109 protein-coding genes (2 of these 109 only partly in view) are annotated in these 115,343 nt (G+C 36.6%); 86 read left to right on the top strand and 23 right to left on the bottom strand.

Annotated features, from left to right (window positions below):
• The 10 genes from BQ6100_RS08370 to BQ6100_RS08325 form a co-directional block, all read left to right on the top strand.
• Window positions 1-1,024, top strand: partial view of an acyl-CoA dehydrogenase gene (locus BQ6100_RS08370; RefSeq protein WP_075981239.1) — the 3' portion only. The gene continues 119 nt to the left of window position 1, outside the view; only the last 1,024 of its 1,143 coding nucleotides appear in the window; its start codon lies beyond the left edge, outside the window; it ends in the stop codon at window positions 1,022-1,024.
• Window positions 1,025-1,041: 17 nt separating this feature from the next.
• On the top strand, window positions 1,042-2,679 hold the full coding sequence (locus BQ6100_RS08365) for an AMP-binding protein (protein WP_075981238.1): 1,638 nt from the start codon (window positions 1,042-1,044) through the stop codon (window positions 2,677-2,679).
• A gap of 18 nt (window positions 2,680-2,697) precedes the next feature.
• Complete coding sequence (locus BQ6100_RS08360; RefSeq protein ID WP_075981237.1) at window positions 2,698-4,047, top strand: acetyl-CoA carboxylase biotin carboxylase subunit; 1,350 nt, start codon at window positions 2,698-2,700, stop codon at window positions 4,045-4,047.
• Between the two features lie 22 nt (window positions 4,048-4,069).
• A complete protein-coding gene (locus BQ6100_RS08355) occupies window positions 4,070-4,282 on the top strand; it encodes an acetyl-CoA carboxylase biotin carboxyl carrier protein subunit (protein ID WP_075981236.1) in 213 nt (70 codons plus the stop codon).
• Window positions 4,283-4,294: 12 nt separating this feature from the next.
• Complete coding sequence (locus tag BQ6100_RS08350) at window positions 4,295-5,212, top strand: hydroxymethylglutaryl-CoA lyase (RefSeq protein WP_075981235.1); 918 nt, start codon at window positions 4,295-4,297, stop codon at window positions 5,210-5,212.
• Window positions 5,209-6,003, top strand: coding sequence for an enoyl-CoA hydratase (locus BQ6100_RS08345; RefSeq protein ID WP_075981234.1), 795 nt, complete (start codon window positions 5,209-5,211; stop codon window positions 6,001-6,003). The genes BQ6100_RS08350 and BQ6100_RS08345 overlap by 4 nt, the downstream gene beginning before the upstream one ends.
• A 39-nt stretch (window positions 6,004-6,042) precedes the next feature.
• Window positions 6,043-7,581, top strand: a complete 1,539-nt coding sequence (locus tag BQ6100_RS08340) for an acyl-CoA carboxylase subunit beta (protein ID WP_075981233.1) — start codon at window positions 6,043-6,045, stop codon at window positions 7,579-7,581.
• A gap of 131 nt (window positions 7,582-7,712) precedes the next feature.
• Window positions 7,713-8,927, top strand: a complete 1,215-nt coding sequence (locus tag BQ6100_RS08335) for an acyl-CoA dehydrogenase family protein (RefSeq protein ID WP_075981232.1) — start codon at window positions 7,713-7,715, stop codon at window positions 8,925-8,927.
• A gap of 107 nt (window positions 8,928-9,034) precedes the next feature.
• Entirely contained in the window at window positions 9,035-9,223 is a 189-nt protein-coding gene (locus BQ6100_RS08330; protein WP_075981231.1) for a hypothetical protein, read from the top strand.
• Between the two features lie 5 nt (window positions 9,224-9,228).
• Entirely contained in the window at window positions 9,229-9,513 is a 285-nt protein-coding gene (locus BQ6100_RS08325; RefSeq protein WP_141770140.1) for a GIY-YIG nuclease family protein, read from the top strand.
• 74 nt (window positions 9,514-9,587) lie between these two features.
• Here BQ6100_RS08325 and BQ6100_RS08320 read toward each other — a convergent pair whose 3' ends face one another.
• Window positions 9,588-10,229, bottom strand: coding sequence for an endonuclease III domain-containing protein (locus BQ6100_RS08320; RefSeq protein ID WP_075981229.1), 642 nt, complete (start codon window positions 10,227-10,229; stop codon window positions 9,588-9,590).
• Window positions 10,230-10,388: 159 nt separating this feature from the next.
• On the opposite strand from BQ6100_RS08320, the gene BQ6100_RS08315 reads away from it, so the two are divergent.
• From BQ6100_RS08315 to BQ6100_RS08270, 10 genes are all read left to right on the top strand, one after another.
• A complete protein-coding gene (locus BQ6100_RS08315) occupies window positions 10,389-10,922 on the top strand; it encodes a DinB family protein (RefSeq protein ID WP_390622403.1) in 534 nt (177 codons plus the stop codon).
• A gap of 146 nt (window positions 10,923-11,068) precedes the next feature.
• Window positions 11,069-11,872, top strand: coding sequence for a VOC family protein (locus BQ6100_RS08310; protein ID WP_084780288.1), 804 nt, complete (start codon window positions 11,069-11,071; stop codon window positions 11,870-11,872).
• A 232-nt stretch (window positions 11,873-12,104) separates the two neighbouring features.
• Window positions 12,105-13,580, top strand: coding sequence for an NAD(P)/FAD-dependent oxidoreductase (locus tag BQ6100_RS08305; protein WP_235816505.1), 1,476 nt, complete (start codon window positions 12,105-12,107; stop codon window positions 13,578-13,580).
• A complete protein-coding gene (locus tag BQ6100_RS08300) occupies window positions 13,565-14,431 on the top strand; it encodes an FAD-dependent oxidoreductase (protein WP_075981228.1) in 867 nt (288 codons plus the stop codon). The genes BQ6100_RS08305 and BQ6100_RS08300 overlap by 16 nt, the downstream gene beginning before the upstream one ends.
• Entirely contained in the window at window positions 14,428-14,877 is a 450-nt protein-coding gene (locus tag BQ6100_RS08295; protein WP_075981227.1) for a CoxG family protein, read from the top strand. The genes BQ6100_RS08300 and BQ6100_RS08295 overlap by 4 nt, the downstream gene beginning before the upstream one ends.
• Window positions 14,878-14,957: 80 nt before the next feature.
• Complete coding sequence (locus BQ6100_RS08290; protein WP_075981226.1) at window positions 14,958-15,725, top strand: DeoR/GlpR family DNA-binding transcription regulator; 768 nt, start codon at window positions 14,958-14,960, stop codon at window positions 15,723-15,725.
• 94 nt (window positions 15,726-15,819) lie between these two features.
• The gene (locus BQ6100_RS08285; RefSeq protein ID WP_075981225.1) at window positions 15,820-17,337 is read left to right on the top strand and encodes a M81 family metallopeptidase; all 1,518 of its coding nucleotides are present in this window, start codon (window positions 15,820-15,822) and stop codon (window positions 17,335-17,337) included.
• A 288-nt stretch (window positions 17,338-17,625) separates the two neighbouring features.
• Window positions 17,626-18,369, top strand: a complete 744-nt coding sequence (locus BQ6100_RS08280) for an SDR family NAD(P)-dependent oxidoreductase (protein WP_084780286.1) — start codon at window positions 17,626-17,628, stop codon at window positions 18,367-18,369.
• Between the two features lie 225 nt (window positions 18,370-18,594).
• On the top strand, window positions 18,595-20,712 hold the full coding sequence (locus BQ6100_RS08275) for a peptidoglycan D,D-transpeptidase FtsI family protein (protein WP_075981224.1): 2,118 nt from the start codon (window positions 18,595-18,597) through the stop codon (window positions 20,710-20,712).
• A gap of 59 nt (window positions 20,713-20,771) precedes the next feature.
• Window positions 20,772-21,386, top strand: a complete 615-nt coding sequence (locus BQ6100_RS08270) for an undecaprenyl-diphosphatase (protein ID WP_075981223.1) — start codon at window positions 20,772-20,774, stop codon at window positions 21,384-21,386.
• Between the two features lie 173 nt (window positions 21,387-21,559).
• Here the strand turns inward: BQ6100_RS08270 and uvsE are convergent, their stop codons facing one another.
• Window positions 21,560-22,525, bottom strand: coding sequence for a UV DNA damage repair endonuclease UvsE (gene uvsE, locus BQ6100_RS08265; protein WP_075981222.1), 966 nt, complete (start codon window positions 22,523-22,525; stop codon window positions 21,560-21,562).
• Between the two features lie 275 nt (window positions 22,526-22,800).
• Here uvsE and BQ6100_RS08260 point away from each other — a divergent pair, with 275 nt between their 5' ends.
• The 3 genes from BQ6100_RS08260 (at window position 22,801) to BQ6100_RS08250 (ending at window position 24,480) form a co-directional block, all read left to right on the top strand.
• Window positions 22,801-23,199 carry a rhodanese-like domain-containing protein gene (locus tag BQ6100_RS08260; RefSeq protein ID WP_075981221.1) on the top strand — a complete coding sequence of 133 codons (399 nt, stop codon included), beginning with the start codon at window positions 22,801-22,803 and terminating at the stop codon, window positions 23,197-23,199.
• Window positions 23,200-23,426: 227 nt separating this feature from the next.
• Window positions 23,427-23,690 (top strand): hypothetical protein, encoded by a 264-nt coding sequence (locus BQ6100_RS08255; protein WP_084780284.1) that lies wholly within the window; start codon window positions 23,427-23,429, stop codon window positions 23,688-23,690.
• Between the two features lie 142 nt (window positions 23,691-23,832).
• Window positions 23,833-24,480, top strand: coding sequence for a glycosyltransferase (locus BQ6100_RS08250; protein ID WP_235816579.1), 648 nt, complete (start codon window positions 23,833-23,835; stop codon window positions 24,478-24,480).
• A 25-nt stretch (window positions 24,481-24,505) separates the two neighbouring features.
• Here BQ6100_RS08250 and BQ6100_RS08245 read toward each other — a convergent pair whose 3' ends face one another.
• Window positions 24,506-25,219: a class I SAM-dependent methyltransferase gene (locus tag BQ6100_RS08245; protein WP_075981220.1), complete on the bottom strand. Its 714-nt coding sequence runs from the start codon at window positions 25,217-25,219 to the stop codon at window positions 24,506-24,508.
• Between the two features lie 246 nt (window positions 25,220-25,465).
• On the opposite strand from BQ6100_RS08245, the gene BQ6100_RS08240 reads away from it, so the two are divergent.
• Together BQ6100_RS08240 and BQ6100_RS08235 are read left to right on the top strand one after the other, a co-directional pair.
• Window positions 25,466-26,509, top strand: a complete 1,044-nt coding sequence (locus BQ6100_RS08240; protein WP_075981219.1) for a 2,3-butanediol dehydrogenase — start codon at window positions 25,466-25,468, stop codon at window positions 26,507-26,509.
• Between the two features lie 230 nt (window positions 26,510-26,739).
• Entirely contained in the window at window positions 26,740-27,084 is a 345-nt protein-coding gene (locus BQ6100_RS08235; RefSeq protein ID WP_075981218.1) for a zinc ribbon domain-containing protein YjdM, read from the top strand.
• Between the two features lie 44 nt (window positions 27,085-27,128).
• Here BQ6100_RS08235 and BQ6100_RS08230 read toward each other — a convergent pair whose 3' ends face one another.
• Window positions 27,129-27,833, bottom strand: coding sequence for a DUF421 domain-containing protein (locus BQ6100_RS08230; protein ID WP_075981217.1), 705 nt, complete (start codon window positions 27,831-27,833; stop codon window positions 27,129-27,131).
• A 398-nt stretch (window positions 27,834-28,231) separates the two neighbouring features.
• Here BQ6100_RS08230 and adhP point away from each other — a divergent pair, with 398 nt between their 5' ends.
• From adhP to BQ6100_RS08215, 3 genes are all read left to right on the top strand, one after another.
• Window positions 28,232-29,245: an alcohol dehydrogenase AdhP gene (gene adhP, locus BQ6100_RS08225; protein WP_075983480.1), complete on the top strand. Its 1,014-nt coding sequence runs from the start codon at window positions 28,232-28,234 to the stop codon at window positions 29,243-29,245.
• A gap of 159 nt (window positions 29,246-29,404) precedes the next feature.
• On the top strand, window positions 29,405-30,922 hold the full coding sequence (gene adh, locus BQ6100_RS08220) for an aldehyde dehydrogenase (protein WP_075981216.1): 1,518 nt from the start codon (window positions 29,405-29,407) through the stop codon (window positions 30,920-30,922).
• Window positions 30,923-30,953: 31 nt separating this feature from the next.
• Window positions 30,954-31,310 (top strand): DUF779 domain-containing protein, encoded by a 357-nt coding sequence (locus tag BQ6100_RS08215; protein WP_075981215.1) that lies wholly within the window; start codon window positions 30,954-30,956, stop codon window positions 31,308-31,310.
• A 53-nt stretch (window positions 31,311-31,363) separates the two neighbouring features.
• Here the strand turns inward: BQ6100_RS08215 and BQ6100_RS08210 are convergent, their stop codons facing one another.
• From BQ6100_RS08210 to BQ6100_RS08200, 3 genes are read right to left on the bottom strand one after another with little or no spacing between them, the layout of a single operon-like run.
• A complete protein-coding gene (locus BQ6100_RS08210; RefSeq protein WP_075981214.1) occupies window positions 31,364-32,818 on the bottom strand; it encodes a sigma-54-dependent transcriptional regulator in 1,455 nt (484 codons plus the stop codon).
• A 37-nt stretch (window positions 32,819-32,855) separates the two neighbouring features.
• Complete coding sequence (locus tag BQ6100_RS08205; protein WP_075981213.1) at window positions 32,856-34,505, bottom strand: sensor histidine kinase; 1,650 nt, start codon at window positions 34,503-34,505, stop codon at window positions 32,856-32,858.
• A gap of 9 nt (window positions 34,506-34,514) precedes the next feature.
• Window positions 34,515-35,642, bottom strand: coding sequence for an iron-containing alcohol dehydrogenase (locus tag BQ6100_RS08200; protein ID WP_235816504.1), 1,128 nt, complete (start codon window positions 35,640-35,642; stop codon window positions 34,515-34,517).
• A gap of 224 nt (window positions 35,643-35,866) precedes the next feature.
• Between BQ6100_RS08200 and BQ6100_RS08195 the strand changes: the two genes are divergently transcribed.
• Window positions 35,867-36,655, top strand: a complete 789-nt coding sequence (locus tag BQ6100_RS08195) for a crotonase/enoyl-CoA hydratase family protein (RefSeq protein ID WP_075981211.1) — start codon at window positions 35,867-35,869, stop codon at window positions 36,653-36,655.
• 198 nt (window positions 36,656-36,853) lie between these two features.
• Window positions 36,854-37,747, top strand: a complete 894-nt coding sequence (speE, locus tag BQ6100_RS08190) for a polyamine aminopropyltransferase (protein WP_075981210.1) — start codon at window positions 36,854-36,856, stop codon at window positions 37,745-37,747.
• Between the two features lie 187 nt (window positions 37,748-37,934).
• Here speE and BQ6100_RS08185 read toward each other — a convergent pair whose 3' ends face one another.
• A complete protein-coding gene (locus tag BQ6100_RS08185) occupies window positions 37,935-38,624 on the bottom strand; it encodes an N-formylglutamate amidohydrolase (protein ID WP_235816503.1) in 690 nt (229 codons plus the stop codon).
• Window positions 38,625-38,945: 321 nt separating this feature from the next.
• On the opposite strand from BQ6100_RS08185, the gene BQ6100_RS08180 reads away from it, so the two are divergent.
• From BQ6100_RS08180 to BQ6100_RS08060, 25 genes are all read left to right on the top strand, one after another.
• Complete coding sequence (locus BQ6100_RS08180) at window positions 38,946-41,561, top strand: putative amidoligase domain-containing protein (RefSeq protein ID WP_075981209.1); 2,616 nt, start codon at window positions 38,946-38,948, stop codon at window positions 41,559-41,561.
• A gap of 18 nt (window positions 41,562-41,579) precedes the next feature.
• Window positions 41,580-42,989, top strand: a complete 1,410-nt coding sequence (locus BQ6100_RS08175) for a Mur ligase family protein (protein ID WP_075981208.1) — start codon at window positions 41,580-41,582, stop codon at window positions 42,987-42,989.
• Between the two features lie 18 nt (window positions 42,990-43,007).
• Window positions 43,008-44,510, top strand: a complete 1,503-nt coding sequence (aepX, locus tag BQ6100_RS08170; RefSeq protein ID WP_075981207.1) for a phosphoenolpyruvate mutase — start codon at window positions 43,008-43,010, stop codon at window positions 44,508-44,510.
• Window positions 44,507-45,637: a phosphonopyruvate decarboxylase gene (gene aepY, locus BQ6100_RS08165; protein ID WP_075981206.1), complete on the top strand. Its 1,131-nt coding sequence runs from the start codon at window positions 44,507-44,509 to the stop codon at window positions 45,635-45,637. Before aepX ends, aepY begins: the two co-directional genes overlap by 4 nt.
• The gene (locus BQ6100_RS08160; protein WP_075981205.1) at window positions 45,630-47,462 is read left to right on the top strand and encodes a 2-aminoethylphosphonate aminotransferase; all 1,833 of its coding nucleotides are present in this window, start codon (window positions 45,630-45,632) and stop codon (window positions 47,460-47,462) included. Before aepY ends, BQ6100_RS08160 begins: the two co-directional genes overlap by 8 nt.
• 8 nt (window positions 47,463-47,470) lie before the next feature.
• Complete coding sequence (locus tag BQ6100_RS08155; protein WP_235816502.1) at window positions 47,471-47,887, top strand: NUDIX hydrolase; 417 nt, start codon at window positions 47,471-47,473, stop codon at window positions 47,885-47,887.
• A gap of 391 nt (window positions 47,888-48,278) precedes the next feature.
• Entirely contained in the window at window positions 48,279-49,817 is a 1,539-nt protein-coding gene (locus tag BQ6100_RS08150; RefSeq protein WP_075981203.1) for a long-chain-fatty-acid--CoA ligase, read from the top strand.
• A 100-nt stretch (window positions 49,818-49,917) separates the two neighbouring features.
• Window positions 49,918-50,811: a R2-like ligand-binding oxidase gene (locus tag BQ6100_RS08145; protein WP_075981202.1), complete on the top strand. Its 894-nt coding sequence runs from the start codon at window positions 49,918-49,920 to the stop codon at window positions 50,809-50,811.
• Window positions 50,812-51,095: 284 nt separating this feature from the next.
• Window positions 51,096-51,860, top strand: a complete 765-nt coding sequence (locus BQ6100_RS08140) for a beta-ketoacyl-ACP reductase (protein WP_075981201.1) — start codon at window positions 51,096-51,098, stop codon at window positions 51,858-51,860.
• Between the two features lie 86 nt (window positions 51,861-51,946).
• Window positions 51,947-52,396, top strand: a complete 450-nt coding sequence (locus BQ6100_RS08135; protein WP_075981200.1) for a MaoC family dehydratase N-terminal domain-containing protein — start codon at window positions 51,947-51,949, stop codon at window positions 52,394-52,396.
• Complete coding sequence (locus tag BQ6100_RS08130) at window positions 52,393-52,800, top strand: MaoC/PaaZ C-terminal domain-containing protein (protein ID WP_075981199.1); 408 nt, start codon at window positions 52,393-52,395, stop codon at window positions 52,798-52,800. Before BQ6100_RS08135 ends, BQ6100_RS08130 begins: the two co-directional genes overlap by 4 nt.
• Before the next feature lie 89 nt (window positions 52,801-52,889).
• A complete protein-coding gene (locus BQ6100_RS08125) occupies window positions 52,890-53,804 on the top strand; it encodes a ketopantoate reductase family protein (RefSeq protein ID WP_075981198.1) in 915 nt (304 codons plus the stop codon).
• A 78-nt stretch (window positions 53,805-53,882) separates the two neighbouring features.
• Window positions 53,883-55,568: a sigma-54 interaction domain-containing protein gene (locus BQ6100_RS08120; RefSeq protein ID WP_075981197.1), complete on the top strand. Its 1,686-nt coding sequence runs from the start codon at window positions 53,883-53,885 to the stop codon at window positions 55,566-55,568.
• A 299-nt stretch (window positions 55,569-55,867) separates the two neighbouring features.
• Window positions 55,868-57,472, top strand: coding sequence for a long-chain-fatty-acid--CoA ligase (locus tag BQ6100_RS08115; RefSeq protein ID WP_075981196.1), 1,605 nt, complete (start codon window positions 55,868-55,870; stop codon window positions 57,470-57,472).
• Between the two features lie 46 nt (window positions 57,473-57,518).
• Window positions 57,519-58,667 carry an acyl-CoA dehydrogenase family protein gene (locus tag BQ6100_RS08110; protein WP_075981195.1) on the top strand — a complete coding sequence of 383 codons (1,149 nt, stop codon included), beginning with the start codon at window positions 57,519-57,521 and terminating at the stop codon, window positions 58,665-58,667.
• 19 nt (window positions 58,668-58,686) lie between these two features.
• On the top strand, window positions 58,687-59,886 hold the full coding sequence (locus BQ6100_RS08105; protein ID WP_075981194.1) for a thiolase family protein: 1,200 nt from the start codon (window positions 58,687-58,689) through the stop codon (window positions 59,884-59,886).
• A 258-nt stretch (window positions 59,887-60,144) separates the two neighbouring features.
• Window positions 60,145-61,320 (top strand): acyl-CoA dehydrogenase family protein, encoded by a 1,176-nt coding sequence (locus BQ6100_RS08100; protein WP_075981193.1) that lies wholly within the window; start codon window positions 60,145-60,147, stop codon window positions 61,318-61,320.
• Window positions 61,321-61,376: 56 nt separating this feature from the next.
• Window positions 61,377-62,549 (top strand): thiolase family protein, encoded by a 1,173-nt coding sequence (locus BQ6100_RS08095; RefSeq protein WP_075981192.1) that lies wholly within the window; start codon window positions 61,377-61,379, stop codon window positions 62,547-62,549.
• A gap of 117 nt (window positions 62,550-62,666) precedes the next feature.
• On the top strand, window positions 62,667-63,530 hold the full coding sequence (locus tag BQ6100_RS08090; RefSeq protein WP_075981191.1) for a branched-chain amino acid ABC transporter permease: 864 nt from the start codon (window positions 62,667-62,669) through the stop codon (window positions 63,528-63,530).
• Window positions 63,530-64,570 (top strand): branched-chain amino acid ABC transporter permease, encoded by a 1,041-nt coding sequence (locus tag BQ6100_RS08085; RefSeq protein WP_075981190.1) that lies wholly within the window; start codon window positions 63,530-63,532, stop codon window positions 64,568-64,570. Before BQ6100_RS08090 ends, BQ6100_RS08085 begins: the two co-directional genes overlap by 1 nt.
• Before the next feature lies 1 nt (window position 64,571).
• Window positions 64,572-65,336: an ABC transporter ATP-binding protein gene (locus BQ6100_RS08080; protein ID WP_075981189.1), complete on the top strand. Its 765-nt coding sequence runs from the start codon at window positions 64,572-64,574 to the stop codon at window positions 65,334-65,336.
• Complete coding sequence (locus BQ6100_RS08075) at window positions 65,329-66,036, top strand: ABC transporter ATP-binding protein (RefSeq protein ID WP_075981188.1); 708 nt, start codon at window positions 65,329-65,331, stop codon at window positions 66,034-66,036. The genes BQ6100_RS08080 and BQ6100_RS08075 overlap by 8 nt, the downstream gene beginning before the upstream one ends.
• A gap of 92 nt (window positions 66,037-66,128) precedes the next feature.
• The gene (locus BQ6100_RS08070; RefSeq protein ID WP_075981187.1) at window positions 66,129-67,337 is read left to right on the top strand and encodes an ABC transporter substrate-binding protein; all 1,209 of its coding nucleotides are present in this window, start codon (window positions 66,129-66,131) and stop codon (window positions 67,335-67,337) included.
• Window positions 67,338-67,525: 188 nt separating this feature from the next.
• Window positions 67,526-67,999 carry a hypothetical protein gene (locus tag BQ6100_RS08065; protein ID WP_075981186.1) on the top strand — a complete coding sequence of 158 codons (474 nt, stop codon included), beginning with the start codon at window positions 67,526-67,528 and terminating at the stop codon, window positions 67,997-67,999.
• Window positions 68,000-68,179: 180 nt separating this feature from the next.
• Window positions 68,180-68,380 carry a cold-shock protein gene (locus BQ6100_RS08060; protein ID WP_075981185.1) on the top strand — a complete coding sequence of 67 codons (201 nt, stop codon included), beginning with the start codon at window positions 68,180-68,182 and terminating at the stop codon, window positions 68,378-68,380.
• A gap of 114 nt (window positions 68,381-68,494) precedes the next feature.
• On the opposite strand, the gene BQ6100_RS08055 is transcribed toward BQ6100_RS08060, so the two are convergent.
• From BQ6100_RS08055 to yhfH, 4 genes are all read right to left on the bottom strand, one after another.
• Window positions 68,495-68,725, bottom strand: coding sequence for a hypothetical protein (locus BQ6100_RS08055; RefSeq protein WP_075981184.1), 231 nt, complete (start codon window positions 68,723-68,725; stop codon window positions 68,495-68,497).
• 83 nt (window positions 68,726-68,808) lie between these two features.
• A complete protein-coding gene (locus BQ6100_RS08050) occupies window positions 68,809-70,146 on the bottom strand; it encodes a DEAD/DEAH box helicase (protein ID WP_235816578.1) in 1,338 nt (445 codons plus the stop codon).
• Between the two features lie 185 nt (window positions 70,147-70,331).
• On the bottom strand, window positions 70,332-70,748 hold the full coding sequence (locus tag BQ6100_RS08045) for a GNAT family N-acetyltransferase (RefSeq protein WP_075981182.1): 417 nt from the start codon (window positions 70,746-70,748) through the stop codon (window positions 70,332-70,334).
• Between the two features lie 173 nt (window positions 70,749-70,921).
• Window positions 70,922-71,044: a protein YhfH gene (gene yhfH / locus BQ6100_RS20935; RefSeq protein ID WP_075981181.1), complete on the bottom strand. Its 123-nt coding sequence runs from the start codon at window positions 71,042-71,044 to the stop codon at window positions 70,922-70,924.
• Window positions 71,045-71,378: 334 nt separating this feature from the next.
• Between yhfH and BQ6100_RS08035 the strand changes: the two genes are divergently transcribed.
• A complete protein-coding gene (locus BQ6100_RS08035) occupies window positions 71,379-72,164 on the top strand; it encodes an SDR family oxidoreductase (RefSeq protein ID WP_075981180.1) in 786 nt (261 codons plus the stop codon).
• Between the two features lie 108 nt (window positions 72,165-72,272).
• Here BQ6100_RS08035 and ilvD read toward each other — a convergent pair whose 3' ends face one another.
• The 3 genes from ilvD to BQ6100_RS21435 form a co-directional block, all read right to left on the bottom strand.
• Window positions 72,273-73,952, bottom strand: coding sequence for a dihydroxy-acid dehydratase (gene ilvD, locus BQ6100_RS08030; RefSeq protein WP_173719818.1), 1,680 nt, complete (start codon window positions 73,950-73,952; stop codon window positions 72,273-72,275).
• Window positions 73,953-74,180: 228 nt separating this feature from the next.
• Window positions 74,181-75,014 carry a prohibitin family protein gene (locus BQ6100_RS08025; RefSeq protein ID WP_084780279.1) on the bottom strand — a complete coding sequence of 278 codons (834 nt, stop codon included), beginning with the start codon at window positions 75,012-75,014 and terminating at the stop codon, window positions 74,181-74,183.
• A complete protein-coding gene (locus BQ6100_RS21435; protein WP_173719817.1) occupies window positions 75,001-75,153 on the bottom strand; it encodes a hypothetical protein in 153 nt (50 codons plus the stop codon). Before BQ6100_RS21435 ends, BQ6100_RS08025 begins: the two co-directional genes overlap by 14 nt.
• Before the next feature lie 322 nt (window positions 75,154-75,475).
• On the opposite strand from BQ6100_RS21435, the gene BQ6100_RS08020 reads away from it, so the two are divergent.
• The 6 genes from BQ6100_RS08020 to BQ6100_RS07995 all read left to right on the top strand — a co-directional run bounded on the left by BQ6100_RS08020 (window position 75,476) and on the right by BQ6100_RS07995 (window position 82,297).
• Window positions 75,476-75,691 (top strand): heavy-metal-associated domain-containing protein, encoded by a 216-nt coding sequence (locus BQ6100_RS08020; protein ID WP_075981178.1) that lies wholly within the window; start codon window positions 75,476-75,478, stop codon window positions 75,689-75,691.
• A gap of 54 nt (window positions 75,692-75,745) precedes the next feature.
• A complete protein-coding gene (locus BQ6100_RS08015) occupies window positions 75,746-77,641 on the top strand; it encodes a heavy metal translocating P-type ATPase (RefSeq protein WP_218921356.1) in 1,896 nt (631 codons plus the stop codon).
• Window positions 77,641-78,348: a Crp/Fnr family transcriptional regulator gene (locus BQ6100_RS08010; protein WP_075981176.1), complete on the top strand. Its 708-nt coding sequence runs from the start codon at window positions 77,641-77,643 to the stop codon at window positions 78,346-78,348. Before BQ6100_RS08015 ends, BQ6100_RS08010 begins: the two co-directional genes overlap by 1 nt.
• A 21-nt stretch (window positions 78,349-78,369) precedes the next feature.
• Window positions 78,370-78,828 carry a flavodoxin gene (locus BQ6100_RS08005; protein WP_084780278.1) on the top strand — a complete coding sequence of 153 codons (459 nt, stop codon included), beginning with the start codon at window positions 78,370-78,372 and terminating at the stop codon, window positions 78,826-78,828.
• Between the two features lie 443 nt (window positions 78,829-79,271).
• The gene (locus tag BQ6100_RS08000; RefSeq protein ID WP_075983476.1) at window positions 79,272-81,839 is read left to right on the top strand and encodes a helicase-related protein; all 2,568 of its coding nucleotides are present in this window, start codon (window positions 79,272-79,274) and stop codon (window positions 81,837-81,839) included.
• Between the two features lie 29 nt (window positions 81,840-81,868).
• On the top strand, window positions 81,869-82,297 hold the full coding sequence (locus BQ6100_RS07995) for an EamA family transporter (protein WP_075981175.1): 429 nt from the start codon (window positions 81,869-81,871) through the stop codon (window positions 82,295-82,297).
• An 81-nt stretch (window positions 82,298-82,378) separates the two neighbouring features.
• Here BQ6100_RS07995 and trhA read toward each other — a convergent pair whose 3' ends face one another.
• Window positions 82,379-83,026 carry a PAQR family membrane homeostasis protein TrhA gene (gene trhA / locus BQ6100_RS07990; RefSeq protein ID WP_075981174.1) on the bottom strand — a complete coding sequence of 216 codons (648 nt, stop codon included), beginning with the start codon at window positions 83,024-83,026 and terminating at the stop codon, window positions 82,379-82,381.
• A 138-nt stretch (window positions 83,027-83,164) separates the two neighbouring features.
• Here trhA and BQ6100_RS07985 point away from each other — a divergent pair, with 138 nt between their 5' ends.
• Window positions 83,165-83,746, top strand: coding sequence for a DUF1836 domain-containing protein (locus BQ6100_RS07985; protein WP_075981173.1), 582 nt, complete (start codon window positions 83,165-83,167; stop codon window positions 83,744-83,746).
• 230 nt (window positions 83,747-83,976) lie between these two features.
• Here BQ6100_RS07985 and BQ6100_RS21430 read toward each other — a convergent pair whose 3' ends face one another.
• Together BQ6100_RS21430 and BQ6100_RS07980 are read right to left on the bottom strand one after the other, a co-directional pair.
• A complete protein-coding gene (locus BQ6100_RS21430; RefSeq protein WP_173719816.1) occupies window positions 83,977-84,132 on the bottom strand; it encodes a hypothetical protein in 156 nt (51 codons plus the stop codon).
• A 12-nt stretch (window positions 84,133-84,144) separates the two neighbouring features.
• Window positions 84,145-85,011 carry an SPFH domain-containing protein gene (locus BQ6100_RS07980; protein WP_075981172.1) on the bottom strand — a complete coding sequence of 289 codons (867 nt, stop codon included), beginning with the start codon at window positions 85,009-85,011 and terminating at the stop codon, window positions 84,145-84,147.
• A 275-nt stretch (window positions 85,012-85,286) separates the two neighbouring features.
• Here BQ6100_RS07980 and BQ6100_RS07975 point away from each other — a divergent pair, with 275 nt between their 5' ends.
• Both BQ6100_RS07975 and BQ6100_RS07970 read left to right on the top strand, forming a co-directional pair.
• Entirely contained in the window at window positions 85,287-87,467 is a 2,181-nt protein-coding gene (locus BQ6100_RS07975; RefSeq protein ID WP_075981171.1) for a malate synthase G, read from the top strand.
• 146 nt (window positions 87,468-87,613) lie between these two features.
• On the top strand, window positions 87,614-88,384 hold the full coding sequence (locus BQ6100_RS07970; protein WP_075981170.1) for an IclR family transcriptional regulator: 771 nt from the start codon (window positions 87,614-87,616) through the stop codon (window positions 88,382-88,384).
• Between the two features lie 235 nt (window positions 88,385-88,619).
• Here the strand turns inward: BQ6100_RS07970 and BQ6100_RS07965 are convergent, their stop codons facing one another.
• From BQ6100_RS07965 to BQ6100_RS07955, 3 genes are all read right to left on the bottom strand, one after another.
• The gene (locus BQ6100_RS07965) at window positions 88,620-89,129 is read right to left on the bottom strand and encodes a DoxX family protein (RefSeq protein WP_075981169.1); all 510 of its coding nucleotides are present in this window, start codon (window positions 89,127-89,129) and stop codon (window positions 88,620-88,622) included.
• 268 nt (window positions 89,130-89,397) lie between these two features.
• Window positions 89,398-89,838 (bottom strand): hypothetical protein, encoded by a 441-nt coding sequence (locus BQ6100_RS07960; protein ID WP_075981168.1) that lies wholly within the window; start codon window positions 89,836-89,838, stop codon window positions 89,398-89,400.
• 194 nt (window positions 89,839-90,032) lie between these two features.
• Complete coding sequence (locus BQ6100_RS07955; protein WP_075981167.1) at window positions 90,033-91,313, bottom strand: ArsB/NhaD family transporter; 1,281 nt, start codon at window positions 91,311-91,313, stop codon at window positions 90,033-90,035.
• Window positions 91,314-91,744: 431 nt separating this feature from the next.
• Between BQ6100_RS07955 and BQ6100_RS07950 the strand changes: the two genes are divergently transcribed.
• The 11 genes from BQ6100_RS07950 to BQ6100_RS07900 all read left to right on the top strand — a co-directional run bounded on the left by BQ6100_RS07950 (window position 91,745) and on the right by BQ6100_RS07900 (window position 102,367).
• Window positions 91,745-92,851: an ABC transporter ATP-binding protein gene (locus BQ6100_RS07950; protein WP_075981166.1), complete on the top strand. Its 1,107-nt coding sequence runs from the start codon at window positions 91,745-91,747 to the stop codon at window positions 92,849-92,851.
• Window positions 92,841-93,632, top strand: coding sequence for an ABC transporter permease (locus BQ6100_RS07945; RefSeq protein ID WP_075981165.1), 792 nt, complete (start codon window positions 92,841-92,843; stop codon window positions 93,630-93,632). Before BQ6100_RS07950 ends, BQ6100_RS07945 begins: the two co-directional genes overlap by 11 nt.
• Window positions 93,633-93,642: 10 nt before the next feature.
• Window positions 93,643-94,446 carry an ABC transporter permease gene (locus BQ6100_RS07940; protein WP_075981164.1) on the top strand — a complete coding sequence of 268 codons (804 nt, stop codon included), beginning with the start codon at window positions 93,643-93,645 and terminating at the stop codon, window positions 94,444-94,446.
• Window positions 94,443-95,516 carry an ABC transporter substrate-binding protein gene (locus BQ6100_RS07935; RefSeq protein ID WP_075981163.1) on the top strand — a complete coding sequence of 358 codons (1,074 nt, stop codon included), beginning with the start codon at window positions 94,443-94,445 and terminating at the stop codon, window positions 95,514-95,516. The genes BQ6100_RS07940 and BQ6100_RS07935 overlap by 4 nt, the downstream gene beginning before the upstream one ends.
• 157 nt (window positions 95,517-95,673) lie before the next feature.
• On the top strand, window positions 95,674-96,039 hold the full coding sequence (locus BQ6100_RS07930) for a GntR family transcriptional regulator (RefSeq protein WP_075981162.1): 366 nt from the start codon (window positions 95,674-95,676) through the stop codon (window positions 96,037-96,039).
• 11 nt (window positions 96,040-96,050) lie between these two features.
• Window positions 96,051-96,734: an ABC transporter ATP-binding protein gene (locus BQ6100_RS07925; protein ID WP_075981161.1), complete on the top strand. Its 684-nt coding sequence runs from the start codon at window positions 96,051-96,053 to the stop codon at window positions 96,732-96,734.
• A 2-nt stretch (window positions 96,735-96,736) separates the two neighbouring features.
• Complete coding sequence (locus tag BQ6100_RS07920; protein ID WP_075981160.1) at window positions 96,737-97,573, top strand: hypothetical protein; 837 nt, start codon at window positions 96,737-96,739, stop codon at window positions 97,571-97,573.
• A 10-nt stretch (window positions 97,574-97,583) separates the two neighbouring features.
• The gene (locus tag BQ6100_RS07915; RefSeq protein WP_075981159.1) at window positions 97,584-98,798 is read left to right on the top strand and encodes a hypothetical protein; all 1,215 of its coding nucleotides are present in this window, start codon (window positions 97,584-97,586) and stop codon (window positions 98,796-98,798) included.
• A gap of 243 nt (window positions 98,799-99,041) precedes the next feature.
• Window positions 99,042-99,884 (top strand): D-amino-acid transaminase, encoded by an 843-nt coding sequence (dat, locus tag BQ6100_RS07910; RefSeq protein ID WP_075981158.1) that lies wholly within the window; start codon window positions 99,042-99,044, stop codon window positions 99,882-99,884.
• A gap of 34 nt (window positions 99,885-99,918) precedes the next feature.
• A complete protein-coding gene (locus tag BQ6100_RS07905; protein WP_075981157.1) occupies window positions 99,919-100,848 on the top strand; it encodes a dipeptidase in 930 nt (309 codons plus the stop codon).
• Between the two features lie 265 nt (window positions 100,849-101,113).
• Window positions 101,114-102,367: a methyl-accepting chemotaxis protein gene (locus tag BQ6100_RS07900; protein ID WP_075981156.1), complete on the top strand. Its 1,254-nt coding sequence runs from the start codon at window positions 101,114-101,116 to the stop codon at window positions 102,365-102,367.
• Between the two features lie 108 nt (window positions 102,368-102,475).
• Here BQ6100_RS07900 and BQ6100_RS21995 read toward each other — a convergent pair whose 3' ends face one another.
• The gene (locus BQ6100_RS21995) at window positions 102,476-103,177 is read right to left on the bottom strand and encodes a CotG/ExsB N-terminal domain-containing protein (RefSeq protein WP_075981155.1); all 702 of its coding nucleotides are present in this window, start codon (window positions 103,175-103,177) and stop codon (window positions 102,476-102,478) included.
• A 226-nt stretch (window positions 103,178-103,403) separates the two neighbouring features.
• Here BQ6100_RS21995 and BQ6100_RS07890 point away from each other — a divergent pair, with 226 nt between their 5' ends.
• The 3 genes from BQ6100_RS07890 to BQ6100_RS07880 all read left to right on the top strand — a co-directional run bounded on the left by BQ6100_RS07890 (window position 103,404) and on the right by BQ6100_RS07880 (window position 106,610).
• Window positions 103,404-104,492, top strand: a complete 1,089-nt coding sequence (locus BQ6100_RS07890; protein WP_075981154.1) for a CotH kinase family protein — start codon at window positions 103,404-103,406, stop codon at window positions 104,490-104,492.
• 339 nt (window positions 104,493-104,831) lie between these two features.
• Window positions 104,832-105,842 carry a spore coat protein gene (locus BQ6100_RS07885; protein ID WP_099421390.1) on the top strand — a complete coding sequence of 337 codons (1,011 nt, stop codon included), beginning with the start codon at window positions 104,832-104,834 and terminating at the stop codon, window positions 105,840-105,842.
• A 93-nt stretch (window positions 105,843-105,935) separates the two neighbouring features.
• Entirely contained in the window at window positions 105,936-106,610 is a 675-nt protein-coding gene (locus BQ6100_RS07880; RefSeq protein ID WP_075981153.1) for a DUF2642 domain-containing protein, read from the top strand.
• A 104-nt stretch (window positions 106,611-106,714) separates the two neighbouring features.
• Here the strand turns inward: BQ6100_RS07880 and BQ6100_RS07875 are convergent, their stop codons facing one another.
• Window positions 106,715-108,070: an arsenic transporter gene (locus tag BQ6100_RS07875; RefSeq protein WP_075981152.1), complete on the bottom strand. Its 1,356-nt coding sequence runs from the start codon at window positions 108,068-108,070 to the stop codon at window positions 106,715-106,717.
• A gap of 317 nt (window positions 108,071-108,387) precedes the next feature.
• Between BQ6100_RS07875 and BQ6100_RS07870 the strand changes: the two genes are divergently transcribed.
• The 7 genes from BQ6100_RS07870 to ytvI all read left to right on the top strand — a co-directional run.
• Window positions 108,388-109,896: a diguanylate cyclase domain-containing protein gene (locus BQ6100_RS07870; protein WP_075981151.1), complete on the top strand. Its 1,509-nt coding sequence runs from the start codon at window positions 108,388-108,390 to the stop codon at window positions 109,894-109,896.
• Window positions 109,897-110,110: 214 nt separating this feature from the next.
• Complete coding sequence (locus BQ6100_RS07865; RefSeq protein WP_075981150.1) at window positions 110,111-111,061, top strand: ABC transporter permease; 951 nt, start codon at window positions 110,111-110,113, stop codon at window positions 111,059-111,061.
• Window positions 111,054-112,004, top strand: a complete 951-nt coding sequence (locus BQ6100_RS07860; RefSeq protein ID WP_075981149.1) for an iron chelate uptake ABC transporter family permease subunit — start codon at window positions 111,054-111,056, stop codon at window positions 112,002-112,004. The genes BQ6100_RS07865 and BQ6100_RS07860 overlap by 8 nt, the downstream gene beginning before the upstream one ends.
• On the top strand, window positions 111,998-112,756 hold the full coding sequence (locus tag BQ6100_RS07855; RefSeq protein WP_075981148.1) for an iron ABC transporter ATP-binding protein: 759 nt from the start codon (window positions 111,998-112,000) through the stop codon (window positions 112,754-112,756). The genes BQ6100_RS07860 and BQ6100_RS07855 overlap by 7 nt, the downstream gene beginning before the upstream one ends.
• A gap of 193 nt (window positions 112,757-112,949) precedes the next feature.
• The gene (locus BQ6100_RS07850; RefSeq protein WP_075981147.1) at window positions 112,950-113,912 is read left to right on the top strand and encodes a siderophore ABC transporter substrate-binding protein; all 963 of its coding nucleotides are present in this window, start codon (window positions 112,950-112,952) and stop codon (window positions 113,910-113,912) included.
• Between the two features lie 362 nt (window positions 113,913-114,274).
• A complete protein-coding gene (locus tag BQ6100_RS07845) occupies window positions 114,275-114,523 on the top strand; it encodes a hypothetical protein (RefSeq protein ID WP_390622437.1) in 249 nt (82 codons plus the stop codon).
• A gap of 152 nt (window positions 114,524-114,675) precedes the next feature.
• On the top strand, window positions 114,676-115,343 hold the 5' portion of the coding sequence (gene ytvI / locus BQ6100_RS07840; RefSeq protein WP_075981146.1) for a sporulation integral membrane protein YtvI. The gene runs 364 nt beyond the window's last position; only the first 668 of its 1,032 coding nucleotides appear in the window; it begins with the start codon at window positions 114,676-114,678; its stop codon lies beyond the right edge, outside the window.

Genomic DNA, 115,343 nt, shown 5'->3' with positions numbered 1-115,343 from the left:
GACCTTTGAGAAACTTGGAAAACTAGGACTCCTGGGCATTCCATTCCCAGAGGAATATGGGGGTTCAGGAGGAGATACGGTTTCGTACTGTATTGCAGTAGAGGAAATTGGAAAGGCATGTGGTGGAACCGGACTTAGTTATGCAGCGAATACTAGTTTAGGGGCAAGTCCTATATATTATTTTGGAACTGAGGAACAAAAGCAAAAATGGCTTGTTCCAATGGCAAAGGGAGAAACCTTAGGGGCTTTTGGATTAACAGAGCCCAATGCTGGATCTGATGCTGGGGGTACAAGAACAAAGGCAGAGCTTGATGGTGATGAATGGGTTATTAATGGACAGAAATGTTGGATAACTAATGCAAGCTATTCTAAACAAGTAATTGTAACCGCTGTCACAGGGAAAAGGGACGATGGCAGAAATATTGTATCAGCAATCATCGTTCCGACAAACACTCCAGGGGTAACCATAAGTAGTAATTATGACAAGATGGGAGTTCGCGGTTCGAATACTTGTGAAATCATCCTTGAAAATGTTCGTGTGCCAAGAGAGAACCTTCTAGGTGATGAGAAAAAAGGCTTTAGCCAATTTTTATATACTTTAGACGGGGGACGGATATCCATTGCGGCTTTATCTGTAGGTATAGCTCAAGCAGCCTATGAAAAAACACTACAATATGCAAAAGAACGAGAGCAATTTGGTCAATCAATTTCTAAATTCCAAGCCATCCAATTCAAATTAGCAGATATGGCAATGGAAATTGAATTGGCTCGTAACATGGTGTATAAATCAGCTTGGTTGAAAGACCAAGGCAAACCCTTTGGAAAGGAGGCAGCTTTTGCTAAATTATTTGCATCTGAAGCCGGATTTAGAGTATGTAACCATGCCATTCAAATTCATGGTGGTAACGGATACATGAAGGAATATGATGTAGAGAGGCATTTACGTGATATCAAATTGATGGAAATCGGTGAAGGAACTTCTGAGATTCAACGTCTTGTCATTGCTCGACACTTAGGTTGTTAAAAATAGGAGGAGATAGGATGAGTGGATTGATTCGTCAAACTGTAGGTGAACTATTAGCTGTAAAAGCCCAAGAAATACCCAATCATGAAGCGCTTGTATACCCTGACAGGGGTCTAAGGTATTCTTACAGTGAATTTAATAGGATTTGTGAGAAGGTCGCTAAAGGATTAATCGCATTAGGAATAAAAAAAGGGGAGAATGTAGCCGCTTGGTCAACAAACATCCCGGAATGGGTCAGCTTGCAATTTGGTACCGCAAAAATGGGTGCGGTGCTAGTCACAGTCAACACGAATTATCGCTCCACAGAATTAGAATACCTCTTAAAACAATCTGATTGTACGACCCTATTTTTAATTGAAGATTACAGGGATCACTCTTATATAAATACCATTTATGAGCTATGTCCGGAGTTAGAGTTATCTGAGCCTGGCAAACTTGAATCAAAGAGACTACCATTATTGAAAAATATCATTATTCTTGGTGAGAAGAAATATAAGGGAGCCTATAACTGGTCAGATATTTTAGAAATGGCTGAGAAGGTAACTGATGAAGAGTTAACAATGAGAATGGAAGAATTGGATCCCGATGATGTTATTAATATGCAATATACTTCTGGGACGACTGGATTTCCAAAGGGCGTCATGCTAACTCACTACAACCTTACAAACAATGGATATAATATCGCGCGATGCATGAACCTTGGTCAGCTGGATCGCCTTTGCATCCCCGTACCTTTTTTCCATTGCTTTGGTTGTGTTATCGGTACTCTAGCAGCGGTAAGCGTTGGGGCAACAATGGTTCCTGTTCAAGAGTTTGATCCTGAAAAGGTGCTTTGGACGGTTGAGAAAGAAAAATGTACGGCCCTTCATGGAGTTCCAACTATGTTTATTGCCGAGCTAAATCATCCGAATTTTGGAAATTACAATTTATCTACCCTCCGTACGGGTGTTATGGCTGGTTCCAATTGTCCGGTTGAAGTGATGAAAAATGTCATTAGCAAGATGAATATGTCTGAAATAACCATCTGCTATGGCCAGACAGAGTCTTCTCCGGTCATCACCCAAACACGTGTAGATGATCCTTTGGTGTTAAGGGTTGAAACGGTTGGAAGGGCTTTGCCAAATGTAGAAGTAAAAATCGTTGAGCCTGGTACAACGAGAGAACTCCCTTATAACCAACAAGGTGAGCTTTGTACCCGAGGCTATCAAGTGATGAAAGGATATTATAAAAATCCTGAGGCAACGAAAGAAGCGATTGACGAGGATGGCTGGCTACATACTGGAGATCTTGCTGTAATGGATGAAGCTGGCTATTGTCGCATTACAGGACGACTGAAGGACATGATTATTCGTGGTGGGGAAAATGTCTATCCTCGTGAAATTGAAGAGTTTCTTTATTCCCATCCAAAGGTATTGGATGCCCAAGTTATCGGTGTTCCGGATGATAAATATGGTGAGGAAGTATTAGCTTGGATCATCCTGAAAGATGGAGAAACAGCAACTCCGGAAGATATTAAGGAGTTTTGTAGAGGGAAAATCTCTCGTCACAAAATCCCTAAACATATCTTCTTTACTGACTCATACCCAATGACAGCCTCAGGAAAGATTCAAAAATATAAACTAAGAGAACAATCTATTAATTTATTAACTTATTAAGTGGAAGGGGCGGTGTTTTTGTTTCCAAAGGTACTGATTGCTAATCGTGGAGAAATTGCTTTAAGGGTTATTCGAACCTGTAAAAGACTTGGGATTGACACGGTTGCAATATATTCAGAAGCAGATAGGGATTCCAAGTTTGTTCGGGAAGCTAACGAAGCCTATTGCGTTGGTAAGCCCCCGGTTAATCAAAGCTATTTAAATATTGATGAAATCATACGTGTGGCTAAAGCAAGTAGAGCACAAGCCATACACCCTGGATATGGTCTATTATCAGAAAACGCAGAATTTGCGAAAAGGTGCGCTGCAGAAGAAATCGTATTTATTGGCCCCTCTCCGGAAATCATAGCTTCCATGGGCAGCAAGATTGAGGCTCGGAAAACAATGAAGGAGGCTGGAGTTCCAATTATTGAAGGAATTAATACTCCACTTGAAAGCGAAGAGGAAGCAAGAATGGCTGCAAAGGAAATTGGTTATCCGCTCATGCTAAAGGCATCAGCAGGTGGGGGCGGAATTGGAATGCAGCTCGTTCATTCCGAGGAGGAGCTCGTCAAGGCCTTTTCCGGTAACAAAAAACGGGCAGAGTCATTCTTTGGGGATGGGGCTATGTTTCTCGAAAAGTATGTGGAGGAGCCACATCATATTGAGGTTCAAATACTAGCAGATACCCATGGCAATGTGATCCCCTTATGGGAAAGAGAATGCTCCATTCAACGTCGCAATCAAAAGGTAGTGGAAGAAGCCCCATCACCTTTTATAAGTGAAGAAACCCGCGCTAAATTGCTTGATGCTGCGGTAAGAGCTGCCAAGCATATTGGCTACACAAATGTAGGAACTATTGAGTTTCTCGTAGATCGTGAGCAAAATTTTTATTTCCTTGAGATGAACACTAGATTACAGGTGGAACACCCTGTGACTGAAGAAATTACAGGACTTGATTTAGTAGAGGAGCAATTGAAGGTTGCCTCAGGAGAAATACTTTCTATTTCTCTAGAGGATGTTAAACGAAATGGTCATGCCATTGAGGTAAGAATCTATGCAGAAGATCCTAAAACGTTCTTTCCATCTCCTGGTAAAATTTCTGAATTTGTCTTGCCAGAAGGAGAAGGTATTCGAAACGAATGTGCAGTAGAAAGTGGCTCTCAAGTGACTCCTTTTTATGATCCGATGATTGGAAAATTGATTGCATGGGGAGAGACAAGAGCCATTGCATGTGAAAGAATAAAGCAGGCATTAGAAGAGTACAAAGTGGAAGGTATTAAAACAAATATTCCAATGCTCATTCAAACAGTGAGTCATGAGCAATTTATATCAGGATATACGACGACACAATTCGTCAATCAATTTTACGTACCGAGCTTAACATAAACAAAGAAAAGGGGATAGGAAAATGACAAAAGTGGAAGCAGGAATGGCTGGAAGTGTATGGAAGGTATTGGTTAAAGAGGGGGAAAAGGTAACAGCCGGTCAGGAGGTTATTATCCTTGAATCAATGAAAATGGAAATACCAGTAAATGTTGAGGTAGAAGGGACCATAGTGAAGATTCACGTTCAAGAGGGGGATTTTGTAAACGATAACGACATTGTCATTGAGGTTGAGTAGGAGGTTAAATCTTTGAAACTACCAAAACAAGTGATGATAAGAGAAGTAGGACCGAGAGACGGCCTTCAAAATGAGAAGCAAATACTTTCAACCGAAGATAAAATCTCCATGATTAACTCATTATCAGAGACTGGCTTGTCCTATATAGAGGTTAGCTCCTTTGTCCATCCGAAATGGATCCCACAACTCAGTGATGCATCTGATGTGCTAAAAGGTATTACGAGAAAAAATGGGGTGACCTATGCAGCCCTAGTGCCAAATTTAAAAGGGCTGGACCGAGCATTAGAGGCTAATGTCGATGAAGTCAGTGTCTTTATGTCTGCTAGTGAAGGTCATAATATGGCCAATATCAATAAAACTATTAGCGAAACCTATCTAGTTCTTCAAGAGGTAGTACAGGAAGCAAAGATGGCGGGAAAGAGTGTAAGAGGTTACGTGTCAACGGTAATCGCCTGTCCAATCGATGGTCCTGTAGCACCTCAGCAAGTAAGGGAGGTTGTCGATCATTTGTTTTCCATGGGAGTTGATGAAGTCTCCTTAGGTGAAACGATTGGTGTCGGTGTTCCTAATCAGGTCGAACGTTTGCTTGAGGAACTCCTTCCACATTATGAATCTAGTAAACTAGCTCTTCATTTTCATGATACAAGAGGTACAGCATTAGCCAATGTGGTAAAAGCATTAGAAATGGGAATTACGATTTTTGACAGTGCTGTAGGAGGTTTAGGGGGATGCCCATATGCCAAAGGGGCATCAGGAAATGTGGCTACCGATGACCTTCTCTATTTACTCCACGAGATGGGAATAGAAACTGGAGTGGACCTAGGTAGACTATTAAAGTCAGCACAACTACTTGAGGGGATTCTTGGAAAACCACTAAATAGCCGTCAGATGGAGATTTTGCGAAATGAAGGGAAGGAGCGAATCTCATGAACAATCAAAGTTGGAAAACGGTGTTAGTCGAAAAGGGGAATGACGGGATTGCCATTATTACGCTCAATCGCCCTGAGGCTGCAAATGCTTTCTCGCGTCAAATGCTTACTGACCTAAATGATTGTTTCAATACGATTAAAAATGATTCCACGGTTCGGGTTGTTATCTTGACTGGTTCGGGTGATAAAGCCTTTTGTGCAGGGGCCGATTTAAAGGAACGTAAGGAAATGGATGACGATGAAGTTAAGCAAATAGTCCGTTTGATTGGTACGACTGTATCAGAAGTTGAGGCCTTGCCACAGCCTGTCATTGCTGCAATGAATGGGGTTGCATTCGGAGGAGGTCTCGAGCTTGCACTTGCTTGTGACTTAAGAATCGGTGCAATGGAAGCAAAGTTTGGTTTAACCGAAGCATCCCTAGGTATTATTCCAGGGGCTGGAGGAACTCAACGGCTTCCTCGTCTAATTGGACGTGGAAGAGCGAAGGAACTCATCTTTACGGCAAAACGCCTGTCTGCCAGTGAAGCAGAAGGGATTGGAATCCTAGAATATGTAGTTCCAAGAGAGGAATTATTGGATAAAGCTCTAGAACTCGCAATTGCCATAGCTAAAAATGCGCCACTTGCTTTAGTTCAAGCAAAGGCTGCCATCAACAAGGGAGTGGAAGTGGACCTTGCAACCGGGTTGAAAATCGAGGAACTTGCCTACAACGCATTAATCCCAACTAAGGATAGACTAGAAGGCTTGCTTGCTTTTGCAGAAAAACGCCCCCCACAATACAAAGGCAAATAAGGGGATATGGTGTCAGGCACCTTGAGAAGGAGGAAAAGGATGAAAGAAACAGAAGTACAATCAGAATACGAAATCAAAAAGAGTTCCATTTTAAAGGGTGGTCACGAGAAATATCATCAAAAGAATCAAGAACAAGGGAAACTATTTGTACGTGAAAGACTAAGCCTTTTATTTGACAATGGTCTAGAGACAGAAGATGGAGCATTTGCCAATGTTTTGGTCGGTGAACTCCCTGCAGATGGTGTGATTACAGGGATTGGAAAAATACATGGGCAAACCGTATGTGTAATGGCAAATGACTCTACTGTCAAGGCTGGATCCTGGGGGAAATTAACGGTTGAGAAGATTATCCGAATACAGGAGACTGCAGAAAAGCTGCGCTGTCCAATGATTTATCTTGTCGATTCAGCAGGTGCCCGAATTACGGATCAGTTGGAAATGTTCCCTGGCCGTCGTGGAGCTGGTCGTATTTTTTACAATCAGGTCAAATTATCCGGCAAAGTTCCACAAATTTGTTTATTGTTTGGTCCATCAGCTGCAGGTGGTGCCTATATTCCTGCGTTCTGTGATATTGTTGTCATGGTTGAGGGCAATGCATCCATGTATCTTGGTTCACCTAGAATGGCTGAAATGGTGATAGGTGAAAAGGTTACCCTTGAACAAATGGGTGGTGCAAAAATGCATTGCTCCGTTTCTGGATGCGGAGATGTACTAGTAAAAAGTGAAGAAGAAGCGATTCAATATGCCCGCAAATATTTAACCTATTTTCCTAACAATTATTCGGAAAAACCTGCAAAAAAAGAACCAAAAGCTCCAGCAGCTTGTGAAAAGACAATTGAGGAATTAATACCGAAAAATCAAAATGCCCCATTTGATATGTACCAGCTTATCGACCGTCTAGTTGATGAAGGCTCTATGTGTGAAATTAAAAAGCTTTTTGCGCCTGAATTAATCACGTGCCTTGCGAGGATTGAGGGACAACCTATAGGAATCATTGCGAATCAGCCAAGAGTCAAAGGCGGGGTATTATTCCATGATAGTGCAGATAAAGCCGCAAAGTTTATTAATCTTTGTGATGCTTATCATATCCCACTATTATTCCTTGCTGATGTCCCAGGTTTCATGATTGGTACAAATGTTGAAAAAGCAGGAATCATTCGTCATGGTGCCAAAATGATTTCGGCGATGAGTGAAGCAACCGTTCCAAAAATGACGGTCATTGTCCGTAAGGCCTATGGTGCCGGTCTATATGCAATGGCAGGTCCAGCTTTTGAACCGGATTGTTGTATAGCTCTTCCATCTGCTGCCATTGCAGTTATGGGACCAGAAGCAGCAGTCAATGCTGTATATGCAAATAAAATAGCTGCATTACGTGATGAGGAAAGAACTGCATTTATTATGGAAAAGCGCGAGGAATACCAGAAAGATATTGATATTTATAGGCTTGCTTCTGAATTAATCATAGACGATATCGTCGAACCCAATCGACTTAGAGAAGAGCTTGCAGCACGTTTAGAAGTCTATCTGTCTAAATATGTAGTCTTCTCAGAACGAAAACATGGTGTTTACCCAGTGTAATAAAAATCAAAAAACATGAATAAATCAGATTTAAATGACTCCTTTTTGTGTAGTTACAGATTATTTTCTGGACTTTTGCAAAAGGGAGTTTTCTTCAATCAAATGTTAAAAAAATTTAGGGAGGAAAGCACATGAATTTTGAATTAACAGAAGAACAAGTAATGTTGAGGAAAATGGTTAGAAGTTTCGTAGATAAGGAGATTATGCCTAATATTAGGGAATGGGATGATCAAGCCTACTTTCATGCGGGTATATTAAAAAGATTGGCGGAATTAAATTTAATGGGAGTTTGTATACCAGAAAAGTATGGTGGCAGTGGAATGGATTATAATTCCTTAGCCATTGTATGTGAAGAACTTGAAAGGGGAGATACGGCCTTTCGTACAGCCGTTTCCGTACATACAGGGCTCAATAGCTTAACTTTGCTGCAATTTGGAACGGAGGAGCAAAAACAAAAATACCTTGTTCCACAAGCAAGGGGAGAGAAGGTTGGTGCGTTTGGTTTGACGGAGCCAGGGGCGGGCTCTGATGTTGCCTCCCTATCAACAACAGCTGTACTAGATGGTGATGATTATATATTAAACGGTTCTAAAACATGGATTTCTTTATGTGACTACGCCGATCATTTTCTTGTGTTCGCATATACAGATAAAGAAAAAAGACATCATGGAATTTCGGCTTTTATTGTCGAACGAACAATGACAGGATTTTCATCGCGGGCAATTAAAGGAAAACATGGAATACGTGCAGGAAATACCGGGGAATTATTTTTTGACCATGTACGGGTACCTAAGGAAAATCTTCTCGGTCGTGAAGGGGAAGGCTTTAAAATCGCTATGGCAGCCCTTGATAACGGTCGATTTACGGTTGCAGCAGGCGCTGTTGGATTGACCATGGCTTGTTTAGAGGCTAGCGTGAAATACTGCCATGAACGTAAAACCTTTGGTAAAGAAATTGGTAAACACCAGCTTGTTCAACAAATGATTGCTCGAATGGAGGCAGGTTTACAAACAAGTAGACTACTAGTTTATCGAGCAGGGGAATTGAAGAATCAAGGAAAAAGAAATACAAGAGAAACTTCTTTAGCCAAATGGATGGCCTGTGATTTTGCCAATAAAGCGGCAGATGACGCAGTTCAAGTTCATGGGGCATATGGTTATTCAAGTGAATACCCAGTTGAACGTTATTTGCGTAATTCCAAAGCACCAGTTATCTATGAGGGAACGCGTGAAATTCATACGATAATGCAGGCAGAGTATGTGCTTGGATATCGAGATGATAAGCCTCTTGAGCAGCCATTACCATCCTGGCCGTTTGAATGTGATAAAGAAATGGTTAATAAGTAAGAAAGTGGAGCGAGTTGAAAATACTCGCTCTTTATTTAATGATAAGAGAGTATTAAAGCCTGTTACACCACAGCCGTTAAAACTGTGGATTTTTGGGAAAATCCCAAATGGAAATTTTAAACAACGGAACCAGTGTCGGTTTATCAAATTTGGGGCAACCTAAGCTCACAGGAACGGACACAGGATCCGCTAAATCACAAAAACAGCTCCAAAAAGGTAGCTTACGGACAGAGGTTCCGTTATTGTTCGAAAATAGCTCGGAATTCCTATCAAATGGATTAATTAGCGGAACGTGAAACAAATGCAGGATTGGAAAACAGCATTGGAAAATGTGAAGGGAGTCTATGTTATTTTTGACAAAAAGACAGGAAAAAAATATGTTGGCTCCGCATATGGTGAATCAGGTATATGGTCGAGATGGGAGCAATATATATCAAATGGACACGGTGGTAATAAAGAACTTGTTAAGCTAATGAATGATAAAGGCCATGACTACGCAAAGGAAAACTATAAATTTACGCTCCTAGAATATCATCCTATGTTTACTCCAGATGAAAAAATCATATTTAGAGAGAATTTCTGGTAGGATGCATTGCTTTCGAGAGGGACCTTTGGGTACAATAAAAATTAACAAATAATAACAAATTTGCAGTGACCTTTCTAATCGTATCTCCTCATACATATTTCAAGTAGGGGACACTCTGGGCAGACGGGATTGGTTTTGCAATACCTTTTGGCATGCTCAACGAGAAGCGCATGAAATTCATTATAGAGCTTAAGGTTCATTGGAAATTTCTTTTCCACTTGATTTCTAAATGCATCATATGATTTAGGCATATCATACCCGAGACGATAAAAAATTCTACGAGCATAAGCATCTACGACAAAAATGGGTTTATCAAAAGCATAAAGTAAGATCACATCTGCCGTTTCATGACCGATTCCATGAATGTTTAATAGTTTGCTACGTAATTGTTGTTTCTCTATTTTTTTTACTAAATCGATATTGTAGTCATACATTTTGAACCATTCTAGGTAGGACTTAATTCGATGTGCTTTCATATTATAGTAGCCGCTTGGTCGAATAAGCTCTGCAAGATCCTGGGTTGATAATTTTTCAATCGACTCGGCATTTAAATAGGGCTTTAGATTGGATAGGGCTTTATCAACATTTCGCCAGTTTGTATTTTGAACTAAGATCGCTCCAATCATCATTTCTAAAGGTGTCTCCGCTGGCCACCAGCCTTGCGGACCATAAGAGTTAAATAATTTGTTGTATATTTGAAGAGAGTTGTGCATCATTTTAATTATCCCCGTGATTTTATTAGAGTAATTTTGACATATAAGATGGATAGCAACCAGCATGTTAAAAACCGATCATCATAATTTACTTTTATTTTACTAAAAAACCATGTGAATCGATAATTGAAAATCTTTCAAGAGAATAAAGGAGTGATGGAGATGGGAAGACCAGAAGAACATGAATACTCAGCATACTTTTCAAAATATATAAACTCAATCCCGGATGGGGATATTATTCAAATTCTACAACAGCATTCGGAGGAAATGAACCAATTCCTTAATAAGTTTTCTGAAGAACAAGCATTATTTAAATATGCTGAAGACAAATGGAGTATAAAAGAAGTTGTCGGTCACGTGATAGACACAGAACGGATTATGGCATACCGCCTTCTTTGTATTGCTCGAGGTGAAACCGTGTCGCTTCCAGGCTTCAACGAAAATACTTATGTTCAAAACGCTGATTTTAATCGGTATACCATTCAAGAATTACGAGAAGATTTTGCAGTTGTGCGTAAGGCAACTCTTCAATTGCTTAAACGATTAGAGCCTAAAGCATGGTTAAGAGAAGGAACAGCAAACAACTCTCTAGTGACAGCTCGTGCCATTGCCTATATTATAGCTGGACATGAGCTTCATCATCGGAATATTATTAGCAATCGATATATGCAATCTGATATGTTTCCGTTAATCTGAATAACTATGGACCTAGCAAAAGAATTGTCTCTCTTATGCGATATTTTGCTATTTTAGTATTATTGCAAAGAGTATGGGCCTTATTCCATTCACGTTTGGATATGGTCATTCAAATGAATTTCGTGCTTTTTGGAGGGGAGTAATCGGTGAATCTTGAACTCGATCATATTGTCCATTATGTCAAAGACCCAGAGTTTATGCAGAAGTCATTCTCCAATTTAGGTTTTTCCACGGTAAAAGGAGGAAGACACCTAAATTGGGGAACCTATAACAGTCTTTGCTATTTTTCAAATGGTTGTTATTTAGAATGGATTGGTATAGACAACATTGATATTGCTAAAAATTCAGAAAATCCCCTCATCAAGCAAATAGTTGAAGATGAACAACTAGGAGAAGGCTTCACTCAGGTTGCCTTTCGGACAAATGAAATCAACCTACTAGCAACCAGATTGAAAGAAAAGGGACAAGAGGTGATTGGACCTGTTCCAGGATGTCGAAGGAGAGAGGATGGCTCCCTTATCGAATGGTCGATGCTGTTTCTTGCTCAGGCTCCACATGAATGTAGGTATCCATTTTTTATACAGTGGGGGGAAGAAGATGCAGAACGTCGAGCCCAAATTCAGCCACTAACCGAGCACAAAGTGGGCCTTGCGAAAGTAAAAGCTATTTATTTTGCTGTTCAAGATAGCAAAACTATTGCTGATGAATGGGGATCTTTATTGGACATCGAAAAAATGATATCTTTTAAGATTGAGAATTGGAACGCCATAGGCTATCAGCTAGATGTTGGTGGAATTGAAGTGAATTTTTGTGAACCGATAGGGGATGGATTGCTCGAAAAAGAGATGATCAAACGTGGCCAGAAACCCTTTATGTGTGAAATCTCAAATATTAATATTAGTGGCAAACAAGAAATATCCGGAGGAAGGTATTCCTTAAAAAAACAATAAAACAAAATCATTGAGCAGGTGCTGTAACTGATAAAGTTACAGCACCTGCTTTTTTGGTATAGGTATTGTAATAGGTTGATGGAAAATGTTATATTTTGTTTCGTTTTGTTGTATTTTTTCTTTTGTGAATATATTGATTTGGAGATAAAAGCCTATTAAAACAAGGGGATGTATGAAATTATTAAATTTTTTAACATTTATATTGACATAAATGGGTATTAATTGGATAATAATGTTACAAAAAGAAACAAAAGGAAACAAAAGAGAAAAAGAAAAGGAGCTATCCAATATGCAAGCAAGCGTAAAAGATGTTGTTGTGATTGGTGGTGGTATTGTTGGTACATCAATCCTAAGAAAATTAGCGTTTTATGAGCTTGATGTTATGTTGGTTGAAAAACAACCAGATATGTGTGAAGGGTCAAGTAAGGCAAATAGCGGAATCATTCACACAGGATTTGATGCACCTCCGGGAACGATAGAAGCAGAATGCTTGAAACGTTCAAGAACTCTCTGGCCAAAACTTGTAGAGGATTTGAAAATACCTTTTATTTCATGTGGTGCAGTGATGGTTGCAACAAATGCAGAGGAAAAAGAAATCATCGAAAAAAAATACATTCCTAACGCAAAAGCAAATGGAGTTGAAGTGGAATGGGTGGAAAAAGAAGAACTATTAGAGGTCAATCCAGCGGTTACTAAAAATGCAATTGGTGGATTAATCATACCAGATGAAGCGATATGTGATCCTTTTACAGCCACTCGTTCCAATGCTGAACTTGCGGTATTAAATGGAGCCAAGGTTCTTTTGGGTAATGGTGTTGTAGGTATTGAAGAGCAAAATGAAGGTTTAAAGGTAATTTTGGAAAATGGAGAAGAGATTCTAACAAAATATGTTGTGAATGCAGCTGGGCTTTATTCGGATCAAATCGCTAGATTCATAGGAGACCAAAGTTTTTTGATTACACCAAGAAAAGGTCAATTTATGTTAACGGAAGAAACAATTGAAATCTCACAAGTCATTCTCCCGGTTCCAACCGCAAAATCTAAAGGAACACTGATTTCTCCAGTCGCCTTTGGAGGATTTCTATTAGGGCCGACTGCAGAGGATCAAGAAGACAAGGAAGATCGTTCGACCACTAGAGAAGGAATGGATCTAGTTTTAGAAGGTTGTGAAAAGCTTATTCCTAACATTAGAAACTTTGATACGATTCGTCAATTTGCTGGGGTTAGGGCCGTATGTAGTGAAGGGGACTTCGTCATTCGATCATCCCATCTTAACAAGCGAATGGTTCATGCAGCTGGAATACGCTCAACTGGTCTTTCATCTTCACCAGGAATCGCTGAAATGGTTGCAGAACAGCTTGAATTAGCAGGCTTGGAGCTAGTCGAAAAAGTGAATGTCATTAATGAAATCCCAAATCTATTCCAAGATTCACAAGAAGGGGATATCGGTGAGATCGTTTGCCTATGTCGCTCGATTTCAAGGGGAGAAATAAGAGACTCATTAAATGGACCAATCCCACCTAAGACCATTGATGGCATTAAAAGACGCACAGGGGCTACTCTTGGGGAATGTCAGGGAAATTGCTGCATTCCCAAAATCATCGATCTACTTGATGAATATGGAAAAAACACCGAGCCTCCTTTAAAAGGATTGCAAAATTCTTATATCACTTTAAGAGGGGAGGGGAATACATGTATTACGAACTAGTCATCGTAGGAGCAGGTTTAACTGGATTAAAAACTGCCATTATTACTCATGATTTAAAAATTAATAATGTTCTAATTGTAGATTATGAAAAAAGGAAGGGGGGATTTGGATCAAGCCTTTTTGAAAGGGAAGAGTTCCAAGCGGAAAGGGAAATCCTCAAGGAATCATTAAACCTCCCGTATGAATTTTGGCCTCAATCGACTGTGATAGGATTTTTTGCAGGAGAGAACGGTGAAAATCATCAAATCAGTATTCAGACACCAACCGGTACAAAAGAAGTGGAAGCCAAAAGAGTATTTTTCTGCACTGGCTCTCTTGAGAAACCTCGAGAGGCTCATCAAATTGCAGGTTCACGTCCTGCGGGTGTTATGACTCCTTTAATGGCATTGGGGTTAATAGAAAGGAATAGACTGCCGGGATTCAAATGTTTGGTAGTTGAAAATGGCAAGATTTCAAAGGCAGTCGCCAATATACTAGAAGAAAAAGGCTGCATTGTACAGAGGGTACCTGCCGAGCATTATACCATTAAAAATATTAAGGGGAATTCCCGTTTAAATGAGGTAGAAATACAGGATTCAGAGACGGGGGACCTTCACAATTATTCATGTGATACATTGATTTTTAGTGAAGGGAGGATCCCTTGTACATTCTATTTAAAAGGTACGAACATTAAACGAGACCCAAATCACTTTATTATGATTGATGAATATGGAAGAACCAATGTTAGTGGTGTCTTCGCATTTGGAACATGTACGAATCATGCAGAAACCTTTTATTATTCTTTAAATCAAACTAATAATCTACTAAAAGAAATATTAGTAGGTGAAAAAATTAGGAGGCTATTTTATTGAAGGCAACAGATTCATTTATGATCCAAGCTGATAAATCAAGTGTTTGGTCGATTTTTATGGATGTAGAAAAATTAGCTAGTTGCGTTCCAGGGTGTAGGGATATGAAGGTGATTAGTGAAAATGAATATGAAGCAAATATGGAGGTAAAAACGAGGTTTATGAAGATTCAATTTCTGGCAAACGGTGTTTTAAAGGACGCGATTGAAGGTGAAGAACTAAATGTGGAAATGATTGGAAAACCCTTCAAACTTGCCGGGTTGTTTAAAGCAAAGATGAAAATTCGATTGGAAGAGGTGGAGGAAAAGAAAGTAAAGGTCATATATTTGATGGATTTACAAATGACAGGAAGACTAGCTTCTTTAGGTGACATCCTAATGAAGGGGACTGTAGAAAAATCGGCTGAAGAATTTGCTGAGAATGTTCAAGCATTGTTTCTGCACGCTTAAAAGGAATCGATTTCTATATCAAACCTGCTAAGAAGTTCCAGTTATAGTATAATTTAAAAAAACAAGTTTTAGGTGATATCATGTTGCAGGAAGAGCGTCATAAACAAATATTGGAGCAATTAGAAGAAAATAATACAGTCAGAATTTCAGAGCTTTCAGAAAGCTTAGGGGTAACCAAACAAACGGTTCGCAGAGACCTGTCAGAGCTTGAAAAAGCAGGATTTATCAAAAAAGTACATGGTGGTGCCATACTTAATAGAACAAATATCGAGCCATCCTATTCGAAAAGAGAGAGCACAAGTGTGATTGAAAAGGAACTTATTGCAGAGAAAGCGGCCGAATTCGTTGAGGATGGAGATGCCATTTTTCTTGATATTGGTACAACCACGTTAATCCTTGCGAAAAAATTAAAGTCAAGGAAAAACTTAACGGTAATAACCAATTCATTGCTTGTAGCTTTGGAATTTGCTCATTCCCCCGAAATAAAGGTCATTCTTAGTGGTGGTGAACTAAGGGGAGAGGAGCTATCATTATCTGGTCCAATCAGCACCAAAAGCATGAATGATATTTTTATAGATAAAGCCTTCATTGGTGTTGGAGGATTGGCGATAGAAAGTGGTTACACGGATTACCATTTAGGTGAAGCGGAATTTCGAAGAATCATGATTAAACACTCAAAAAGAAGCTTTGCTTTAGCAGATTATTCAAAAATGAATATCATTGCTATTTATAAGACGGCAGAGCTAGAGGAAGTAGATGTCCTCATTACGGATAAAAATTCACCTGCAAACTTAGTCAGTCATTTAATAAAGAATGGCGTTGAAGTCATTACATTGGACTTAAACTAGTAGATCAAACCTTAAAACTTTGAAGAAGCGGATCAGTGTATTACGATAGAAAAACCTATTGGCCTAAAGAGAAATCTGAAAAAGAGGGATCAAGATGAAAATAGTTGTTTCAGAATTCCACCAGGAGACAAATAGCTTTAACCCACTTCCTTGTACCATGGAGTATTTTCAAATGGGTCGCATTTTAGAAGGGAATGAAATAAGAGATAATTTACAAGATAAGCCATGTGCAGTGGCTGGAATTCTGAAAGCGATCGATGAAAGAGGTGTTGAAGCGGTTCCTGGATATTCAATGTTTACCATGAGTGGGGGCCCAATTGAGCATTCGATAGTGGAACACTTTCTTGAAAAGGTTAAGAAAATAATTCAAGAAAATAAACCAATAGATGGAGTGTTCCTATCCCTTCACGGTGCAACTCAAACGACAAAATATGATGATTGCTCAGGTTATATAATAGAAAGCTTACGTCATTTGATAGGGGAAAATGCTGTGATTTCTGTTTCGACTGACCTCCATGCCAATATCACTTCAAAAATGATGGAACATGCCAATATCATTTGTGGATATCAGACTTATCCGCATCTAGATCATTTCGAAACGGGATATAGAGCCGCGAAATTAGGGCTTTCATGTCTTCTTGATCCCGAGAAGCCCGTGATGGCCCAAGTAAGGCTACCGATGATTGTCCCAGCAAGTACGTACACGACAATGTCTGGTCCATTTTCAAACTTAATGAATGAGGCAAAATTACTACAAAGATTCGAGAGGATTATAGATTTTTCAATCTATCTGATGCAACCATGGCTTGATGTGGAAGAAGGTGGCTCGTCTGTTATCGTTATTGCGAAGGATGATACTACGGCTAGAAAGTATGCGTTAGATTTAGCTAATAAATTATTTCACTTGCGCAAAGAATTTATCCCTAATTTATTTTCAATAGACGAAGTGATTGATTTTGCGTCTAATAATAAAGATGATAAGCCTGTCATTCTCGTAGACTCAGCAGATTCCTCCAATGCAGGGGCGACTGGCGATAGTGTTGAAGTAATAAGGAGATTAATAAAGAGAGAAAAGGAAGTAAAAACTGCATTTGTAGTGGTTGATGTCCAAGCCGCAATTCAGGCACATCAGCTAGGGGTGGGTAAGAAAGCGTTATTTTCTATAGGTGGTACTCGGTATCCAGAGCTGAATAAACCTATCCAAGTGGAAGCTTATATCAAATCCATACATGACGGGATTTTTACACAGGAAGGACCTTCAGGACGAGGCTTAGTCAATAACATTGGTCCATCTGCCGTTCTCCAAGTTGGGAATATTGACATTCTTGTTTGTCATCATATATTTGGAAATGGGGATCCCCAATTGTATCGGGCTTTTGGAATAGAGCCTACCTTTTATCAACTAGTGATTGTAAAGGCATGTACTTCTTTTCGTGCAGCCTATAGTCTACTCACAGACCAAATCTATGAGACTGATACCCCAGGTGCTGCAGGTGTAAATCTTATTCACTTACCATATAAAAGACTACCAAAAACATTTTATCCTTTTAATCCAATGGATGATTATGTCATTGATGATATTAAAATAAAAAATAATATTAAGTATAATTGAATAATTTTTATAGTAATTTAAGGAATTTCTTGAAATATTGTTTGGAATGATAAATAGGTGACATCCCTAAGGGCAATCGGGGGTTTCGCTTATTTTTATTATTATGAAACACAATATTTCCTTTCTGGAAGTGAGTTTATGTGCAATAAATTAATCAAAAATAAAAAATGAAATTATTATTCTTTGATAATAAAAATAATTGAATTAATAGTATTAAAGGTTTATAATTTGAATACGGTTACAATTATAACATTGTTAATCTTCAAAATACTTCAGGAGGGAAATATCATGATAAATTTAAATGGCAAAATCGCAATCGTAACAGGAGCTGCTTCAGGAATTGGTTTAGCTACTGCAAAGGCATTTATTGAAAAAGGGGTTAAGGTTGTACTTGCAGACTATAATGTAGATGGCGGAAAAACGGTTGAAAAGGAACTTAAAGAAAATGGTGCAGACGCAATATTTATAGAAGTAAACGCTGCAGATGAAAAGTCTGTTGAAAACTTAGTTGCTGAAACTGTAAAACATTATGGTAGAGTCGATATCATGGTTAATAATGCTGGTATAGGGGTGCTAGCACAAACTCATGATTTATCATTTGAAGATTATAATAAGGTTATTTCAATTAACCAAAATGGTGTTTTCTTCGGAGCTAAATATGCTATTCGTGAAATGTTAAAAACAGGTGGAGGATCTATTGTCAATACTAGTTCGATTCTTGGGCATGTAGGTGAAGCTGGAGCATTTGCTTATAATGCAAGTAAAGGGGCAGTTAATATCCTAACAAAATCTCTTGCGCTTGAATATGCTGCAAATAATATTCGCGTGAATGCTGTTTGCCCAGGTTATGTTGAGTCTGGAATGGTTAACAAGGAAGCATTAGGTGATTTTTATGAAGGATTAGTTGCAAGACATCCAGTTGGTCGACTTGGTGAACCAGAAGAAATTGCTCATGGAATCGTCTTCTTATGTGAAAATGATTTTGTTACTGGTAGCACATTAATGATTGACGGTGGCTATACTGCACGATAATTTTATAGTAGAATCTAAAGGGCCTCCTTTTAATAGGAGGTTTTTTTCATTTTCAATTCCACAACAAAATTTACCTTCGAAAAAATCCTGAAAAATATACTGCACTACAAGACACTATATCATCTTCCTTGTATAATAGAAAATGTTACATTAATGTAATAGATATATATAATCTTAGAAAAAGTTAGAAGCTCACTTAAATAAAAGCGAGATTTATAGGAGGGAATGTACAAATTGGGGAAAAAACAAAAGAAAAAAACATCTCTTCCATTTAGAATAAATATACTCTTTTTGGTTGTCTTTCTTCTGTTTTCAATGTTGATTATCCGATTAGGAATTATCCAGATTGTTTATGGGAAAGACTACGAACGTGAAATCAATCAAAAAGAGATTGTTCCAATTAATCTATCAATGCCAAGAGGAAAAATTTTCGACACGAACGGAAAATTAATTGTCGGAAACAAGACTTTAAAAGCCATCACTTATACTCGGCCTAATGCTGTAAAGCAAGATGAAATGCTTGAAGTTGCCCGAAAACTTGCCTCCATGATTAAAAAAGACTCGGAGGAGGATTTTAAAGCTATTACAGAAAGAGACCGCCAAGATTTTTGGATTATCAATCATCCTAATAAAGCAAAGGCGAAAATTACGAAAGAGGATGAAGCAAGAATTAAGAAAAAAGACCTGGATCAGGACGATTATAACGAGGAAATATACGATCTAACTAGAGAAAGAATTACAGAGGAAGAACTGAACTCTTTTTCAAAAAAAGAGCTTGAGGTTTTGGCTATTTTTCGTGAGATGGCCTCAGCCAGAGCATTATCTCCACAAATTATTAAAAATAAGAATGTAACTGATAAAGAATTTGCCCTTGTTAGTGAAAATTTAAGTATCCTTCCTGGAGTGGATGCTACCACAGACTGGGATCGATACAATGCCTATGAAGATAAGGAAGGAAATAAAACATTAAGCTCAATCTTAGGTAAGGTTACAAGTACGAAAGAGGGCTTACCACAGGAAACGCTGGAATATTATGAAGCAAGAGGCTATAGCCGGAATGATCGTGTTGGTAAAAGCTATATAGAGTGGCAATATGAAGATGTATTACAAGGTCAGAAAGAGATTGTTAAGAACGTTGCCGATAAATCAGGCAATGTCGTTGGTTCAAGCGTTGTGAGAAAAGGGAAAAGTGGGAATGACTTAATCTTAACCGTTGATGTTGAATTTCAACAAAAGGTAGAGAAGATTATTGAAGAAAAACTAGGAAATGCTAGAATGGGTCAACCGTATATGGACAGAGCATTAGTTACAGTCATTAATCCTAATACAGGAGAGATCCTTGCAATGGCTGGTAAGCAGTATATGAAGGATGAGGAAAAAAATAAAACCGTTGCAGCAGATTTTGCATTAGGGAATATGATCACCTCTTATTCCATGGGGTCAGCTGTTAAAGCAGCAACAGTCTTAACAGGGTATAATACAGGGGCCATCTTCCCAGGAGCTAGCCTATATGACCAACCATTAAAATTTAAAGGGACCCAAGTGAAAAAATCCTGGAATACGGTCGGTTTCGGTTCAATTGATGATTTGTACGCATTAAAACGATCATCGAACGTTTACATGTTCTTAACTGCAATGAAAATCGGTGGTCAACAAACCTATGTACCAAATGGTCCGCTCACAATTGATAAAGTGGCAGCGATAAACAAATTAAGAAATAATTTTGCTCAATTTGGTTTAGGTGTGAAGACAGGTATCGATTTACCAGGGGAGCAATCTGGTTATGGACCAGGTCAAATTCCAGAGGATGCAGGTAAAGTATTGGACTTTGGGATTGGACAATATGACACCTATACACCATTACAGCTAGCCCAATATATGTCAACGATTGCCAACGGAGGTTATCGAATTCAGCCCCATCTTGCAAAAGAAATACGAGAGTCCAATAACCAATCCAATGAGTTGGGCCCTGTGGTTCAAGAAATAAAACCAAAGGTATTAAACAGAGTGGATATGAAGGCTGAATGGATTGAGCGGGTGAAGACGGGATTGGAATTAGTTGTCAACGATCCTCAAGGAACTGGATATGGATCGATTAAGAATAAACAATTAAAAATTGCTGGTAAAACAGGAACAGCCCAAGCATTATACGATGGTCCTCTAGGTGGACATCCAATGCTTTGGAATGTCACCTTTGCTGGCTATGCACCGTATGACAATCCAGAAATTGCATTATCTGTAGTCGTACCTTGGTCAACTACAGATAAAACACATGTTAACTTAGAAATCGCTGATGAGGTTTTTAAAGCATATTTTGATTTAAAGGAAAAGAAGTCTAAATAAAATAAGAGTTCAACAGATCTTTTTGCTTGAGTCTTATTTATGAGGGAACTGAGAGGAAGATGAATTTGTTAGATATAAATATTCAATGGTTTAGAATGATTAATAATCTAGGAAAGCAGTACTCAGAGTTAAATCCTGCCATGGTGTTTATTGCTGAATACATGGTATTTTTCCTAGCATTATCAGTAATAATTTATTGGTTTACACGAAATAAAAACAATCGGATCATGATTATTTGTGCTGGGGTTACCTTTGTTATGGCTGAAATAATTGGAAAGATTGCTGGAAAACTACATTCGAACAATCAACCATTTGCAGAGCTTGGCAATGTGAATCAGTTAATAGAAAAGGCAGTCGATAATTCTTTTCCAAGTGACCACACCATCTTATTTTTCTCCTTTTGTATAACCTTTTGGTTGTTTAAAAGAGGCTGGGGGTTTTTATGGGGAGTATTGGCAGTTCTTGTAGGGATTTCACGTATTTGGGTTGGAGTTCATTATCCAGCAGATGTGCTTGTAGGGGCAATTATTAGTATTATTGCTGCGATGATTGTATATAAAGTAGTTCCTAAGCTAAGCTTAACAACGAAATTACTATCCGCCTATGAAAAGGGTGAACAGCTAATTCTTCCATCACGGACCAAATCTAAGGATGATGTGTCTAAGGATTTATAGAGAATCACTTAAATGTTGTGGAAAAAGTTATAAATATCATGTTTCCCAATTATTATATTTATAATATAGATGACATGGATGTTGATGTGCTAAAAGAATTAATCCGACAATCTATAAGCTTTTTAAAGAAAATGTATCCGGACAGCTAAAAATGTTGTTTTGGATACTCAAGATTATTTAATATGAAAACTTGATTGATCTATCATAATGATTTCAGGATGGTCCCTTAATTCATCTATTAGTTTGAATAAGGTATCATCTTTTTGTTTTGCCTCAATCATACAGTCAATCTGTGGAATACTACCTTTGATTCCGTTGAGGAACTTTAGAAACATATCCAAATCAACATAATCTGCATGGTCCCGGAATCTTTTTTCGCTTTTTGGGCTAGATAGGTGCATTTTTATTGGCAAAGGAGATTGGGACCAGGTTTGGACGATACGTGGCCAATAGGTAAGCCAATCTTCTTCTGAAAAATTTGCTAGATGATGATGATAATCGAAAACGAAAGGTATTCCTAATTTCTCACATAAATATAAGGTATCAATAAGATCAAAAGATTTATCATCATTTTCTAGCATAATCATTTTTTGAATAGTGGTTGGAATATATCCCCAGTTATGAACAAACTGCTCTAAAGCCATTTCCTTACCTTCGTATTTTCCTCCTACATGCAATACACATCGATGAATTGGATTTATGTTCATTCCTTTTAGCATTTTTAGATGGTATTGTAACGTATGTACTGAAGTTTTTAAAATTTCCTTCTTTGGTGAATTTAACACAACGAAGTGATCGGGATGAAAATCCAATCTAACATCATTCTTCCTTGCAAATTCACCAATTTCACTGAATTTCTCCTTTAGAGGTTTCATGTAATTCCAATCCTCTAACTCCTCATGAGTAGCTAAAGGAATTAGTCTCGAACTTAAACGAAAAAAATGAATATCATGAGCTAAGTTATGCTTGAGCAGCCTGAGACAGTTCTCCAAATTGGATAGGGCAATTCGTTCTAGTTTCCTGATAGCGGCTTCTCTATCACTTAATTGTTCGAAATGGGCATAGGTCATCGTTTGTGAGGGAGAACAATTTTTTAAATGAGTACTCATAGCTACATATCCTAATCGAACGAATGTCACTGTATTCAACTCCCCTAAATGCTTCTATTTCATTTTTTCTCATCTTTAAATTTATATACTAAATGGAAGAATTGATTTATGATTTGATTTAATAGGTGAGATGATACAATAAATATTGTTACTTCTCATGCAATTATTATTAGGCCATACACTTAAATTCTATCCTTTAAAATTTTTAATGAGTACAAAACAATAGTGATATGAAAAAAGATATGATAACATATGATAAAATACCCTATCAGGTATATTCAAAAGCTTTAAAGGGGGAAACAGGAATGGGAAGGACGAAATGGATTGTATTGTTGGCATTTTTAGTAGTTATCGGAATTGTTGGCTTTAATTTAGTTGGAAACGGTGGCATTAAGAATATTTCTACTGATGAATTAGGAGATAAATTAGATGATGATAATAATCAGAATAAAATAATCTTTATAGATGTAAGAGAACCATCAGAATTTGAATCAGGACATATTGAGGGAATGGTTAATGTCCCTTTAAGCACTATAGAAGCTGGTAATGCCAAATTATCAAAGGATGCAGAAATCGTGTTAATTTGCCGAAGTGGAAATAGGAGCATGCAGGCTGCAGAAATTTTAAAGGAATCGGGCTATCGACAGATAATTAACGTGGAAGGTGGAATTCAGAGCTGGGAGGGAGAAGTTGTTAAGGAATAGATTGAAATAAACTTGAATTGAAATACTCTAGGTCATTTCATTAGAGGTTAATTGAACTATTAATAAATTGGGTGTTGTAATAAAAGATTATATAGCTTATTTTATAAACTTTAGGACACATTTTGAAACCTTGATGTATATTATAAATGTAGGAATCTTTCGAACTTAACTCTATTCCTTACTAAGAAAGATACTTGATAAATAGGAATAAAAAGGGATGGATTCATATGGGATTCTTTATGGTCGGAACAATCTGGTCAGATCTAGGATTTCTACTTGTTGGCGCCTTCTATTGGGGATTAATCATCGCTTCAGGGATCTCCTTTTTGATTGGCTTGTTTAAAAAGTCATGGAAGGCATTCCTGACAAGTGGAATAACATTCATCATACCTGCCCTTACACTAGCCAGCCAAGAAGGTTATTTTACTTTCTTTCTATTTTTGCCTTTACTTGCTATTGGCCTCGCAATCATTACGAAAAAAAACCATTAATAAATCAGCTTTTATTTATATATGCGATACTTCTATTTTTAGGAGGTATCGCATTTTTTTATCACATAAGTAGCATAAGATACGAAAAGATTTGGATAATATATAGAAAAACCATATAAAGGAGCTGCTACTATTGTTTCGAGTGTTGATTTCATTATTTATGGTATTTTCCTTTGCAAATTTTCATGTATCTGCAGCTGCATTAACGGAGGGTAAGGCTCCTACTAGGCAAGCAGATCCTTGTATCAATGCTTCCATTATTTCATTAAAATATAGGATGCAGGAGCTATGGATTGAACATGCTTGGTGGACAAGAAGCTTTATCGTTAGTAGCCTTGCGGGACTTGAGGATAAGAAGCATGTTCTGGATCGCCTATTAAAAAATCAGGTGGAAATAGGTAATGAAATTAAGCCGTTTTACGGAGAAGCAGCAGGGAATAAGCTGACTGAGTTATTAAAAGAACATATCTTAATTGCAGGCCATCTCGTAGAAGCAGCTAAAAAAAATGATAAGGCGAATGTAGATAAATATAATAAAGAATGGTTTCGAAATGCAGATATTATTGTAGATTTTTTATCAACCGCAAATCCAAATTGGTCAAGGAAAGTGCTCACAGATATGTTTCAAACACATTTAAAATTAACCATTGATGAAGTAACTGACCGACTTAATGAAGACTGGGAAGGTGACATTCGTGCTGCCGATCTGAATGAAACTCACTTAATTCATTTAGGAGATTTTCTAACTGATGGCATCGTTAAACAGTTCCCTGAAAAATTTAATAAGTAAAAAAATGACAGGTGCCTGGCACCTGTCATTTTTTGGAAACAATTATTAAAGCGGGTGAATCATGGGTATAGGGGGTGAAGTCAAATTTGCCGTAGCTTGTGATTTCTCGAAACCCTATGCTCTGGAGAATGGGGATTATTTGCTCGGCTGTTGCTGGAAATAAAGGAATTGTATTGGTAATTGGTTCTTCCAAATCCTTGACCTTTAAGGAAGTTGTGAATTGAATCTTCTCACCATCTAAGTCATATTTTCTTTCAAATGAAAAATGATTATTTTCAATTATAGGAAATGAAAATAAGTTATTCGTAAGTACTTTTTTGAAATTGACCATTTGTATAATAAAGATTCCATCTGTTTCTAGTTTTTGATAGGACTGACGGAAGAATTGTGATATTTCCTCAAGATTAGTTAGATGAGCAAGCGTATTTCCAATGCAGTATATTCCATCAAAGGTGCTTGTTAATTCATCTAGCTGAAGCATGCTTTTTGAATCTACTTGAAAATGATTAGAGCTTTTTACTACCTTTTTATGAATTTCCTCGATCATTGTTTCCTCAGGTTCAATCGCAGTTACCATAAAACCACTGTTGGCAAGTGAAAATGCCATATTACCTGTACCAGCACCAACATCTAATAAATTCCTTTTTCCTTTGAAGCAGATAGATAAAAAGCGTAAGGTTTGATCATTAGTCGGAAATATTTGATCATAGAACGGGGTTATCTCTTGATAAAAAGACATTATTAATCCACCCTTTTTTTGCTTAATACGAACCATTAATTATTTCTATATAATTATTTCCTCTTGAGTTTAAATGTATGAAGAAAAAGGAAATGTGATGCAAAACAATTTTTCAAATTTAAAATATGGATTTAATTCATTGTTCGAAATTTGTATAAAAAATATTAATATAATATTCACTTTTCCGATTATTGGAAGTGATAAACTAGTTTTGTTCGTTTTATTTACATAGGGAGGACATCAAAGATGAAAGCACTAGTTTGGTATGGTAAAAATGATACTCGTGTGGAAGAAAGAGAAGAGCCTCAGATTGAAAAAGGAAAAGTAAAAATTAACGTAAAATGGGCAGGAATTTGCGGTAGCGATCTTCATGCCTACCAACATGGAATTGGGGTCCAAGTTGATACACCACATATTGTATCCGGGCAAAAGGCACCATTAGTATTAGGGCACGAATTCTCTGGAGTTGTGGCAGAGTTAGGTGAAGGTGTAGAAGGCCTTAGTGTTGGAGATAGAGTTGCTATTGAGCCAATGTATCAATGTGGAAAATGTGAAAACTGTAAAAAGGGAAATTACAACTTATGTGAGGGCTTTGGTTTTGTTGGATTAAATGGTGATGGTGGCTTCGCTGATTATATTGTTGTCGATCCATACATGATTCATAAAATTCCTGATAATGTTACATTTGAACAAGGGGCTTTGATAGAGCCAACGGCAGTAGCTGTCTATGCGGTTAGACAAAGCAAGCAAAAGGTTGGAGATACGGTTGCTGTATTTGGAGTTGGCCCAATCGGTTTACTGACAATCCTTGCTGCAAAGGCTGCAGGTGCAGCTCGCATTATTGCTGTAGATATCTCTAAGGAAAGATTAAATAAGGCAATGGAGGTTGGGGCTACTCATATCATCAATAGCCTTGAAGAGAATCCTGAAGAAGTCATCATAAGTGAATATGGTGGCGTGAATGTTGCTTATGAGGTTGCCGGGGTTCAACAAACATTAACTAATTCCATTAATGTACTGAAAAAAGGCGGAGAAGTAATGGTAATTTCTCTATTCAGCGAACCTGCGAAAATAGATTTATTTAGCATGATTAATAGGGACATCTCTATCAAAACTAGCTGTGTTTACCGTCATATTTTCCCTGAAGTCATTAGAATGATTAGCAATGGAATCCTTGATGTAAATCAAGTAGTAACGAAGAAAACAACTTTAGAGAATATAGTAGAAGAAGGCTTTGAAGCTTTAATTAATGATAAATCCCATGCAAAAATTTTAATTCAAGTTTCTTGATACATTTCAACATAAATCATTCTTGATTGAGATTTTTAAAAAAAGTATAAATGAAAGGTGTTGCCCAAATATTAGGCAACACCTTTTTATTTTACCAATTGGTTCGTTTTAATATACATTTTAGCTTGGAGGAAGGTTGCCAACTTTAGAAGAATATGACACTATATAAAGAGTCATTGGGAATGGATGAGACAAAAATGTAATTGATTAATTTGAATGGAGGAAGTGAAATGGCGTTAGCTTTACCAAATTGTCCAAAATGCAATTCTGAATATACATATGAGGATGGCACTCTTTTAGTGTGTCCGGAATGTGCTCATGAATGGGCTTCTGAAGGAGAAGCAGATAGTAATGAAGATGTGAAAGTAATTAAAGATGCAAATGGAAATATACTTCAAGATGGGGATACGGTTTCCGTAATTAAAGACCTAAAGGTGAAAGGGAGCTCATCCGTATTAAAAATCGGTACTAAAGCCAAAAATATCCGATTAGTGGATGGAGATCATGATATTGAATGTAAAATTGACGGTTTTGGTGCTATGAAGCTAAAATCTGAATTTGTGAAAAAGATATAATTAGGTGTTATGGCATCCGCTATTGTGATGCCTGGCACCTTTTTTTATTTATACAGAAAAATTGAGATTTTCTCCTTTTTATTCATCGTGGCCAATAAAATATTATGGATTTCAGTTTGATAGGTTTGATGAATTTTCTCTCTTAGCCATGTTTCATCTTTTCCTAAGGAATGCAAACCTGATTGATGTACCTTTCCCTCTTTAATAATTGTAACAGGTAAATCAAAGGATTTTTTGGGAAGATTCAAATCCGATGGTGTCACTGGTTCATATTCAGGTTTCATGAAATGAGAAAGAGTTCCACCTGATTCCCACATGACAACAGCCACCTTCGAAATATCATCAATTTTCTCCTTTCGCAATTCTGTAAGCAAGTAATCGATTGAAATTCTTGCCCTAGCTAGATTTTTATATAGAATTTCTCCGTTTTCAATTAATTTTATAGGAGTAGTATCCAATATTTTTCTAATTCTATTTGATTTTAAACTGACCGTTACACTTAATGTATATAGAATAATTAGTACACTCATTGTAATCATTGAACCCTTTAAACCTAAATGCTCATCTGATAGGGGGTGCGCAATAATATTCCCAACGATTAAAGCCATAACAAAATCAAGTAATCTTAACTGGGAAATCGAACGCTGCCCCATAACCTTTGCTGCAATTAACATAAAGAAATAAGCTACAATAGCCCTTAAGATCCATTGCATGGTAGTTAACGATTCTTGGCTATGAAAAAAATCCATCCTATTCACCTTTTTAATATCAATTGAAAAAACCTATGGTTAATATATCCTCTTTCTGAATTTTTATCTGAAAAGAATTTGTCAATTAGGTAATTTTAATTATGCCTTAATCGTATAAGTCTTTTTTGTTAATATTCTGTTTTCACCCTTGGTCATTTTAGCCAAATAATTGGTATGTTTGGCCAATATTTCGGCTGAAAAAGGAGATATCTATATTATTTCCTTTATTTTATAATTTCCTCGTCTTATGATATTGCATTTTTATAAGCAATAGAATGCTGGGATAGCCTATTCAAAAAGTGATTTTTATGGAAGAACAAAAAAATTTTTCTTTGACCATTAATCCTGGCACAGTACTTGCATTAATTATAGTGAATCAAACATTAGGGGGAATGGAAATGAAAGCAGCAGTTGTTAATGAGTTTAAAAGACAGCTAGAAATTAAAGAGGTTCCAAAGCCAACTTTGGAACATGGGGAAGTTCTTGTGAAGATTGAAGCATGTGGAGTATGCCATACGGATCTTCACGCGGCACATGGGGACTGGCCGGTAAAGCCAAAGCTTCCTTTAATTCCAGGGCATGAAGGAGTAGGAATTGTTGAGGAAGTAGGTGCAGGAGTAAAGTCGATTAAAGTTGGAGATCGAGTTGGGGTACCTTGGTTATATTCCGCCTGTGGTGAATGTGAATATTGTTTAAGTGGCAGAGAAACCCTTTGCCTAGAACAAAAGAACGGCGGGTACTCAGTTGATGGTGGATATGCTGAATATTGTAAAGCCCCAGCTGATTATGTTGCAAAAATTCCCGATGGACTAGATCCAGTGGAGGTCGCGCCAATTCTTTGTGCAGGGGTGACAACCTATAAAGCATTAAAGGTTTCCGATGCAAAACCAGGTGATTGGGTCGCCATTTATGGTATCGGGGGACTAGGACATCTTGCCCTTCAATATGCAAAAGTAATGGGCTTCAATGTAATTGCCGTCGATATTCAAGATGAAAAATTGGAATTAGCGAAAGAACTTGGGGCAGATTTAACAGTCAATGGTTTGAAAACTGACCCAGCTGCAGCTATTCAAGAGAGGGTTGGAGGAGCTCAGGCCGCAGTAAGTGTGGCAGTAACGAAAAAGGCATTTGAGCAAGCCTATCAATCTGTTAAACGTGGTGGAACATTAGTAGTCGTTGGCCTTCCTCATGATGAGCTACCAATACCTATTTTTAATACAGTACTTAATGGTGTTACAGTAAGGGGATCAATCGTTGGAACAAGAAAGGATATGCAGGAAGCTTTAGATTTTGCAGCACGAGGAAAAATCCGCTGTCAAATAGAAACTGCGCCACTTGATACAATCAATGAGGTATTTGATAAGATGGAATCTGGAAAAATTAACGGAAGAATAGTTCTAAAAATGAATTAACATTCGATGTTTTGAAAACGCTTTACTTCCGGGGCAGTTCAATCTGCCCCGAGTAAACTTAAGAGAATTCTAGTTTCCAAGATTGGTTTTTTCTAACTATTTATTTAGTTTTAAAAGGGGATTTGGCTTTTTATTAAAATCTATGGGGGAATTAATTTTATGATATATGCAAAACCAGGGGAATTAGGGTCAATTATTACCTTTAAAAAAAGATATGAAAATTATATTGGTGGAGAGTGGACCCCTCCTGTTCGAGGAGAATATTTTGAAAATGTATCTCCCATTACAGGACAGGTATTTTGTGAGGTCGCGCGTTCAACAGAAGAAGATGTAGAAAAAGCATTGGATGCAGCTCATGCAGCGAAAGAAGCATGGGGAAATACCTCTGTAGCAGAAAGAGCGATCATTCTAAATAAAATTGCCGATAGGATCGAAGAGAATCTTGAGAAACTTGCTGTTGCAGAAACATGGGACAACGGAAAAGCAGTGAGAGAAACATTAAATGCTGATTTACCATTAGCGATTGATCATTTTCGCTATTTTGCAGGTGCTATTCGAGCTCAGGAAGGAAGACTAAGTCAAATCGATCAACATACAGTTGCTTACCATTTTCATGAGCCCCTTGGGGTAGTTGGTCAAATCATACCTTGGAATTTTCCTTTATTAATGGCAACATGGAAAATTGCTCCTGCATTAGCAGCTGGAAACTGTATCGTTCTTAAGCCAGCTGAACAAACACCTGCATCAATTATGATTTTAATGGAAATTATTGGGGATTTATTACCTCCTGGAGTCCTAAATGTTGTGAACGGATTCGGTGTCGAGGCAGGTAAGCCGCTTGCCTCCAGTCAAAGGATTTCAAAAATCGCTTTTACCGGTGAAACAACAACTGGTCGTCTAATTATGCAATATGCATCACAGAATATTATTCCAGTAACCCTTGAGCTTGGAGGAAAGTCACCAAATATTTTCTTTGAAGATATTATGCAGCAGGACGATGCGTTTTTAAATAAAGCTGTAGAAGGACTTGTTTTGTTTGCCTTAAATCAGGGAGAAGTATGTACATGTCCTTCACGCGCGTTAATTCAGGAATCGATTTATGACCAATTTATTGAATGTGTTTTGGACAGGGTAAAACAAATAAAAACAGGAAACCCTCTAGACACAGAAACGATGATGGGGGCACAAGCATCAACCGAACAGCTGGAGAAAATTCTGTCCTATATTGATATAGGAAAGCAGGAAGGTGCGCAATGTTTAATAGGGGGAGAGAGAAATAATATTGTAGGTTTTGAGGATGGTTATTATATTAAGCCAACTGTATTTAAAGGGAATAATAAAATGCGGATTTTCCAAGAGGAGATTTTTGGTCCAGTTGTGTCGGTAACGACATTTAAAGATGAAAAAGAAGCGATGCAGATAGCAAATGACACATTATATGGGTTAGGAGCAGGAGTTTGGTCTAGAGATATGAATAGGGCATACCGCTTTGGGCGTGGAATCGAGGCAGGGCGAGTGTGGACAAACTGTTATCATGCTTATCCTGCACATGCTGCTTTTGGTGGGTATAAAATGTCTGGAATTGGCCGTGAGACTCATTTAATGATGCTATCTCACTACCAGCAAACAAAAAATCTGTTAGTTAGCTATAGTCCGGATGCACTTGGATTTTTCTAATAACCATTTGGCTAGTAATGAGGAGGGGAGAATGATTGAAAAGGTTGTTGCTTCTGAGAAGGCAATTCAATTCATCCGATTGCTAAAAGCGAAGCATGGACCTCTGATGTTTCATCAATCAGGCGGGTGCTGCGATGGTAGTGCTCCCATGTGTTATCGACAAGGAGATTTTATTATTGGTAATATCGATGTTTTGCTTGGTGAAATTGAAGGCTGCCCCTTCTATATGAACAAATTACAGTATGAATATTGGAAGCATACACAGTTAGTAATTGATGTAGTTTCAGGTCGAGGCAGCATGTTCTCTCTAGAAGGGACAGAGGGACAACGTTTTATGACAAGATCAAGAGTGTTTCATTCCAATGAAGAAGGTCAAATGGAAAGATAATATAAAGGGATGTCCAAAAGGTGCGTGACACCTTTTCTTTTGGGACATCCCTTTTATTTTTTTTCATTAAGGAAATATCTAAGTTTTCGTTGGGTAATTCCGAGTAGTTCTGCTGCTTCTTTTCGGTTTCCAATTGTTTTTCTTAATGTTCTTTTTATGAAGGCCTCGGTAGTTTTCGCTTCTAGTGATTTGATCATTTGCAGTGCTTTTTCCAAATTGGGATTCCTTTCTGATTCCCATATATGGCTCATTTCCTGCTGCCATTGCTTTAAATATTGATCAAACTCTACTTCAGGGTTCGTTTCAAAAGGCCTTGTTGAAAAAGGGGCTTCTTCGGCCAAGGTGGAACCGTTCGCAGCTTCGAGTATTTTATTTGCGAGATATTTCGGAGTTATGATGGTTGTTTCTCCCTCAGCAAGGGCAGCTGCTCTCCTTATGACATTTACTAGCTCACGCACATTACCTGGCCATTGATATTTACATAAAAATTGGATCGATTCTTCAGAAAAGGATAGTTTTAGGTTATGTTTTTTAAAATAATGGTATATGAAACCTGGGATATCCAGAAGCCTATCCCTTAAAGGAGGAATGACCAATTTGACCACATCGAGACGATACAATAAATCCTCCCTAAATGTGTTTTCGACAACAGCTTGTTGTAAGTTTACATGGGAAGCAGCTATTAACCTTGCTTGGCTGCGCATGGAGAGTTCTCCACCAACCTTCATAAATTCCCCAGTTTCTAATACTCTTAAAAGTTTGACCTGGGTAGTGAGAGATGCCTCCCCGATTTCATCAAGAAACAATGTTCCTTTCCCAGCTTGTTCAAAGTAACCTTTTCTATCTTTAACCGCTCCAGTAAACGCCCCTTTTGTATGACCGAAAAGCTCACTTTCTAGTAGATTTTCAGATATGGCACCACAATTGACTGCTATATAAGGATATTCTTGACGCATGCTTGCACAATGAATATAATGTGCTAGCACCTCTTTACCTGTTCCAGTTTCACCTTCAATTAAAACCGTGACATTTTTCTTAGCAAATTTATATGCTAGGGCATATAATTGTTTCATTTCAAAATTTTCGCCAATAAAGTAGCCGAGACGATTAGCTAACTCAAGAGCCTCATTTTGTGATGGAGCAAACCCGTCTCCCAATAGTTGTTCGGTTAATTTCTCAATATCATTGATATCATCAAATGGTTTTTCAATAAAATCATTAGCTCCTAATTTGATTGCCTCTACAGCGGTTTTTACCGTACTGTAACCAGTCATAACAATGACCTTACAGGCTGGTTGGATAACCCTCAAATTTTGCAGAATATCTAATCCATTACGGTCGGGAAGCCGTATATCTAGAAATGTCAAATCAAACTCCTGTTTTTTTATGAGGAAATCAAATTCTTCTCCACTTTTACATAGTGTCACAATATGCCCCTTGTCTCCTAATAGATGCTGAAGAAAGTGGCAGATTTCAGTTTCATCATCTACTACTAAAATGCTGGACATTGCTCCACCCCTTAGTATGAAAAATATTAAATAGGTATTAACTATGAATAGGTAAAATCAGTTTAAATGTACTTCCTTGTTCAAGCTTGCTTTCTGCTTTAAGCGTCCCTCCGTGTGCCTCAGCGATACCAAGGCTAACTGACAGTCCTAGGCCATTCCCTTTCACTGCATTTTTTGTAGTGAAAAATGGATGGAAAATTTCCGAAAGTATTTCAGAGTCCATTCCACATCCATTGTCACAAACGCTGAGAACGATGGAACTATACCCGTCAATTTTCTGCAAAGAGGTTTCTAGAATAATTTTTTTGTCTATTCTTTTCGATTCCTCTAAAGCATCTTTAGCATTTAGGAGGAGGTTTAATATCACTTGTCCAATTTGTTGATTGCTGCCTTCGATTAACGGTAGTGATTCATCTAGTACCGTCTCAACCTTAATGGTTTGTTTTTGTAATTGGTTTCCCACAAGACTTAATACTTGACGAATGGCGTCGTTAACCGAGCATTTTTCAAATAAATACTCATCCTGTCTTGAAAATGTTAATAGATTACGAATGATATTTTTACTTCTCTTCCCACATTCATAGATGTCGTTTAGTAGCTTATAGGAGGGATCTTGTTGGTCAAATTTACGTAATAGGATTTGAGAATTCCCCATTATCGCTGTTAGAGGATTGTTTAATTCATGAGCTACTCCAGCAGCCATTTCTCCAATCGCCGCTAACTTTCCTGATTGAATGAGCTGTGCTTCAATTTGTTTTTTAGCTGTTACATCTTTTATATAAATAATGGCAGCATAGAGTTTATTAGAATCATTGAAGATAGGAAAACAGTAGCATTCACATATTTTTTTACCGATATGTAATTTACCTGATGAGGGATTTTCCGTTGACAAAGTTTCCATGAATGGATTTTTTTCTTGTGTAAAAAACAAATCGTTCACGTTTTTTTCAGTTAGTCTTTTCTCGCTAATAAAATATTGATGTGCTGCATGATTTGCTTGAAGGATATTCCCGTGAAGTCCCACGATGAATATTGCATCCGAAACAGCCTGAAATGTTTCTTCCCATTGTTTTTTCGTGTCTAGTACTTCGTTATATAGTCGAGCATTCTCCATACAAACCGCAAGTTGGTCAGAAAGCTGTTGGAAAAAGGAAAGATCGGATGGATGATTGTCCATTAATTCTTTACTCCCTAATGTAAATATTCCAGTTACTTTGCCTTTGCTGATAAGGGGGAAAAGAAGAATACTCTCCAATCCCAACTCCATTAGAGCTTTTTCTTCACTCCATTTTGGATCCTTTAGTTTTGAACCAATATAATAGAATAGAGGCTTTCCTGTTCGAATCACATGCCAATATAATGATTGCTTTTCAGGAAGGGTTGATCCAGGAATGATACTGTATGAATGAGGAGGATAAACGTTAGAAAGTACTAGGTTTTTTCCATCAATCATAGATAGACTGATTCGTTCAATTGGGAAAATAGTTTTTAATTTTTCTAATACATTTTTTAGCATATCATCAAGTGACATTTCAATATTAAGACTTTTCATTACTTCATTAATAATTTCAAGTTGGGTGTTCTTTTTTTGTAGTTCAATTACGGTCTTCTTTAATTCTGTGTAATAATTTCTTTTTGATGATTTTACACCAGTTAATATCTCAATCATTTTCTCTCTGTTATTCATGATGACCCCCTATAAAGCCTTCCTTAATAGATTTTCAACATCCTCGCCATTGATGTCCCGGGGATTAGTAATCATGCAAGCATCCTCTAAAGAAAGTTCACTCATTTCTTTTATCATGTATTCTTCAAAACCCATTTCAGATAATCTTTGAGGTGCGCCAATATCGAATGATAGTCTTTTGACATATTCAATCGACTTTTTTCCAGCATCTGTAAGGGTTAAGCCCCGAGTATCCTCTCCTAGAAGATCAGCAATTTCTTTAAATCTTCTTGGCGCAGCAAGGAGGTTAAATTCCATCACATGTGGTAGTAAGACGGCATTGACATCTCCATGCAGCATTGGATATCTTCCTCCAATGGAGTGGGACATCGCATGTACGGCACCAAGAATGGCGTTTGAAAAGGAAATTCCGGCCTGAAGACTAGCCATTGCCATGTTTTCCTTTGCTTCCTTATTCAGCTTTGAAGCAACAGAAGGTCGTAAATATTCCGACACCAGTTTTATTGCGTTTTTGGCATAAACATTGGTAAGAGGTGTCGCAGCAATGCTGACAAATGATTCGATTGCATGGGTTAATACATCTAATCCAGTTGAAGCGGTAAGACGAGCACTTTTTGTAGAGAGTGTTAGTGGATCAACGATGGCAATATCAGGGACAAGAGACTTAGAAACAATGGTCATTTTTTTCCTTTTTTCTGTATCAACAATGACAGAAAATTGAGAAACCTCCGAGCCTGATCCTGCTGTCGTTCCAGCCATTACAAGCGGTGGGAGAGGAACTTTGATGCGATCCACCCCTTCATAATCAGATATTTTTCCACCATTTGTTGAAAGGATGGCAACTGCCTTGGCAACGTCAATCACACTACCTCCACCTATACCAATAATGGCATCACACTCGTTTTCCTTATAATAATTTGTTCCCCGTTCCGCTTCATAATCTTTTGGATTCATGGTGATATCCTTAAAGCAAGAATAGCTCAGGTTAGCAGCTTTGCAGCTTTCGATCGCTTGCTCCAACCATCCTGCTTCAATTACACCCTCATCAGAAACAATTAATACGTTTTTTGCTCCAAGTCGAACACAGCTTTCCCCTATCTGCTGAAGTGATCCTCCTCCAAAAATTACCTCAGGCATGACAAATTTACTTATCAATCCCATCACCTGCCTTAATTCGTTTCTATATATTTCATTCTAGATTTCTAAAGGAAATTCCTGTAATAAATTGAAAATGGACAAAAGTAATAATAAAAATGGAACATCTTTTTATATTGGTAAGTTCTTGTTCTAAATCCATTGAATAGATATATTATAGAGCTCGTCTTTATTGGGATTATAAGTTTTTATGAGGAGGATTATTATTGAATTACGAGACAATTATCTTTGAAAAAAGGGATCAAATGGCCATCATTACTCTTAATCGTCCAGAGGCAATGAATGCAGTGAGTAGCCGTCTTTGGCTTGAAGTAGGTACAGCATTAGAGGATTTCTCCAAAGACCCTGAGCTTAGAGTGGCCATTTTGACAGGAGCAGGGGATAGAGCATTTAGTGCAGGTGCTGATTTGAAAGAAATCGCATCTGGAGGATTTTCAACAACGAAGGAAATGCAAGAATGGGGTTTTGCAGGAGTTGTTAAGCATTATATTGGAAAACCAATAATCGCCGCTGTGAATGGATTTGCTTTAGGCGGCGGTACTGAAATCGCGCTTGCATGTGATTTGATTGTTGCATCTGAGAAGGCATCCTTTGGCTTACCTGAGGTGAAAAGAGGCTTGATAGCAGGAGCAGGTGGCTTAATGCGTCTTCCAAGACAAATTCCTGTAAAGGTCGCAATGCATGCCATTTTAACAGGAAAGAGCTTAACAGCTGAAGAAGCAAAGCAATGGGGTTTGATAAATGAGGTGGTTCCTCATGGGGAGGTTATGTCAACAGCTATGAAACTGGCAGAGGAGATCATTAGTAATGCTCCACTGGCAGTGAATAGCAGTAAAGAAATTGTGTATCGAAGCTTGGACTCAACAATTGATTTTCCACCTGAAGCATGGAAAATCAATGAAAAGTATACTTCAAAAGTATTTTCTAGCGAAGATGCTAAGGAAGGACCTCGTGCTTTCGCAGAAAAACGTAAACCCAATTGGAGAGGGAAATAACCATAGTGATGAAAGAGACACCCAAAAGGTAATGCAATCTGTTACCAATTGGGGGTCTCTTTTTTTCATTTTGTCCAAGGAGGGGGGGCGGTGATTGAAAATCCCTTGTGAAAAATGGGGCGCATAGAGCATGTCAATGCTTGCCACCATATCATACTCTATAAAAGGTGTTGAAGAATTCATTAAGAAGGTGAGCGGATGTCGAGGGAAAAATCTCTTTCTGGGCTTAAAAAAGAAGGTGACGGAAATATTTGGATTTGGAATTACGTCGCTAATGCGCATGTGGAGGTTGGGTATAAAACTCAATCCTTACTCCATTATGAGAAGTCTCCATATCAACAGATAAGCATTGTAGAAACAAAATTGTTTGGTAGAATGCTCGTTTTAGACGGGACCCCACAAAATTCAATGAATGAAGGGTTCATCTATAATGAAATGATCAGTCATGTTCCACTAGTTACACATCCGAATCCGAAGAAAGTAGGGATGATTGGAGGAGGGGACTGTGGCCCTGCTCGAGAGGTGATGAAGTATACTGGGGTGGAAGAAATTACAGTTTGCGAACTAGATGCGAAGGTGACGGAAATTTGCAGGAAATACTTAACCCCCGAATCTGTATTTGAAAAAGAATCAAGACTTCACATGGTTCATCTTGATGGTATGGATTGGATAAAGGAAAAGAAAAGTGATTTTGATGTGCTAATCATAGATCGACCAGACCCAGTTGGTCCAGGAAGGAAATTATTTTCATCAGATTTTTATCAGTATGTTTATGATGCTCTAACTGATGATGGCATTGCTGTTTTTCAATCGGGATCCCCTATTTACAATGTTTCCACCTTACAGGGAACGATAAAAAATCTTCGTGAACGGTTTCCGATTGTTCGAACCTACTTGGTGACCATTCCACTTTTTCCTTGTGGAATTTGGAGCTTTACACTTGCCTCAAAAAAATGGGATCCAATAGAGGCGGATTTAAACAGGTTGTTAGATAAGGATACCCAGTATATTGATCGTAATGTCTTTTTGTCTTCATTTGTGCTCCCTAAATATGTGAATAAGATCATAGATGAGGCTGGAGAGGTGGAATAAATCGTTCATTTATTAAATGGTTATCCACCTAGGTATCGCTAGTTATCCTTCAAAAGGTGTTAACATTGAATACAAAAAATGAGGCTGTCCTATAAAGTGCCTGGCACCTTATGGGAACAGCCCCTTTTATGTTTTTCATACCTTTCGTTCATCCTTTCTAATGAAGTAGGTATACGATGGACATATGCTAGCTACAGGCAATTTCATCTTGGAATTGCAAAATAATATATGATAATAACTCAACAATTTCAGGTAAATGTTTTTGACGGAGTGTCCGCGAAATTTCAATTTGAAAGGTATGGAAATGATGCCCATAGCCTTGATAGTTTTCTCCATCCCCAAGCCGATGAAATAATATGGATTCATCACCATTGAACAATTCATCTACAACAATTTGTATTTGTGGGAAGAGCTCCTTTGCTTTCACCGTCATTCTAGACATAAACCACTTCATGATTTCTGGTGAACAAGATTGCCCGTTTTGGGTTCCAATTTCAATGGCGTATGGACCGTAGTGAATATCCTTCATTCCATGAATCGTCAGGTGAAGATAAGGACCTTGAATCTGTTCTTTTGGAGGTTTAAGTATTCCAATATTATAAAGGATATTTTTTATTGTATCCCTGTATTCTAGTACTGCCTCGTTATTACGACCATCGGGATTTCGATTTATATCTGCAACTTTTCTGGAAGTAGTACTGATAATACATGCACATTCTGTTTTTTCTCTGACTTGATCTACGATTCGATCCGTAAATAAATCAGCCTCTGGTCGCATGGCGTGCTGTGCGTCGAGGTGAGAGCATATTCCTCTGCTTCCAAGATGATACTTTAGATATTTAAGCTGAGTATAATCGGTTTCCACTTTTTTAATCACCTTCTTTTGAAAATATTCAAAAACCATTTCCGTGTCAGATTTACTGAACCTTCATATAGTTTGTTTGTCACAGCATGTCTTCAATGATAATGAATGCAAAAATAGAAGAATGGTGCTAAACAGATGTCATTTAAGTATGAAATGGTTATTTTACATGGATTTTTGATCAAAGTGAGGTTGACTTTTCCTCTTTTTTTCTAAAACTCCTTTTGGACAGGGTAAAAACACAGGAAAAAAAAGATAAAACCCATATGATATGGTAAAAAAGTGGAGACGTAACAATCGCATATTTTTTATTTGCAAAAACAGGAGGTTTTACATGTGGAGTCGTTTAAGGACCAGTTTTGGATACCAGAGGACAAAGAACTAACTCTCCAAATGCTCAAAATAAATAATATTAAAGTGATTGAAGTAGTAGATGCGAAAACTTCCACATATCCAATCATTGGCCGGAGGTTTGGAAATCACGAAGGAAAAGATATTACTATTGTACATTCAAAAGAACAAGCCTACGAAGAGGGGTTTGACTTTTTTACTAAGCTGTACTCTTTTGAAAAAGAATACAGGATGGAAATCAAAGGACTTTTCGTTATTAATGCAGAAGAAAGCGTTCAGGAAAAAGTAATGAAAATGGAATTGCCAATTAGAATAAAGGAAAATTGGTGGAAATGGAAGGAGATTGGAATCGATGACCTTCCTGAGGAATGGCTAGAGTTAGCAGTACGCACTGCCTATGTAACAGGGACTTCTCATGCCATGGTTAAAATAGGAATTATTGAAAATGACATACCAGTTGTAATTGATATAAATCCACTTCAAGAAGAGAAGAGCCTCAGTAAAACAACTATTCATCCATCCTTTACAATAGGTACTGATGTAGAATTTATGCTGAGTTGTGATGATAGTCTATTGCCCGCATCCGATTTCTTTCCGGTAGAAGGTTCGATTGGATGTGATGAAAGGCAAATTGAACAGGATAGTGGAGAATATGCCTTAGCAGAGATTAGACCAGAGCCTTCATCATCTCCTTATGAGCTTTTTTGTCATATAAAAGAACTACTCGTCAAAGCATCACTGTCTGTTCCATATCAAAACATCTCGTTCCAAGCAGGGAGTATGCCCTTTTTTGGTTATCAATGTGGGGGGCATATTCATTTCGGTGTTCCACCATCCGTTGCCTTAATTAGAGCATTAGACTATTATCTTGCGATTCCATTCGCCCTAATTGAGGAATCTAGTACAAGTAGACGACGAAGGGGAACGAAGCATGGAGGTCTTGGACGTATAAGAGAAAAACCATATGGATTTGAATATTTAAGTTTAAGCTCCTGGTTGATTGAACCAAAAATAACACTTGCTACACTATGTCTTGCCAAACTAATTATCAAAGAACATTTAAATTTGCAAACCCCTCATTTATTCCACCCACTTATTCAAAGAGCTTATTACCAAGGGAATCGTCATGTATTATATTCCCTTTGGGAAGAGATTAAAGAGAGCATTTTGAGTACTGAAAGCTACCAACAATTTGAGAACGAAATATCCTATTTAATTAATTTTATTGAAGAAAAGAATACATTAATTGGTTCAACAGATATCCGAATTAGTTGGGGGCTTCCCGTTCAGAAAGAATTATACGAGAGGGGACTAATCATTCATGTCCCAAAGAAAATTAGGACTAAATTCAATTTAACAGAAGGAGAGGATACCTTTATTTGTGCTGGGAAATCAATTGCAAAGGCAACAATAAGGCCGCATCCATTTTCATTTCGAAATTCTAATATCCTCCAAATTTCACCGATGCTACGTAAGAAATTAGCTATCCCTAATGATTGGAATCCAAAGATTGCTTCTGCAAATGGTGCAATTATTCTAGGTCCAATTATGGGTATACTTGCAGATCGTCCATTTGAAAGGCAAGCCACCTATTTCCAGCATTTAAGTAAAATTGCTAAGGACAAACAGATGTTAGTATATGTGTTTGAGCCGAATGACATTCTATGGGACCAGCAGCTTATTAAAGGGACAACATTGAATGGAGAGGGACTTTTTCCATTTCCGGCAGTCATCTATGACCGCTATTTTCGAAGCAAACAAAAACGTGATAAAGAAATGGATGAACTCCGTGCAAAATTACAGTTTGTCTACCAAATCCCTTTTATCAATACTCCTACCTTATTTGAATTAACTGGAAACAAATGGGCATCCCACCAACTTCTTATACATGACCACGAGGAGTTCCTCCCTGATACAAGGCTACTTGAACAGCCGTCTGACCTAGAGGATATGTTAAATCTTCATGGAGAGATTTTTGTAAAGCCGGTTGGCGGCGCGCTGAGCAATGGAATTTACCGAATAATGCAAAACGCAGATGGAATTTATTGGATGAATTTAGAAAAAAGAGATTATCAACGATTTAGTGCTAAAGAGGAGTTGTTTTCAAAATTTTTCCCATTGAAGAAAAACAAACTCTACTTAGTTCAAGAGGCTATAAAGAGAAAAAAATTAAATGGGAATTACGTTGAGTTACGTTGCTATATGCAAAAAAACGGAAGACAGAAGTGGGTTAGGACAGGAATGGTTGCTCGTCTTTCAAGTGAGGGTGTTATGTCAGCAGATACGGAAATAAACAAGCGGTCGAGTCATGTATTAAGTAAGTTATATCCTAATCCAAGTGATTTTCGCGAAATCCGCGACCAAATTGCAACATTGACAAAAAGTGTAGTGGAAACGATTGAAAATGAAATTGGTTCCTTTGGAGAATTGGCTGTAGATGTTTGCATAGATGAACATGACATGATCAAAATTCTCGAAATCAATGCAAAACCTGATAATTTATTTGCACAAGTCCATGCCTATAAACTTCGGCATTTAGCAGCTCTTCGGTTGTTAAACTATGCAACTTCACTGACGGGCTATGAATTAGATGAGACTTAAGAGATTGGAGGCAAATGAATGAAACACCTGCCGTTAGCCACAGTTGTTGAGCAGATTAATGGACACATCATACATGGCTCTCAAAATCAAACGATTAAACATGTAATGAAAAGAACTAATAAGGAAATAAAAGACCACACTCTTTTATTCCATTTTAAAAGGGATTCAATCCACGGGAAATACTGGCGTGACAATAGCGAGGTTGCAGTTGTAACAGATACACCAGAAAAATGCACTGGTTTAGAAAAGGATATAACCATCGTTGTCGTGGATGATGTTGAGGCAGCCTATTGGAAATTTATTGATTATTATCGTGGTCTATTCGATATTCCGGTGATAGGTGTGACAGGCACCTGTGGAAAAACAACAACAAAGGAAATGATTGCAACCATCCTTGAAGAGGATTACGTGACAGAAAGCACTTGGATGAGCATGAACTCCATGAGTGTTAATCTACGATATCTTCTTGATATTGATGATGAGACAGAGATTGCTGTATTTGAAATGCCCGTAGCATATCCTGGTTATTTAAGAATCGCTTGTCGTTACTTCAAACCACAGATTCGTATTCTCTTAAATATTGGTGTTCATCATCTTGTTGATAGTGAGACACCTGAGGCATATATGAAGGCAAAAGGGGAAATTGTTGAAGGGCTTAATCCTGAAAGTGGCGTTCTCATTCTTAATGGTGATGATGAAAATATTAAAAAGATTGTGGATGTTACCCCTTTTAAAAATGTCATTTATTTCGGTAAGGAAGACTCTGCACAGTTTCAAGCACAGGATATTCAGTATGGTAATAGAGGAATGGACTTTATTCTAAAGCATCAAGACAAAACCTTTAAAGCCTTTGTGCCTGGATATGGGGAGCATAATGTTTATAATGCATTAGCTGCCATTAGTGCATCTTACTATGTTGGGATTGAACCAGAGAAGGCAATAGAAAGATTGTTGCAATTTGAACAGGTAGAGGAACACTTGGAATTTAAAAAAGGGGTAAATGGTTGCACAGTAATAGATGATACCTGGAATTCATCGCCTCTTTCTATGGAAACTGGACTAAAGGTTCTAAAAGAAATTTCTAGGGATAAGAAATCTGTGGCCCTATTGGGTTATATGCCACAGCTAGGAGATAGTCAGTTTGCAGTGGATGAATATCGTAGAATGGGTGAAATATCAGTGGAAGCAAAGGTAGATCTCCTTTTTGTAGTTGGGGAAGAGGCAGAACCAATTGGTAGGAGAGCCCTAGAATTAGGGATGGAAAAGAACAAGGTATATTTCTGTGAAAATGGGATGGAAATATATGATATTCTGCAGGATCAATTAAATAAGGATACTATTTTGTTTTTAAAAATTACACATAGAGTAATGAAGCAGCCTTCTTTTATTGAATTAAAGAACAAACTTATTCCAGATGAAGAGACGTGAACGAATGGGGGATGACAGATGAAAAAAACAACACAACTTCGGAACTTGATAAATAGCAATCAGCTTGAGCTGCTGATGGAGGCACATTCTGGACTGAGTGCAAAAATCGTTGAAGAGGTTGGCTTCAAGGGGATATGGGCTAGTGGGCTATCTATCTCAGCAGCAATGGGTGTTAGAGATAATAATGAAGCATCATGGACGCAGGTTTTGGAAGTTTTAGAGTTTATGAGTGATGCTACCTCCATTCCTATTTTGCTAGATGGTGATACCGGATATGGAAACTTTAATAATGCTAGAAGATTAGTGAAAAAGCTTGAGCAAAGAGATATTGCTGGAGTTTGTATAGAAGATAAACAGTTCCCAAAGACCAATTCATTTATTAAAGGAGAAGCACAGCCCTTAGCTGACATTGATGAATTTTGCAATAAGATTCGGGCAATGAAGGATACCCAAAAGGATGATGACTTTGTTGTCATATCTCGGATAGAGGCTTTGATTGCTGGATGGGGATTGGAGGAGGCTTTAAGAAGAGCAGAGGCCTATCGTCAGGCCGGAACCGATGCTATTCTTATTCACAGTAAGAGATCTGATTTTATTGAAATTGAAACATTTATGAAGGAATGGGGAGATCGCCTTCCTGTTGTGATTGTTCCAACCAAATACTATTCCGTTCCGACTGAAAGGTTTAGAGAAATGGGAATTAGCCTCGCCATTTGGGCCAATCACAATTTAAGGGCATCAATTAAAGCAATGGAACAAACGACAAAACAAATATATTTGGAAGAAAGCCTTATTAATATAGAAAGTAAAGTTGCACCCCTTGAAAGAGTATTCCAACTTCAAGATGCTGAAGAACTTGCTATTGCTGAAAAAAAATACCTTTCTGATAAAAAAGGAAAGTCAAATTCAATCGTCTTCCTTAGGGAATCAGAGGAGCAATCACTTCTAAATAAACAAATTCAGCAATTTAACACATTGGGATTGAAAGAGGTTTATGTTACTGGAAATACTAATACTAATGACCATCAATCTAATAATGAAGTATATAGACTGATAGAAATGAGAGAAAAGATAAAGGGTAGTACAGTGTTTAGTTATAGTGATATTTATTATAAGCAGCATGTTTTAGAGGAGCTATTAAATGACCCAAATGATATTACTATAATCGTCGATGCTGACTTTGAACGAGGTCCAGAAAAAAACTATGTAACTACTAATCATCCTTATTCTAAAAAATTATTTTCTAAAACTGTTGATCTAATTGATATCTTTACTTGTGTGGATGACCGAGAGATCCATGGTGAGTTTATCGGTCTTTGGAAAGTAACGGAGTATGGAGCTGAAATCGTTAAGGAAGCAATAAAGACACTAGTGAAGGATGGAGACGTACAAAGGTTAACCTTAAAGGATTTATTTAACTATATTCGGGATTTCCATCCAATTTCTGTTCAATATATTAAAGGTGGATGGCTTGATTTAAAAGGTTATACCGAGCTTCAGCAAAATGGTGAGAAAATATGATACCTACGGAAATGTTTGGTGAAGAATTAAAAAAATATGGTTTTGATTTCTACAGTGGGGTTCCTTGTTCATTTTTAAAGCCCCTTATTAATTATGCCATTAATGAATGTGAGTATGTGACAGCTGTAAATGAAGGGGAGGCGGTAGCTATTTCTGCTGGCGCAAGTATTGGGGGGAGAAGACCAATTGTTCTCATGCAAAACTCTGGTTTAACCAATGCTTCTTCACCCTTAACCTCGCTTATCCAACCATTTAAGATTCCCATTCTAGGTTTTGTCAGTCTTCGAGGGGAGCCTGGATTATCTGATGAACCACAGCATGAAATTATGGGTGAAATTACTGGCGACATGCTTACTTTAATGAAGATTGAATGGGACTATCTTTCAAGTGATTTAGAAGTGGCTTGTGAGCAGCTTCATAAAGCATTGAGAGTATTGGAAGGGAATCAGCCGTATTTCTTTATTGTAACAAAAGGAACCTTTGGTAGTGTCACACTTCTTAACCAGAGGGACAAACAATCAATCAATAAAAGGAAAATAGTCAAAACGAACGAAGATCAGCTCCCATCGAGGATAGATGCATTGAAGGTAATTAATTCCCAAAAGGATGCCCATACCATTCAATTAGCGACAACAGGTAAAACAGGCAGGGAGCTTTTTGAGATTGAGGATTCTCATCATAACCTATATATGGTAGGTTCGATGGGTTGTATAAGCTCACTTGGACTAGGACTTTCCTTAGTAAGAAGGGATAAAAAAATTGTCACGATTGATGGCGATGGAGCCTTCCTGATGCGCATGGGCTGTTTAGCTACGAATGGATTTCAAAACCCTTCTAATTTGCTTCATATCCTGCTAGATAATCAGACCCATGATTCAACAGGAGGGCAAGCCACTGTTTCCCATAATGTTGATTTCGTCTCTATTGCAGCTAGCTGTGGCTATGAAAACTCTATATATGTTCATAACCTAGTAGAGCTAGCCCAATTTATTCAGGATTGGAAAAAACAGCCACAATTAACCTTTTTATATTTAAGGATTACGAAAGGTTCGATGAAAGGTGTAGGCCGTCCTAAGCTAAAACCATATGAAGTAAAGGAAAGAATGCAGGTGTTTCTCAATGATTAAAACGGCCGTTATTGTTGCAGCTGGTATGGGTAGTCGAATGGGAAATCGAACTGCGGATCGACCAAAGGGGTTTCTGGAGCTTGAGCACAAACCGATTATTGAGCATTCAATTCAAAAGCTATTAGAGATAGGTATTGAAAAAATATTGATTGGAACAGGCTATAAAAAAGAAATGTATCATGCCCTGATGAAGAAATACCCGGAAATTACATGTGTGAATAATCCTTTATATGAGTCAACAGGGAGTATGTACACACTCTTCGTATGTAAGGAACATGTAAAGGAAGATTTTCTTTTGCTTGAATCTGATTTGATATATGAAAAGAATGCTTTGAAGAGTCTAGTAGATGATCAGAACCAAGATGTCATTCTTGCAAGCCCCTTTACACATTCAGGTGATGAAGTCTTTATTGAGTCGGATTCATCAGGGCATCTAGTAAATATGTCCAAAAATAAAGAGGAATTAAACTCCATTTATGCTGAATTATTAGGGATATCCAAAATATCTTACAGAACCTTTTTGGAGATGTGCTCGTATGCAGAGAAAGTACTGGAAAATCATTCAAACATCGATTATGAGAAGGCGATAGTGGGGGTTTCAAAGGACATAAAAATAAATATATTAAAGCTACAAGAGGTTGCCTGGTGTGAGGTGGATGACGAGTCCCATTGGGAGCGTGCAGAAAACGTGATTTTTCCACTCATTCAAGCAAGAGAGGAAATTCCAGCACCAGTTAAAAGGAATATTCTCCTTAATCCAGGGCCAGCCACCACGAGTGATACTGTAAAGTATGCCCAAGTAGTGGCGGATATCTGCCCAAGAGAACAGGAATTTGGAGAACTGATGGGCTGGATTTCAAAGGAATTAACTAAGTTTGTCGCTTCAACTGAAGAATATACAACGGTCCTATTCGGTGGTTCAGGAACTGCTGCAGTAGAGTCAATCTTAAGCTCGGTTATTGGTAAAGATGCAGTAATCATCATAAATAACGGGGCATACGGAAAGAGGATGTGTCAAATAGCTAATGCCTACGATTTGGCCTATTTACCGTTTGAAAGCGCTGTGGACATACCCATCAATATACAACAGCTAGAAGAATTTATTCAACAAAGCTCTTATCCAATATCCCACCTAGCAGTTGTTCATAATGAGACGACAACGGGACTTCTCAATCCAATAAAAGAAATAGGAGAACTATGTGCAAAATATCATATACAGTTGATCGTTGATGCTATGAGTTCATATTCGGCGATTCCTATTGATATGGAAAAAATGAATATCCATTATTTAGCAGCAAGCTCCAATAAAAACCTTCAAGGTATGGCAGGAGTATCCTTTGTCATCGCTAATAAGGAAGCGTTGAACGAAACAAGATATATTAAACCAAGGAATCATTATCTCCACTTATACTCCCAATATGAGCATTTTGAATTAACCAATCAAATGAGATTCACCCCTCCAGTGCAAACGCTATATGCATTAAAACAGGCAATATTAGAAACAAAATGGGAGGGTATTAAAAATAGATATCAAAGATACACACAATCGTGGGAGACATTAGTGAATGGGATATCACGGCTTGGTCTTGAACATATTGTCGATAAAAGCCATCATTCAAAGATTATCACCGCTATTATTGAACCAGCTCATTCAAATTATGATTTTCAGAAGATGCATGATTTTTTCTATAAAAATGGTTTTACCATCTACCCGGGAAAATTTGATCAGCAAAAAACCTTTCGCGTGGCTAATATCGGTAATATCCATCAAAGAGATATCGAACGATTTCTAGTACTTCTTGAAGATTATTTGACCAAAATATAAGGGAAGAAGTGAAACGATTGTCAATCGCAAAGCATAAGTTGGCAGTTGCAACAATGGTTTGGAATCATAAGAAACAAATCCTCTTAGTAAAAAGCTATAAAAGGGGATGGGAGTTTCCTGGAGGTTACGTGGATCAAGGTGAATCCTTGAAAATGGCTGCAAAAAGAGAGGTAAAAGAGGAAACAGGGATTAATATAAAGGTGACAGGAATTTATGGAATTGAACAGGATGTTGAGGGTTCAACAGTTATCGTTATTTTTTCGGGAAAGGCCGTCAGTGGTGAGTTAGCTTCTTCTGATGAGAGTCAAGATGTAGGTTATTTCAGCATCAGCCAAGCGAAAAAAATGATTACGTCAGATATATTTAGAGAAAGAATGATGAGATGCCTCAATAAAAAAGAGTATCCTTTTGTAAATGAGATATAGATTAATAGTGGGTCTGTCCCATAAGATGTGCTGCATCGAATGAGACAGACCTACTATTATTGAATTAATGAATATACTTAGCAGGTAAAATAAAATCGTAATAATAGTTTCTTTAAAAGTAGTGGCATTACATTTTAAAATTTGAGAGTGAGGATATTAAAGAAAATTTAGAAAAAAGTAGAAAACAGGAAGGGTTTCCAGGAAAATGGAAGAACTTTTACATATTATAGCCATATTGAAAATATATTTTTTGATAGGGTTATATAAATGCTAATACCTCTTAATTGGATAGTAAAGGCAGGTGTTTTTAATGAAATATTGATACGGACTTTTCATTGAAGCTGGAAAATAACTACCGCTATTCCTTCTATTTAAAAAAGGAGAGGATTTGATGAATCTTAAAGGGCTTTTAGAAACAAATATAGAACAATTTGGTGAGTATCCGTTCCTTTATTTTCATGACAAGCAATATACCAATGTAGAAACAAAAATGTACTCTGATTCTATTGCAAATGGTCTAAAGGAGCTGGGAATTGATAAAGGTGACAGGGTCATGATTTGTATGCCAAACTGCCCTGAGGTACTTTTTGCATATCAAGGGATCATCAGGGCTGGTGCCATTATTGTTCCAATTATGTATATGCTTCATCCAAAGGAAATTCACTACATCGCGTTGAATTCGGGTGTAAAAGCAGTGATTACAACCTCTCATATCGTTCAAAATGTTGAATTGGCTTTGGAAGGGTTACCATCGAAACCTATTTTAATTGTGGTCGATCAGCCAACAAATGAAAGGGCTTACAATTTATATGACATTATGAAAGATCAGGGTTCAAATGAGAATATCCAAGTAAAGCCTGATGACACAGCAGTAATATTATATACCTCTGGTACTACAGGAAACCCTAAAGGAGTATTATTAACCCACAGAAATCTTTACTCAAATGCGGAAAACTCAGTGAAGCATAATGAAACAGAACGAGGGACAACACTGGGAGTACTTCCCCTTGCCCACGTATATGGTCTAACCATATCGAACATTTGTTACTTAACAGGGAGTTCCATTGTGATCTTTTCTAAGTTTGATTTGAAGTCTGTTTTTGAAGCCATTGAAAAATATAAAGTAAGAACCTTTTCAGCCGTTCCAGCCATGATTCATGCTATGTGCGCCTATCCATTAGCAAATCAGTATGACACATCCAGCCTTGAATCTGTAGGTTCTGGCTCTGCGCCATTACCAGTAGCATTGCTAAATGCCTTTCAGCAAAAATTTGGAGCCGTTGTTTTAGAGGGTTATGGTTTATCAGAAGCCGCTCCGATTGTTACTGCACACCTAAAAGATCAGCCTGTAAAGCCTGGTTCAGTAGGACTACCGATACCTGGTGTAGAAGTGAAAATAGTGAATGAAAACAGGGAGAATGTCCCTATTGGAGAAATCGGTGAGCTCGCTGTTCGTGGTGACAATGTAACACCAGGATATTTTCAAAATGACGAAGAAACCAAACGGGTACTAAAGGATGGTTGGCTGTATACGGGTGATATGGCAAGGCTAGATGCGGATGGGTACTTATATATTGTTGATAGGAAAAAGGATTTAATTATCCGCGGTGGTTTTAATATCTATCCAAGAGACGTTGAAGAGCTATTAACAGCCCATGAACTGGTTTCTGAAGCAGCAGTTGTAGGGATCCCAGACGAAAGGATGGGTGAAGAAATGGTTGCTTGTATTGTAAAAAAAACCGATTCTTTCATTTCAGAGGAAGAAATCATTCAATATTGCCAAGACCATCTTGCAAAAAATAAAACGCCGAAAAAAGTACTATTTGTAGAGTCATTGCCTAGGAATGGTGTTGGGAAAATATTAAAAACTCATCTTCGAAAAACAGCTGCAGAAATCATAGCTGAATCTACAAACGAAACTCCTTCATAAGACTAATCAGGTAATATAATCTTCATTTTTTATAAACATATTTTTTCAAATCAAACATATGGTAGATTTATAAATTCTAATAAAATAGGGGGAAGAAAGAATGGGAAATCGAGTTTATTTAACTACAAGTGAAAGAGGGATTTCAGAGGATTCCTTTCCATTTCGATTATATCAAAAGGCAAAGAAATTCGGCGTTTGGAATCCAACAGACATAGACTTTTCAAAGGATACCGAAGATTGGAAAACACTAACGGCAGAACAACAAGAGGGAATTTTACGATTAATATCAATGTTTCAGGCTGGTGAGGAAGCAGTTACCTTAGATTTGTTGCCATTAATAATGGCAATTGCAAAGGAAGGTAGACTTGAAGAAGAGATGTATTTAACTACCTTTTTATTTGAGGAAGCGAAGCATACAGAGTTTTTCCGTCTAGTGTTGAATGCGATTGGTGAAAAGGGTGATCTCTCTGTTCATCATTCAGATACCTATAAAAAGGTTTTTTATGAAATTTTACCGGAAGCTATGGGGCGGTTAATTCATGATCAATCCCCAGAAGCCATTGCAGAGGCATCTGTCGTATATAATATGTTTGTTGAAGGTGTTTTAGCTGAGACGGGGTATTATTCCTTTTATCAATCACTAGAGACACTTGGACTTATGCCTGGCTTATTAAAAGGGGTGGGACTACTGAAAAAAGACGAGTCCCGTCACATCGGTTATGGAACCTTCCTACTTCAAAGATTAATTTGTGAAAACCCAGATCTTTATGATTTTGTCGTTCAAAGAATGGAAGAGCTCGCGCAATATGCTATAAAAATCAATCAAGAAGGATATGAAGCAAAACAGGACAACGACTTTGGAGCAACACTGGAAGAAACGATGAACTTTACAATGAAGCAGCTTTCTGTTCGTATGGAAGTACTTGCAAGAGCAAGGGGTAAAAAAATAGAAGAAATATATAAAGTGACTGAAAGTGAGTTGGGAGTATTATAGACTAGGAAAAGGGAAGGATCAAATTCAGTCATTGTTTTAATAACGACCATCCACTGGGATCTCTGGTGGATGGTTTAAATGTAGATTAAAAGGAATTCCGTCTGTTAACGAAATACATCTTTTAACATTTTTTATAAAAAAGACTTTTATTTTCAGAAATTTCAATTTAAAATAAGAGATAACATACCAACTGGTTGGTATGGAAAGGCAAAAGTATATTTATTACATAAAGATTGAAAACTTGAGAGTTTTATATGACTAATGTGTAAAAGGGAGGAATTAAAATGGGAGCAAGATTTAATGGTAGAGTGGCAGTTATTACAGGTGGAAGCAGAGGGATTGGTAAAGGGATTGCCCAATTACTCGCCAGTGAAGGTGCAAGGGTGGCATTGTTTGACGTTAATGAGGAAGCATTGGGTGAAACAGCCAGTGAGTTTCGAGAACAGGGCTTTGAAGTTCTTTCAAAGGTTGTCAATGTAGTAGATGCTGAACAAGTGGAGAATGCCGTTAAAGAGGTTCATGATACATTCGGTTCAGTTGATATATTAGTTAATAATGCAGGAGTTATTCGTGATAATCTATTATTCAAAATGACAGATTCCGATTGGCAGACCGTCATGGACGTTCACTTAAAGGGTTCATTCAATTGTGCTCGTGCCGCTCAAAAATATATGGTGGAAAAGAAATATGGGCGAATTATCAATATTTCCTCAACATCTGCACTAGGTAATAGAGGTCAAGCGAACTATGCAGCAGCTAAAGCTGGCCTTCAAGGATTTACAAAAACCTTAGCTATCGAGCTTGGAAGATATGGAATTACTACGAATTCAGTAGCTCCAGGCTTTATTGAAACAGAGATGACAAGGGATACTGCTAAAAGAATGGGATATCCATTTGAAGATTTTGTAAAGGCAAATATTGCAATGATTCCAGTTGGTAGATCTGGAAAGCCAGAGGATATTGCAAATGCCGTTGCTTTCTATGCAGATGAAAAATCCTCATTTGTAAACGGTCAGGTTATTTACGTTGCTGGTGGACCAAAGGCATAAACAACAGCCATTTGATGATGAGTAGGTTCTATATCTAAAAACAGATACATGAAAGTTTACAATTATAAAGCTGAGGTGAATGGGAAATGTATCAAGATCAAATCGGAAAAAGATCAAATAAAGTGAAAAATACTGTTGAAAGAGGTGCGGTCAAAAAGTTTGCAGAAGCTATTGGTGACCTACATCCTATATATTTTGACGAAGAAGTTGGAAGGAAATCTAAATACGGTAGAAATATTGCCCCTCCGACCTTCCCAAGAATATTTGATTATGGTGTGATTGAAGGATTAAACCTACCAAAAAAGGGTCTTATCCATGGTGAACAAGACTTCCATTATGAAAGACCACTATTAGTTGGTGAGGATGTGTACTGCTATACCGTGGTAAAAGACTATACCGAAAAAACTGGAAAGCAGGGCAGAATGGGCATTCTAGTGACAGATGCTGTAGGGGAAGATTTGGAAGGGAATATTATCTTTACTTCAAGTTCAACCATTATTATTAATGAAGCAGTTAGGAAGGGGATGACTGTATGAGCCTGTTAACAGAATTGAAAATCGGTGATACACTCCCTGAAGTCAAGCTGAATCCTGTATCCAGAATCGATTTAATTAAATATGCAGGAGCATCTGGGGACTTTAATCCGATTCATACAATTGATGAGGAAGCTAAAAAAGTGGGCCTTCCAGGTGTAATTGCTCACGGAATGTGGACAATGGGAAATTTAGCAAAACTATTTACCTCTTATTTTGAAGAAGGATTTATCGAGGAATATTCGATTCGTTTTAGAGGAATGGTATTTTTAAAAGATGTCATCACCTTAAATGCCGTATTAGAAGAAAGAAATGAAAATAAGCTTAATTTCTCTGTTAAAGCAGTTAATCAGAATGGAATAGAGGTTATTAAGGGGAAAGTAGTATATAATTTATTTAACTCTTAATGTTGTCAAAATAATAAATCAGGTAAGAACCCAGTGACATGATCCTTGCTTCGTTGCTGGGTTTGTTATTCTTTTAGAGGTGTATAGGGATGAAGGTAGGTATTGCTGGAACTGGGGCAGTTGGAGGATACGTGGGTGGTCTTTTATCCGATGCTGGACATGAAGTGACTTTCTTAACTCGGGGAAAAGCCTATGAATATATGAGTTCAAATGGACTTTTAATAGAGTCTGAAAATGATTTAATAAAGGTTCAAGGTTGCTTTACGGATGGTTTGGAAAACTTTTCAGAGGTAGACCTCGTGATCTTTTCGGTTAAATCAAATGATACTAAGGAAATGGCCTCCAAGCTCCAACCAATCATAAAGAATGAGGCCATGATCTTTACCCTGCAAAACGGTGTTGATAACGAAGAAACTCTTTCTCAAATATTTGGAAGAGATCGAATTATTTCAGCCGCGGCATACATACAGGTTCATATGAAAGACATTGGGATTGTAAAACAGATAGGTGACCCACCGCTATTTCTGATTGGTGCAATGGACTATAGCAAAAATAAGGATTATATTCAGTATTTATGTACAATTTTTAATGAGGCAAATATAAAAGCAGGTGTTTCCGAAAATATCGTTAAGGTTAAGTGGAAAAAACTTCTTTGGAACGTTATATTTAACCCTCTTTCAGCCCTTATTGAGGAGAATACTGGAGTCATTTTAGACGACCCGGGATTATTAAGTATAGCTAAAATGATCGGTCACGAGTCCATCTGTGTGGCTCGTGCAGAGGGTATTGAAGTTGAGGATACATATTTGGAAAAAATAATCAAACAGGCTGAGAACGCTCGTAATCATCAAACATCCATGCTTCAGGATAAGTTGAAGGGAAAAGAGATGGAACTGGAATCTATTTGTGGATTTATTATTAAAAGGGGCCGTAAGCTTCATGTGCCTACCCCTGTTCTTGAATCTATTTACCATTTATTGAAGTTTGCTCAGGGAAAATCATAAATATTATTCGGCAATCGGTAAAAAAATTTAGATTGAATTGTGTTATGAGTAGTAGCATGTAGAAAATGAGGTGGAAAGATGGATATAGACAATCTCCCTTTTCTTTATTTTAAAACGCTTGAAAATGATGAAATAATACAAATCAATCAATTATTAAAGAGGAGTTTTACAAAAAACATATTACATCAAAAAATAACTGAGGTTTTTGATGAGTGGCATATCCGAGGAGAAGGAAAGATTATTCAAGCAAAAATAGAAGCCAAAAGTTGCATTTTTTTTAAAATGGGTTTGGAGACAAATTTAATTGTCTATTTTGGCGTTTTTTCAAATGAGTTTGAGCAAATATTTGCCGAAATCAGTGAATTGAAAAGAGTGAATAGGCAGTTGGATGCCATCATAGAGAATTCATATGATGGCATCTATATAACAGATAAAAATGGTCGTACGATTAAAACCAATTCTGCTATTGAACGAATTACGAATATCCCTAAGGAATACTACCTTAACAAAAAAACCGATGATTTAGTGAAAAGAGGGATATTAAAGGATTCAGTTACTCATAAAGTGATAGAAAAGAAGAGAACTGTCTCATTGGTTCAATTGAATTATTGTGGACGAGAAACTCTACTTACAGGAAACCCTGTCTTTAATGAAAATGGAGAAATTGAAAGCGTTGTCACAAATATTCGTGATTTATCGGAACTAAATGAATTGCAGGCGGCCCTTCGGAAAGCAAATGAGTTAAACAAAAGTTACCAGAAAGAGATTAATCGATTAAAAGGGAACTTCATGTTTTCAGATAAGCACACAATTGTTCAATCTGAATCGATGAAATTAATTTACGAAACTGCAAGTCGAATTGTAGACACAGATGCCACGGTCTTAATTCTAGGAGAGACGGGTGTCGGAAAAGATGTGCTGGCAAATTATATATATAGCAGAAGTGAAAGAGGGAGAACAGGCAAATTCATCAAAGTAAATTGTGGAGCAATCCCTCCAGATCTCCTGGAATCGGAGCTATTTGGATATGAGGCAGGGGCATTTACAGGTGCAAATAAAAAGGGGAAACCTGGAATGTTTGAAATGGCAGATAAAGGTGTCCTATTTTTAGATGAAATTGGGGAGATGCCTTTAAATTTACAAGTTAAGCTATTAAGGGTTATTCAAGAAAAGGAAATCATTCGCATTGGTGGAACAACAATGAAAAAAGTTGATGTCCGATTCATTGCTGCAACGAATCGGAACTTAAAAATGATGGTAAAGGAAGGGACATTTCGAGAGGATTTATTCTACCGTTTAAATGTTGTTCCAATTTCCATTCCACCACTTAGAGAACGAAAAGAGGAAATATTGCCTCTCGCAAATTTATACCTAGGAAAAATCAACCAAAAATATGGGACAATGAAGCAATTAACTCCCGAGTTAAAGTCATTTCTATATTATTATAATTGGTCGGGAAATGTTCGGGAGCTAGCTAATTTATTAGAGCGTCTTACATTATTAAATCAGGATGATTTCTTAGGAGTAGAGCATTTGCCTGCAGAATATCGAAATACGCCTGCAGAAAAATTGCCTGAAAGGGAGGCAATTATGCCTTTAAAAGATGCCACTGAGCTTACAGAAGAAAGGCTATTATCTTTGGCGGCAAGGAAATATAAAACTACCTATGAAATTGCAGACGTACTTAAAACAAGCCAGCCCACCGTTGTCAGAAAGCTGAAGAAATATAATATAAAACTGACAAATGAAGTTGAGGTGAATTAGTTACTGAAGTGTTATTTTTACTTAACAAAACCTAAACATGAAACCATCTAACCTAAGATGGTTTTTTTGTTGTGATTAATTCATTGTTGAATCAAAGGAATTTACGAAACACCATCATAATTCATTATTGAATTAACCAACACGGTAAATGGAAAAAGAAGAGCTTAAACAAGGGAAACCAAATTGGCATGGAAATTGCATTATTTATTTTGTAATCATCTATTCAATCTAGCTTAGATCAAATAATCATATTTTCTAGGATTAAAAGTATATGATTTTAAAATTATGGAGGTGAATATGTGGAACAATCAACTAATAGAATATGGGATCAATGGTACATCAAAAAAGAACTCCCTCAGCTTCCAGAAGAACCACTCTATGAATTTCTTAAAAAAACGGAAGAGCGATACCCTGATCGATTAGCCATCCTCTTTGAACAGGAATCCATCACTTATCGAGAACTGAAGAAAAAGGTTGATCTATTAGCAGGTAAATGGGAGAGTATGAATTTTTCAAAAGGCGAAAGAATTGGTTTGATGATGAATAATCATCCAGCATATATCATTTGTTATTATGCTGCACAGGCATTGGGGTTGACGGTCGTTCAAATCAATCCTTTTTACACCTCAAGAGAATTACTTCAAATCCTCACAGATTCAACACCACAATATATTGTCTTTGATGAAACCGCAGAGAAAACAGTAAGAGAAGTAGAGACAATTTATTCATTTTCTTTAAGTATGAGCATCCATGACAAACAGAACGTGAATAGTATTCCAACGCTCATCAAGTATGGTCATACAATTCAATATTTCCATCCAATTGATGTACATGAGGATGTAGCTGTCATCCAATATACAGGTGGGACATCTGGAAAAATGAAGGGGGCTATGCTTACTCATTACAATTTGACCTCAAATGTGCTTCAAAGCCATTTCATGTATGGAAATCAGCTCATCCAAGGTCAGGAGACTGTCTTAGCTGCGACTCCTCTTTATCACGTTTATGGGATGACAAGCGCAATGAATTTAGGAATCTATCTCGGAGCTACCATTTTGCTGATTAAAAGGTTTGAAATAAAAGAGGTCCTTGAACAAATCAACAGCTATCAACCTACCTTTTTCCCAGGCGTACCTAAGATGTATAACACGATAATAAATTACCCAGGAATAGAGTCTTTCAAGCTAAATTGCTTTAAAATATGTTCCTCAGGTTCAGCACCGCTCCCAATTGAAGTATTAAAGCGATTTGAAGCATTAACAGGGGTATCTATTGGTGAAGGATTTGGACTATCGGAGGCTTCCCCTTCAACACATCGAAACCCTCCCTTTGCGAATCGAAAGGTGGGTAGTATCGGGATTCCTTTGCCCTTAACAGATTGCATGATAATTGATGAAAACAATCAATCACTAGAAGAAAAGTATGTAGGTGAGCTATTAATTAAGGGTCCCCAGGTGATGAAGGGGTATTGGAATAATCCTATAGAAACAGAACGGGCTATCAAAAATGGATGGCTATATACTGGGGATCTCGCAATTATGGATGAGGATGGCTACTTTTATATTGTTGGTAGAAAAAAGGAAATGATTATCGTAAACGGCTTCAATATATATCCTCAGGAAGTCGAAGGAATCCTTTATGAGCATCCAGATGTAAAGGAAGCTGCGGTTGTTGGAATTCCCGATGAGGTATCTGGAGAGGTGGTCAAAGCCTATGTTGTTCCAAAGGAAAATGTGTCCATTGATCTAGAAGAGGTTAAAGGCTATTGCTATTCAAAGCTAACACATTATAAGGTCCCAAAGGAATTTGAAATAAGGAATGAGCTGCCAAGAAACACCGTCGGGAAGTTACTTAAAAGAATGCTTATAAAAGAAGAGCTCAGCAAGAAGGAAAGAAACAGCTAAAACTTTACCTAATGTTAACAGAAATAGAGAAAGGTTGTGAATATAGATGGACTTTGAATTGAGTGAAGAAATCCGTTCTTTAAAGCAAATTGTTCGTGATTTTATCCAAAGTGAAGTGGAACAAGTGGCCATGCAGATTGAAGAAGAAGACAAAATCCCTGAAAGAATCGTTGAGATGTCAAAAGAAATGGGCTTATTCGGACTTAGCATTCCAGAGGAGTATGGTGGTTTAGGAATAGGGATGGTTGGAAAATGTGCCTTATATGAAGAAATAGGTGCCACTCATAATGGATATACCACCCTAATCGGGGCACATACGGGTATCGGAACAGTTGGAATTGTGGAGATGGGAACGGAAGAGCAAAGGAAAAAGTATTTACCTGATATGGCTGCAGGAAATAGAATTGGTGCATTTGCCTTAACTGAGCCGGAAGCAGGATCGAACGCAACCAATTTAAAAACCACAGCAGTAAAAAGGGGAGATAAATATATCCTTAATGGGGTAAAGCACTATATCACTAATGCTACAGTGGCGGATATTTTTACCGTTATGGCAGTTACTGACGCATCAAAGGGTGCAAAGGGGATAAGCTCTTTTATTGTAGAAAAGGGGTTCCCAGGCTTTCATATTGGAGCAGTGGAGAAAAAAATGGGGCTTCGAGGCTCTCACTCTGCTGAGGTCATTTTTGAGGATTGTGAAGTCCCTGTAGAAAACCTTTTAGGTGAGGAAGGTAGGGGCTATGTGAACGCATTAACCATTCTCGCAAATGGTAGAGCAGGCTTAGCTGCACGAAACTTAGGTTCCTGCCAGAAGCTTTTGGATCTATCTATGAGATATGCCAAGGAAAGAATTCAGTTTAAGGTTCCAATCATTGAGCATCAAGCTGTTGCCCATATGCTTGCTGAGATCGCTTTAGAAATCGAGGCATTACGTTCTTTTACGTATCGTGTTGCGTGGATGGTTGATCAGGGTCAAAAATTAATTAAGGAAGCCGCAATGCTAAAGCTGTATGGATCAGAGGTATATAACCGAGTAGCAGATAAAGCCGTTCAAATACACGGGGGGTTAGGGTACATAGCCGATTATCCAATTGAACGTTTTTACCGCGATGCAAGAATTACTCGTATTTATGAAGGAACCTCTGAAATACAAAAAAATATTATTATCAGCCAATTGAATAAAGAATATCAGTAAAGAGGGGGAAGAAGCTAAAATGAGTGAAAGAATTGTGATAGCTGAAGGGTTAAGGACCCCAATAGGTCGATATGGCGGGGCCTTGAAAGAGGTAAATTCGGGAGTGTTAGCCACTCATATCATCAAAAGCGTTCTCCATAGAGGGAATATCCCACCCGAAAAGGTGGATGAAGTAATTATGGGGGAGGTTCGACAATCAACTGAATCCTCCAATGTGGCTCGTGTGGCTGCCATTCGAGCAGGCATTCCCGTTGAAGTACCAGCTTTTACGGTTAATCGCTTATGTGCTTCATCCATGCAGGCTATTGCCTCGGGCGTCCAGCAAATACATTCAAGGCAAGCGAGAATTGTACTAGCCGGTGGTACAGAAAGTATGAGCTGTTCTCCTATCTATCTTAGAGGTGCGCGTTTTGGGGGAGACAAACCCTTTTTGGTTGACTCTAATATCGAAGCGGGACAGCAGCCTAAGGAGATATACGGGGAAGGCATGGGGATGGGTGTGACAGCTGAGAATGTTGCCGAAAAGTATAGAATTTCAAGAGAAGATCAGGATGTATTTGCATTAGAAAGTCAAAAAAAGGCAGCAAAAGCCATTGATGAGGGAAGATTCGAAACTGAAATTGCCCCACTTGAAATTGTGGTTAAAAGAAAGACCTTACTATTTGAAAGGGATGAACACCCACGTCCAAATACAACCCTTGAAAAACTTCAACAGCTTAAACCAGCCTTTAAAAAGGATGGGACAGTTACTGCGGGTAATGCATGTGGAAGAAATGACGGAGCATCAGCAGTGTTGTTAATGACGGAACAGACAGCTAATGATGAGGGAATCGTACCCTATGCAGCAATTCTCGACTGGGCAGCAGTCGGTGTTCCACCTGAGTTAATGGGAATTGGTCCAATACCAGCAATCCAAACCTTGCTTAAACGAGTTAATATGACGATGGATGACATTGACTTATTTGAAATTAATGAAGCCTTTGCATCACAAGCCCTTGCTGTTCAACGAGGATTAAATATTGATCCATTGAAAATGAACGTTAATGGGGGAGCCATTGCCCTTGGTCACCCTGTAGGCGCTACTGGTGCGAGAATCGTCATAACACTTATGCATGAATTAGCAAAAAGGGGAGCTAAATATGGAATTGCTTCTCTTTGTGTAGGTGGAGGGCAAGGAATGGCCTTTCTTATTGAGAACCTGCGTGGTCGCTCTAATTAAAAGAATATAGGGTGAAAAATTGATTTAATACTGAATTAACAATTCATTAATGAATTGAAATTACGGTCACATTTGATTCAAATTCAAATTATTGTAAGAAAATAGGACCATAAAGGAAGGTATCTCAATCAACTATTATTGGCACAATAATTGCATTTAATAAAGATACTACTATTAGTAGGTAAAAGTGGATTTCATTTTTTGGAAGTTTGTAAGACTATGAAATGATAATTCTAAAAAAGAGATGGAGTGAATAACATGCATTTACGATTAACTGATGAACAAAGAATGGTTCAACAAACGATTAGAAGGTTTGTAGAAAATGAATTAATCCCACTTGAAAATGATGTTCTAAGAAATGAACGGGCTGGAAAACCTGGCCTATCAGAAGAAAAAATGGAAGAACTTCAGAATAAGGCGAAGGAATTTGGTTTTTGGGGAATAAATACACCGGAGGAATATGGTGGTGCAGATTTAGGTCAAATGATGATGGCCTTAGTATATATGGAAGTATCAAAAACCTTTGTCCCATTTAGATTTGGAGGTTCTGCTGATAATATACTTTACTATGCAAATGAGGAGCAAAAGAAAAAATATCTGATTCCAACCATAAATGGGGAGAAAAAATCTTGCTTCGCCATGACTGAGCCAGGTGCTGGTTCAGATACAAGAAATATTAAAATGTCAGCGGTTAAGGATGGAAATGAATGGGTATTGAATGGTGAAAAAACCTTTATTACAGGTGGAAATGAAGCGGACTTCGTCATGGTAATTGCTATCACTGATAAGGAGGCTCATCAAAGGACAGGTAGGGATGGAGTCACTTGTTTTATTGTTGACAGAGATATGGGCTGGAAATCCGAGTATATCGATACGATGGGCGAATGGGGACCTGCAGCATTAGTATTTGATAATGTCCGTGTGCCCGAAGAAAATATTCTTGGAGAAGTTCATGGAGGATATAAGCTTGGTTTGGAATGGATTGGATTCGCACGCTGGGTAGTTGGTGCCCGTGCAGTTGGAATGGCAGAAAGATTGCTTCAAATGGCAATTGATTATTCAAAAGAACGTGTTACTTTTGGACGCCCGATTGCTGATAGGCAGGCAATTCAGTGGCAAATTGCTGATTCTGCCGTTGAGATTGAAGCTGCTAAATGGCTCGTCCTAAATGCTGCATGGACGCTTGACCAAGGTGAGGATAACCGTCACCTAGCTTCTATGGCAAAGTTATATGGTGCCAATATGGGTAACCGAGTAGTTGACCGTGTCTTACAAATTCACGGTGGAATGGGGTATACCCGTGAATTACCAATTGAACGCTGGTACCGTGAAGCAAGATTATGGAGAATTTACGATGGAACGGATGAAATTCAGCGAATGATTATTTCTAGAAATCTATTAAAAGGCCATGTAAAGGTCGGACAATTCATTTAAGGAATTAGTTCAAGGAAAATTACTTAAGATTACGAAAAAAGAAAGGGGATGGAAATTTGAAAAGAGATGCTGTTATTGTATCAGCTGTTCGAACAGCTATTGGCAAACAAGGTGGAGCTTTAGCCTCAGTTCCAGCGCATGTTATTGGTGCAGAAGTAATTAAAGAGGCCATGAGACGGGCGAATGTTACTCCTGATCTAGTTGAGGATGTGATTATGGGGAATGTCTTAAGTGGTGGAGGAAATATCGCTCGTTTAACTGCTCTTGAAACTGGGCTATCACTCGAATTACCTGGTCTTACAGTGGATCGCCAATGTGGTTCTGGTATAAATGCTATAAATCTGGCAGCACAGGCTATTCGTGCAGGGGATGGGGACGTTTATATTGCGGGCGGTGTCGAAAGTATGAGCAGGGCACCCTATTTAATGGATCGTGCTGAAAAACCATATAGCCCCGCACCACCAAGGTTTAGAAAATCTCAGCTTTCACCACAGAAAATAGGGGATCCACCAATGGGCATTACGGCAGAAAATTTAGTAGAAAAGTATGAAATAACGAGAGAAGAACAAGATGAATTTGCAGCAAATAGTCAGCAAAAAATGGAAAGAGCCATGAAAGAGGGGCGCTTTGAAGAACAAATAGTACCAATTACGATTCCTGTAAGAAAAGGAGAACCTATTTTATTTAATCAAGATGAGCATCCTAGACCAGGAACAACAAAGGAAGTATTAGCAAAATTACCTCCCGCATTTATAGAAGGTGGTTCTGTAACTGCCGGAAACAGTTCTGGTTTAAATGATGCCGCATCAGCTCTTGTGATTATGTCTCGAGAGAAGGCTAGCGAATTAGGTTTAAAGCCTTTAGCCGTTATTCGAGAACATGCAGTAGCAGGGGTAGACCCAAATATTATGGGAATAGGACCTGTACCAGCGACTAACAAAGTTTTGAAAAAATCAGATCTAACATTAGATGACATTGACATAATCGAAATCAATGAAGCCTTTGCAGCACAGGTAATAGCCTGTGATAGGGAACTTCATATGAATCCTGAAAAGGTCAATGTGAATGGCGGAGCGATTGCGCATGGACACCCTCTCGGAGCAACGGGAGCTATCTTAACCACGAAAGCAGTTTATGAATTAAAAAGATCTGGTGGTAGGTATGCCCTTATTACAGCTTGTATCGGTGGAGGACAAGGGATTGCTACGATTATTGAAAGAGAAGATTAGTCACCAGCTATGTAACGAATAACAGAGAAATCTATGATTATACGTCAGAAAATCTATGAACTAATTTGGGTGAAATAGGTTTTCTGACGAAAAAAACCATTAGACAGGAGGAGTGTAATGGAAATTTTATTACAACAGTTATTTAATGGACTAACCATTGGTAGTGTTTACAGTCTTGTTGCTTTAGGTTTGACTCTAGTATATGGAATATTACATATACCAAACTTTGCCCATGGTGCTCTATATATGATGGGTGGATATATTACATTAACTATGATGACCAAATTCGGCCTACATTATTGGATTGCCATATTTGTTTCCATCATCGTAGTCGGAGTTATGGGAGTTCTCATGGAAAGAATCGTGTTCCACCCATTAAGAGATTCACCACCTATTCAAGATAATATAGCCGCAATTGGAATCCTTTTATTTTTAGAAGCCTTCGCACAATTTGTATGGGGAGCGGATTATCAATCAATGCCAACTCCATATGATCAAGTCGTTTCTTTTTTTGGATTAACCTTAACCGTCCAAAGAATCCTCATCGTTGTATCAGCCATTATTGTCATGATTGTATTGTATTTATTCTTGAAAAAAACATTTACAGGTTCAACAATTATTGCCATGTCTCAGGATAGAGAAGGAGCAAATTTGGTGGGAATAAATACAAACAAGGTGGCCATGTTGACCTTCCTTATTTCAGGTGGATTAGCAGCAATTGCATCTTCACTTGCAGCTCCTATCAATCTGGTTTTTCCTGGTATGGGACAACTAGTCATATTAAAAGCCTTTGTCATTATTATCCTTGGGGGTATGGGAAGTATACCAGGTGCCATTATCGGTGGTTATATACTTGGATTTAGTGAAAGCTTGGGAGCAACTTATATTTCGAATGATTACAAAGATATTATTGCTTTTGTCCTCCTTGTCATTATCTTGTCTGTTAAACCTACAGGATTATTTGCGAAGGGGGGACAATAATGTCAATTATTTTTAATAAAAAAACAATCATGACAGTAATCATTCTTCTTGCAATCGGCTTTCCCCTAATAACAAAAAATGACTATTTTATCCATGTTATGACTCTATCATTTATTTGGATGATAGCAGTTTATGGCCTGAACCTTTTAGCTGGTTATACCGGTTATCTATCATTAGCTCATGCAGGTTTTTTTGCGGTTGGAGCCTATTCTCTTGGACTTTTGACGGTAAAGGCACAAATGCCTTATTGGACTGCGTTTCTATTATCTCTAATCATTACGAGTGTTCTAGGTTTATTAATAGGAATCGTTGCTCTAAGAACGAAGGAGCATTTTTTCGCCATATACACCATGTGTGTTGGGTATATACTTTACCTTGTCATTGATAAATGGGATACATTAACAGAAGGCGTTCGTGGCCTTATTGGGATACCAGCCCCTGCGGATATTGGACCGTTAACCTTTCAGACACCTGTCTCACTCTATTATTTAGTTCTATTCTTCTTACTGTTTACGGTATTTATCATGTATCGTATTGTTCATTCATTAACGGGAAGATCCTATATTGCGATTCGAAATAGTGAAGATTTAGCACTCACTTTAGGGATCTCGACAATAAAGAATAAGCTAGCTTCGTTCGTTATTTCAACCTTCTTTGCAGGACTTTCTGGAGCTCTTTATGCCTCTTTTGTTCGCTTTATTGGTCCAGATATCGGTGGAATATCTATTACCTTTGATTTATTAACCTACTTATTGGTGGGCGGTCTTGGAACATTATCAGGTCCAATCGTAGGAACCCTTATTATAGTTTGGGTATCTCAGCAGCTTCAATTTCTTCAAGATTATCGAATGTTGATTTTCGGTCCAGCTCTAACATTCATGATTATTTTCTATCCATGGGGGTTAGTAGGTGGATTTGCCAATTGGAAGATGAAGCTTAAAGAAAGGAAGGAGAGAAAATCATCTCTCAGAGGAGCAATAACTAAAGATTCGATCCTTGAAAACAATTCTGGTTCAAATAATCGTGTAGAGGAGGGATAAAATGTTCTTGGAAACGAAAAATCTGACCAAGAGATTTGGAGGAAATGTTGCCGTTCATAACGTTGATTTCTCTATTGAAAAGGGGAAAATTAATGCAATTATCGGTCCAAATGGAGCTGGTAAATCTACATTTTTTAATCTGATCAGTGGTTTTCATATCCCCACCTCTGGTCAAGTGATTTTTAAAGGGAAGGATATTACAAAGCTCCCTGCCAATAAAGTAGCAGAACTCGGAATTGGCAGGACCTTTCAAACAACCAATTTATTTGAGCAATCGACTGTATTAGATAATGTGATTGTTGGCCATCGTCTTCGGACAAAATCTACATTGGTTGACGCAATCTTTAGAACTAAGCGTTTGAAGAGGGAAGAGGAAAAATGTAGAGAAAAGGCGATGGAAGTATTGGAGTTTGTTGGTCTATCTGACGCAGCCAATAAATTGGTTGCAGGAATTTCCCAAGAAGAGAAAAAGCGTGCAGCCTTTGCCTTGGCATTAGCAACTGATCCAGAAATAGTCTTTCTTGATGAGCCTGCTGCAGGTGTTAATCCAGATGAAACGGAAGGTCTTGCTCTTTTAATGCAAAAGATGGTAGATCAAGGAATCACCGTTTGTTTAATTGAACACAAAATGCAAATGATTATGAAAATCGCAGAAAAAATTATGGTTCTCAACTACGGGGAAAAAATTGCAGAGGGAACACCTGACGAGATAATAAACAATGAAACGGTCATCAAGGCTTATCTAGGGGGGAATGCCATTGCTTAGTGTAAAAAATATCTCAGTAAATTATGGAAGATTTACCGCTATTCATCATGTGAACATCGAAGTGGCCGAAGGGGAGATTGTTGTTTTATTGGGATCCAATGGTGCCGGGAAAAGTACAACTTTTAAAAGTATCAGTGGTTTAAATAAGCCTTCGAATGGAGAAATTCACTTTGAAGGGAAACCGATTCATAAATGGTCACCTGATCGAATCGTTCGTTCCGGGATTGTCCAGTGTGCAGAAGGTCGTAAGCTCTTTTCTGCCATGTCAGTCTACGAAAATCTTAAGATGGGGGCTTACGTACATAGGAGAAAGAAGTCACAAATACACGAATCTTTAGACCATGTTTATGAATTGTTTCCAATCTTAAAGGAAAAGAGGAATGATGCAGCAGGCTCCTTAAGTGGGGGACAACAACAAATGCTGGCAATTGGAAGGGCACTAATGTCAAAGCCCCATTTGATGATGCTAGATGAGCCATCAGTTGGGCTTGCACCATTAATTGTCGAGCAAATGTTTGAAGTCATTCAGCAAATAAACAAAGAGGGCACAACCATTTTATTAGCAGAGCAGAATGCCAATGCAGCATTAAAAATTGCCAATAAAGGGTATGTTTTTGAAAATGGCTCCATCGTTATGGAGGGGTCTTCTGAAGAATTATTTGCCGATGATAGGGTTCGTAAGGCCTATATTGGTGCTTAAATAGAATCGATTGTCTAATTAAAGGGGGTGATGAGTTTTTATCACCGCAGAATTATCTGAAATTTCAATCAATGAACAAAGGGGGAAGAAGAATGAAAAAGGGTAAATTGCTTTTCTTGGTAAGTGTTATTTTTACACTCATGCTAGCCTTAGCAGCTTGTAACGGATCAGAAAAAAGTGGTGGAACTGAAACTGAAAAAGGTGGAAAGTCTGACGGAGGTTCAGGTACAGTAAATATTGGTTATACAGGACCATTAAGTGGACCAGCTGCTTTTTACGGGGAAAGAACATTAAATGGACTTAAAATGGCTGCAGATGAAATTAATGAAGGCGGCGGATTTGAAGTGGGAGGGAAAAAGTATAAATTAAATATTGTTTCCCTGGATGATAAGTACTTACCTAATGAGGCAGGTGCCAATGCAAAGAGATTAGTTCAAGAAAATAAAACTCCAATTATTTTTACTCCTCATAGTGGTGGAGTATATGCACTCCAAGTATTTAATCAGCAACCACAAAAATTTATCATCGGTGCCTATACGAGTGAACCAGAAATTACTGAATCTGGCAACAAATATACTGTTCGAATCCCACCTCGGTATGACGGTTATTTAGAGCCATTCACAACCTATACAATGGATCGCTTTGGTAAGAAAGTCGCCTTTTTACCAACCGCATCACAATATGGAAAGGACTGGGCTGAAAAGCTTAAAACCTATTGGGAAAAACAAGGTGGTAAGGTGGTCCATAATGCATCAATCGACTTCACAAAAGAAACAGATTTCTTCTCTTTAATTACCAATGCACTTAAAAATAAACCAGATGTATTGTTTATTGGTGGAGCTTCTGAACCAACAGCAAAGGTGGTAAAGCAAGCAAGAGAGCTAGGATTTAAAGGTGGATTTATCATCATGGACCAAGCGAAACTTGATGAGATGAAAGCAGTCACTGGATCCTATGAAATGCTTGAAGGCTCAGTAGGGGTTCTACCACTTGTAGATTCCCATGGCCCAGCTGTCCCATCCTTTGTAGAAAATTACAAAGCAAAATTTAGCGAAACTCCAGGATCTGAGGCAGGATTAAATTATATCGGATTAAATATTTTTGTTGAAGCAATGAAATCTGCTGGTTCTGTTGATGACGTAGATAAGATTATGGCCAATATGCAAAAAGGCTTAGATAATCTTCCAGAGGATAAAAAGGTATATGTCATACCAAAAATCGATGAATCAGGTGGATTTGAAGCTGACCTTGAAGTGGCATCTGTTGAAGATGGAAAGATTGTCCCTATTAAGGTGAAATAAATATAAAGCTAATATTTTGATCGATTATTCATATTAAAGGATGTTTAATTCAGCTTTACCTGCTGGTTATACATCCTTTTATTCATGAATTAGAGTGATAAAGTCTGATGAAAAGTGATGTGTTTATAAGATAGTTTCTAAAGTGTTATAATAAAACATATTTTATAACATTTTTTTATGGAGGCCACATGCTAACCTTTGAACAAAAACTCGCAATCATTGAATCGTATCCTGAATTAAAACGTAAAGATGTGTCGCTGAAGCGCGTCAATTTCCATTATGAAGAAAGTGTAAGTGAAAAAAAGAATGTTGTGTATCATTTACACCCAAATGGGAATGGATTTGTTTATGCTGAATATTTATCTGGGTATGATAAAGATCAAAAAGGGATGGTCAATATCCGGGATTTTTCTGAATCTGAATTAAGAACCATTATAGAGAAATCCATTCAATCATTAGCTCCAAAATCTGTTGAAGAAACAGCTATTGTAGGGGAATTAGAAGAGGAGCGTTGGAAAAATTCTGAGGGGCATACTTTAATCGTCATTAATGAGGATGATATGTGGAATGTTTATGCAGGATTAAATCTTGATGGTACCTTCCCATCTTATAATGAAGCGAAGCAGTACCTGATTGAGGAAGGATTTAGTAGGGACATTTAAACATAGATGAATTTTCCAAGAGGGATTCCTTGCCTATTGTTTCTTTATCTGTTATTCTTAGAAAGAATTATTTTTGTTCGGCATGTAAGTACGGGAAGACAAGATTAATGCTTTCGCCTGAATATCATAAGAGCAAGAATAGTAATACAATGTGTGTTTACACACGAGGAGGCAACAAACATGGAAAATGGTAAAGTAAAATGGTTTAATGCAGAAAAAGGTTTCGGATTCATCGAACGCGAAGGTGGAGAAGATGTATTCGTTCATTTCTCAGCTATCCAAGGCGAAGGTTTCAAAACACTTGAAGAAGGACAAGCAGTAACATTTGACATCGAGCAAGGCGCTCGTGGACCACAAGCTGCTAACGTTCAAAAAGCATAATTAATGAACCAAATATAGAAAACAGACTCTAAGGAGTCTGTTTTTTTCGTTATGAGACCTTTTAAAAATATTTTTAAGAAAAAAACACTGGGGGTTTTCCATTGCCTTCGTTGATTAAGAGGTTTGCTGTTCAAGCTCATTGATATGAACAAGTGATCCTTTTTTGATCCAGTATTGAAAGTTATCTGTAGGGAACACGCCTCTACAATTCGATTTATTCATTTGGATTACCACGCTTCCTTCTGTAACCTGTAGAATTCTTAATGTGTCTGATTTACTGATGTTAGGAATAAAATCATTTCTCATTTCAAACTCCATATTTGTGTGTAAAATCAAAGTAACCATCCTCCTACCTTTTATGGAAAATTGCTATTCACAAAAATAACATTCCCATAATTTTATTAATTATCCATATTTAGGATGAAGGGCTATTTCGAACGACGGGATTTGTTCCCATTTTTATGATTGGATGACTTATTTTGACCAAGCTTTTTCTGGGACTTCCCCTTTACTTTAGAGCCTTGCATGAACCTTTTCGGATTCTTGCCTTTATCGCTTCGAAATTCATCGGACTTTCTTGAATTCTTACGTTTTCCATTTTGGGTATTACCGGTATGTCTTGTTTTTTTAACTGATTTTTGTTCATTATTCTTTTTCATAGTATTATTATTTTGATTTTCATTGCTGTTCTTTTTCTCAAGATTTTGCTTTGGAATTCTGATGCTTAGATCGTTTTCAATCATGTCTAAAGTAGGGCGATCAGCTGATGAATAGAAGGTGATGGCCATTCCGGTCATCCCAGCCCTCCCTGTTCTACCAATACGGTGAATATAGCTTTCTGAATCTTGGGGGATATCATAGTTAAACACATGTGTGACACCTTCGACATCAAGTCCCCTAGCAGCGACATCAGTAGCAATCAGTAATTGGACCTCTGCATCTCTAAATCGCCTCATAACCTGTTCTCTTTTTGCCTGAGACAAATCTCCATGTAGCTCATCACAAGAAAAACCCTTCGATTTAAGCACCTCATAGAGCTTGCTAACTCTCCGTTTGGTTCGGCAAAAAATAACGGCTAAATACGGTCGATAGGTTTCTATCAAATGAATTAGGGTAGCTTGCTTTGCACGGTCGATTGTATGAAAGGCTACTTGGTTGACTGTAAGCGCGGGCCCTTGTTTTTTCTCAACTTGAATATATTCCGGTTCCTTCATATGCTTTTTGGCTAAATTTCTAATCTCAGATGGCATAGTGGCAGAGAAAAGCATCGTCTGTCTAGTTGAAGGGGTATGCTTAATAATCTCTTCAACTTCATCCAAAAAGCCAATATGTAGCATCTGGTCAGCCTCATCAAGGACGAGATGAGAAAGATTTCCTAATTGAATGGTCTTTCTTTTTATATGATCTAATAAACGTCCTGGAGTACCAACGACGATTTGAATATTTTTCTTCAATTGATTTAATTGCTTTTCTACATCTTGTCCACCATATACAGCTAAAACATGAATATCCTCCATGTCATTAGTCAATTTCTTTACTTCATCGCTAATCTGAAGGGCTAATTCTCTTGTAGGAGTGACAATCAGAGACTGTATATTAACAGCATTTAAATCAAGTCTTTCAAGGATTGGTAAAATAAAGGCGAATGTTTTTCCTGTCCCTGTCTGAGCTTGTGCAATAAGGTCTTTTCCTTGTAGAACAAGAGGAATGGCTCTTTCTTGTATGGGAGTGGGGGATACGACCCCAGTATTTTGGAGCCTCTCCATAATTTCGTCGGAAATCCCTAATGATTTAAAATTAGACAAACTTTTTTCCCTACTTTCTAATTGGTTAAAATGGTTTATACAACACATTCTGTTTATCATATTGAAGGTTTATATAGGAAATAGCAAATTTTTTTTGAAAAAGAAAAACGCCTATCTAGGATAGACGAAAAAAAGAGTAGGATTACTCATGATCTATTCATTCTCATAAAATGCAAGTCTGTTAATTCATCTGTAAAGCCCCATTTTTGATAAAATGGTCTCATTTCTGGTCGACAATATAGTTCAAAATGCTGAACATTTTCTAATGTAGGATGCTTCATAATCACATTCATTAGCTCTGCGCCAAGATGTTTTCCACGATGTTCATCGCTAACCATGACGTCAAATATTAGTGCCTTATAGACATAATCCGTTAAAACCCTTGCAAAGCCAATAAGTGTGTCTGTTTCAGAATCACTAATACCAATAATTAAGTCTGACATTTTTAGCATGGATACAACATCTGAGAAGTTTCGTCCTTTAGTCCACCATTCTAACTGAAACAAGTTATGTAAGTCTTTGATTTGATTCTCAGAAAGCTGTTCGATAACTCTATAATTCATCTGCCTTCCTCCTTTAATAAAATCAACAGGTTCCAATAAATATAAAATTAGGAAAATTTAGTTCATTTTATTAGTCGAAATTGGATATTAATGGTTACAAAAAAAGCACGAAAGGTTTCCGAGTTCCTTTCGTGCTTTATCGGATAGGATGAATCTTTTCATCTATGACAATATTATTCTTCATATCTTCCAATACAACGTTCACATTCATATAAATATGATTCTTCCTTTTCAATAATTTTGCATCCACACTCACGACATTCTTTTGTAGATTGTTTCGTATCCATTGTAATCATTTTAACGCCTCCAGTAATTTAGTGTTGAATTCATTGTACTATAACAGTTTTCAAAAATCAACACTGTTATATAATTATTTTTGTAAAAATTTTCTTTTCCATTATGGAATTTTGGCCACAAGAAGATTGGATTGGATAATTATCTAGAACGTTAAAAATACCTTAGAAGGGAATTTAAGAATTCTCGAATTTCAGTATTTATCCATTTTTGAAAATAATAGTACTATTTGCAAAAGAATGAAGAATTATTAAAGAAAAGGTGTATTATTTAATTGTTTGAGATAACTAGTTTAAATCTTTGAGTTATTTCAAATTAATAAAGGAGGGCTATCTTATGAGTAAACGCTTCAAAGAAAAAGTTGTATTAATTACTGGGGCAGGAGCTGGTTTAGGACAAGCAGCTGCATTACAATTAGCCAAAGAAGGGGCAAAGCTTTCTTTAGTGGATTGGAACAGCGAATTCTTGGAAGAAACCAAAAAAATGATTACAGAAGTTGCTCCGGATGTTGAATTAACATTAATAAAAGCAGATGTCTCTGATGAAGAGTCTGTTAAAAGCTATGTGAAAGAAACAGTAGAAAAGTTCGGAAAAATAGATGGTTTTTATAATAATGCTGGAGTTGAAGGAAAACAAAATCCTACAGCAAAATATGGATCTGATGAATTTGAAAGAGTTATTGGCATTAACTTAAATGGTGTATTCTATGGATTAAAATATGTTTTAGAAGTAATGGAAAAACAAGGGTATGGTTCTATTGTAAATGCAGCATCCGTTGGTGGTATCCGTGGTGTTGGCAATCAATCTGGATATTCTGCAAGCAAGCATGGTGTAATAGGCTTAACAAGAAATTCTGGAATTGAGTATGGACAATATGGAATTAACATTAATGCGATAGCACCAGGTGCTTTTATGACACCTATGGTGGAAGCTTCACTAAGACAAATGGGTGGAGACAACTGGGAAGAGGCTGGAAGACAATTTGTTAGTGTGAATCCAATGAAACGTTTTGGGGATCCTGAAGAAATTGGATATTTAGTGGCATTCTTATTATCTGATGAGGCTAAATTTATCAATGCAGCTGTTATCCCTATTGATGGTGGACAATCTTATAAATATTAATACCCGACTAATTTGGTTAAAAAGTAACGAATAGTAAGACAAAAAAGGCATTCAAATGAGCTCATTTGAATGCCTTAATTTTTATTCTCTGTATCCTTTAGGTCTTGATTAAATCTTCATCACTCCACCGGTACTCGCGTTTGTTACAAGCTTCGTATAACGAGCAAGGTAACCGGTCTTAACTTTTGGCTCAAAGCCCTTCCAATTTGCTTTACGCTTTTCGAATTCTTCGTCAGAAATTTCAAGGATAATTTTCCGATTATTTAAATCAAGCTCAATAATATCGCCATCTTCAACAAAAGCGATTGGCCCACCTTCAGCAGCTTCTGGAGATATATGACCGATAGAGATTCCTCTTGATGCTCCTGAAAAACGACCATCAGTAATTAAACCAACTTTTGCCCCTAAACCTCTTCCAACAATTTGTGAAGTAGGTGCGAGCATTTCTGGCATACCTGGTCCACCTTTAGGACCTTCATAGCGAATGACAACTACATGACCTTCTTGGACCTTTCCAGTAATAATACCAGATAATGCTTCTTCCTGTGAATCGAAGCATATTGCTGGACCTCTATGATAGCCGCCAACAGATGGGTCAACGGCTCCCACTTTAATGATGGATCCTTGAGGGGCTAAATTACCGAATAATACTGCAAGACCACCGCGCTCGGAATGAGGGTTGTCTAATGGACGAATGACTTCCTTATTTAGTATATCACTGCCAGCAACATTTTCTTGTATGGTTTTTCCTGAAACCGTTAGACACTCCCCGTTAAAGGCACCTGGTTTTTTTAGAAGTTCATTAATGATTGCACTGACTCCTCCAGCATTATGAACATCTTCTATATGGTATTCAGATGCTGGGGCAATTTTTGCAAGATGAGGGACGCGACTAGCAATCTCATTAATACGTTCTAATGAATAATCTATTCCAGCTTCATTTGCAATCGCTAAAGTGTGTAAGACCGTATTTGTCGAGCCACCCATCGCCATATCCAATGCAAATGCGTTATCAAGAGCCTCGATTGTAACAATATCCCGAGGTTTAATATCCTTATCTATTAATTCCATTAATTGTTTAGCCGAACGTTTGACAAAATCCTTTCGATCCTCTGATACAGCTAAAATCGTGCCGTTACCAGGAAGGGCAAGACCAAGTCCCTCGGCTAGGCAGTTCATAGAGTTTGCTGTAAACATTCCAGAACAGGAACCACATGAAGGACAGGCAAATTTCTCTAATTCTTCTAAGTAATCCTCACCAATTTGTCCGGATTGGAAGGCTCCAACCCCTTCAAATACAGAGGTTAAATCAATAGGCTTCCCATTTTTATCATGACCTGCTTTCATTGGGCCACCACTAACAAATATTGTTGGAATATTAAGGCGCATGGCAGCCATCATCATTCCAGGTGTAATTTTGTCACAGTTTGGGATACAGACCATGCCATCAAACCAATGTGCTGCTACAACTGTTTCAACAGAGTCTGCAATGATCTCTCTACTTGGTAGAGAATAGCGCATTCCAATATGTCCCATCGCAATGCCATCATCGACTCCGATTGTATTCATTTCAAATGGTACCCCACCAGCTTCGCGAATGGCTTCTTTAACCAGTTTACCAAATTCTTGTAAATGAACATGCCCAGGTACTATATCAATATAGGAATTGACAACCGCAATAAAGGGTTTGTCGAAATCTTCTTCTTTCACTCCGGCAGCACGTAGCAAACTTCTATGTGGTGCACGGTCATACCCCTGTTTTATCATATTACTACGCAGTTCAGGCATAATGACTTCCCCCAATTTAGATTTTTTTATAAATATTCAAAGTTTTCTCTTATTTTATCACTATTATTTAAAGAATCAAAGAGTTTTAAATGATTGGATTTGAAGAGTAGGGGGAAGGTAATCATATGATTTCCTTTGAAAAATGGGGGCTTTGAAGGGATGGTTATTCCATAATGCTAATATAGGAAAAGGCTGAATCTTTAAAGATTCAGCCCATGTCTTCAATTTTTACTTTTTAGTTGTATCATCAATTGGTAATTGAATAAGCTGGTTTGAGCCTGTTGCTTTAGGCATTTGTCCATCCCATTTTTCTATCCATTTGTTTTGGATGACTTCCTTTGAAATAGACTTTTTGATGATTTCATTATATTTTGCTTGACCTTCAGCTTCAATTCTTAATTTTTCAGCTTCAGCCTTTGCAATTTTTAATTCGATTTGCTTTCTTTCTAATTCCTGGGCAGCTTCAACCCTTTTATCTATAGCTGCTTGTGTAGATTTATCAGGTTTTGGTACACCTAATGTTAAGTTGTCGACAGTGAATCCTAAGTCACTGATGTCTTCAGCGAATAACCCCTGAACCTTAACAGCAGCCTCAGATGATTTTTCACCATACGTATCAATAACAGAGTATTGGGCAATCCCCTTACGGCTTGCATCCCAAAGTCTTGTTCTTAAATAGGAATCTTCAATTTCTTCAACCTCAACTGGACCGAACTTATTGAAAACATCGACAACCTTATCTGGTTGAATACTATAGTTATAGGCAAAATCAATTGTTACGTTTTTTCCATCAGAAGTAGCTACTTGAATATCTTTATATGTGACAGTTTGCATTCTTACAGGGTAAATTGTTACTTTATCAAACAAGCCGACCAAATGCCAGCCTTGGCCAAGAGTTTCTTCCTGAACCCCACCATTTGGGCTGTAGACAACACCAACATAACCATTTGGGATCTTTTGAATGAACATCGCAGTGATTGCAATGGCAAGTGCTAATGCAATAGCAACAATGACCCCGCCAAGAACCTTTCGACTCATGCCTTTTTTGTTATTTTGTTCCATTATTATCCTCCTCATTATCAAGGTAATCCTTTACCTTCTTTGCTGAATCTCCTACCTTTTTGAAGGAAGGGGAGAGTACAAGCCAAACTCCAAAACCTATTAGAGCTATTACGAATAAAGAACCGATAAAAACCTTCATTAATTCGCCTCCTCCAATATATTGTTACATTTCTTTACAATAATGTCACCCTATGAAATTATTATCATATTTTTCTTCCATACTTTCTAGTGAACATTAAAGGAAATATGACTTAATAAAATAATTGCTGGGTCTTTATTCACTTTGAATGGAGATAATAAATATACGATTGAAAGGCAAAATGGATTCAAAAAATGTGAAAAAGTTAATGGAAATCATTAAAAATTTATACTAAAAAAGTAAAAAACTTGATTCACATCAAGGTTTTTAGAAATGGCGGTTTGTAAGATAAATATATAGAAAAGAAAGGGAGGAAGAAAAAATGGCAACTGTTACTTATTCTATTGAGGAATTATCTTGTCCCAGCTGTGTAAAGGGAATTGAAGGAGCTTTAGCTCAACAAGCTGGGGTACAAGACGTGAAGGTATTATTTAACGCAAGTAAGGTCAAGGTCATTTATGATCCAGAAATTGGAAATCCAGAGCGATATGCTGAAGTATTACAAAAGATAGGATATCCAGTGGTCAAACAAAGATAGGATCATTGTTTTATATAAGACGTTAAGAGTTTGGAATCGAAAGGGGAGAGAATGATGACACATAGAAAAAAAGGTTTGATTGTCATCCTTTCAGGAATATTAATTGCATCAGCCTTTTTTATTAGATTATTACAATATGAAATGACTGCAAATTGGATATTAATCATTGCAACTTTTGTTGCGGGTTTTTCTATAGTTAGAAAGGCGATCAGCCTGTTAATCCTGAAGGTTATTAGCATCGAGCTTTTAGTTACCATTGCCGTTTCAGGCGCAATTGTGATTCATGAGTATACAGAATCGGCGGCTGTAACCTTTTTATTTATTTTAGGATCATATTTAGAAAATAGAACCTTAGAAAAAACTCGATCCTCAATAAAAGGATTATTGGAAATGTCACCACTAGAAGCAAGGGTTCTCCGTAAAGGTAATAAAATGATGATAGCTGCTAAAGAAGTGAATAAAGGTGAAATGGTATTCATTCAATCGGGGGAGAAAATTCCTGTGGATGGACAAGTGGTAAAAGGTTCAGGTTTTTTAATGGAGGCAGCAATTACCGGGGAATCAGATTTAATTAAGAAGGAAATCAACGATAAGGTTTATAGCGGCACGATTTTGGATCACGGATATTTAGAGATATTTGCAGAAAAGGTGGGGGAGGATACCACCTTTGCCAAGATAATTGAATTGGTAGAAGAAGCTCAAGAATCAAAAGCAATAACACAAAGATTCATAGAAAAATTTGCTCAATACTATACACCAGGAATCTTGATACTTTCTCTACTTGTCTATTTATTTACTAAAGATATAACATTAACACTTACGTTTCTAGTGATTGCTTGCCCAGGTGCTTTAGTTATTTCTGCTCCTGTTTCAATAGTTGCAGGAATTGGTAACGGAGCAAGAAAAGGGATATTAATTAAAGGAGGGGAAGTGTTTGAGAAATTATCAAAGGCAGATGTTATCGCCTTTGATAAAACGGGTACTTTAACAAAGGGAAAACCAGAAGTGGTTGAAATAATAACAGAGATAATGGAGAAAGAAGCATTTCTACAGATTATGGCTAAAGCGGAGCAATTTTCTGAACACCCCCTTGGTACAACGATTGTAAAGGAAGCAGAGGCAAGAAAAATACAATTAGATGGAAATCCTGATAGTTTTTTAGTGGAAAAGGGAAAGGGAATTATTGCAACAATGGAGGAAGGAAAGATTGTCATTGGTAATCTCCGATGGTTAAAAGAAAATGGAATACCAATAGAAGAAAAAAATGTAAAAGAGATTTTTTATCAAGAAAGCATGGGATATACTGTTGTTCTAATGGGGATTGATAGAATTTATCATGGAATGGTTTCTATTATGGACCCTATTCGACCAGAAGCAAAGCAAGTGATTCAATTAATAAAAGAAATAGGGATTGAGAAAACGATCATGTTGACAGGGGACAATGCAAGAACGGCAGATAAAATATCTCGTTTGCTTCATGTAAATGAATATAATGCTGAGCTTTTACCAGAAGATAAAGTAAGTAGGATAAAGACATTAAAAAAGGAAAATCGTAACGTTATTATGGTTGGTGATGGGATAAATGATGCTCCCGCGATTGCCACATCAGATATTGGTATTGCAATGGGCGGTGCAGCATCAGATGCAGTAATGGAAACAGCAGATGTGATTCTTATGTCAAATCGATTAGAGCGATTACCATATGCCTTACAATTGTCAAAAGCAACAATCAAGAATTTGAAGCAAAATATGTTTATTGCCATATCTGTTGTTGTGCTTCTATTACTAGGTGTATTATCTAAAACCGTTTATTTGTCATCAGGAATGTTCATTCATGAATTTAGTGTTATATTAGTAATTCTTAATGCTATAAGACTAATGAAATTTGATTACAAACGGGGAGAAAGTCGTCCATTCAATTCCTATTCAACTAGTGAGGAGAGTGTGTAATGGATAGTTGTCATCACTTTCAAAATGAAAGTACTATAAAGTCTCTATGTATTTCAATTGTTCCAATTTTTAATCATTTGAGTCATGAGGAAATGCAAGAGGTTGCCAATACTAGTAAAAGCACGAGATATCAAAAGGGAGAGCTTATTTTCCAAGCTGGAGAACCATCTGATCATTTATACATTGTCCATAAGGGAAGGGTGAAAATTTATCATCTATCCGATACAGGAAAAGAGCAGCTACTCCGAATTCTTGAGCCGGGTGATTTTTTAGGAGAACTGTCCCTATTTTCAAAACAAGAATCAGATAGCTTTGCCGAGGCAATGACAGATGTTGAAATATGTTCCATCCATCGAAGAGATTTACAAGAAATAATCACCAAGTTTCCTTCCATTTCATTAAAAATATTAGAACAATTTAGCCATAGACTTGAACAAACAGAAAAACTAGTAGGTCAGCTTAGCTTACAAGACGTTGAGAAAAGAACAGCCTCATACTTAGTGGAGCTTACTGACGGAAGAAATGAGCAGGTAGAAATCACTCTCCCAATGAGTAAAAAAGATTTGGCCTCATATCTTGGGACAACACGGGAAACGATTAGTCGGAGATTATCCTCTTTTCAGGATAAGGGATGGATTGAGCAAACTGGTCAAAGAAATATACGAATCCTTAATATAGAAGCTATCAAGAAAATAGCTGAACAGTAGTGAATGGAGGGGTGATTCTAATTGAAATGCATCATAGTTTATACGAGCATGACTGGGAATACAGAAGAAATGGCTAATTTGATAAAGGAAGGTATTATTGAAGAAAATGTGGAAGTAGATATAAAGGATTCATTACAAGTATTTACAGAGGATTTATTAAACTATGATGGAATCCTACTGGGGAGCTATACTTGGAATGAAGGTGAGCTTCCAGATGAATTCCTTGACTTTTATGAGGAATTGAACCAGCTTGATTTGTCAGGGAAAATATCTGCGGCATTTGGAAGTGGAGACAAGACATACCCTGATTTTTGCCGCGCGGTTGATATATTAACAAATCGATTGACCGAGCTTGGTTCCCATGTGGTTCATAGCGGTTTAAAAATTGAGCATTTTCCTGATGGGGAAGAACGAGAGTATTGCAGGAGGTTTGGCCGGCAATTTGCTGACTCCCTGGTTAATGCGGTACAATTGGCCTAGCATTCTTATATTATTAAAACAGCTGATAAAAAATATTAGCTGTTTTTTTTCGTGTTCCACAACCAATTTTTGATAAACAATTTTATAAATGAAACATGGATAAATAGCAGAAAGGGATAAAGTAACAAAGGTATGAAGGATATGACTCAAATATTCAAGCTAAGGATAAAGTGAAAATTTCATCAGTGGGTGTTTTTTGACGCACAGGATGTGCTAGTGTCGACGTTTCCACAGGATCAGGTGTTTTTAGTTGACTTCATCCTCCACTGATTTTTGTTGAACCAATCGGACATTAACGGACAGTTGATCCCCCACCTATCCTCTTTGCATACTCAAAAATCCTGAGGTGGGGGTGTTACTGCCCGTTAAGGCGGGATAAATGAGTGGAAAAAGCAAATCATACGAATATACTTAAATTGAAACTCTTATTAAAGGAGAAACCAATGAGTAAGTTAATCAATATATTTCCTATTGCAGTAGAGAAGACGAAAACAAAAATAATAGAGGATATCAATAAATTTTTAGGTAGTAAAGAAAATATCCCATCATTCGAGGCTTATCTTGAACAAAGAAGTAGCTATATGGATCAAATTTGGATGAATGTATGGGTAAATAAAGCAACCAATGATATTTCAAAAGCCGAAAAAAAAGAATATTTAAGTAAAAAGGGCTTTGTGGTCGAAGGAATTGATAGGAAAATAATTAACAAGCTTTTTCGGACCGAGATGAGGAGTTATCCTGCGTTTGATGTTAAAAAGTGGGTAATTGAGACCTTCCAAACAAGTGGAGAAGAGTGGACAAAGCAATACATAAAGGCAAGGGAGCTTTATAAACAAAGAGAGGCAGAAAGAATTCTTGAAGAAAAAAGAAGGGGGATTCAAGAAAAAATTGAAGAGGCTGTAATAGAATCAATTGATAACAATATTGAACAGTATTATGTGTATATTCGGTATCAAGTTGGGAAGCAATTAGCCCATGATTTGAAATACAATACAAGGTATCGTTCCATTGAACCAGAACGTCTTGAGGAAAAATTGATTCAGGAAGATCCTTTTATTTCAGCAGATTATAAAAAGGTATCTGATTTTTTAGATGAGCTTACAGGTGATGTTCATCAAACAGTGAATTGGGGACGAACCTATTACGAGTATGAAAGTTATTACTTTATTTATGAAAGATTGATTGTTCGATATCTGTTTGACTATGTTCCAGATTATCTCATAAAGTCCAATCATGAAATGAATGATTTGTATAAAAAAGCAACAGGTGAAGCCCTTTCAACCAGTATATTAATGGAAATGCTTGAAGACTTGCTTTTTGAATTAGCTGATGATTTCTTCATTAATGTTCAGGATGAATACCTTTCAGACCTACTATCAGTTTCGGAAATCCCATTTGAAACGGTGGAACACCAGATAATTTACGAAAGACAACGTGCCGAATGGGAGCAAAGAAAGGCTTTGGAAATGGAAGAAGAACGAAGGAAAAAAGAGGAAGAGGTAAGGATTTTAAACGATGTATTTGGCCAAGAGTACAGTCTATCGCTTAATACCTCCACTCACTACATTCTTCATATTGGAGAAACAAATACCGGGAAAACACATGATGCTCTTGAACGAATGAAACAGGCAAATAGTGGTTTATATCTCGCCCCTCTAAGGCTCCTGGCCTTAGAGGTATATGATAAGTTGAACAATGAAGGCATTCCTTGCTCTTTGAAAACAGGAGAAGAGGAAAAAATGATTCCAGATGCAACCCATATTGCCTGTACAGTAGAAATGTTTCATGAAAAGGATGATTACGATTGTGTAGTCATTGATGAAGCACAAATGATTGCAGACCAGGAACGAGGATTTTCTTGGTATAAAGCCATAACGAAAGCAAAAGCACGAGAAGTCCATATTATTGGTAGCAGGAACATTAAAGATCTATTGCTTCAATTATTGGGGGATTCACATATTGAGCTCCATGAATATAGTCGTGATATACCGCTTATGGTTGAGACAACTGAATTTCAACTACAATCAACGAAAAAAGGGGATGCCCTTGTCTGTTTCTCAAGAAAGAATGTCTTAGAAACTGCTTCAAAACTTCAAAACAAGCGTTACAAAGTAAGTATGATTTACGGAAGTATGCCTCCCGAAACAAGAAAAAAACAAATTCAACGATTTATTGAAGGCGAAACGACAGTCGTCGTATCTACTGACGCAATCGGGATGGGTGTTAATTTACCTATCCGTCGAATAGTATTTTTAGAAAATGAGAAGTTTGATGGAACAAGGAGGAGACGATTAACTTCACAAGAGGTTAAACAAATAGCTGGTCGAGCTGGAAGAAAGGGAATCTATGATATTGGGAAGGTTGCCTTTACCAAAGATATTAAGATCATGAGGGAGCTCTTACAGCAGGTGGACCAGCCAATTGGAAGTTTCACCATTGCCCCAACGAATACCGTATTTGAAAAGTTCCAAAAATATTATCATCATTTAGGTGAGTTCTTTGAGTTGTGGGATAAATTTGAGAATCCAAAAGGTACATCGAAAGCAACCCTTATGCAAGAAAAAGAGCTTTATGAATTGGTTCGAAACACAGAAATTGAAGCCCGAGTTTCGATGATGGATCTTTATGGATTCTTACATCTCCCCTTCTCAACTAAAGACCCCGGGTTAACTAAGCAATGGCTTGAATCTATGAAGGCAATTATTGAAGGAAGTGAACTGCCTGAGCCAATCATAAAGAAGCGTTCTCTTGAGGAGCTAGAGCTCTCTTATAAAGCAATTGGTCTTCACTTATTATTTTTGTATCGGCTTGATCGACGGACAGAAGCCATATACTGGGAAAGAGTAAGGGATGAAATTAGCAATGATACAAATGAATCTTTAACAACCGAAATAAAAAATTATAAGAAAAAATGCAAAAGATGTGGTCGAAATCTTCCTCCTGATTTTGCTTTCCCTATTTGTGATGCATGTCATTCGCTCCGATATAAAAGACGTTATCACACACATTAAAGGAAAGCGATTAATTAGAGGAGTTGATATTGGTGTCATGGTTATTATTTGCTATTCTCTCAGCAGTATCTGCTGCTTTGGTCTCTATTTTCGGTAAAATAGGCTTACAAAATATTGATGCAAATACGGCTACAGCCATTAGAGCGATCATCATGGCAATATTTTTAGTAGGTGTTGTCGCTTTCCAAGGAAACCTAGGTAAGATTCCAGATATTATTGGAGAGAAGAAGGCCATTCTGTTTATTTCTCTAAGTGGCGTGGCGGGAGCAACCTCTTGGCTGTTTTACTTTTTAGCAATTAAAGTGGGGAAGGTATCACAGGTTGCGCCGATTGATAAGTTGAGTGTAGTAATTGCGACAATACTAGCTATTTTGTTCTTAGGTGAAAAGATAAGTTTTATTAATGGAATTGGGGTTTTATTGATAACGTTAGGAGTCATCTTAACTGCTCTTAACTAAAAATGCTGAAGGAAAGTACACGGTTAAAAGAAAAAGGGACAAGAATTTTGTCCCTTTTTTTTAGTGGAAATATTCATTTGATTAAATGACATAAAGATAAACAGATAAGAAATGAGCTAAACTACCAAGAAGTATGAAAATATGGAAGATTTCATGAAAGCCAAGATGCTTTAATGGTAGAAATTTTGGCTTTATTCCGTAAATCACTCCCCCAATCGTATATAACACACCACCAAGAATTAGCAGGAATAATCCTATGGAATCAATTCTTGCTGCCAATGGTGAAAAGGCAAAGATAATCATCCAGCCCATGGCGATGTAGAGGGCTGTAGATAGCCACCTTGGACAGTGAAACCAGATCATTTTAAAGATAATTCCAAATAAGGCAATAGCCGTAATAATGGAAAAGAGAACCCAGCCTGTCATCCCATTAAGAGTGATGAGACAAAAAGGCGTATATGTCCCCGCAATTAGAATGAATATCATGGAATGGTCCAATCTTCTTAAAAAGGCAATAATGCCATCATTAGCTATGACCATATGGTAGGTTGCTGAAGCCGAATAAAGCAAAATCATACTTATTCCAAAAATGATGACAGATGTAATAGCTAGTGGGGATTCAGTTGTCATCGAGGCCTTAATTACCATTGCCAGTAAAGCAATAAAAGACAATATAGCACCTGCTAAATGTGTTAATCCATTGACTGGTTCTCGTATATATAATTTCATAGGAATCCTCCTGTTATGATATATAGTTTTGATAACTACTTATAATAATATACACATTGCGTTAAGTAGTCAATATTTACATATAAAATTTGTTAGGATAAAATATAAGAAAAAATAATTTGTGATTGAGGAATGATTATGGAAAATATACATCATTTAATTGAGGACCTTGGGTTAGAAAATCAAATTACTTTAGAAGATATCCCTGATATTGATCTTTATATGGATCAAGTAATTCAATTGTTTGAAAATATTTATAGTGGTTCAAAGCGGGATAGTAATGAAAAGGTCTTAACCAAAACTATGATAAACAACTATGCAAAAGGGAAATTGTTTATTCCAATTAAAAATAAAAAATATTCTAAGGATCATCTCATCCTGATTAGTTTAATCTATCAATTGAAAGGGGTTCTCTCAATCAATGATATTAAGTCTACACTTGATGGAGTGAACAAAAGATTTTTAAAAGGGAATTTAAACCTTGAGGAATTATACGATAGTTACCTTAATTTGGCGAAGAAGAATGCCAATAATTTCAAAGAGGATATTATAGAGCGTGCAAATGAGTCGACTAAAGAAGTAATGAATTGGGAGAACAATGAATCCGATTACTTTAAAAGATTTCTATTGATTGCTTCACTTGTAAATATCAGCAATTTATATAGGAGAGCGGCTGAAAAGCTAGTGGATCAGCTAGTAGAAGAGGAAAATGAAAAATAAAATTTAAGGGCTCAAGGAAAGGGAAAATACATCTTTCCAATCAACAGACAGTTTCAAAAATTGATTTAACAAAAAAAGGAGGCTGCTCCCTAATCGTTAGACTATTGGGTCTGCCTCCTTTTTTTTGTCCAGCTCTTATCAAGAAATGAAGAGAAATTGTAAATTACTGGTTCCTACAAATTTCGTCATTTCTCGGGAAATGGGGTGTGAATCAACAAGTTGTAGTCAGATTATTCTTTCTTTATCCTTCCTGCCTCTTTAAGTGCCTTTTTTAATAGTATTTCAATTTGGGCATTTACGCTGCGTAATTCATCGTCTGACCATTTCTCTATTGCATCATAGATTTTTGGATCGATACGGAGCAAGAAGCGTTTTTTTTCAGCCACATTATCACAACCTTAATAAATGGTACCAGTATTCACAATTGGCTGATTTCCTTTTTCGGAAACTAATGCAACCATTAAATTATTAACCATTTGTGCCTTCTTTTCTTCATCTAAATCAACTACACCTTCTGAGCTTAGTTGGTCAATAGCTGATTTTACCATAGATACTGCACCGTCTACAATAACCTTACGTGCAGCTAGTACAGCCTTAGCTTGCTGCCTTTGAAGCATGGAGGAGGCAATTTCACTTGAATAGGCAAGATGCATGATTCTAGCTTCAATAATTTCTACACCTGCAACAGATAATCTTCTCTGTAAATCCCTCGTTAGCTCATCACCCACCTCATCAGAATGCTGTCTAAGAGAAATCTCATAATCATTGTTAAAGTTGTCGTATGGATATTGACTCGCAATATGCCGCAATCCTGTTTCACTTTGAGTGTGGACAAATTCATGGTAATCCTCTACATCAAATACCGCTTTTGCAGAGTTGATTACTTTATATACGACTACTGCCGCAATTTCTATCGGATTCCCTTCCAAATCATTAACCTTTAATTTGTCACTATTAAAGTTGATAACGCGAAGAGATACTTTATTACGATTAGTTAACGGTATAGTCAACCAGAAACCTTCCTGCTTAATGACACCTAAATAGTTTCCGAAAAGAGTGAAAACCTTTGCTTGATTGGGTTGAATAACCGAAAAACCTGAGGCAACAACCAAGAAAATTAAAGCAAAAACTATGGTTAAAACGAGCATGACAATACTTTCCGAGAAGTAAAATTCTCTAAAGCAAAAGGCAGCCACAGCTGCTAAAATGATGGCCAAAACAACACCGATATAACCATTGACTTTAAATATATTCTTCTCTTGCATGGCGTTTCCCACCTTTTTTAATAATATTTATTTGTTATCGTTATGATATCATTTTTATATCAAATTATCAATAGGCCATTTCATTAACGAAATAATATATAGAAAATTCACAAAATGATTGAACAAGAAAATGATCCATGATATTATTTTTTTATAATTATATGAAACAGCGTTTTGTAATAGCAAACAAGAATGGTCATTCATCATATCAGCCTACGTACTAATACAAATGTTGTTTTCAAACGAAATTTTGGGGTTTAGGAGGAATTATTCAGATGAGCGAATATGTAAAAGTAGGTAATCTTCAGGTAGCAGCATCTCTTTATGATTTTGTTAACAAAGAAGCAATACCTGAAAGTGGGGTAGATCTTGAAAAATTCTGGGCAGATCTTGATCAACTCATACATGATTTGGCACCAAAGAATGTACAATTATTAGCCCGCCGTGATGAAATTCAAGAGCAAATAAATAACTGGCATAAGGATAACAAGGACAATTTCGATTTTGGAAAGTATAAAGCCTTCTTAGAAAGCATTGGTTACCTTGAGAAGGAAGTAGAAGATTTCCAAATAACGACAAAAAATGTTGATGAAGAAATAGCTGTGCAAGGAGGGCCACAGTTAGTCGTACCAATAGATAATGCTCGATATGCAATAAATGCAGCTAATGCACGCTGGGGAAGTCTATATGATGCACTTTATGGAACGGATGCAATTAGTGAGGAAGGTGGAGCTACACGTTCTGGTGGTTACAACCCAGTTCGAGGGGAAAAGGTTATTGCCTTTGCAAAAGATTTCCTTGATCAAGCAGCCCCATTAAAAAATCATTCACATAAAGATGCTGCAGAATACAAAATTTTGAACGGAAAGCTATCAGTTACTCTAACTAATGGAGAAGTAACTGGTCTTTTAGATGATTCAAAGCTCGTTGGATATCAAGGGGAGGCCAACCATCCAACTGCTGTATTATTAATCAATAATAGACTTCATTTTGAAATCCAGATTGATCCTAATCATCCTATTGGAAAAACAGATAGTGCTGGTGTGAAGGATGTTCTTTTAGAGGCAGCTACAACAACAATAATGGACTGTGAAGATTCCATTGCTGCTGTAGATGCAGAAGATAAAGTAAATGTTTATCGCAACTGGCTTGGACTTATGAAAGGTGATATCTCAGCAACATTTAATAAAGATGGAAAAGCCATGACTCGTACAATGAATCCTGATCGTGTATATACAACGCCTAACGGTGAGGAATTAGTATTATCCGGTCGCTCTATGATGTTTGTTCGTAATGTAGGTCATTTAATGACAAGCAATGCAATTTTATATGGTCAAGATAAAGAAGTTCCAGAAGGAATTATGGATGCTGTTGTCACTAGTTTAATTGCAAAGCATAGTCTACTGGGAAATGGACAATATCAAAATTCTAAAAAAGGCTCCATCTATATTGTAAAACCTAAGATGCACGGTTCTAAAGAAGTGGCATTCGCTAGTGAAGTATTTAGTCATGTAGAGGATTTATTAGGATTAGAACCAAATACGTTGAAAATTGGGGTTATGGATGAAGAACGCAGAACTTCATTAAATTTAAAAAATGCTATTTATGAGGTGAAAGATAGGGTTGTATTTATCAACACAGGATTCCTAGATCGTACTGGGGATGAAATGCATACTTCTATGGAAGCGGGTCCTATGATTCGCAAAAATGAAATGAAAAATTCCACATGGTTGCAATCCTATGAGAAACAAAATGTTTTTGTTGGATTAACTGCGGGATTACAGGGTAAAGCCCAAATTGGAAAAGGTATGTGGGCAATGCCTGATTTAATGGCAGATATGTTGAAACAAAAAATTGGCCATTTAAAAGCTGGTGCAAATACAGCATGGGTTCCTTCTCCTACAGCTGCTACACTTCATGCGTTACATTACCATCAAGTAGATTATAAAGAAGTGCAAGACCAGTTGAAAAATGAAGTCCAGGATGTAAAGAATGGAATTCTTGAAATCCCAGTAGCTAAAAATACAGATTGGTCTCCAGAGGAAATCCAACAAGAGCTCGATAACAATGCCCAAGGAATTTTGGGATATGTTGTGCGTTGGGTTGAACAAGGTGTAGGCTGCTCTAAAGTACCTGATATCAATAATATTGGTTTAATGGAGGACCGTGCTACTCTTCGTATTTCCAGCCAACATATGGCAAACTGGCTACATCATGGAATTAGTACAAAAGAGCAGGTATTAGAAACATTTAAGCGGATGGCAATCGTTGTGGATGAGCAAAATGCGGGAGATGCTAACTATCGTCCAATGGCTCCTAATTATGAAGAGTCTGTTGCCTTCCAAGCAGCCTGTGATTTAGTTTTTAAGGGATATGATCAACCAAATGGATATACTGAACCAATTTTGCATCGCCGTAGGATTGAAGCAAAAGCAAAATTTGCAGTAAAACAGTAATTTGACAAAATAGAGGGGCCATTTCAAGTTAGGTGTTAGGCATTAGATAAAATTGTTTGGCACCTAATTTGAAGTCCCTATTAGTAAATAAGGAAACATTTACTATTTGTTATAACAGACTTATATTTCAGTAGAGGTGTAGAAAAATGGACAGAGAAAATATGGTCAAATCCGTAAGTCGCGCATTGGATATAATACAACTGGTTAGTGCGAAAAGAGGCGGCTTAGGAGTAACTGAGATTGCCAATCAAATTGATATTAATAAGAGTTCTGTTCATCGTATTTTATCTACACTTTGCCAATATGGATATATAGAACAAGATGTTGAATCAGGTAGATATAAGCTGGGATACAAATTTTTAGAAATTAGTTCAAAGCTCTTGGATTCAATTGATTTGAGAAGTGAGGCAAGACCCTTTCTTCAAGAGCTTGAAGCAGAAACAAATGAAGTCATCCATCTTGTTGTATATGACCAAGGAGAGGTTGTCTATATTGAAAAATTAGAAGGAAATGAGACATTAAGGATGCATTCTAGGGTTGGAAAAAGAGCCCCAATGCATTGTACATCGGTTGGAAAAGCGATATTGGCAAATTTACCTTCTAATACCGCATTGGAAATTATTCATCGAAAAGGTCTACCAGTACATACAGCCAATACCTTCACAAATCAGAATGAATTTATGAAAGAATTGGCTCAAGTGAAGGAAAAAGGTTATGCATTGGATTTGGAAGAAAATGAGTATGGGATTATATGTATTGCGGTCCCCATTTTTGATCACCTTGGAAAAGCTATTGCAGCTGTAAGCATCTCTGGTCCATCCATTAGAATGACCTCGAATAGGCTGGATGAATTGAAGGATCAGTTAATCGTCATAGGGAAAAAAATCTCTACAAGACTTGGATATGTGGAACAATAATTCAAGAGGAGTCATAATTCGAGAACGTAAGATATTTAATTCCACTAAGGAAAAAAGTCGTGTTAACTTCTTTCCAAAACATTCCGTGATTCTTACTTTATGAAAACAAAGGGATGGTATGAACAGTTGATATAATAACTATTAAAATAGTGGTAAAAGTTAAGAATGAGGGATTAAAAAAAGACCATCAAAATGATGGTCAGTTCATGTCGAATATAAGCGAGCGTAATAATATTTAAGCCTTTACAGCTCTACCAGCTGCACCCTTCCTCTTATCCATTTGCTTACGGATAAATGGCATTACATAATAATCAAGTCCAAATCTTCCCGCATTAGCACCAGCAACAAGAATAAATACAGTCAACAATACCATTTGAGCGTTCGTACTTACTGTACCAGAAAATAAGAAAGAAAAGTTCATTACTGCTGCAAAGAAAGCAGCTGCTGTTGTTAAGCAACCTAAGATTAATCCAAGACCAACTAAAGTTTCACCTATAGGAATTAATGTACTAAAAAGGTCTGCATTAGGAATAGCGAAATTCTCTAGGAATGCTGCCCACCAACCTTGAACATTTGGGTGATCTCCAGAAGCTCCAGCCAATGCTCCTTTTAGGAAACCGGAAGCATCAAACCCACCAGTCAATTTATGAATACCTGCGTTCATCCATTCATACCCTAAATACAAACGAGCCACTAATAGCAACGCAGAAGCAATTACGTTTTCTCTAAAAAATTTAACAAACATGATTTCTCATCCTTTCATGTTAAATAAGTTATTTATGATTACGAATGTAGAATAACAAAATTCAAAGAAGAATAGTATTAAATGTGAACAAGTTCACAATGTTGTAAAAGGAAATTGACAAACTTATGAAGGATAAGTTAACCAAAAAAGGTTAACCCACTAGTCGCGTGAAGCAACTAATGGGTCAACCTCTGACTATAAGCATAGTTCCAGCTTTCTTAAATAATACAGATAAATCGTCCACAAAGCTGAAGGAGTTATAAAAAATCTAACCTTGAATTGGAGTGATTTCTACATTAATAACCCCTGCACTAGGAGAAATACCTAATGCCTCAAAAGCTACCCGGTGAAGACTAATTTTATTTGCTGGGTATTGAGCAACTTCATCAACAACGGTCACTTCTACTTCCGTATAGGGGGTTACTGAGATATTTTTGACCTTTAACCTTTGTCCACATTGAAAAGGACTATTTCTTCCAACAGCCGCAGTCATGTTATGGTTATATGACCATGGAATATTGCATTTTGTTGTCATGCCGCCCCAAGTCCATGTTGCTTTCCCTTTGATGGGAGTTTCTCTTAACGTCCGCCCATATGGAGAAAAGAAGTAAGGGTATGAATATGGTTGTGGATAGAAGTTATAAAGTGGAGGGTAAAATGCTTGGTAAGAGCAGGCAGGGCAATGATAGGGTGGATAATTATAAAACATTGGTCTTCTCCCTCATTCCTATGAATTTCCCTTAAGTTTAATTAAACCTCTGCATTTTTTTGATATATATTTTTAAAATATGAAGGAATAGGGAATATGTTCCTTATTAACAAATGAAACATACATGCTTCATGCCCATAAAGATTTAGGTGAAAAAAAGACTGACCCATTAGCTTGGTCAGTCTTTCTTTAGACTATAATAAATATCTTAAATAAATATAAATAGAAGAGATAACAATCGAAAGGATCATAAGTGGAAAGCCTATTAATAAAAACTTTACAAATGTAATTTTATGTCCCTCAGCAGCTGCCAGCCCTGCAACAACCAAGTTTGCACTAGCCCCAATTAATGTCCCATTTCCCCCAAGGCATGCACCAAGAGCTAAGCTCCACCAAAGTGGTTCTAGATTAGTAATTCCCATGTTTCCCATTTCCTGAATTAATGGTATCATGGTCGCAACAAAAGGGATATTATCAACAAATGCAGAGGCAATTGCGCTTACCCATAGTATTAAAAATGTAGTTTTTTCAAGATTTCCCTGCGTTAATTCTAGTGCATTTTTAGCTAGTGAACTTATCACACCAGTTTCAACTAATCCACCAACAATGACGAATAATCCTACGAAAAAGAATAGGGTTGTCCATTCCACACGCTCTAAGGAATATTCTAGATGTTCCTCCCCAGTGATTAATAGCAAAAGAAAAGCCCCGAATAATGCTATGGTTGCTGATTCAATATGTATATATTGATGGACAAAAAATCCCGTTATGGTTATGGCAAGAACCAAAAGTGATTTTGTTAGCAGGACCGAATCCGTTAATTCCAATCTTTCATCGCTTTTCATTAATTCATGCCGTAATGCATCAGTGGTTTTTAGTTGTTTTTTGTAAATCAAAGCAAAAATAGCAACGGTTATAGCTAATACAATTAGAGAGATAATGGTTAAATTATCAATAAATGCAATAAATGATAATTCCTTAACCGCACTTCCGATCATAATATTCGGAGGATCGCCAATCATCGTTGCAGTTCCGCCAATATTTGAGGCCAAAATCTGAGAAATTAAGTAGGGAAAGGGATTTACCTTCAATTTTGATGTAATACTGATTGTTACAGGTACTACAAGTAAAACAGTTGTAACATTATCAAGAATGGCAGAGGCAAATGCTGTTAATAGGGCCAATAGTATAAGAATCCTTATAGGGTCCCCTTTAGCAATCTTCGCTGTTTTGATGGCTAAAAATTTAAACACACCTGTTTGAGCTGTAATCGAGACAATAATCATCATTCCAATAAGCAAACCAATCGTATTGAAATCTATGTGGTGTATCGCCGTTTCTTGGTCAATGACACGAAACATGATTAATAGAATTCCACCAAAGATAGCGATAATGGTGCGGTGAATTCTTTCAGAAATAATAACTGCATAGGTAATTAAGAAAATAATTATTGCAATCAAGGCTTGATTGTCCATTTTTTATTCATCACATCCTAAAGACTAAAAATTCAAAATTAGCTTTTTTTTGCTAGATGGATATATTTTATAACAGATTGCACCAAAATGAAACTTATGAAAGGGTAATAGGAAAACTTATAGCAAGATAATAATAAAATTCAATGACATTTTTATTAAGATAATTCTTTATTTCTCATCATTTTTTCTTTATCTAGTGACAATTCGATTAAAATTTTAAAAATGCATTACAAAATTCGCTAAAACACTTGCGAATCTTGAGAAAGATAGGATAATAATTGAGTAGGATTTTGTCACTTCTTGTAATATAGATTAAAAGACTAAATGAACATGTGAATCCAAAATTTTAACATGTGAAAATCACATTTGTATAATATAGGGATATTGTTCAAGAAAAATCCTGTACTTATAAGGTGGAAGGAGAATCATTTATGGCTGATAATCCAATTATTCGCTTTGATCATGTCACGAAACAATATGATGATGATCCCGTTGTATTAGATGATGTTAGCTTTGAAATTGAACGTGGGAAGTTTTATACATTACTTGGCCCTTCAGGATGTGGAAAAACGACAATTCTACGTATCATAGCTGGTTTTACAGAACCAACAAAAGGGAATGTGTACCTCCATGGGAAAATAATTAATGATGTTCCCGCAAATAAACGTCAAGTGAACACGGTTTTTCAGGATTATGCATTATTTCCACATTTAAATGTGTTTGAAAATGTAGCCTTTGGATTACGTATAAAAAAGATGAAAGAAAATACCATTCGTGAAAAGGTACGGGAAGCCCTCCGCTTTGTTAACTTAAAGGATTTTGAAACTAGAGAAATTAGAGAAATGTCAGGCGGTCAGCGTCAGAGGGTGGCCATTGCCCGTGCCATTGTGAATGAGCCTGAGGTAATCCTTTTAGATGAACCTCTATCAGCACTTGACTTAAAGCTAAGAACCGAAATGCAATATGAGTTAAGGGAACTGCAGCGACGTCTTGGAATTACTTTTATTTTTGTCACACATGATCAAGAAGAAGCATTGGCAATGTCAGATGAAATTTTTGTACTTAATAATGGCAAAATTGAGCAGAGCGGAACACCAACTGATATTTATGACGAACCTATCAATCGTTTTGTTGCTGACTTTATTGGCGAATCCAATATTGTCGCTGGTAAAATGATTGATGATTATTTAGTTGAGTTTGGTGGAAAACAATTTCAATGTGTGGATAAGGGATTCCATGAAAATGAACCGGTTGAAGTTGTCATTCGGCCAGAGGATTTAGAAATCACAACGATTGGAAAAGGGAAGCTAGCAGTTCGAGTCGACTCTCAGCTATTTCGTGGGGTTCACTATGAAATTTGTTGCTATGATGAGACAGGAAATGAATGGTTAGTCCATTCAACTAGAAAAGCAAATGTTGGAGACGAGATTGGACTTGATTTTGATCCAGAAGCAATCCATGTCATGCGTTTTGGGGAAACAGAAGAAGAATTTGATCGACGTCTCGAAGCGTATGAAGAGGTAGATCATGCAAAATAGAACGAGGAATTTTTACCTAATTCCATACTTACTTTGGATTTTATTATTTGTGGTTGCCCCAATCCTTCTCATCCTATACTATTCATTTTTTGATATTGAAGGGAATTTAACATTATCCAATTATAAGAAGTTCTTTACTCCTGTTTACTTAAATATGACGATTAGCTCTTTCTGGTATGCATTTTTAATCACATTTTTTTCATTACTTATTGCATACCCTACTGCCTACTTGTTGACCAAAACAAGACACAAGCAGTTATGGCTATTATTAATCATTCTCCCAACATGGATCAATTTACTTTTAAAAGCTTACGCGTTTATAGGGATATTTGGAACCTATGGCATGGCAAATTCATTCTTAGAATTTATCGGGATTGGAACGAAGCAAATATTATTTACAGATTTTAGTTTTGTCTTCGTTTCTGTTTACATCTTCATCCCATTTATGATTTTGCCCATTTTTAATGCTTTAGAAAAATTTAATCCTTCTCTGATTGATGCTGCAAGTGATCTAGGAGCCTCCTCGTGGACAACGTTCCGTCGAGTTGTTTTTCCTTTAACTGTTGAAGGGGTAAAATCAGGGTGCCAAGCAGTTTTTATTCCAGCTTTATCATTATTCATGATTACAAGGTTAATAGCTGGAAACCGTGTTATTACACTAGGAACAGCCATTGAACAGCATTTCCTTGTTACACAGGATTGGGGAATGGGTTCGACAATTGCTGTATTCTTAATTATTGCCATGGCGGTAATGATGATCTTAACAGGAAATCGGAAGTGAGGGATGAATTATGAGAGGAAAAAGAAAGCTAGCAAATATCTATTTAATCATCATTTTCATTCTTTTATATGCTCCGATTTTCTATCTAATGTATTACTCCTTTAATAAAGGGGGTACAATGAGTGGATTTGATGGATTTACCCTTGAATGGTATAAAGAGGTTTTTGCGGATACCAGATTATTAATCATCTTTCTAAATACGTTGATTATTGCTTTGCTTTCATCTGCCATTGCTACGATTATTGGTGTAAGTGGGGCCATGCTGATTACAAGAGTAAAAAGAAGAAGAACGAAAAATACACTTTTAACTTTAAATAATATTTTAATTGTAAGTCCAGATGTTATTATTGGAGCCTCTTTTTTAATATTTTTCACGATATTAGGAATTAAACTTGGCTTTGCTTCGGTCTTATTATCTCATGTTGCTTTTAGCATCCCAATTGTTGTCTTAATGGTGCTTCCAAAAATTCAGGAAATGAGCACTAGTTTAATCGATGCTGCTAGAGATTTAGGTGCAAGCAATTTACATGTAATGACCAAGGTGGTTTTACCTTATATTTCACCAGGGATTTTTGCCGGATTCTTTATGGCTTTAACCTATTCTCTTGATGATTTTGCTGTGACCTTCTTTGTTACAGGGAATGGTTTTTCAACATTGTCTGTTGAGATTTATTCCTTAGCTAGACAAGGAATTTCACTAACGATAAATGCATTATCAACATTGATTTTTCTATTTACCATTCTTTTGGTAATTGGTTATTACTTTATTAATCAAAGGAATCAGCGACCAAAAAGATTGGAGGCGAGAAAATGAAGGGGCTTATTCGTGCTTTTGCAACAGTGTTTATTGTCGCTTTCGTTTTGTTATACACGACCTCTCGCCTAAATTCCAGTCAAGGCTTTTCAGGTAATGATACGTTAACGGTATACAACTGGGGCGATTATATTGATCCAGATTTAATAAAAAAATTTGAAAAGGAATCTGGTTTAAAGGTAATCTATCAAACCTTTGATTCCAATGAAGCAATGATGACCAAAATTTCTCAAGGTGGGACGACATTTGATATTGCCGTACCTTCAGAGTACGCTATTAGTAAAATGAAAGAAGAAGACTTGCTAATTCCTATTGATCATTCAAAAATCCCAAATCTTAAATATATTAATCCTCGTTTCTTAGATTTGTCCTTCGACAAAAAGAACAAATACTCGATTCCTTATTTCTGGGGAACAGTAGGAATTGTCTATAATCCTGATCTTGTCAATGGGCAAAAATTGAAAAGCTGGAATGGTTTATGGGATAAAGATTTAAAGAACCAAATATTACTAGTAGATGGTGCCCGTGAAGTAATGGGAATGGGACTCAATAGTCTTCATTATTCATTAAATGATACAAATGAAGAGCACCTTCTGAAGGCAAAGAAAAAGCTGGACAAATTAACTCCAAATATTAAGGCTATTGTTGGGGACGAAATAAAAATGCTTCTCGCCAATGAAGAGGCAGCCATTGGACTTGTTTGGTCAGGTGATGCAGCAGAAATTATGTGGGAAAATGAAAAGCTTGATTATGTAGTTCCAGAGGAAGGGTCCAATTTATGGTTTGATAATATGGTCATTCCAAAAACAGCGAAAAACGTTGAAGGAGCTCATGAGTTTATTAATTTCATGCTTGATCCAAAAAATGCCGCACAAAATACTGAATATGTTGGCTATTCAACTCCAAATGAAAAGGCCATGGAATATTTGCCTGAGGAAATATCTGGAGATAAGAGGTTTTATCCAGACCCTGAAATGACAGATAAACTGGAAGTATATGATAATCTAGGGAAAAAGATGCTTGCTCACTATAATGAGCTATTTTTAGAGTTTAAGATGCATAAAAAATAAACACTAACAGACTAATGTGTATAGCATTAGTCCATTTTTTTTATTTAATATGTTGACAGCTATGGCGTATTACATGTATAGTACACATATGGTGTATGAACTACATGGTACACACACTAAGAAAAGGAAATAATGCATCTAAATAGGAGATGTTGTGATGAACATAACGTTTAATAGCCGGGATCCTGTATATCTTCAGGTTGTCCGATACTTCAAAGAACAAATCGCGATAGGGAATTATGTTTCAGGACAAGAAATCCCATCACGTCGTGAACTAGCATCAGAGTTAAAGATTAATCCGAATACGGCTCAAAAGGCGTACAAAGAAATGGAGGAACAGGGTTTGATTCATACAGAACGCAATTTTCCAAGCCGAATAACAACGGATCAGAAGGTGTTAAGTTCGGTGAGGGAGGAATTAATTATTGAAGCAGTTGATTCATTTGTACGGGCCATAAAACCAATAAAAGTTCCCACAGATGAGCTTTTACTCATCATTAAAGAGAAGTACGAGAGTGAATAAGGGGGATAACCATGATTGAAGTAAAAAATATAACAAAAAAGTATGGTCGTAAGAAAGTATTAGACGGTGTGTCTTTTACAGCAAATAAGGGGGAAATTACCTGCTTAATAGGAATTAATGGGGTAGGAAAGACGACTATTTTAAAAGCAATAATGAATCTTACTCCCATCAACAGCGGTCAAATTTTACTAAATAATGGAGAGATTTCAAAAAAGAGTTACGAAAAGATCACCTTTATTCCTGATGCATTTATTATGCCACCAAATATGAGCATTCGTGATGCCATGAGTTTTATGGCTGATTATTATAGAAACTGGAATGAGGAAAGGGCAAAAGAACTTCTTAAGTTTTTTAAATTGCAGGAGGAAAGTAAGATAGCAGAGCTTTCAAAGGGGAATACCGCAAAGGTCAATTTATTACTGGGGCTTGCTATCGATGTAGACTTTTTATTAATGGATGAGCCATTTTCAGGAATTGATATTTTTAGCAGGGAGCAAATTGCAGAGGTCTTTACTAGTCATCTTATTGAAGACCGAGGGGTTATAATAACAACACATGAAATAAATGATATTGAACATTTATTAGATAAGGTTGTTTTATTGGACAACGGCAAGGTTTTAAGAGAGTTTAATGCGGAAACTGTTAGATTGGAAGAAGGAAAATCAGTTGTTGATGTAATGAGAGAGGTGTACTAAGCATGAATCATTATTTTAAGCTATTAAGCTTCGAGTTAAAGCGCTCAAGCAAGTTGTATTATATATTGTTGGGAATCACTTTCTTATCACAATTTATTGGAGTCATCGTTTCTTCAAAGGGTTATGTTAATAGGGCTAATAAATCCATGTTTGAAGAAGGACTATCAAAAACCGAATATATTGAACAGTTCGGATTAATGAGTTTTTCACAAATAATAGATACCCTATTATATCTAGGACCAATTACCTTATGTGCAGCCTCCTTAGTAATTTACCTATTTGTAATCTGGTATCGAGACTGGTACGGGAAGAATACATTTGTCTACAGACTACTCATGTTGCCATCATCTAGAATGAACGTATTCTTTGCAAAAGCTTCAGCAATATTCTTGATGGTCATAGGTTTGATTTCCTTTGAGCTTATCCTGCTCCCTTTTCAAAATTCCCTTTTTAAAATGCTTGTTCCAGGCGATTTTCGAATAGATGCGAATATTAGAGAAATCCTACTTAGCAATCAAGTAATGAATTTTATCATTCCAACTTCCTTTAGCATGTTTCTTATTTCCTATGGAATTGGAATTATGGCGGTCTTAATCATATTTACAGCCATCCTTTTTGAAAGAAGCTATCGCTTAAAGGGAATTCTAATGGGAGTATTATTTTGTTTTATATCGGTTGTCATTTTTCTAGCACCTCTTTTAGTACTTGCGTTATCACATATGGAAAATATTCTTTATCCACTAGAGTACATTTCACTCCAGACCTTATTGGGTATTATTGTCATTTCCCTATCGATTAAGGTAAGTAGCTTTTTAATAAATAAGAGAATTACAGTGTGAGGTGAAGATAATGAAAAAGTATATAAATCTACTCCTATTACTTGCTATTATTGTTGGGAGTATAGGGACCTTCTATATAAATTCAGCAATAGCTGCATCTAAACTACCTAAGTACAACTTCCAAACATTGCAGGGTGACGCAAAAGAGATTGAAAGAATTAGTCTTAGTGGATTTTATGAAAATGGAAGCGCACATGATGGGTTTACTATTTCTGAAAAAGTTACGTCTTATATGAGCAATTCATCAATCGCTGATTTATTAGAAGGTAGTAATCATATTGCCATTCAAAACCTTCAAAAGAAGTACCATTCCTTTATGAGAGGAAAACGAAACATAGCATCACTTTTTGAAGACGAAAAAACGCTTGTATATGCAAATGTTAAAAATAAGACTGGGGCTCCAGGAAGCAATTCTTTTGTTGTAGACATAGATATATTAAATAAAAAGAAAAAGAACCGTGAATCTTTTAAAGTTGAAGTACCAAATCAAAAAGACTTTCTGTATCTCGATGTAAAGGACGTTCAATTGATTGATGACGAATTAAGATTAGAAACGTTAAACTTCTCTGGATCAAAGGAAGCCGTTCATGTATATAGCATCGATCTACCAAGTAAAAGTGTCGTTGGAGATGAAGTCATTTATGAAAAGTCTACTTCTAATAGTTTGACACAAACAAATTATGTACGGGTACTAGAAACAGAACTGACTAAAGCAAATAAATATGCAATCTATTATTTAATTAAGTCAAAAGAATTACCTCAAAATGATGGGATGGATGGTGTTTCTGTAGTTGAAGAGCTTGGAAACGAACTACTTATTTTTGATGTTGAAAAAAATGAATTAGAAAAAATTAACTTACCAAAAGCGATGCAAGGTTTAAATATTAATACGACCAACATTTACTATGATAATGAAAATATATATACTTTAGTGAATAACGAAAAGGGCTATCATGTTGAGGTCTATAATTATCATAATCAAAAACTGGTAAATAAATATGATGTACCATTAAATATGGAATTATTGGAAACACCTGCAATATCTATTCATAGTGACCGAATATATATTGCGGCTAGCTATTTAAAAGATAAAGACCGGAAGCAATCCCCATCAAATATTGTGGTCTTAAATTTATTAGATGGAAAGGTTATTTATAAAGGAGTTTTAAAGTCTTCAAAAAGTACCGAAGGATATATATCTATATATGGCATAGAAGTATATTAATAAAATGGACGAGAGAACTGTACCTTTGTATGGTTCTCTTTTTTTTCTAAAGATAAAATCATTTATGTATACTACACTCCTATTGAAGATAATAAATGAAGCACTAGCATAGATATACAGTAAAGAAGATGTTGGATAAAATTCGCTTTAATTGTTCCCAATTTTCATTTATTTCAATATAATGAAAACAAGAGATACATATGATTAAGAAATAAAATACAATTAGTTAAGGAAGCGATTTCAATGGAGATTGGGTATTTTAACGGAAAGTATGTGTCGCTAAACGAAGCTGTGTTGCCTATTGACGAAAGAGGCCATCAGTTTGGTGATGGTATTTATGAAGTAGTCCGAGTTTATGATGGCAAACCTTTTATGCTTGATGAACATTTGGAAAGACTTATTCGCAGTGGGAATGCAATTAAACTTCGAATAACAGAAACGAAAGAAGATCTTTGCAATCTAATAATTAAAGCTATTGAAGAGTCTGAGCTAAAAGAATGTGTTGTATATTTACAAATTACAAGAGGAATTGCAGTCCGTGGCCATCTTTTCCCCGATGTACCTATGTCTATTTCAATGACTGTTAGAGAAGCTAAGCCTCTACCAGCTGAAGTAAGATTGAGGGGAGTAACAGCCATTCTTCTTGAAGATGAGCGTTGGGCAAATTGTTATATCAAATCTCTCAATTTATTACCTAACATTTTGGCGAAGCAGGCAGCACATGACGCTGGTAGTTATGAAGCCATCTTGGTTAGGGATGGTCAGGTTACGGAAGGATCTAGTTCCAATGTGTTTTACGTAAAAGATCGCAAGGTTTATACGCCACCACTTACCAAACACATCCTTCCTGGAATTACAAGACTGGCTGTAAAGAATGTGTTATCTCAATTAAATATACCGCTAGTTGAGCAGCAATTTAGTGAAATGGACTTATTACATGCAGATGAGGTTTTTATTACAAGCACCACCTCTGAGGTCATTCCGGTCATAAAAATAAATGAGAATGAAATTGGTAAGGGAACTCCGGGTGAAATTACATCAAGAATTTATGAACAGTATAAAAATTTAATTAAAGCCCATAAGTAAAACATATTAAATGAGCATCGAGAGGGGTTACAGCATGAATATTATTGATTTTCATTGTGATGCATTATTAAAGCTTTCAGAAGGAAGGGGAAAATTAAGCTTTGCCGATTCCCCAGAGTTACATACAAATAAAAATCGCCTTCAAAAGGGAAAAATTAAGGTACAATGCTTTGCTATTTTTATTGAACCAGAGATTCCTTCTGACCAAAAGTTTCAGGAAGCGCTAGTTCAAATTGACTACTTTTATAAAGAAGTTCTTGGGAATAATCAAGAAATGCGCCATATTAAAGAATGGGTTGATTTTGACCAATTAAAGGAAAATGAAATTGGTGCCATGCTAACACTTGAAGGTGTTGACGCAATAGGAAATGACTTAACAAAATTACATGCCTTATATCAGCTAGGGGTCAGGTCAGTTGGGTTAACTTGGAACAATGCTAATCTAGCAGCAGATGGTGCTGGAGAACCGAGAGGAGGAGGATTAACTCTCTTTGGGAAAGAAATTGTCCAATTTAATAATCAACATCGAATTTTTACAGATGTATCTCATCTTAGCGAGAATGGATTTTGGGATGTAATGGGGTTAGCAGATTATCCAGTTGCCTCACATTCGAATGCGAGAAAGCTTTGCAATCATCCTCGGAACCTAACAGATGAACAAGCCCGGGCAATGTTTTCTAAGGGTGGGCTAATTTCAATTGTCTACTATCCACCATTTATTAATTTGGCTCAAGAAGTAGCTATTACAGACATTGTCAAACATATCGACCATTTTTGCTCACTCGGTGGGGTGAATCATATTGGGCTCGGTTCCGATTTTGATGGTATTACTAACTTTGTTCATGGATTAGAGGATGCCTCAAAAAGTCAAAATCTGATTAATGAACTATTAAAGTATTTTAAGGAGGAGGAGGTTAGAGGCTTCGCCTACCAAAATTTCCTAAATCACCGACCTAATAAATAGAAAATATTAGTATTTAAATTATGATGGGGATGAGTATGAGTATGTCCCCATAAATACATGTTTTTATAGGTTAAACTAGAATTGTGGTACTTAGAAGATTTGGTTCATTTATTTTTGTAAGATGTATTGAAATCGTTTTTTATAATAATTTATAATCTAGTAACAGGAGAAATATATGAAATATTGTGACTATTAATAAACATAGATAAAGATAAGTTGTTGAATAGTCTTTTTTTGAATTTGATTATCATAAAGGAGAAAACGAATGAGTCTATTCAGTTATATTATTCGAACGTCATTAGTAGTTATTCCTGGAACGTTATTGATTGGATTAGGCGTTTTGATTAGCAATCACGTAGATGGAATAGCCTTTTGGATAAGCTTAATTTCCATTGTTGCATTAGGGGTGGTTGTAGGTATTGTTTCCTCTGTAGTAAATTATCGCAGATTTATTGCACCTATAAGTAAGATTAATATATTTTTAGAGGAATTATCCCAGGGAAACATCTCTGGTGAAATTGAAGCGTCCCAGGTTGGAGAATTAAAGCCGATTGCAATTGCCGTGAATCATGCAACTGAGGCTTGGAGAAAGGTTTTACATAAAGTGAATGACTCCTCCACACAAGTAAATAGCATTGCCTTACAGTTATCTGAAAGTGCGGAACAAACTACTCTGGCAACTGAACATATATCGGAAACGATTGAAGAAATCGCTGCGGGCTCGGAGAATCAAGTAAATGGTGTGAAATTCACATCTGATATCATTACTCAAATGTCAAATAACTTAACTCAGGTTGTTAGTAATACAAAAATGGTTTCCAGTACTATAAACGATTCTTCCGAGAAAGCAAATCATGGCTCCTCATCCATTTCAACTGCAGCAGTTCAAATGAATTCGATTTATTCAAACGTTCAGGAATTAGCAAAGGTAGTTCAGGGATTAGGGCATCGTTCTCAAGAGATTGGAAAGATTATAGAGGTAATAACGGGAATTGCTGCTCAAACCAATTTATTGGCGTTAAATGCAGCAATAGAAGCCGCGCGTGCTGGAGAACAGGGAAAAGGTTTTGCGGTAGTCGCAAATGAAGTGAGAACATTAGCGGAAAAGTCAGCAGAATCTACTTTACAAATCAGTCAATTAGTATCTCAAATACAGGAAGAAACCAAGCAAGTTGTACAAACTATGGAAGCTGTAAATCATGAGGTAAAAGAAGGTATGGAAGTCATGACTACAGCAGGAGATTCTTTTACGCAGATCCAAGAATCAGTCAATCTTGTCACATTACAAATGGAGCAAGTAGCTTCTGCCATTGAAGCAATGTCTGAGGGGGCTGAACAAGTTGTTCAATCAATGAAGGATATCTCCTCTGTTGCAAATGAATCGGCAAGTTCAACACAAAGTGTTCTTGCTACCACAGAGGAACAGGTGGCTTCAATGCAAGAAATCTCATCAACATCCACTCATCTTTTAAAGATGTCAAAAGAATTAAAAGATATTATTAGTATGTTTCAACTTTAAAATCATCCATAATTGATTAACTGATTGAACCAAGAAAAGAAGAGTATCCTTTTTAACTGGGAATACTCTTCTTTTTATTCTTTTATAAAGGATATAGTCAATCATTACTTAATCGTCTTCGTTTGTTAATCTATACTCCCACATATTTCCTCCGCGCCAATATCTCTTTCTTGTTTTATAGAAGTCATATGATTTGCGCTTTTTGCAGCGGGAGCAGCAACGTGATCTTCTGTGTTTTGGACCTTTTCTGGTATGACGTGAACTACGGCGTGAACTCCTCCTGGAGCTTCTTCTTGAGCTTCTTGAAGATGTACGAGAACTGCGTCTAGTACTTCTGCAGGAGCAACGAGAACTGCGTCTTGAACTTCTACAAGAACGACGAGAACTGCGTCTTGAACTTCTACAAGATCGGCGAGAACTGCGTCTAGTACTTCTGCAGGAGCAACGAGAACTCCGCCTTGTACTTCTACAGGATTGACGAGAACTGCGTCTTGAGCTTCTTGAAGACGTACGAGAACTGCGACGTGTACTCCTGCAGGATCTGCGGGAGCTGCGTTTTGTACTCCTCCGGGATGAGCGAGAACTGCGTCTTGAACTTCTACAAGAACAACTAGAACTGGTCATTTCCATGTAGGTTTCTTCAACCGTTCTTCTTGAATGACGATAGGATCGAGTTTCGCGGCTTGATCTTCTTTGAGTACCCTTTTTCCGCTTATTTGATCGAGGGTCTTGGAACATAAAATCTCCTAGACCAGAATTATTTGCTGTTTGAACAGCCTGTTGAATATCATCACGGGTATAACGACCCATAAAAAAAATTCCTCCTTTATTGATTGTGTAAGAGAAGAGGTATTATGGGAATGTTCATATCCTTTTAATATCCATACACCCTTTTCTTACTACTAGGGTACGTGCACTAGGGTAAAAATGTATGAGTAAATAGCGTATTTTTAAATAAAATAGATAGATGTCATATGTGGCAATACGTCCTTTTTTTCATAGGAATATTGTAAAAGTGAAAAGGGATGATTTTTATATGGGAAACAATCAAATACCACATTATCACCTCTTTATTCATCCTTTGGATATTGGAGATTTGAGGAGAGATATATGGAATGATGAACCTGTTCCAGCCGTCTTGAAATTAAATAAAAAAAAATATGAGATTGATATTGTATATCGTGGATCTCATATTCGTAAGTTTGAAAAAAAATCATATTATGTTCAATTCCATAAGCCAAGTTATTTCCGTAAAGGTAAGGAAATTCATCTTAATGCAGAGTTTAAGGATCCATCCATGATTAGAAATAAGTTATCTTTGGATTTTTTCTCTGATATTGGTACCTTGTCACCCCAATCGCGTTTTGTGTTTCTCGTCATTAACGGAAGAAAGGAGGGGGTGTATTTGGAGATAGAATCCGTAGATGAGAATTTTTTGCGAGCGAGGGAACTTCCTAATGGCACTATATATTATGCAGTTGATGGGGATGCTAATCTATCCCTAATGAGTGATCTTGATAAAAAGGTTAAAGATTCATTATTACTGGGGTATGAAAGGAAATATGGTGCTGAAGAAGATGATGATTTTCTTCAGGAAATGATCATAAAAATCAATACAGCTACAAGAGAAGAATTTGAAAAGGTCATTTCTAAATATATAAATGTAGATAAATATCTTAGGTGGTTAGCAGGAATTATTTTTACACAAAACTACGATGGGTTTGTGCATAATTATGCCTTGTATCGGAATGGGGAAACGGGACAATTTGAAATCATTCCTTGGGATTATGATGCTACCTGGGGAAGAGATGTAAACGGAAAGGTTATGGAAGAAGACTATGTTCGAATCCAAGGATTTAATACTTTATCTGCACGTTTACTTGATAACAATCAGTACAGAAAACAATATAAAACAATGTTAGAAAAAATATTACAAGAGCAATTTACCATTGATTTTCTAAAACCAAAAATTGAGTCTATGTATGAATCTATAAGACCTTTTGTTCTAATGGATCCATATAAAAAAGACAAAATAGAGGATTTCGATAAAGAACCTGAATTTATTATGAACTACATTAAGGCTCGATCGAATTTTATTAAAGGCCAAATATATAAGCTGGATTAGAATCTCTCTCTCTTCATTTACCTTCTTCTTCGTACTTTCTCCCTTCCTTTTGTTAATGAATTCATTTCTAGTAGGCTACAGTTGATTTTTATAGAAATAGGCAATAGCTATAGGTCAATTAGCAACCGTGATACGTATATATGCAGTATATATAACCTATATGGTTAAATGAAATGCAAAGGCGACTGTACGGTGAGGAAAAATGACTAATAGGAATAAAGTGATCATACATGAAATTATGAATATATAATCACTCAATAATAGGAGCGAATTCGGATTCATTTTAGTTCATTCACCAAGCTAAAGTCACATTGCAGAACAAAACAAAGGAGGATATTAATGAACAGTCAAAATGTGCAAGAAAATAAGCACTCCAATAACGATCTCACAAGTTCTTTCCATTCTTTCCTAGAATCGCTGAAAGGAAAAATGGTGACGATTTATCGAGGAGGTCCTGAGTCAAAAACGGGGATGCTGTTAGATGTTCAGTCAGATTACGTAACCCTATATGCACAAAATAACAACAATAATAATAACAATAACAACAATAACAACAATAACAATAACAATAATCAAAATCAGAATAATCAAAACACGGTTGTATATTATCAAGCTCAGCATGTAAAAAGTATAAGCGAGGATTCCAAATCTAACTCTATGCAAATTACTCAAACAATCAATGAAGAGGTAGATTTTTTACAGGCAGATAATTTCCTCGGATTAATGACACAGTTAGTCAATGTTCCTATTCAGATTAATCAAGGTGGGCCTGAATCAAAAAATGGTACTCTCTTAACAGTAGCTGGGGACTTTCTAGTACTTTATACAGAAGATGATGGAATTGTATATTACAATATTCATCATGTAAAAAGCATTTGTAAATATCAAAATAATAATAACAATAACAACGGAAACATGAATCAGCAATATGTTGTCACTTATCCAGAATACCATGTAGGTACCGATTTCCATGATGTATTTAGAAATATGACACATAAGTGGGTATCCATCAACAGGGGTGGCCCAGAAGCAATGGAAGGAGTTCTTGTTGAAAACGCTGGTGGACATTATACACTTGTAAGCAATCAAGAGGTTTTGAGAATTCACCCTTACCATATTAGGAGTATCAGTGCTGGACCAAAGGGATCATTAAAACAAAATAACAATAATAATAGCAGTGAGCAATCCAATCAAAATAATCAACAAGAAAATTCACAGGAAAATCAAAATAAAGATTCATCTTCAAATAAAAATGAAGATTCCTCTAAAAAGTCATCCCGCCGTAGCCGCTCATCAAGCCGTGAGCATGTAGTAAAAACAATTGATTATGTTTGGAAAGGCAGAAGCTAAAGCATAAATGAATTTAGCTCAATATAAATTCTACCTCAAATGGTGCATTAGTCTTCGCTGGTGCACCATTTTTGTCAAGAAGGGAGGCTTACGATGGGTGAAGTCCAGGGTATTGCAAGTTTTCTCGGTAAGGAAGTAGAAGTGGAGATATCTGGTCGGACCTATTTTACAGGAATCTTAATCGATATTGGTTTAGACATCCTGGTTCTATATGACGGTCAGAAATTTCTGTACATCCCATTTCTGCATCTTCATAACATTAAAGAAAAGATTATAAAAGAAATCAACGAAAAGCCACCAGAAGCAGTACCACTTCAATTTGAAAAGGAATCGATATCCTATCGAAAAATCTTAATGAATGCAAAGGGTCAATTTATCGAGATTTTTGTCACGGGTAATCGCTCCATCCACGGATATATTACCAGTGTCTTAAATGACTATGTAGTCTTTTATTCTCCAGTATATAAAAGAGTGTTGATATCCATGCAACATTTAAAATGGTTAACACCATATTTCAATCAATTAACTCCATATACTTTAAATACAGAAGAATTACCAATTGTTCCATCTACACTTCCTTTAGCACGTTCCTTTGAAGATGAGTTGAAAAAATATAAAAATCAATTAATTGTATTTGATCTTGGAGATAATCCTGATAAAGTTGGATTAATGAAAAATGTATCGAATAATATTGTGGAGCTTGTCCTTGCAGACGGTCAAACTGTATATTGGAAGCTACTGCATTTAAAGACGGTAAACTTTCCTTAAAAAAGGTTGAACCATGGGTAAAAGGAGAATTCTCTTCACCAATTATTGTGTAAAAAGCTAATTGGGATAGAAAATTCTCCTATTCTGTTGGTCACCTTTTCATATTAGACAAAGAACCAGCTAATCCAATAATATAAACAGATAAGGGTGAATAGAACAGTAAGTGGAATGGCGATTAGTGTTACCCTTAAATAATATTTCCAAGAGATTTTTACTCGATTTCTTCTTAATATTTGCATCCAAATCAAAGTTGCGAGGGTTCCTATAGGTAAAATGAGCGCTCCAATATCACTTCCAATAATATTTGAAAGGTAAATTGTTTTCATCGTTATGGAATCTAATCCCATTTCAGTAAGAGTCAAAGTCCCAATCATTAACGCTGGATGATTATTAAAGATGTTAGAGAGAATCGTTAGAATAGTGCCCATGGAAAAAGATGCATGAAATAGGCCACTAGTTACAATTGGTTCTAAAAACTTAATCAACATATCCGTTAAGCCAATATTATGCAGTCCGTATATGATTACATACATGTTAAAAGCAAAAACTAAAATATCCCATGGTGCTTTTCTGATGAGATCAGCTGGAGCAATCTTTAAATGGAACCATCTCCATGCCAATATAACGACGGAACCTGTAACAGCAAAAATGGAAACCGGGATGCCAAAATAGGATGCTATGAATAGGCTTAGGCGCATGATTAATACGAATATTAAGACATAAATCATCAAGTTGGTTTGTTGTTTAGGTAATTGTTTTCGTGTAGGCTGCTGTAGGGGATGAAATCTCGTCGGATGAAGGAAATTGAAATTACTTGGTAGTTTCGGTAATTCCTTTGGCAATTCCTTATAGAAAATGAAGAAAAGAAACGTAGAGAGAAAAATCAATCCAAGGATTCCTGGTACGATTAGCATGGCAGTATACAGGTAAAGGTCTAAGCCTATTATTTTAAGTGATATCAAATTAACAATATTACTAACCCCTATAGGGGCGCTTGAAGCAGTAGCAATTAACGCTCCACTTAGCAAATAGGGAAGCTGTTGATGTTTTTTTAAACCTAAAATGTTAAATAATAACAATAGTATGGGTGTTGTAATTAAAATACTCCCATCATTGTTAAAGAATAAAGTCATTAAAAAGCATAAAAGGTTTATTAACCAGAAGAGCCTAATTCCGGATCCCTTTGATTTTTCAAATAATTGGGCAGCAATCCAGTGGAAAAATCCAAAGCTTTCCAATGCTATTGCCATCACCATAGTTGCAATGATTGTAATGGCTGCATCTGTTACTTTTTCAGATATATCAATTAGATCAATAACTGTAACACTTCCACTTAAAAGTATTAGGATGGCCCCTATTGTTGCGGCAATAGCTTCGTTTAATCCCCTTGGTCTCCAAAAAATGAGAACCAATGTTAATAGAAAAGAGAGGACTGTGAAATAGATGGTGAAATAACTCATACTTTTCACCTCTCTTTAAGATGACGTTATCTTTTATGATAAAAATAAACATCTCCTCCTTATTATGTCTTCATATTTCATATGTACTGTATTTATACGTGTCCATAAAGGAGGTTGTACTAAGCGTTTCAACTAATTTATCAAAATTCCATGATTACCCTATAATGATATTTGACTAAATCTTAGCTTGGTTTGAAGCTGAAAAGTAATATTTTGCCATGATATAGACAGAACTACCAGTTAAAAAATATTATTCTAATATATAAAATGTGATATGATGGTTTTTGATTTATTACTTTCATCAAGGTGGAAAAAATATGCAATTAGAATTGTTCAAAGATTTAACGCTTAATCTTGCAATTTTTGTTTCCAGCATTTTTTTTATTTGGATAATAGTTAATGAAAAGACTGGTACAATTACTAAAAAGAAAATGACTCTTAGTCCCATAGAAAAAATGTTAGCTGGCATTTTATTTGGAGCATTCGGTACATTTATCATGTTTTATGGAATAAATGTGGATGATGGGCTACTTGTTGATTTGAGACATCTTTCCATCATCATGAGTGCCAGCTTTGGAGGGTTACTAGCAAGTATTATTACTGGAATAATAATTGCTATTAATCGTTTGCTTCTTTTTGATGGTTTTACCATTCATTCATACATTGGGGCATTGAATGCAATTAATATGGGGATAATTAGTGGACTCATCGTTCTCTATTGGAAGAAAAATAATTGGATTTATATGAACTTATATTGTGTTCTATCAATAACAGTGGTGTACACATTTTTAGTTAAAAACATGCAGATCTTAACTAATACTCTTATATCCTTTTGGTTTCTATCTATTGTAAGTGGCTATATCATTTTTAAGCTAATTAATTATATTAAACATACATCCAATCTTCAGAAGCAGATAAAAGAAAGTCTAGAAGAATTACAAGACTTGAAAATTGCCTTAGAAGAAGCCTCGATTGTAAGCATTACGGATCCCAATGGGATAATAACCTATGTAAACGATAAATTTGTTGAAATATCAGGGTTTTCACGCGAGGAATTGATTGGAACCACCCATAAAATAATCAATAGCGGATATCATACAAATTCCTTCTTTAAAGATCTCTGGGAGACCATTGGGTCAGGAAAAATATGGAGAGGTGAAATAAGGAATATCTCAAAAAAAGGACAGTATAAATGGTTTGATTCGACCATCGTTCCCTTTATAATGGATGGAAAAATCTATCAATATGTTTCTGTTAGGACTGATGTGACAGAGAGAAAAGAGGCTGTCCGGAAAATGAAGATTCTTTCTAATGTTGATGGATTAACAGAAATATCAAATCGTCGATATTTTGATTATAAGCTTGAAAAGGAATGGGACCATTCGTTAAATGTTCAACCTCTTTCCCTTATTCTTTTAGATATTGATCACTTTAAGGACTATAATGACACATATGGTCATACAGGTGGGGATGAATGTTTAAGGAAAGTTGCGAAGAAATTAGATGAAATTGCAAGTATCTATGAATACACAGTTGCTCGATATGGTGGTGAGGAGTTTTCTATTATTCTTCCAAATACAACTAAGGAAATCGCACTATTATTTGCAGAAAAGATACGAAGAGAAATTGAAGGTTTAGCTATAGAGCACACTTTATCGAAAACAAAAAATGTTGTGACAGTAAGTATAGGAGTCGCTACCATGATTCCATCAACGGATAGTAGGACAGATGATTTAATTAAACAATCAGACGAAGCATTATATTGTGGAAAATCTAGGGGAAGAAACCAAGTATATTTTTATAATAATCAAGTAGTTTTAACATAAAAAACAGGCTCAGACGGAAATGTCTAGAGTCTGTTTTTTTGAATGAAAAAGAAGTTGGATAACGTGATAATGATAATTAATTTCAATGATAACATTGACAATAAGTTGTAAGATGATAAAATATAACCAATAGAATTGATAATGATTCTCATTGTTAATTAAGAAACCAAAAATTTACATTAAATTCAAGCGTTAAAGGGCGGCATGGTTAGTCATGAGAAAAACATATTTATTCCTTATATTAATTGTTCTTTCCATCAGTTCTATTTTTATCGGTGTATCTGATATTTCTTTCAATGACCTTTTTCACTTAAATGAAGAACAACTACAAATATTAGCAATGACTAGAATTCCGCGCTTAATGTCTATCATCATTTCTGGCGTAACCATGAGTGTATGTGGACTAATTATGCAGCAGCTAAGTCGAAATAAGTTTGTTTCACCAACAACTTCAGGAACAATAGACTCAGCCAGACTAGGTATTCTTGTTTCTTTGATTCTTTTCTCCTCGGCAACAATGATGGAAAAGTTGATTGTATCCACGATCTTTTCACTTGCAGGTACGTTCTTATTTATGAGGCTTTTAGAAAAAATCAAATATAAGGATGCTGTTTTTATCCCTCTTGTAGGGTTGATGTTTGGAAGTATTATTCATTCAATCACCACCTTTTTTGCTTATAAGCATGATTTAATTCAAAGTATCTCATCATGGCTCCATGGTGATTTTTCCATGGTTATGTCTGGAAGATATGAAATGATTTATATCAGCATCCCATTAATGATTTTATCTTATCTATTTGCCAATAAGTTTACAGTTGCTGGAATGGGTGAAGAATTTGCTATTAATCTAGGACTAAATTATAAGTTTGTTGTCAATCTTGGACTTGTAATTGTTGCGATTTCTACAACCGTTGTCTTATTAACAGTTGGGGCAATCCCCTTTCTAGGATTAGTTGTACCGAACATGGTTTCCATCTATCAAGGAGATAATTTAAAGAAAAATCTACCCCATACAGCCCTCCTAGGAGCAGTGTTCTTGCTTTTTTGTGACATATTGGGGAGGATCATTATCTTTCCATATGAAATACCTATTGGTTTAACAGTAGGGGTAATTGGTAGTGGGTTCTTTCTTTACTTATTATTTAGGAGCAAAGCAAATGCATAAAAAAACAAAATTAGTAGTGTTGTTCCTTGTAAGTATTGTGCTGATTTCCCTCTTTTTATTTACAGAATTAGGGGACTATTGGGAATACGCACTAACGAAGCGTACATATAAAATATTGGCCATTGTTCTAACTGGAGGATGTATTGCTTTTGCAACCGTTGTTTTTCAAACCATAACAAATAACAGAATATTGACACCGAGTATCATTGGCTTAGATTCTCTCTATATGTTAATCCAAACCATTCTAATATTCATATTCGGATCAAATAATCTAATAATTGCGAATAAAAATGCGAACTTCTTGATATCTGTCGGAGCTATGATATTATTTGCAGGCCTACTTTATAAAATCTTGTTTAAAAGGGAAGGGCAAAATATATACTTTCTTCTCCTTGTAGGCTTTATTATGGGGACACTATTCGAAAGCTTCTCCTCCTTTATGCAGGTTATCATTGATCCAAACGAATTTCTCGTAATTCAGGATAGGATGTTTGCAAGCTTTAATAATGTGAATGTTGATCTCCTTTTTGTTTCAATCATAACAATATTAATAGTGGTAATTTACTTCATTAGAAAAATAAAATTTCTCGATGTACTTTCACTTGGTAGAGATCAAGCGATTAACCTTGGAGTGAACTATGATCTTGTGGTTAAACAATTATTAATTCTCGTATCAATATTCATCTCAATTGCTACTGCATTAGTCGGTCCTATTACATTTTTAGGATTATTGGTTGTCAACATCAGCTATCAATTTATGAAAACATATAAACATTCCTACATAATTACTAGTTCCATATTCATTGCTGTCATTGCTTTAGTAGGTGGTCAGTTAATCGTTGAGAGAGTGTTTACATTTTCGACAACCTTGAGTGTAATCATAAATTTCATTGGTGGAGTGTACTTCATCTACCTTCTATTAAAGGAGAGTAAGCAATGGTAAATGTGAGAAATGTTACGAAAAAATATGGGAATAAAAATGTCATTGAAAATGTTTCATTACAAATTAATAAAGGAAACATCACATCTTTTATTGGACCAAACGGTGCTGGAAAGAGCACATTATTATCAATGATCAGTCGCCTAATTCAAAAGGATTCAGGGGAGATTTATATCGATGGTATGGAAATTGGTCAATGTAAAAGTAATGAACTAGCGAAAAAAATTTCCATTCTAAAGCAGTCTAATCATTTAAATGTCAGATTGACGGTTCGCGAATTAGTTTCTTTCGGTCGCTTTCCTTATTCACAGGGGAGGCTCATGAAAGAAGACATAAGATATGTGGAACAGGCAATTGATTATATGGAACTTAGGGAGATTCAACATAAATATTTGGACCAATTAAGTGGAGGCCAACAGCAAAGAGCATATATTGCCATGACCATCGCACAAAATACAGATTATATATTACTAGATGAACCACTAAATAACCTGGATATGAAGCATTCTGTTCAAATTATGAAGGTGTTAAGAAGATTAACAGATGAATTAGGTAAAACCGTCATCATCGTCATTCATGACATAAATTTTGCTTCCTGTTATTCCGATTATATAGTTGCCTTAAAGAATGGTAAGGTCATACATGAAGGTCCGACAGAAGAAATAATCAGCCACTCCGTACTGAAAAATATTTATGATATGGATATTGCTATTGAGAATTTCAATGAGAACAAAATATGTGTATATTATGCATAATTCATATCTATTTCCTTTGTAAGAAGTTATTTAGGAGTCTAAATTTGAGCATAAGTAAGAATGGCAGCTTAAAAGTATAAAATGAGTGGGCCCGATAAAATATTCTCATTTTCACTTTTAATGCTTCAAGGTTAATTCAAAAAGGACATCCAAAAATAACTTTATATAAAAAATATTTTAATGAGGTGTAGAAATGAAAAGGAAATTATCCTTAATGATTCTTATTGCAGTAGTGGCTATATTTACCGCTGCCTGTGGTTCAAGTAGTCAATCAAGCACAGGAGACTCAGAAAAGAAAAAAGGTAAAGAAGTCATAACTGTTAAACACCAACTTGGTGAGACAGAAGTAGAAAAAAATCCAGAGAAGGTTGTTGTATTTGACTTTGGAGCATTAGATACATTAGATAAGCTTGGAGTTGAAGTAACAGGTGTACCAAAACAAAATCTACCAGCCTATTTAGATAAATACAAAGATGATAAATACAAAAATGCTGGGGGATTAATGGAGCCTGATTTTGAAGCAATTAAAGAAATGGAACCAAATTTAATTATCATTTCTGGGAGACAACAAGATTCATATGATCAATTTGCTGAAATTGCACCAACCATCTATCTGGGTGTTGACACTAAGAAATATCTTGAATCATTTAAATCAAATGTAAATATTATTGCAGAAATTTTTGGGAAGAAAACTGAAGCAAGTAAGGAGTTAACTGCTATTGAAAACTCTATTAATAGTTTAAAGGAGCATGTATCTGAAACTGAAAGCAAAGCTTTAATTACCCTTGTAACAGGTGGGAAAATTTCTGCTTATGGCCCAGGCTCAAGATTTGGAATCATTCATGATGTTTTGGGAGTTAAACCTGTAACTGAAGAACTAGATGCTGCTGCTGTTCATGGAACAAAGATTTCCGTTGAATTTATCGTTGAAAAGAATCCAGATATTCTCTATGTTGTCGATCGTGATGCTGTTGTAAGTCAAGGAGAAAATGGCGCAAGTGCAAAAGAAGTTATTGAAAATGACTTAGTGAAGAAAACAAATGCGTATAAAAATGGTCAAATTTATTATCTTAATCCAAATTATTGGTATTTATCGGGTGGTGGGTTAATATCTGTAGCAGAGATGGTAAAAGAAGTTCAAGAAGGAATAAAATAAACCGTTCTCTTACGATGTAATTCTCTAATTGGAGTAGAGAAATAGCATCAGAGAACGGCATTGTGACAATAGAGTATTATTTTAACACGAAAATTGATAGAAAAACTACAATAAAACTTTAAGTTTATTGTAGTTTTTTATGTAAGGATAATTATCAGTTTATTACTTAAGAATTGGAATGGAAATTTGCTCTTTTCTCTAAGATTGACCATGCGAAATCAGGCAAGTGCCCAAGCCTTTTCCTAAAAAATGCATATTCTTTTAGTGTAATTAAAACTTAGAATGAATTGAGGAGGATATGTATGAATTCAAGCATGCCATATTATTCAGATTTAATGAATCCTGATTTTGCCGATGAAGCAATGTTAAGAAGACCATTCGGGTTTGGTTTTGGAAGACCCTTTGGTTTCGGTTTCGGTAGACCATTCGGGTTTGGAAGACCATTTGGCTTCGGAAGACCATTTGGGTTTGGCTTCGGAAGACCATTTGGGTTTGGTTTTGGATTTCCGTTAGGTTTCTTAGGAGGTCTTGCTGCTGGCTCCTTGATCGCTCCACCGTATTACGGATATGGTTATCCATATTATCCATATGGCTATGGTGGATGGTTCTAAACATCCAATTACTAGTGGGGCTGACATATTGGCAGCCCCACATTACTTTTGGTAGAAAATAAGAAAACTTTTTTACATATTATTCAACGTCTAGTAATGAATTAATGTTACAATAAATAATAAGGAACTGAGATTCACAGAGGGGTATCATCATGTGGAAAAAAAGAATTATTATTTTAGTTTCAATTGTAATAGTATTTTTAATAATACCTTACGGGCTGCCGTTAATTTTTGCATTAGCTACAGCGGTCTTGCTTGAGGGATTAGTTGGATGGTTTCAAAAAAGATTCAAATTCAGTCGTCTACAGGCGGTTATTGCTACCTTCCTGTCTTATATTATTGCTCTGATGATATTAGGTTATAACTTATTTGCTACTATTGTTAAGCAGATAATAAATCTTTCTCAAAATACACCAACCTTTGTCAAAGATTTTTATGTCACTGCCATATTGCCATTAATTAGAAAATGGGAAAAATATTCAGAAACTCTCCCAACGGAAGTAATCACATCTACGGAGAAAACGATTGAAAATGCCGTAAACTCTTTAGACTCCTTTCTACAGGGTATCCTCCAAGCAATGATCAATTTAGTGACAGCTATTCCTGGATTTCTAATTGAATTTATTATATATTTGGTTGCATTATTTTTATTTAGTTTAGAGTTGCAGAAAATAAAGAACAATATTAAAGACCATTTAACCTTAGAAACAAAAAAGAAAGTATCTCTGGTACTAAATCAATTAACAAAAGCTGGAGTTGGTTTTGTTAAAGCGCAGATTATCTTCAGCTTATTAACATTCATTCTTGCATTTGCCGGGCT

Source organism: Bacillus massilinigeriensis (assembly GCF_900117315.1).
GTDB classification, from domain to species: domain Bacteria; phylum Bacillota; class Bacilli; order Bacillales; family Cytobacillaceae; genus Bacillus_BE; species Bacillus_BE massilionigeriensis.
The sequence above is the reverse complement of the archived record's forward strand: the minus strand, read 5'-3'. Positions and strand labels throughout refer to the sequence as shown.

Excerpts from the sequence above, each read along its gene's own strand:
- BQ6100_RS08365 (WP_075981238.1), top strand. The coding sequence starts at position 1,042 with ATGAGTGGATTGATTCGTCAAACTGTAGGTGAACTATTAGCTGTAAAA.
- BQ6100_RS08355 (WP_075981236.1), top strand. The coding sequence starts at position 4,070 with ATGACAAAAGTGGAAGCAGGAATGGCTGGAAGTGTATGGAAGGTATTG.
- BQ6100_RS08345 (WP_075981234.1), top strand. The coding sequence starts at position 5,209 with ATGAACAATCAAAGTTGGAAAACGGTGTTAGTCGAAAAGGGGAATGAC.
- BQ6100_RS08340 (WP_075981233.1), top strand. The coding sequence starts at position 6,043 with ATGAAAGAAACAGAAGTACAATCAGAATACGAAATCAAAAAGAGTTCC.
- BQ6100_RS08335 (WP_075981232.1), top strand. The coding sequence starts at position 7,713 with ATGAATTTTGAATTAACAGAAGAACAAGTAATGTTGAGGAAAATGGTT.
- BQ6100_RS08330 (WP_075981231.1), top strand. The coding sequence starts at position 9,035 with ATGGAAATTTTAAACAACGGAACCAGTGTCGGTTTATCAAATTTGGGG.
- BQ6100_RS08325 (WP_141770140.1), top strand. The coding sequence starts at position 9,229 with ATGCAGGATTGGAAAACAGCATTGGAAAATGTGAAGGGAGTCTATGTT.
- BQ6100_RS08320 (WP_075981229.1), bottom strand. The coding sequence starts at position 10,229 with ATGATGCACAACTCTCTTCAAATATACAACAAATTATTTAACTCTTAT.
- BQ6100_RS08315 (WP_390622403.1), top strand. The coding sequence starts at position 10,389 with ATGGGAAGACCAGAAGAACATGAATACTCAGCATACTTTTCAAAATAT.
- BQ6100_RS08305 (WP_235816505.1), top strand. The coding sequence starts at position 12,105 with ATGTTACAAAAAGAAACAAAAGGAAACAAAAGAGAAAAAGAAAAGGAG.
- BQ6100_RS08300 (WP_075981228.1), top strand. The coding sequence starts at position 13,565 with ATGTATTACGAACTAGTCATCGTAGGAGCAGGTTTAACTGGATTAAAA.
- BQ6100_RS08290 (WP_075981226.1), top strand. The coding sequence starts at position 14,958 with ATGTTGCAGGAAGAGCGTCATAAACAAATATTGGAGCAATTAGAAGAA.
- BQ6100_RS08285 (WP_075981225.1), top strand. The coding sequence starts at position 15,820 with ATGAAAATAGTTGTTTCAGAATTCCACCAGGAGACAAATAGCTTTAAC.
- BQ6100_RS08280 (WP_084780286.1), top strand. The coding sequence starts at position 17,626 with ATGATAAATTTAAATGGCAAAATCGCAATCGTAACAGGAGCTGCTTCA.
- BQ6100_RS08275 (WP_075981224.1), top strand. The coding sequence starts at position 18,595 with ATGTACAAATTGGGGAAAAAACAAAAGAAAAAAACATCTCTTCCATTT.
- BQ6100_RS08270 (WP_075981223.1), top strand. The coding sequence starts at position 20,772 with ATGAATTTGTTAGATATAAATATTCAATGGTTTAGAATGATTAATAAT.
- BQ6100_RS08260 (WP_075981221.1), top strand. The coding sequence starts at position 22,801 with ATGGGAAGGACGAAATGGATTGTATTGTTGGCATTTTTAGTAGTTATC.
- BQ6100_RS08255 (WP_084780284.1), top strand. The coding sequence starts at position 23,427 with ATGGGATTCTTTATGGTCGGAACAATCTGGTCAGATCTAGGATTTCTA.
- BQ6100_RS08245 (WP_075981220.1), bottom strand. The coding sequence starts at position 25,219 with ATGTCTTTTTATCAAGAGATAACCCCGTTCTATGATCAAATATTTCCG.
- BQ6100_RS08240 (WP_075981219.1), top strand. The coding sequence starts at position 25,466 with ATGAAAGCACTAGTTTGGTATGGTAAAAATGATACTCGTGTGGAAGAA.
- BQ6100_RS08235 (WP_075981218.1), top strand. The coding sequence starts at position 26,740 with ATGGCGTTAGCTTTACCAAATTGTCCAAAATGCAATTCTGAATATACA.
- BQ6100_RS08230 (WP_075981217.1), bottom strand. The coding sequence starts at position 27,833 with ATGGATTTTTTTCATAGCCAAGAATCGTTAACTACCATGCAATGGATC.
- adhP (WP_075983480.1), top strand. The coding sequence starts at position 28,232 with ATGAAAGCAGCAGTTGTTAATGAGTTTAAAAGACAGCTAGAAATTAAA.
- adh (WP_075981216.1), top strand. The coding sequence starts at position 29,405 with ATGATATATGCAAAACCAGGGGAATTAGGGTCAATTATTACCTTTAAA.
- BQ6100_RS08215 (WP_075981215.1), top strand. The coding sequence starts at position 30,954 with ATGATTGAAAAGGTTGTTGCTTCTGAGAAGGCAATTCAATTCATCCGA.
- BQ6100_RS08210 (WP_075981214.1), bottom strand. The coding sequence starts at position 32,818 with ATGTCCAGCATTTTAGTAGTAGATGATGAAACTGAAATCTGCCACTTT.
- BQ6100_RS08205 (WP_075981213.1), bottom strand. The coding sequence starts at position 34,505 with ATGAATAACAGAGAGAAAATGATTGAGATATTAACTGGTGTAAAATCA.
- BQ6100_RS08200 (WP_235816504.1), bottom strand. The coding sequence starts at position 35,642 with ATGCCTGAGGTAATTTTTGGAGGAGGATCACTTCAGCAGATAGGGGAA.
- speE (WP_075981210.1), top strand. The coding sequence starts at position 36,854 with ATGTCGAGGGAAAAATCTCTTTCTGGGCTTAAAAAAGAAGGTGACGGA.
- BQ6100_RS08175 (WP_075981208.1), top strand. The coding sequence starts at position 41,580 with ATGAAACACCTGCCGTTAGCCACAGTTGTTGAGCAGATTAATGGACAC.
- aepX (WP_075981207.1), top strand. The coding sequence starts at position 43,008 with ATGAAAAAAACAACACAACTTCGGAACTTGATAAATAGCAATCAGCTT.
- aepY (WP_075981206.1), top strand. The coding sequence starts at position 44,507 with ATGATACCTACGGAAATGTTTGGTGAAGAATTAAAAAAATATGGTTTT.
- BQ6100_RS08160 (WP_075981205.1), top strand. The coding sequence starts at position 45,630 with ATGATTAAAACGGCCGTTATTGTTGCAGCTGGTATGGGTAGTCGAATG.
- BQ6100_RS08150 (WP_075981203.1), top strand. The coding sequence starts at position 48,279 with ATGAATCTTAAAGGGCTTTTAGAAACAAATATAGAACAATTTGGTGAG.
- BQ6100_RS08145 (WP_075981202.1), top strand. The coding sequence starts at position 49,918 with ATGGGAAATCGAGTTTATTTAACTACAAGTGAAAGAGGGATTTCAGAG.
- BQ6100_RS08140 (WP_075981201.1), top strand. The coding sequence starts at position 51,096 with ATGGGAGCAAGATTTAATGGTAGAGTGGCAGTTATTACAGGTGGAAGC.
- BQ6100_RS08135 (WP_075981200.1), top strand. The coding sequence starts at position 51,947 with ATGTATCAAGATCAAATCGGAAAAAGATCAAATAAAGTGAAAAATACT.
- BQ6100_RS08130 (WP_075981199.1), top strand. The coding sequence starts at position 52,393 with ATGAGCCTGTTAACAGAATTGAAAATCGGTGATACACTCCCTGAAGTC.
- BQ6100_RS08125 (WP_075981198.1), top strand. The coding sequence starts at position 52,890 with ATGAAGGTAGGTATTGCTGGAACTGGGGCAGTTGGAGGATACGTGGGT.
- BQ6100_RS08120 (WP_075981197.1), top strand. The coding sequence starts at position 53,883 with ATGGATATAGACAATCTCCCTTTTCTTTATTTTAAAACGCTTGAAAAT.
- BQ6100_RS08110 (WP_075981195.1), top strand. The coding sequence starts at position 57,519 with ATGGACTTTGAATTGAGTGAAGAAATCCGTTCTTTAAAGCAAATTGTT.
- BQ6100_RS08105 (WP_075981194.1), top strand. The coding sequence starts at position 58,687 with ATGAGTGAAAGAATTGTGATAGCTGAAGGGTTAAGGACCCCAATAGGT.
- BQ6100_RS08100 (WP_075981193.1), top strand. The coding sequence starts at position 60,145 with ATGCATTTACGATTAACTGATGAACAAAGAATGGTTCAACAAACGATT.
- BQ6100_RS08090 (WP_075981191.1), top strand. The coding sequence starts at position 62,667 with ATGGAAATTTTATTACAACAGTTATTTAATGGACTAACCATTGGTAGT.
- BQ6100_RS08085 (WP_075981190.1), top strand. The coding sequence starts at position 63,530 with ATGTCAATTATTTTTAATAAAAAAACAATCATGACAGTAATCATTCTT.
- BQ6100_RS08080 (WP_075981189.1), top strand. The coding sequence starts at position 64,572 with ATGTTCTTGGAAACGAAAAATCTGACCAAGAGATTTGGAGGAAATGTT.
- BQ6100_RS08070 (WP_075981187.1), top strand. The coding sequence starts at position 66,129 with ATGAAAAAGGGTAAATTGCTTTTCTTGGTAAGTGTTATTTTTACACTC.
- BQ6100_RS08065 (WP_075981186.1), top strand. The coding sequence starts at position 67,526 with ATGCTAACCTTTGAACAAAAACTCGCAATCATTGAATCGTATCCTGAA.
- BQ6100_RS08060 (WP_075981185.1), top strand. The coding sequence starts at position 68,180 with ATGGAAAATGGTAAAGTAAAATGGTTTAATGCAGAAAAAGGTTTCGGA.
- BQ6100_RS08055 (WP_075981184.1), bottom strand. The coding sequence starts at position 68,725 with ATGGTTACTTTGATTTTACACACAAATATGGAGTTTGAAATGAGAAAT.
- BQ6100_RS08050 (WP_235816578.1), bottom strand. The coding sequence starts at position 70,146 with ATGGAGAGGCTCCAAAATACTGGGGTCGTATCCCCCACTCCCATACAA.
- BQ6100_RS08045 (WP_075981182.1), bottom strand. The coding sequence starts at position 70,748 with ATGAATTATAGAGTTATCGAACAGCTTTCTGAGAATCAAATCAAAGAC.
- yhfH (WP_075981181.1), bottom strand. The coding sequence starts at position 71,044 with ATGATTACAATGGATACGAAACAATCTACAAAAGAATGTCGTGAGTGT.
- BQ6100_RS08035 (WP_075981180.1), top strand. The coding sequence starts at position 71,379 with ATGAGTAAACGCTTCAAAGAAAAAGTTGTATTAATTACTGGGGCAGGA.
- ilvD (WP_173719818.1), bottom strand. The coding sequence starts at position 73,952 with ATGCCTGAACTGCGTAGTAATATGATAAAACAGGGGTATGACCGTGCA.
- BQ6100_RS08025 (WP_084780279.1), bottom strand. The coding sequence starts at position 75,014 with ATGGAACAAAATAACAAAAAAGGCATGAGTCGAAAGGTTCTTGGCGGG.
- BQ6100_RS21435 (WP_173719817.1), bottom strand. The coding sequence starts at position 75,153 with ATGAAGGTTTTTATCGGTTCTTTATTCGTAATAGCTCTAATAGGTTTT.
- BQ6100_RS08020 (WP_075981178.1), top strand. The coding sequence starts at position 75,476 with ATGGCAACTGTTACTTATTCTATTGAGGAATTATCTTGTCCCAGCTGT.
- BQ6100_RS08015 (WP_218921356.1), top strand. The coding sequence starts at position 75,746 with ATGACACATAGAAAAAAAGGTTTGATTGTCATCCTTTCAGGAATATTA.
- BQ6100_RS08010 (WP_075981176.1), top strand. The coding sequence starts at position 77,641 with ATGGATAGTTGTCATCACTTTCAAAATGAAAGTACTATAAAGTCTCTA.
- BQ6100_RS08000 (WP_075983476.1), top strand. The coding sequence starts at position 79,272 with ATGAGTAAGTTAATCAATATATTTCCTATTGCAGTAGAGAAGACGAAA.
- trhA (WP_075981174.1), bottom strand. The coding sequence starts at position 83,026 with ATGAAATTATATATACGAGAACCAGTCAATGGATTAACACATTTAGCA.
- BQ6100_RS07985 (WP_075981173.1), top strand. The coding sequence starts at position 83,165 with ATGGAAAATATACATCATTTAATTGAGGACCTTGGGTTAGAAAATCAA.
- BQ6100_RS07980 (WP_075981172.1), bottom strand. The coding sequence starts at position 85,011 with ATGCAAGAGAAGAATATATTTAAAGTCAATGGTTATATCGGTGTTGTT.
- BQ6100_RS07975 (WP_075981171.1), top strand. The coding sequence starts at position 85,287 with ATGAGCGAATATGTAAAAGTAGGTAATCTTCAGGTAGCAGCATCTCTT.
- BQ6100_RS07970 (WP_075981170.1), top strand. The coding sequence starts at position 87,614 with ATGGACAGAGAAAATATGGTCAAATCCGTAAGTCGCGCATTGGATATA.
- BQ6100_RS07965 (WP_075981169.1), bottom strand. The coding sequence starts at position 89,129 with ATGTTTGTTAAATTTTTTAGAGAAAACGTAATTGCTTCTGCGTTGCTA.
- BQ6100_RS07960 (WP_075981168.1), bottom strand. The coding sequence starts at position 89,838 with ATGTTTTATAATTATCCACCCTATCATTGCCCTGCCTGCTCTTACCAA.
- BQ6100_RS07955 (WP_075981167.1), bottom strand. The coding sequence starts at position 91,313 with ATGGACAATCAAGCCTTGATTGCAATAATTATTTTCTTAATTACCTAT.
- BQ6100_RS07950 (WP_075981166.1), top strand. The coding sequence starts at position 91,745 with ATGGCTGATAATCCAATTATTCGCTTTGATCATGTCACGAAACAATAT.
- BQ6100_RS07945 (WP_075981165.1), top strand. The coding sequence starts at position 92,841 with ATGCAAAATAGAACGAGGAATTTTTACCTAATTCCATACTTACTTTGG.
- BQ6100_RS07940 (WP_075981164.1), top strand. The coding sequence starts at position 93,643 with ATGAGAGGAAAAAGAAAGCTAGCAAATATCTATTTAATCATCATTTTC.
- BQ6100_RS07935 (WP_075981163.1), top strand. The coding sequence starts at position 94,443 with ATGAAGGGGCTTATTCGTGCTTTTGCAACAGTGTTTATTGTCGCTTTC.
- BQ6100_RS07930 (WP_075981162.1), top strand. The coding sequence starts at position 95,674 with ATGAACATAACGTTTAATAGCCGGGATCCTGTATATCTTCAGGTTGTC.
- BQ6100_RS07925 (WP_075981161.1), top strand. The coding sequence starts at position 96,051 with ATGATTGAAGTAAAAAATATAACAAAAAAGTATGGTCGTAAGAAAGTA.
- BQ6100_RS07920 (WP_075981160.1), top strand. The coding sequence starts at position 96,737 with ATGAATCATTATTTTAAGCTATTAAGCTTCGAGTTAAAGCGCTCAAGC.
- BQ6100_RS07915 (WP_075981159.1), top strand. The coding sequence starts at position 97,584 with ATGAAAAAGTATATAAATCTACTCCTATTACTTGCTATTATTGTTGGG.
- dat (WP_075981158.1), top strand. The coding sequence starts at position 99,042 with ATGGAGATTGGGTATTTTAACGGAAAGTATGTGTCGCTAAACGAAGCT.
- BQ6100_RS07905 (WP_075981157.1), top strand. The coding sequence starts at position 99,919 with ATGAATATTATTGATTTTCATTGTGATGCATTATTAAAGCTTTCAGAA.
- BQ6100_RS07900 (WP_075981156.1), top strand. The coding sequence starts at position 101,114 with ATGAGTCTATTCAGTTATATTATTCGAACGTCATTAGTAGTTATTCCT.
- BQ6100_RS21995 (WP_075981155.1), bottom strand. The coding sequence starts at position 103,177 with ATGGGTCGTTATACCCGTGATGATATTCAACAGGCTGTTCAAACAGCA.
- BQ6100_RS07890 (WP_075981154.1), top strand. The coding sequence starts at position 103,404 with ATGGGAAACAATCAAATACCACATTATCACCTCTTTATTCATCCTTTG.
- BQ6100_RS07885 (WP_099421390.1), top strand. The coding sequence starts at position 104,832 with ATGAACAGTCAAAATGTGCAAGAAAATAAGCACTCCAATAACGATCTC.
- BQ6100_RS07880 (WP_075981153.1), top strand. The coding sequence starts at position 105,936 with ATGGGTGAAGTCCAGGGTATTGCAAGTTTTCTCGGTAAGGAAGTAGAA.
- BQ6100_RS07875 (WP_075981152.1), bottom strand. The coding sequence starts at position 108,070 with ATGAGTTATTTCACCATCTATTTCACAGTCCTCTCTTTTCTATTAACA.
- BQ6100_RS07870 (WP_075981151.1), top strand. The coding sequence starts at position 108,388 with ATGCAATTAGAATTGTTCAAAGATTTAACGCTTAATCTTGCAATTTTT.
- BQ6100_RS07865 (WP_075981150.1), top strand. The coding sequence starts at position 110,111 with ATGAGAAAAACATATTTATTCCTTATATTAATTGTTCTTTCCATCAGT.
- BQ6100_RS07860 (WP_075981149.1), top strand. The coding sequence starts at position 111,054 with ATGCATAAAAAAACAAAATTAGTAGTGTTGTTCCTTGTAAGTATTGTG.
- BQ6100_RS07855 (WP_075981148.1), top strand. The coding sequence starts at position 111,998 with ATGGTAAATGTGAGAAATGTTACGAAAAAATATGGGAATAAAAATGTC.
- BQ6100_RS07850 (WP_075981147.1), top strand. The coding sequence starts at position 112,950 with ATGAAAAGGAAATTATCCTTAATGATTCTTATTGCAGTAGTGGCTATA.
- BQ6100_RS07845 (WP_390622437.1), top strand. The coding sequence starts at position 114,275 with ATGTTAAGAAGACCATTCGGGTTTGGTTTTGGAAGACCCTTTGGTTTC.